Genomic DNA, 114,081 nt, shown 5'->3' on the forward strand with positions numbered 1-114,081 from the left:
CCATGACCAATGGGGAGGCCGGCTGTCCCGCGTCATCACCGACATGGGCATCGCCAGCGAGGAGACCGTCATCAACGCCATCGCCCAGGGCACGGGCGCGCAGCGCGTCCACCTGGGCAACATCACCCGCGACGCGGGCGCGCTGGCCAAGGTGGACGTGGTGCTGGCCGAGCAGAAGGGCGTCTTCCCGGTCGCCCTCAAGGACAACGGCAAGACGCTCGTGCTCGCCATGTCCGACCCCACGGACCTGAACACCGTGGACCAGGTGGTCGCCAAGAGCCGCGCACGCGTCGTCATCGTGGTGGCCGGCGACCGGGAAATAGAACACGCCATCCTGCGCCACTACCGCGGCCAGGAGCCGGCCATGAGCTCGCGCTACACCGGCCAGCAGCGGCAGCAGGAGTCCTTCAACGAGGACGACGAGTTCAAGGTCGTCGACATGAGCGGCAACACGGTGGTCAAGCGCATCGCCGACGTCGCCCCGTCCATGGCCGCGCCCGCAGCCGCCGCGCCCGCCTCCTCGGGAGGCTCCGCCTCGGACCTGCTGGACGAGATCCTCTCCGGCGGCTCGGCGCCCGCGGGCCTCACCGCCGAGGAGATGCAGCGGCTCGAGACGGTGCGGATCAATCAGGAGAAGAGCTCGAAGATCCTCCGAGCCCTGCTGGAGCTGCTGCTGGAGAAGGGCGAGCTCAACCAGAAGGAGCTGGCGGCCCGCATCCGCGCCTGAGACGCGGGGCCGCCGTTTCACCCTCGGGGCCTCAGCCCTGCGCCGGCTCCGAGGAGAGCACCAGGTCGCCCTTCTCGAGGAACTCGCGCTCCGGGAACGCCTTGTAGAGGTCGTCCAGCATGGCGTCGAGGTCCGGGTAGCGCTGCTCCTTCTTGTCCTGCGTCATCTTGTCGAAGATGGAGTCCAGCCCCGCGGGCGCCTCGGCGTTCACCTCCGAGGGCAGCGGCGAGCGCCGGCCCGGAATCTGCCCGGTCAGCATCTCGTAGAGCAGGATGCCCAGGCCGTACACGTCCGCCGCCGGGCCCACTTCCTTGGCGCGGTTGATCAGCTCCGGGGCCATGTAGACCATGCCGCCGGTGCCCATGAAGAGCTGCGGCATGCCCTTGGTCGCATCCACCTCGATGACGCGCCCCAGGCCGAAGTCACCCAGCTTGGCGTTGCCGCAGGCGTCGAAGAGCACGTTCTCCGGCTTGAGGTTGTGGTGCGTGAGCCCCGCTGCGTGCGCCGCGCGCAGGCCGTACGCCAGCTGCAGGAAGCAGCGCAGCGCCACGTTCACCGGCACGCCCTTGCCACCGCTGGCCTCCAACCGCTCCTTGAGGTTGCCGCGCAGCAGCTCCACCACGAAGTAGGGCCGCGCCGAGTCCACGTTCTGGTCGATGATCTGCGCAATGGACGGGTGGCGCACCTGCGCCTGCGCGCACAGCTCCTTCTTCAGCCGCTTGAGCACCTCACCGCGCTGCAGGAAGGAGAAGTAGCCGAAGATGTCCTTCAGCTCCTTGATGGAGATGTCCAGCCCGAGCGCGTTGAAGCGCCCCTTGAACACGGTGCCGAGCGGTCCGGTGCCGATGGGATCGAACTTCTGGTAGCGCATGTCCAGGTCGGCGCCCTTGGGAGCGGCGACCGACGAGGCGACGGAGGCGGCGGGAGGAGGCATGGAGGAAGAAGCAGCGACAGGCGGGGTGATGGTGGGCAGCGGAGCGGCGAAGGGCAGCGACTCCCTCCGAGGCTCGGGCGGCGGCGTATCCCCACGAGACGCGCTCATGGGAGCCACGGACGGCAGCGGCGGGATGATCGGCTCCACCGACGGCAGCCCCGTGCGCGACGCCTTGGCCGGAGGCAGCGGCACCGCCGGAGGCAGCGGCGGCGGCGCGGCGGGCCGCAGCACCTCCGACTCGTCCAGCGTCAGCTCGGGCGGAGGGGGCGGCAGCATCATGCCCAGGTCCTCTCCCATCACGGCCTGGGTGGACTCGTCCGCGCCGAGGATCTGATCGGCGAAGAACTCGCCGACCTCGGCGGAGAAGCGGTCCATCAACTCCCCGACGACGACGCGCTCGCCCTGGTCGGTGAGCCGCAGCTGCGCCTCCCGGTCCATGGCGATGTAGTGGTACTTGCGCAGGAAGAAGAAGTAGCTGTCGAACTCGAGTGAGACGGACGGTTCGAGCGCGGCCTTCACATCGGCCAGCTTGTTCGAACGTCCCAGGCGCGTGTTCTCCCTCAGGTTGCTGAGGATGAACAGCGCCTCGCCACTCACGGTATCGCGGCTGATGGCGGGCTTGAGCATGGGTGGCGCGACTCTATGTCGGCCACACGCTCCAGGGCTACTTCCCGATGTGCAGGAGTTGCTTGACCGTCTCCAGCACTTCCACGAAGCGCACCGGCTTGCGCAGGTAGATGTCCACCCCCAGTTGCATCGCCCGGTCCTGCGCCTCCTTGCCTCCGGCGGAGATGGCGATGATGGGGATGTTGCGCAGCGCCTCCTCCTCGCGGATGCGCTCCACCAGGGCGAACCCGTCCATCACCGGCATGTACAGGTCCGTCATGACGAGGCTGAAGCGCTGCTCGTGCAGGAGGATCAGCGCGTGGTGCCCGTCCGGCGCGAAGTGCACCTCCAGGGGAACCTTGCCCGCCAGCTCTCCGCTGGCCAGCTTCTTCAGGACGTAGGCGTACATCTCGATGATGTGCGGGTTGTCCTCGACGATGAGCACACGGTAGCCCTCGGGATTGACGCCCGACGGGAGCTGCGCGCCGCTTTGAGGTCCTGCCGCACTCAAGATGTCACCCAATCGCGCCAGTGCTGCTCGGGCCCTTCGCCCGGTCCAACCCCCAGCGCCTCCCAACCCGCCGGCCGAAGCCGGATCCTGAAAGACTGATCGCCCGACTTCTACCGGATCCCGAGGTCTCGGAAAAGAAAGTGCCAACACCGCCCTACACGGACCGTGAATGCTCGCCCGGTCCACGGCCCCAGGATGCCCCCTGATCCATCCACCTGTAAGCAGCGGCCGCCCCCAACCATAACAAGGGCTTGAAATCGCTCGGAAATTCGCTCATGGCCGTCCCGAGGAAGTTCGAGGGTTTATGTTGACAACGCAGCCATCTGAGCAATACGAAGCGCCCGCCATGGCGGAGCCCCTGTTCACCCCTGAAGAGCAGAAGAAATTCGACGCGGGGATCGCGGAGATCATCTCCCACTACCCGTCAGACCGGAAAAGCGCCGGGATGCTGCCCGCGCTGCGGCTGCTGCAGGACTTGAAGGGCTGGCTGCCGCCCGACGGCATGCGCCTGGTGGCCAAGCACCTGGAAGTGACGCCCGAGCGCGCCTACGAGGTGGCCAGCTTCTATGTGATGTACCACCTGAAGAAGCCGGGCAAGTACACCATCGACGTGTGTACCAACCTCTCGTGCGCGCTGTGGGGCGCCGAGAAGATGCTCGCCTACCTGGAGGAGAAGCTGGGGCTGACGGCGGGCGAGGCCAACGAGAAGTTCACCCTGCGAGAGACCGAGTGCCTGGCCTCGTGCGGCACCGCGCCCTGCTTGCAGGTGAATGAAGAGCACCACGAGAACCTGACGAAGGCGAAGCTGGACGCGCTGCTCGCCAAGCTCACCTGATCGGCCCCCTTCGCAAGGAACCTGACCGCACATGGCGTCTACCACGGCCTTTGAACCGATCATTTCCGGCGCCTGGGGCAAGCCCCAGTCCTGGACGTTGGACAGCTACCGCAAGCGTGGCGGGTACGAGGCGCTGAAGAAGGCGCTGGAGATGGCGCCCGCGGCGATCATCGACGAGGTGAAGAAGTCCAACCTGCGCGGTCGCGGCGGCGCGGGCTTCCCCACCGGCCTGAAGTGGAGCTTCGTCCCCAAGGACAGCCCCAAGCCGAAGTACCTCGCCGTCAACGCGGACGAGTCCGAGCCGGGCACCTTCAAGGACCGCTACATCCTCGAGCTCGACCCGCACATGATGCTGGAGGGCATCGCCATCGCGGCCTACGCGCTGGGCGTGCACACCTGCTACGTGTACATCCGCGGGGAGTTCAAGTTCCCGGCCGAGCGCTGCCAGGCCGCCATCGACGAGGCCTACAAGGCGGGCATCTTCGGCAAGACGGTGCTGGGCAAGGACTTCCAGCTCGACTGCTACGTGGTGCGCGGCGCGGGCGCGTACATCTGCGGCGAGGAGACGGCGCTGCTCGAGAGCCTGGAGGGCAAGAAGGGCTGGCCCCGGCTCAAGCCGCCGTTCCCCGCGGTGGTGGGCCTGTTCGGCTGCCCCACGGTGGTCAACAACGTGGAGACGCTGGCCAGCGTGCCGCACGTCTTCTCGCGCGGCTCGGACTGGTACGCCAAGCTGGGCACCGACAAGTCGGGCGGCACCCGCCTGGTGTGCCTGTCGGGCACGGTGAAGCGCCCCGGCGTGTACGAAGTCGACATGTTCACCACGCTGTCGGACCTCATCTTCAACCCCAAGTACGGCCAGGGCATGCCCGAGGGCCGCAAGGTGAAGGCCGTCATCCCCGGCGGCTCCTCGGCCCCGGTGCTGGGCGCGGACGAGCTCGACGTGGCGATGGAGTTCGAGGCGCTCAAGGTGAAGCAGACGATGGCCGGCTCCGGCGGCGTCATCGTCATGGACGACAGCTCCTGCATGGTGCGCTGCCTGTGGCGCGTGGCGCGCTTCTACGCCGAGGAGTCGTGCGGCCAGTGCACCCCGTGCCGCGAGGGCACGCCGTGGCAGACGCGCCTCTTGCGCAAGATCGAAGAGGGCCGCGGGGAGATGAGCGATCTGGAGATGCTCAGCCACGTGGCGGCCTCCATCGCGCCCTACCCTCCCATCGGCCTGGGCAACACCATCTGCGCGCTGGGTGACGCGGCGGCGCTGCCCACGCACTCGTTCCTCATGCGGTTCCGCGCCGAGTTCGAGGCGCACATCCACGAGAAGCGCTGCCCGTTCGGCGACAAGCCCTGGGGTGCGTTCGGAGACTGGTCTTGAACATCGAACAGGTGCTGTTCGGAGCCTTCGCGTTCCTGACGCTGCTGTCGGCCGCCCTGGTCATCTTCGCCAAGAGCCCGGTCAGCGCGGCCATGGCCCTGGTGTCCACCTTCTTCTTCCTGGCCGGCATCTACGTGCTCCTGTGGGCGCACACGGTGGCGGCGCTCCAGGTGCTCGTCTACGCGGGCGCCATCATGGTGCTCTTCCTCTTCGTCATCATGCTGCTGAACCTGGGAGAGGAAGCCCCAGGGCCACGGCTGACGCTGGGGCGCATCGCGGGCGGCGCGGCGGCCACGGGCCTGCTGGTGGTGCTGTCGATGGCGATCGCCAAGGTGCCCAACCGGGTGACCACGCTGTCGGAGAGCGCGGCCCACGAGTTCGGAACGATGAAGACGATCGGCACGGCCATCTTCACCCAGTGGCTGCTGCCCTTCGAGGCCGTGAGCTTGCTGCTCCTGGTGGCGATGGTGGGCGCGGTGGTCGTCGCCAAGTCGAGGATCTAAGGCCATGGTTCCCATCAACTACTATCTGTTTCTGGCCGCGGCCTTGTTCTGCCTGGGCATGTTCGGCGTGCTGGTGCGCCGCAACGCGCTCATCGTGTTCATGTGCGTGGAGCTGATGCTCAACGCGGCGAACCTGACCTTCCTGGCCTTCGCGCGCATGCGCGGAGACAGCATCGGCCACGTGTCGGCCTTCTTCGTCATCGCGGTGGCAGCGGCGGAGGCGTCCATCGGACTGGCCATCGTCATCGCCGTGTTCCGCAGCCGAGGCAGCGTCAACATCGAAGACATCAAGACGATGAAGCACTGACGCGGTCCTCCACCCCCCGAGAGCCCTCGCAATGGACCTCTTTAACTTCCAGACCGCCCCCATCCACCCGGATGTGTTGGAGCAGTCACTGTGGATGATCATCGCGCTGCCCGTCCTGGGCGCCTTCGTGTGTGGCGTGTTCGGCCGGATGATGGGCCGCGCCAACGTCCACCTCGTGGCCTGCTCGGCGGTGGCCGGCTCGTTCGTGCTGTCGGTGCTGGCCTTCTGGGCCACCAGCCACATGGTGGCCTCCGGCACCCCCATCACCGTGCCGAACACCTTCGGCGGCGCCGCCACCCGCTACGCCCTGTCGCAGGATTTGGGCACGTGGTTCGCCGCGGGTGACTTCCGGGTGAACTTCGGCTTCCTGGTGGACCACCTGTCCGGCACGCTCCTGCTGGTGATTACGGGCGTGGGCTTCCTCATCCACCTGTACTCCACCAGCTACATGGAGCACGACGAGGGCTACTGGCGCTACTTCGCGTACCTGAACCTCTTCGTCGCGATGATGCTGACGCTGGTGATGGCCGACAACCTCGTGCTCCTGTTCGTCGGCTGGGAGGGCGTGGGCATGGCCAGCTACCTGCTCATCGGCTTCTGGTACACGGACTCGGCCAAGGCGTGGGCCGGGCGCAAAGCCTTCATCACCAACCGCATCGGCGACTTCGCCTTCCTCATCGCCTCGTTCCTCATCGTCCTCATGGTGGGCGCCTACAACCGCCAGGCCAGCGACGCGGACTTCCGCGCGGCCGGCACCAACCAGGCGCAGTACACCTCGGCGCTGCAGCAGCGCGGCCCCCTCACCTTCCAGGGCCTGGAGCGCTTCGCCCAGGCGCTGCCGGACGGCAACGGCGAGGTGAAGCTCGACACGCCCATCAGCTCCGGTCCGCTCGAGGGCCGCACCTACGGCGGCATGCTGACGGTGGCGATGCTGCTGTTCCTGCTGGGCGCGGCGGGAAAGAGCGCGCAGCTGCCGCTGTACGTGTGGCTGCCGGACGCCATGGCCGGCCCGACGCCGGTCTCCGCCCTCATCCACGCGGCGACGATGGTGACCGCCGGCATCTACCTGTTCTGCCGCATGAGCTACCTGCTGGTCATGAGCCCCACGGCCATGGCGGCGGTGGCCATCGTCGGCGCGGCCACCTCGCTGTTGGCCGCCCTCATCGCCTTCGCGCAGGACGACATCAAGAAGGTGCTGGCCTACTCCACGGTGTCCCAGCTGGGCATCATGTTCATGGGCGTGGGCATGGGCATCTTCTGGGCGGCCGCGCTGCACCTGGTCACCCACGCCTTCTTCAAGGCCTGTCTGTTCCTCGGCGCCGGTAGCGTGATGCACGGCAACGGGGACGAGACGGACATCAAGAAGCTGGGCGGCCTGTGGCGCCACATGAAGTGGACGTGGGTCACCTTCGCCATCGCCACGGCGGCCATCACCGGCATCATCCCGCTGTCGGGCTTCTTCTCGAAGGACGCCATCTTCCACGGCGTCCACCACAACCACCTGCACGGGCTGGAGTGGGTGTCCGGCTTCCTCTACTACGTGGGCCTGCTCATCGCCCTGTGCACCGCCTTCTACATGACGCGCCTGTACGTGCTGACGTTCCACGGCAAGCGCTCGGCCGAGGCGAAGGTGACCGAGGACCACGTCCACGAGAGCGCCTGGCCGATGACGCTGCCGCTCGTCGTCCTGGCGGTGCTCAGCGTGGTGGCCCTGGTGTACGCGCTGCCGCTGCTGCGTCCCCGCGTGGACCAACCGCTGATGGAGAACTTCCTCAGCCCGGTGTTCGACACCGCGCGTGGCATCGCGAAGTCCACGGAGCTGGTGGTGCTGGATACCAGCCGGCCCACCCTGGTGGACTACCTCATCGCCTGGGCCGTGGCGGCCACGGGCGGCGCACTTGCCTACTTCCTCTACATGAAGGTCTTCCCGGCCCGGGCGGGTCAGCCGGAGCCCGCGGCCCTGCGCGCGGTGCGCCGCGTGGCGCTCAACAAGTTCTACGTGGATGAGGTGTACGAGTTCCTCATCATCCGCCCGGTGAAGATGGTCAGCTTCGTGCTCTTCCGCGTGGTGGACGCGCTGCTCATCGACACGGTGCTGGTGCGAGGCACGGCGTGGGTGACTGCCCGGGTGGGCAGTGCGCTGCGCTATGTGCAGACGGGCGATGCGCAGGCCTACGCCGCCGTCATGGCGCTGGCCCTGCTGGGCGGCTTGCTCTACGTGATTTTCTAAGGTGCTCTCATGGGTTTCTTCGACACCCACCTGCTCAACATCGTCGTCTTCCTGCCGCTCATCTTCGCGGCGCTGGTCGTGCTCCTGCCGGCCAGCGAGTCCGGGCAGATTCGCACCATCACGCTCATCGGCATGCTGGTGGATCTGGTCTTCGGCGTCTGGGCCTACGCGCGCTACGTGCCCGGCGGCGCGGAGTTCCAGATGGAGTACCGCGTCCCCTGGTTCACCGAGTTCGGCCTGAGCTACCACATCGGCGCGGACGGGCTGGCCGTCAGCCTCATCCTGCTCACGGTGTTCCTCGGCCCGCTGGTGGTGATGGCCTCCACCACGTACATCTCCCACCGCATCAAGGAGTTCCACCTGGCGCTGCTCGTCCTGCAGACGACCATGCTGGGAGCCCTGGTGTCGCTGGACGTGCTGCTCTTCTACGTCTTCTTCGAGGCGATGCTCATCCCCATGTACCTGATGGTCGGCGTGTGGGGTGCCGAGGATCGCCAGATGGCCGCGGTGAAGTTCTTCCTCTACACCCTGGCCGGCTCGCTGCTGATGCTGGTGGCCATCGTCGCCCTGTACTTCCTCAGCGGCCCGAGCGGCAGCCGCTCGTTCGACTACGCCTCCATCTACAACACGCTGCTGAGCGCCAACCAGCAGGTGGCCCAATGCACCGCGGCCGGTGACGGCGGGTGCGCGAACCTGAGCGGCCTGGCCAGGACGCTGCACACCTGGGGCCCCATCATGTTCGCCGCCTTCGCCCTGGCCTTCGCCATCAAGGTGCCGATGTGGCCGGTGCATACGTGGTTGCCCGACGCGCACGTGCAGGCGCCGGTGGCCGGCTCCATGATTCTGGCCGGCGTCATGCTGAAGATGGGCACCTTCGGCTTCTGGCGCTTCGCGATTCCCTTCTTCCCCGCCGCCGCCGAGCAGGCCCGCCCCATCCTGGCGACGCTGTCGGTGATTGGCATCGTCTACGGCGCGCTGATGTGCCTGGCGCAGCGGGACATCAAGAAGCTCATCGCCTACTCCTCCGTGAGCCACCTGGGCTACTGCATGCTGGGCATGCTGGCGGTCACCGCCGAGGGCGCCACGGGCAGCGCCTACCAGATGCTCAACCACGGCGTGTCCACGGGCGCGCTGTTCCTCCTGTTCGGCATCCTCTACGAGCGGCGCCACACCCGCCTCATGGCCGACTACGGCGGCATCGCCAAGGTGATGCCGGTGTTCACCGCCTCCTTCCTCATCATCACCTTCTCCTCGGTGGCGGTGCCGGGCACCAACGGCTTCGTCGGTGAGTTCCTGGTGCTCTTGGGCACCTTCAAGAGCAACCTGGGCCTCGTGTTCGGCGTGCTGGCGGCCGTGGGCGTCATCCTCGGCGCGGCCTACATGCTGTGGATGGTGCAGAAGGTGTTCTTCGGCACCATCACCCACCGGGAGAATCAGTTCCTGCCGGACATGAACCTGCGCGAGTTCGTCACCGTGGCGCCCTTCCTGGCGCTGGTGCTGGTGATGGGCCTGCAGCCGCAGCCGTTCCTGGACCGCATCGCCCCCTCCACGGACCGCTTCATCGCCCGCGCCAGCGTGGGCAACCCCACCGCCACCCCGGACGCGGCCATGCTCCGGGTGGAGGTCCAGCCGCTGCCCACCGAGACGGCGGCCGCGCCTTCCCGCCTCCCCAGCCCGCTCGCCGCCGCGCCAGCGGTCGCCCCCTCGCCGTCCCGGCCGTAAGGGTCCCTTCGCGCCATGACTCCCAATATCAGCTCGGCTGACTTCCTCCCGCTGCTGCCCGCCATCATCATGGTGGTGGGCGCCTGCGTCCTGCTGCTCTCGGAGGTGTTCCTCTCCGCCACCGCCTCGCGCGGCTACCAGGCGGTGCTCACCGCCGCCACGGCGGCGGCCGGCGGCGTCGTCTCCGTGTGGCTGATGTTCCAGCCCGCGCAGCAGGTGTTCCTCGGCTACGGGGTGTTGGATCCGTTCTCCAGCTTCATGTCCTTCGTCATCTGCGTGGGGCTGGGGCTGGCGGCCCTCAGCGCGGCGGGCTTCCTGCGCAAGCGCGGCGCCGAGCGCGGTGAGTTCTACGCGCTGATGCTCTTCGCCTCCGCCGGCATGAGCCTGCTGGGCATCTCCGCCGAGCTCATCACCCTGTTCGTCAACATCGAGGTGCTCTCCATCGGCACCTACGCCCTCACCTCCTACCTGCGGCGCGGCACGCGGCCCAGCGAGGCGGGCTTCAAGTACTTCATCCTCGGCGCCTTCTCCTCGGCGGTGCTGCTGTACGGCGCGGCCCTGCTGTACGGCGCCACCGGCAGCACGCAGCTCCTGGAGATCAGCCGCACCATCGGCCCGGCCCTGAACGAGCACCGCGCCCTCATCTACAGCGGCATCGTCCTGGTCGCCGCCGGCTTCGCCTTCAAGGTCGCCGCGGTTCCCTTCCACATGTGGACCCCGGACGTGTACGAGGGCGCCCCCACCCCCGTCACCGCGCTGATGAGCGCGGGTGTGAAGGCGGCGGCTTTCGCGGCGATGGTGCGCGTGTTCCTCTCGGTCACCAAGGGCATCGATCCGCAGCTCCCGCTGGTCCTCTTCTCGGCCCTGGCGCTGCTGACGATGGTCATCGGCAACCTGCTCGCCATCCCGCAGCGCAACGTCAAGCGCATGCTGGCCTACTCCTCCATCGCCCACGCCGGCTACCTGCTGATGGGCGTGGCGGCCCTCTTCGTCACCCAGCCCGGTGAGGCGTTCCAGCTGCTGGGCCCCTCGTCGCTCTCGGGCAGCACGGCGCAGGAGCTGGGCCGGGGCGCGGCCCAGGCGGACGCGCTGCGCGGCATCCTCTTCTACCTGCTGGCCTATACCGTCACCGCCGTGGGCGCCTTCGCGCTCGTCTCCGCGCTGGAGCGCCGCGAGGACGAGGACAAGGGCACCGCGTGGGACCTGGATCGCTTCAGCGGGCTGGCGCAGCGCCGGCCGGGCTGGGCCTTCGCCATGGCCGCCTTCATGCTGTCGCTCGGTGGCATTCCGCCCACCATGGGCTTCATGGGCAAGCTGCTCATCTTCCGCAGCGCCGTGGACACCGGCCTCATCGGCCTGGCCATCGTCGGCGTGCTCTCCAGCGCCGCGGGCGTCTACTACTACCTGCGCGTCGTCGTTTACATGTTCATGCGGCCGGTGCCCGAGGGCGCCCACGCGCTGGAGCGCAGCTGGACCACCGAGCTCACCCTGGTGCTGTCCACCGCCGCCGTGGTGCTGCTGGGCATCCTCCCGGGCCCCGTCACCGGCTGGCTCACCCAGGCCAGCAGCCTCTTCGGCGGCCCGTAGCCCTCGCGGCTTCCGGCTCGGCCTTCCGCGCGCCCGCCCCGGCACCTTGCCTGGGCGGGCGTTGTCTTTTCAGCACCTCGCCTCCGCCCTGCGAGCAGGCAGGCGGGCTCGGCGCCCCGCCGGCTTCTCCTGCTTTCCCCCCGGCTCCACATTTGCTCCGGGAGGGCCGTGCATGTCGTTTTCGGAGGAGCTGGGCCGTGTCATCGGTGCACTGTGGGGACCCGCCGTTCGAGCCGGAGCAGCCGCGAGGCACGCGCGCCTCCTCCACCCCGAGGGCGTCACCTACCGTGCCGAGGTGAAGGTGTGCGCGGCGCGCGAGAGCCTCGAGCCCCTGGCCTCGCGCCTCGCCGGCCCCGCCCTCGTGCGGCTCTCGACGGCCCTCTGGCGCGGACAGCGGGAGTGGCCGGACGTGCTCGGCCTCGCGGTGCGCCTGCGCTCGGAGGAGACCGTCACCGAGGAGCCGTCCGCCGGGGACCAGGATCTGCTCTTCGCCACCGTGCGCTCTCCGTGGACGCTGGCGCTGGCGCCGCTGAGCACCGACACCCACGACTGGCTGGAGAACGACTACTACGCCGTGTCCCCCTTCCGGGTGCGCGGCCTGGGCCGGGCGAAGCTGCGGATGACCGCCAGCCGCGCGGACGCTCCGGGCCACAGCCGCGTGGAGCGGCTCGAGGCGGCGCTCCGCTCCGGACAGGCCCGCTTCACCTTCGAGGTGTTCCCCCGCAAGGGCGAGGCGGCCGGGCGGTGGCACCCGCTGGCGGAGCTGCGGCTGGTGGAGCAGGTGACGCTGAATCCGGCCACCCTGCGCTTCTGGCCCTTCCGCGACGGGCGCGGCATCACCCCCATGGGGTTCGTCCACTCACTGCGCATCCCCACCTACCGGCAGAGCCAGAAGGCGCGGACGCTGCACTGACTTCAGAGGGGACCCTGCATCTGCAGGGTCTCCATGTCCACGCCCGCCCCCGCCCCGCGCAGCAGCCGCTCCAGCGGGGCATCGTCCGTCACCACGGCGTGGAGCACCGAGGCGCCCGTGCGCTGGAAGGCGTCCTCGAGCAACACACGCGCGTGGCCAGGGGTGGCCGCGAAGAAGGGAGAGATCACCCCACCCGAGCGCAGGTCCATCACCCCCAGGCCCGCGAAGTCGGCGTCGCCCGGCCGCTCCAGCCGCAGCAGCTGGTGCCCGATGCGGAGGGAGAAGCGCGCGAGCTTGCCCGGCGTCATCCGAAAGGCCGCCGTCAGCGCCTCCCACTCCGCCTCCACCGCCGGCACCACCCTCAACCCGGGAGGCGCTGGGGGCAACACCTCCAGGTGCTCTCGGGAGAGCCTCAGCGTGGCGGCCTCGCGCAGCGGCTTCATCCCCAGGGAGGCGTAGAGGGCCAGCGCCGCCGTGTTGTCCCGCTTCACGGTCAGCCCCCAACTGCGACAGCCCCGCGCCTGAAAGCGCGCCGCAACCGCCTCCATCATCCGCCGGCCCAGCCCCTGCCGCCGGGCGGAGGCGTCCACCACGAGGTTCACCACGTAACCCAGCTCGCCCATCACCTCCGCCACCGCGTACGCCACCGGCCCCTGGGGCCCGTCGTAGAACAGGGAACTGGGGAGCAGCTCCGCCTCCCACACCTCCGGCGGTGGCGGGGGCTCGGGCACCACCAGCTCCAGGAAGAGCCGGGCGAAGGCCGCGTAGTCCTCGGGCCTGCCCGCGCGAAGTGACAGCGCCGCTGTCTCAGTCATGTCACGAGTGTAGAAAAGAAGGCGGCCCGACACCCCAAAAGGGTATCGGGCCGCGGGTCTTCTAAAGGTGACTCACCGGAAGTGCTGAAGGGGTGGGGGGGAACCACCTTCAGCCTCGCTTCGATGCGTCCCGGGTTATCCTTTAGCAGTCCGCGTGCCAAGCCTCCGTTGCAGCAGAAACTCCAGTTTTCTCAGGCACTTGGAGGCTCACCCGACACTTTTAAGGGGCTCCGGTTCCATTTCAGCCCTGCAATGCGCTTTCAAAACTGAAAATCCCTTGGGAAATGGCCCATTTGGCTTTTTCAGCAACGAACCCGGTCCACTTCACCTTTGCATCGATAGGGAAAGGGCGGGCGCTTACACCGCGGGTGCTACTCGCGGCCCATTTCTCCAGGTGGCCGGAGATTGAGCCGCTTCATCTTCCGCCACAGCGTGGTGGAGGAGACTTCCAGCTCATCTGCAACTCGTGCGAGATCCGTACCGTGGCGCTCCAGGGCCTGGAGGATGGCGCGCTTCTCGGCTTCCTCCACCACGGCGGCCAGGGTGGGCGCCTGTGCGCGCGGTGAGGTGTCCAGGATGATGGGGCTGCCCAGGGGCGGCGTACCGGACGAGGCCTGCGCCACGCGGGCCTGGGAGCGCAGGGGGAAGTCCTCGGGCCCCAGCTCCTCGCCCTCGGCCAGGGCGGCGGCCTGCTCGACGAGGTTCTCCAGCTCGCGCACGTTTCCGGGGAAGGTGTAGCCCATGAGGTGTCCCACCGCCGACTGGGACAGGCGCTTGGGTCGGGGGCTGCGCGCGTTGGCGCGCTCCAGGAAGTGCTCGGCCAGGGCCTGCACGTCCTCCAGGCGCTCGCGCAGCGGCGGCACCCGCAGCGTCACCACGTTGAGGCGGTAGAAGAGGTCCTGCCGAAAGCGCTTCTCCTGCACCTCCAGCTCGATGTCGCGGTTGGTGGCGGCGACGATGCGCGCGTCCACCTTCAGCGCGGTGGACTCGCCCACCCGGCGCACCTCGCCGTCCTGCAGCGTGCGCAGCAGCTTGGACTGGAAGGCGGGGCTCGTCTCCGTCACCTCGTCGATGAAGAGCGTGCCGCCGTCGGCCTCCTCGAAGAGCCCGCGCCGGGCCTTCACCGCGCCGGTGAAGGCACCCTTGGCGTGGCCGAACAGCTCGCTCTCCAGCAGCGACTCGGAGATGGCGGCGCAGTTGACGGGCACGAAGGGGCGCGAGCTGCGCCGGCTGTGGGCGTGCAGCGCGCGCGCCACCAGCTCCTTGCCGGTGCCGCTCTCGCCCTGAACCAGCACGGTGGCGTCACTCTGCGCCACCCGCAGCAGGCGCGTGGTCAGCTCACGCATCGCCGCGCTGCGCCCCACCAGCGAGGACAGGCCGTGGCGCTGGTTGAACTCACCGGCGAACATGTCCACGGCGGACAAGAGCTTGGCCCGCTCCAGCGCGCGCTCCACGCGGTAGAGCAGCTCGCCCTCCTTGAAGGGCTTCGTCACATAGTCGTACGCCCCCGAGCGCATGGCCTCCACCGCCGTCTCGATGGAGCCGAACGCCGTCATCATGATGACCTGCGTGCGAGGCCCCACCTCCATCGCCTTCTTCAGGAGCGTCAGGCCGTCCATGGGCTCCATCTTCAAGTCGGTGAGGAGCAGGTCCACGCCGTTGCTGGACAACTGGACGAGCGCCTCCTCGCCGTTGGCGGCCTCGAAGACGGTGTAGCCCTCGGAGCGCAGGAGCAGGGCCGTGGTGGCGCGCATGTTGCGCTGGTCATCCACGACCAGGATGCGGCCTTTGGGCGGAGGGGTGGTGCTGGCGTCGTTCACGGAGGCGTCGGGGGTGAGAGGGGAAGACGAAGGGTGAAGGTGGTACCGCGGGCGGAGGTGCTCTCCACGGCGATGTCCCCGCGGTGCTCCTCGAGGATGCGGCTGACGACGGCGAGCCCCAGGCCGGTGCCCTGGGCCTTGGTGGTGAAGAAGGGCTCGAAGACGCGGTGGAGCAGCTCCGGGGGAATGCCCATCCCCTGATCGGTGATGTCGATGCGCAGGGACTCACGGCCATTGTACGGCTCCCTGCGGGCGCGCACATGCACCACGCCCCCCTGGGGCATGGACTGGACCGCGTTGACGACCACGTTGATCAACGCCTGGCGGATGAGGCGTCGATCCATGGGCACCGAGGGCATCCCCGGCTCCACCTCGACCTGGAGGGTGATGGGCTGGCTGCCCACGCCACCCTGGGAGCGCACCGCCTCGAGGGAGTCTTGCAGCACCCGCGTCAGGTCCTCCGGCTGGAGGATGGGCTCGCGGGGGCGGGTGTAGTCCAGCAAGTCCCCCACCATGTGGTTCAGCCGGTCGCTCTCCTCGAAGAGGATGTCCAGCAGCATGGCCGCGTCGCCCTCGGGCTTGAGCAGGCGGCGCAGCGAGGCCACGGCGTTGAAGATGACGCCCAGGGGGTTGCGCACCTCGTGGGCGACGATGGCGGACAGCTCGCCCAGGGCGGCCAGGCGCTCGCGGGTGACCATCTCCGCGCGGGCGGCGGCCAGCTCCGCGTAGGAGGCCCAGAGCGACTCGTAGAGGCGGGCGTTGGCGATGGAGAGGGCGAGCTGACCACACGTGGCCTCGGCCAGCTCGATGAGCGCGGGGCTGAAGACGCGCGGGCCCCGGGTGTCATCGACCATGACCACGCCAATGAGCTCCTCGCGGGAGGTGAGCGGCACGGCCAGCAGGGCGCGCTGCTGGAAGCGCTGGACGAACTCGCTGTTGAAGCCATCCGGCTCCCGGGAGAGATCCTCGATGGCCAGGGAGCGGCGGCTGCGTGCCGCCTTGGACGCGAGGCTCTCCCCGTGCAGCGGCATCGTCACGGTGCGGAAGTAGTCCCGGTGGGTGGCGGAGGCGGCCGAGCCCCGCAGGCTCTTGGTCTGCTCCTCGTAGAGCAGGATGAAGCAGTTGGACACGTCCAGCAGGCGCACGAGGAAGTCGGCCGCGACGTCCAGGATGCTGGCCGAGTCCAGCACGCCCGAGGTGGTGCGGGCCATGTCCAGCAGCAGGCGCGTCTCGGTGAGCTGCCGCGTGGACTCGGCGCGCAGGCGGTGCTGCTCCAGCAACGTCACGAGCAGCTCGGCCACCGTGCCCAGCAGCCGCAGGTCCGACTCGCCGCAGTGACGACCGGGAGCGCGCAGCAGTTGCAGGGTGCCAAACAGCTCGCCGCCACGGGTGAGGCGTACGGCCACTCCACAGCCGAAGCGCGAGGCCGAGGCCCGTATCAGCGCGCGCTCCTCGGCCTCCGCCGAGAGCACCCCTTGCTCGGACTGGGCCACCGCCTCGCTCAGCACCTGGCCCAGGGCCTCCGCCGCCGAGCGCTCCACGCCCGCGAGCCCCACATGGGCGCGCAGGGTGAGCCGGTTGCCGGACTCCTCCTTGAGGTGCAGCAGCGCCGCGTCGGAGGAGAGCAGCTCGGCCAGGCACTGGAGGAAGGCCTCGGGGGTGGGCGGGACGGGCTGGGCGACGAGGCGCGCCACCCGTGCCACGGCCTGCAGCTCCCACTGGCTGCGCGCGCTCTCGGCCTTCATGCGCGCCTCGGAGAGCGCGGCGCCCACCGCCTTGACGAAGAGCGCGAGCGCCGAGCCGTGCGCGGGGTCCAGCTTGGGGCCTCCCACCCACAGCACCTCGTGGCGCGCATCTCCCACGGGGAGGTAGACGTGGTTGGCGTCGATGGAGTCCACCCCGCCGAAGACGGGGTAGCCCTCGGCGCGCGCCTCGAGCGCCAGCGCCAGGTCCGGCGGCGTGGGGCCCTCGTCGCGCGCCACCAGCGTCTGCCCATCCCAGCGCAGGAAGCGCGCGCGGAAGCCCGCCAACTCGAGCCCCTCCAGCGCCACCCGGCGCACGGCCTCCTCGGTGTTCGCGCTCACCAACCGCGCGGACGTCTCCACCAGCCGCTCGGCGATGGCCAGCACGGGAGGCCGGTCCGTCAGCTTGAGGATGTTGATGAGCAGCGCCTTGGCTCCGTCCTCCAGCTCCACCTCCTGCGAGCGGGCGGCCACCTCGTGCCGGCGTCCGTCTCCGGCGGGAATCAGGCGGTGGGTGGTGATGTGCGGCGCTTCCGTCACCTCCCCGGTGCTGGAGCGTTGCAGGAGCAGGGCCAGCCGGCTGCGCTCCTGGGGATCCACGAAGTCCATCGCTGGGCGGCCCTCCACCTGCTCGCGCGGCAACCCCACCAACTGGAGGTACGCGGCGTTCACCATCCACACGGCATGCTGGCGCAACACCGCCATCGGGTTGTCGAAGGACTCGATGAGGGAGCGCAGCTCCATCAGGCTGTAGCGTTTCGTGTTCATCCGCGCCGTAGCACCCTCTTCTCCCCCACCCGCAGCGTCACCTTCTCACGGTCGAAGTACTCCGACAGAGGGATGACGAACTTACGACTCTGGCCAACCATTTCCTTGAAGGCCTGGGTGGAGATTTCCTTGTTCTCGCGCAGGTGCGCCACCAGCCGCTCCTTGAGCCCGGCGAGCGCCTCCGCGTCGAAGTGCAGCTCCTCACTCACCCGCACGACATGGCCCCCGGCCACCATCAACTTGAGCAGCTCCTGGAGCCGCGGAACCGGCAGGTGGAGCTTCTGCGCCAGCTCGTTGAAGGTGGGAGGAGCCAGGGCTGCCGCCGCCAGCTCGGCCGCCACGCGCGCGCGGGCCCCCTCGTCACTCACCGTGAGGGTGCGGCCCCGGCCCTTGAGCCGCATGACCTCCTTGTCCAGCTCGGCCTTGCCGGAGTCCACCAGCGCCTGCGCCACCCGCTGGAAGATGCGCGGATCCAGCTCCGGCGAGAGCCGCTGGCGCAGCTCTTCGCGCGAGAGCCCCTCGCGCATGGGCTCGCGCTCGTGGAAGGCGGCCAGCAGCGCCAGGGCGCGCTTCTGCAGGCCCTCGAACACCTCGCCGGAGAGATAGAGGCGCTTCTCCTTGTCCACCAGCAGCACCCCACCCCGCGCCCCCAGCAACTCCAGCGCGCGGGTGAGCACCTTGGGCGACAGCGCCGAGCGGCCGAAGAGCTCCGCCTGCGTGAGGCCCCTATACCCCGCCTGGCGCAGCAGCCACGCCAGGTGCCCTCCGGCATCGGCCTCCAGGAGTGGGGCCACCACGGCGGAGGCGCCCTTGCGGCGGCGCGGCGGAGTGATGGCGAGAATGCGCCCACCGGCCACGGTGGCGCCCCGCCCGGGCAGCACGCGCGAGCCCCGGAGGATGAAGCGCTGCCCCACCAGCGCGGCCAGGGGCGCGGCGAGCCGAAGCTGGGCCAGGCCCGTCTCCCCGGGCTCCAGCTTCTCCAGGTCCAGCAGCGCCACGGTGGCCTCCACCTGCGCGGTGCCCAGGTGCAGCAGCAGCTTGCGGCGGCGGGGCAGCGGCTCCTCCACGGCGGGCAGCAGGCTCAGCTCCACATCCAGCATCCGCGTCTCGGGCAGCTCGCCGGCGCGCACCAGCACCATGCCGCGGTCGATCTCCTCGGGCTCCACGCCCACCAGGTTCACGGCGGTGCGCTGGCCCGCCACCACCTTCTGCGCGCTCTGGCCATGCACCTGCAGCCCGCGCACGCGGAAAGGACCGGGCCGCCCCGGCAGCAGCGCCCCACCCTCCTCCACCGACAGCGTGCCCGACAGCAGCGTGCCCGTCACCACGGTGCCGAAGCCCTTGATGGTGAAGACGCGGTCCACGGGCAGGAAGACCGGCCCATCGGAGGGGCGCTGGGACAGCCCCCGCGCGGCACGGGTGAGCGCCGCGCGCAGCTCCGGCAGACCCGCGCCCGTCTTGGAGGAGCACGGCACCACGGGCGCGCCCTCCAGGAAGGTGCCAGCGGTGAGCGCCACCAGGTCCGCCTTCACCAGGGTGAGCCACTCCTCGCCCAGCTCCGCGAGCAGGTCGCTCTTGGTGAGGGCGATGACGCCGGCCTTCACGCCCAGCAGCCGGCAGATGTCCAGGTGCTCGCGCGTCTGGGGCATCACCCCCTCGTCGGCCGCGACGACCAGCACCGCCAGGTCCACGCCGCCGGCGCCGGCGGCCATCGCCTTGACGAAGCGCTCGTGGCCGGGCACGTCCACCACGCCAGCGACGGTGTCGTCATCCAGCGTCAGGTGGGCGAAGCCCAGCTCCAGGGTGATGCCCCGGCGCTTCTCTTCCTTGAGCCGGTCCGTGTCGATGCCCGTGAGGGCCTTCACGAGGGACGTCTTGCCGTGGTCGATATGGCCCGCCGTCCCGATGATCATCGCACCACTCCGCCCCTCAAGCCCCAGCCAGGTCCGGGTCCACGTCCGAGGCGCGGTCATCCCCCGTCACGGGCGCGTAGTCCCAGGGGAAGACGAGGAAGTCGTGGGTGGACAGGGCGAGGAAGTCGGGCCGATAGCCCTCGGGCCGCGCCACCAGGCATGCGGTCATCACCTCGCGGGCGCCCGCCTCACGCGCCAGCCGGGTGGCCATCTCCAGCGTGTCGCCGCTGGCGGCCACGTCATCGACGATGAGGACGCGGCGGCCCTTCAGCTCGCGCGGCATCTCACCCGAGAGCTGGGGCTTGCTCGCATCGGCCCGGTCCCGGCTGCGGCGGCTGATACGCACCGGGAAGAACTCGCAGCCGAGCGCGCTGGACAGGGCGCCGCCCACGAAGACGCCGCCGTGGGCCACGCCCACCACGCTCTGGGCCTTGAAGGACTTGCCGATCGTGCGCGCCAGCTCCTGCACGGCACGGTCGAAGTGGGCCCACGACAGCTCCTTCACCGCGGAGCGTTGCCGCGACTGGTCGCGGCCGGTGGGCGTGCGAGGCGCCTCCACTTGAGGTGCCAGTACGACGTCCGACGGGATGGAGACGAGCTTCTCCACTTGCTGCTTGGAAGGCTTGGGCGAGGGCTTGCTCTTCCTGGAGGGCTTGCCCTTGCCGGGCGTTGCCCGCTTGGTGGCCACGAGTGAAAACTCCAGATGAGGTGTGGCCCTGTCATATCCCGGGCCGAGCGCCGGGGCTACTCCCCGCGTAGGCCCTCGGCGGCCCGGGCTTTCCACCAGTCAACTCGTCCCGGCCTGCAGCAGCGCGCGAATCTCCTCGCCGGGGATGACGTACTGTGTCGTGCAGAACTGGCACGTCACCTCCGCCTTTCCCTCCTTCTGGAGCATGTCCGTCAGCTCCTCGCGCCCCATCGCCAGCAGCGCGGTCTTCACCCGCTCCCGGCTGCACGTGCAGGCGAAGCTCAGGGGGTAGCGGGACATGATCTCCAGGTCCGTGCGCTCGGGCAGCAGCGCCTTGAGTATCGCCGCCCCGCCCTCGGCCCCATGGGCCCGCAGCGCCTGTGGGAAGCCCTGCTTGATCTGCCGGCCCAGCGCCTGGAAGGCCTCCCGGTCCCCGTTGGGCAGCGGCTGGAGGAGCACCCCGGCCACCAACCCCAGGGGCTCGGTCGTACCGTTGCCCGTCAGGGGAAACTGCTCCAGCGTGAGCTGGGTGGCCACCTGGTCGGAGATGGCGAAGTAGCGCTCCAGGTCCTCGACGAAGTCGAAGCGCTCCAGCTCCACCGAGGAGCGGTAGTGCTCGCCCTCTCCGATGTCGCGCAGCACGGAGATGTAGCCCTTGTTGCCCAGCACGGGCCGCCAGTGCCACTGGCCCTCGGCGCCTACGTGCTTCACGTGCGGGTTCTTCGTGTAGCCGCGCACCACGCCCGCGTTGTCCCCATCCACGAAGAAGCCGCGCAGGGGGCCATCACACTCGAGCTGCACGTTGATGCGCGCCGGGCCCTTCTGCAGCGCCCCCATCAGCGCGGCGGCGGTGAGCCCCTGGGAGAGCAGGGCCGCGGAGGCCGCCTGACTCTGGTGCGTGTCACGCGCCTTGCGTGACAGCTCCGAGGTGAGGGCGAGCACCACGCGCACGTCCACGTCCTTCAACAGTCCACTGACGAGTTCATCGGCCATAAGAGCAGGCACTAGCGTGCCCAACGGCGGGGCGCTCGCCAATGAGAGATACGGCCTGGACGCCTGCCCGGGAGGGGGGCGCTGGGGCGAAGCATCGGCCCGGCTTATGCCTTCAAGCGCCCCGGCTGCCAGCTGCCCTGGCTGATCCTCGCCCCTCCCCGGGCGGGACCGACTATAACCCCCTGTCCGACCCACCTACCCGCGGGGTTCCCACCCTGCCCGCGCGTCGCCGGAGTCTCGATGAGCACCGAAGCTGCCACCCTTCCTCGCAAGAACTCGCTGCTCCAGTCCCGCCTGGGCTCGTTCCTCGCCGTGGTGCCCCTGTCCATCTGGGTCATCAACCACCTGTGGGACAACCTGGCCGCCTTCAGCGGCGCCCAGGCCTGGCAAGCCTCGGTGACGACCTACGCCCACCCCTTCTCCCAGGCGCTGGCGTTCATCATCTCCCTGGTGCCGCTGGTGATTCACACCGGCTGGGGCCTGGTGCGGATGTTCAGCTTCAAGCCCAACAACCTCGCCTACAGCAACTACGGCAACCTCAAGTACATCCTCCAGCGCGCGAGCGCCCTGGGCGTGCTGGCCTTCCTGGGCGCCCACATCTGGAAGGCCTTCCTGGCGCCCCGGCTGCTCAACGGCGCTCCCGAGGCCTTCGACGACATCGCCCGGGAGATGCGCTTCCACGGGCCCACGCTCTTCGTCTACGTGCTGGGCACCCTGGGCACCGCGTACCACCTGGCCAACGGCCTGCAGGGCTTCGGCATGGCCTGGGGCATCTTCGCCAGCGACCGCTCCATGCGCCGCTTCGAGCCCGTCGTCATCATCGTCTTCCTGGTGCTGCTGGCCATGAGCTGGGGCGCGCTCTACGCCCTGTTCCAGGCCGGCGAGGCCCTCGGGCCCCGTCCCTGAGAGGCCCCGTGAGGCCTCGGGGGGTGCGCGGCTCGCCCCGCGCACCCTCCCCCTGCTGAAGCGCTAGGTGCCGACGCCGCCGCCGCAGAACTGGAAGTCGCGCAGCGGGTTGATGTGGCCCTCGGCGTTGCCCGTGAAGGAGGCGGCGTACATACCGCCGTCCCAGCTGCCATCGCTGAAGTCCACGTGCGCGTTGGGCGCCAGCACCGTGCCCCAGAAGCCGTAGCCGTAGGCGGTGATGTTCGTGGCGTCCGGGAAGTTGAAGAGGACGCCCGTCTGGTCGATGCCGCCGCTGAAGTTGTGGCCGAAGCCGCTGAAGCGCGCCGACTCACCCCACACGTTCACCACCACCGTGGCGTTGGCCGGCGCGGTGATGGACAGGTACTTGGCGCGAGCGAAGACGCTGGCCTCCACGTGGAAGACGTTCAGCCCCGGCAAGGTGCCCTCCAGGAAGACGCCGCCCCAGGACTCCACGCGCTTGGTCCCGGTGGCCCGGCTGCTCGCCAGCCCGCTGGACAGCGCCCGCAGCTCCTCGGACCGGCCGAAGAAGTCCACCGGCGCGCCCTGCGCCAGCTCGCCCCGGTAGAACGTCGTCGTCCCGTTGGCCGTGGTGCTGTCGCCGTAGTAGGCGTTTCCGAAGATGGCGCCGCGGGAGATGTTCAGCTGGCCGCCCGCCACCAGCACGTTGTCGAGGTCGTCCTCCGCCACGCGGTGGCCCACCGCGAAGTTCTCCATGGAGATGTTGCCGCCCACCGCCACCTTGCCCTCCACGTCGTGGCCGCCGTTGTAGTCGCCGGTCAGGAAGAGGTTGAAGTCGCGCAGGCTGATCTCCGTGCAGGACGGAGGCGGCACGGTGAGGTTGATGACCAGCGTCTGGGGCGGCTCGTAGTTGCCGGAGCCGTCCTTGGCGTAGAAGGTGATGGTCGTCTGGCCCAGCTCGGTGAGGATGGGCACGTACGCCGTGGCGCCGCTCACCGTGGCGCCGCCGGTGTGCATGCCGCTGACGGTATAGGTGATGCTCTCCACGCCCGAGGCGTCATCGGTCGCGGTGATGGTGATGGACACCGCGCCGCTATAGGTGCCATCCGGGTTGGGGTTGGGGTGAGAGAAGGTGCTGCTCACAGGCGGAGTCGAGTCGTCGCTCAGGGCCACCAGGCCCGCACCGCGCGAGAGCTGCTGGGCCTCCGCCGCCTGTGAGCCCGCCTCCGGCGTACCGCAAGCCACGGCAGACAGCGCGAGAAACACCAGACACGAGATGAATTGTCCCTTCACGGGATTCCTCCTGACAGGGCGCGACTCAGAGCTGTGAGCCGCGCAAACATGGGGGGATTTGAAAGACTTCTGTTATCAGACAGCCCCGGTGAGCTTCCGGCCACTGGACAGTAAACTTTCACTGCCCTTTGGCATAATCACGTCAGTTGAGAGATTCAGTAATTCCCCGACTAGCTCAACGACTTGGAATTCGTTGCAAGTGCTTGGATGCGGCAGCGCCACGGTTCAATTTCATCTTCGGGAGAAGTCGGCGGCACGTTGCGCCTCAGGCCGAAAAATCAGCGCGCAACGGTTTTTCGCCGCCTGATCAGCGCTCTCCCTCGGCCCAACCCTCCACGTGTGTGAGCAACATTTCCCTCTCGGGGAAAGCGCGGGAATTCCGCCGACACGGGACGTCCACTCGAACTCCGCTCCCCACGTGTTGGGTTCTCTGCAGGGCTTCGGAGTGCAGCTCGGAATTCATGAAAGCCAAGCAGGCCCTGTCACAAGGTCGTCACATCGAAACCTCTCAATTCAAGACAGGGCTGAATTGATGGGAGGGATTTTTGAGTTCTTTTTGGTCCTAACACCGGAATGAATGTGTCGACTATTCAACGTCGTGGCGGGAGCGGCGAGCGGTTCGCCGTGTTTCGCGCCACGCCCACGCGGAGCCTCACACCATGCGCAAGCTCCTCATCGCCTCGACCCTCCTGGTGGGACTGGCCCTCGCGCTCTTCTTCCTCTCGCGCTCGGCGCAGCCTGAGGACACCGGGGAGACCCGCTCCGCCTCGGCCCCCTCGGTGAGTCCCCCTGCGGCGCCACAGGCGGAGCGCCCCGAGGAGCCGAGCACGAGAGGTACCTTGGACGCGGGCAGCACTCCCGCGTTGGCGGCGCTTCCCTCCGAGGTGGATGGCGTGCTGGAGGTGGAGCTGCTCGCGGGCGCGCGGCCCCTGGCGGGCGCCACCGTGCGGCTCTACTGGCGCGGACCCAGGGATCCGAACCTCGATGAGGTGTCCTGGCGCCTGGCGAGCACGGACACCACGGATGAGCAGGGCCGCGCGCGGCTCGCCTCGGGGCCTGGAAGCTACCTGCTGGCGGTGCGCGCCCAGGCCCATGCGCCGCTGCTGCGCCACGTGGTCCGCCCATATGGCGAGGCGCGCACGCACCTGCGCCTCACGCTGGAGCCGGGCCAGACGCTCACCGGCCGCACGGTGTCGCTGGACTCGGGGGAGCCGCTGCCCCTGGTGGAGCTCGTCCTCACCGCGCATGGCCTCCAGTTGGAGCGCTACCAGTCCGCCGAGGCTCCCCCCGAGGAGCGCGTGTACGCCACGAGCGATGCCCGGGGGAGCTTCCGCATGGACGGGCTCGCTCCGGGCACCTACCAGTTGGAGGCACGCGCGCCGGGGCACGCCCGCGAGGTGCTGCCCGACGTGAAGGTGCCGGCGCCGGCGCCGCTGACGGTGGCCTTGCGGATGGCGGGCGTCATCGAAGGCTTCGTCGTGGACGCGCAGGGGCAGCCGGCCCCGGGCGCCGAGGTGCAGGTGAACGGGCGTGAGCCCCAGACGGTCACCACGGGCGCGGGCGGTGGCTTCTCGCTCGAGGTGGAGGCCGGAACCCACACCGTGTCCGCGCGCCGGGGCAGCGAGGCGGGGACGCTGGACAGGCCTGTCCTGGTCAGCGCGGGGAAGACGGTGCGAGATGTGCGGGTACGGCTGGGCCAGGGCGCGACGGTGGAGGGACGCGTGGTGGCGGACTCCACCCGCGCGCCCGTGGCGGGCGCCAGCGTCGACGTGAGTCCCTACGGAGAGAAGGGAGACTCCGGCCGCGCGACCACGGATGTCGACGGCCGCTTCGTCGTAGGGGGCCTGGCTCCCGGTGGCTATGACGTGGTGGTGAGCGCCCCGGGCTTCTCCAAGCTCACGCGACAGGGGCTGACGATGTCCGCGGGCGAGCGCTTCTCCCTCGAACTCGCGCTCAAGGGCACCGGCGCGGTGCAGGGCCATGTGCGAGATGGCGCGGGACGGCCCATCCCGGGGGTGCGCATCGGGAGCGGCGCCCTGGGCACTTCCCTCTTCGAGGCCCGCACCGATGGCGAAGGCCACTATCGACTGGAAGGGCTCTCCGCCGGTTACCTCTTCCTCATCGCCCGCCGGGAGGACGCGATGGCGGGGGCTTCTCAGCGGGTCGCGGTGAAGGCGAACGACACGGCGACGGCGGACTTCACCCTGGAGGAGACGGGCACCGTGGAGGGTGTGGTGCGCACGGCCCAGGGCGCACGGCCCCCTGAGCCCATGGAGGTGCGGGCCTATCCCAGGCAGAGCGGCATCCACGGTTCCATGAGTCAAATCCGAACCGAGGTGGATGCAGCGGGCACCTTCCAGCTGACGCTCCCGCCCGGCCCCTACGAGCTGCTCGCGATTCCCACGGGGCCCTCGCTCCCGAGAATGCACAGAATGAAGCCCGTGGAGGTGGCGGCAGGCAAGACCCTCCAGGTGGAACTCATCTGGAAGCCCGATGAGGACGATCCAAACGCGCTCACGGGCCACGCGCTCGAACCGGACGGCGCTCCTGCCTCGGGCGCCTTCATCCAGCTGAGGGCCGCGCAGACGCCACAGGGCATGGAGGGGTCGACGATCGCGGACGAGGCGGGCCGCTTCTCGGTAGCCCTCCCTTTTTCCGACCCCGCCGCCATGGGGGCCCTGAGGGTGGATGCGCGCAGAGGCACCCGTGTCGGCATCGTGCAGGGCCTGAAGCCGGGCACGCACGGGGTGGTGGTGAAGCTGCGGCCCTCGGCTTCGCTCGAGGGCCGAGTGGTGCGCACCGACGGCGCGCCCGTACAGGGCTTCACCCTGCTCCTGGCTTCGCAGGAATGGCAGTTCTTCATGATGGGCAACACCGTCTGGGAGTTCCCGGGCGATCGCTTCGAGCTCCGCGACATCGCGGCCGAGACCGTGAAGGTGGTGGTGACGACCCCCGACGGCACAGCCGGTGACGCCCGGGTGTCCCCGGAGCCTGGAGGACACGTCGTGGTGGAGATCTCCCTGAAGACCCAGGCCACCGTGAGTGGCCGGGTGCTGGACGCGCAGACGCAAGCGCCCGTAACCGGGGCCTTCGTCTTCGTCCAGACCGGGGTTCCCAGCAATGCCAAAGGCACGACGGGGAGCGATGGACGCTTCACCCTGAAGGGAGTGCCCCCGGGCGAGCACACGCTCGTCATCCGACCCGGCGCCTCCCGGCCCCCCGAGCGTCGCCCGGTGACGGTGCGCGAAGGCCAGGTGCTCGAGGTGGGCGATGTGCTGCTCAGCCCACCCCGGGCTCCTTAGAGGCGACTAGAACGGGATGTCGTCGTCCCCGTTGCCGCCGCCACTGCTCTGGTTCATCCCGTCGTCCATCCCGGGAGGCGGGGGACCGAAGTCGGAGTCCGCCCCGCGCGATTGCCCGCCGCCGCCACTGCTGCGCCGACCCATGCCCTCGCCCGAGCCCGCGTCACGCCCACCCAGGAAGGTGACCGAGGTGGCCACCACCTCCGTGGTGTAGTTCTTGCGGTTCTCCTTGTCGGTCCACTCGCGCGTCTGCAGGCGGCCCTCGACGTAGCACTGCCGGCCCTTCTTCAGGTACTCGCCGCACAGCTCGGCCAGCTTTCCCCAGACGACGATGCGGTGCCACTCGGTCCGCTCCTGCTTCTGCCCGTTCTTGTCCGTCCAGCTATCGCTCGTGGCGATGCGGAAGTTGGCGACCGCCTGACCGCCCGGGGTGAAGCGCACCTCGGGGTCCGCTCCGAGGTTACCAATGAGGATGACCTTGTTGACGCCTCCAGCCATGACTGCCGTTCCTTTCTGCTCGAAAGCTGGTCCACCACGGACCAGCCACATTCCCCAGACCCACGTCCGGGAAAGTACCTATAGGGTACTCAAAAACCAGGAGGAGTGGGGGTTGATCAGCAGCAACCCCACGGGCTCCGCGGACGCCTAGACGGAGGGCGGCCCAGCAAGCGACCGGACTACCCTCCCGGGCGCGTCTCCGCCGTCTGGGGAGTCACTGGCGACGTCGGCGTCAGGACTCCCGGTACCACCATCTGCGTGGCATCCAGCGCCCGGGGCGCCTTGTGCTCCGCCACCTTCTGCGAGAGCGCGGCATCCAGGTTCCGCACGAACGTGGCCTGAGCGGGATCCGCGGCCCCGAGCTGCTTGCGCAGCGACTTCCAGAACGGGTGCTCCGCGTCCTCGGCCTGCACCAGCCCGCGGGCCAGCAGCGTGACGGCCGTGTCCCGCTCCGGCACCCCGGCCTCGCGCAGCGCCATCACCAGCTCCTCGGGCGCCGTGCGAGCCACCTCGCCCAGGGCCACCGCCAGCTCGCCTTCCGCCTGCATGTCTCCACGCGAGGCCCCCGCGAGCTCCACCACCCGCGCCAGCGCCTCCGCGTTCCCACCGGCCGCCAGCTCGACCATGCTGCCCACGCCGGGCACCTCCACCGCCAGCTCACGCGCCACGGTCCTCAGCCGCCCGTACACGTCCCCGGTCGCCGCGTAGCTGTCCAGGAGCGTGCGCGCCCCCAGGTAGTCATTCGGGTTGGACTGGTAGAGGCCGTCGGCCAGCACCGCGCGCACCGCCGGATCCCTCTCGCTGCGCCACGCCGTGCGCAGGAAGCTGATGTTGCGCTGGTCGCGCTGCTTGCCCAGCGCCAGGTACGTTTTGATTCGGCTGGCCACCTCGCCCAGCTCGCCGCCCGGCTTCACGCTGTCCGACAGCGCCGCCACCGCGCGAGAGGGCCCAATCGTCGAGCCCGTCGCCGCCACCGCCGCGCCCAGCGCATCCAGCCCCTGCACCACCGGCCCCGAGCGCCCCGGGTAGTCATTCACCATCATGGAGAAGATGAACTTCTCGCCGCCGGCCGCCTGCACGTAGCCACTGAGCGCCGACACGTTCTCCAGCGTGCCCGTCTTCGCGCGCAGCCGGCCCACCGCCTCGCTGCCCTCGAAGCGGTACTTGAGCGTGCCGTCCTTGCCGGCGATGCCCAGCGAGGACAGGAACTCGGGCGCCAACGGGAAGTTGGCGTGCATCCGATAGAGGATGCGGCTGAGCTGCGCGGCCGAGAACCGGTTGGTGTCGTTCAGCCCGCTGCCGTTCTTCATCACGTACGTGCCGCGCGGAATCCCCACGTCGCGCTCGAGGAACTGCTCCACCACCTCGATGCCCTTCTGGAAGCTGCCCGGCGCGCCCTTCACCTCCGCGCCCATCGCCTTGAGCAGCGTCTCGGCCACGAAGTTGTTGGACAGCTTGTTGAGCCGCTTGAGGATGATGTCGAACGTGTCCGACTGGGACACGTACAGAATCTTGGCCCGCGAGGGCGACAGCCCCAGCTTCACCCGGCCCTTCACCTTGATGCCGCGCGACTTGAGCATCTCCTTCAGCGTGAAGCCGAAGTACATGGGCGGGTTGTCGATCTTCTTGTAGACGCTCAGCGCCCCCTGCTCGGGCGGAAGCTGGCCGCGCACGATGATGCGCTGCTTGTCACCCGCCGGCTTGCTGGTGACCGAGACGCGCCGGGCGCGCCGGCTGCCCGTGGAGAGCTGGTTCTCGATGACGAAGAAGTCGCTGGCGGGCTCCATCTCCACCACGCCCTTGGAGCCCGGCAACTCCCCGGGCCGCAGGTAGATGGCCGTCGCGTTCCAGTTGAGGCTCACCGCGCCCGTGGGCGCCATGTAGGCCCGGTCCGACTCCTCCTGGTCATACCCGGGCGGGGTGCGCTCGGTGTCGAACCAGGAGTCGTCGATGATGATGTCCTGCACCTCGCGCAGGCCCGTGTGGAACAGCTCCGCGGTGATGCCGTAGAGGCGCTCGGTGGTGATGGACGGGTCACCCTTGCCGCGCACGTAGAGCGTCTTGACCTTGCCGTCGACGGGCAGCTCCGGGTCCACCAGGAACTCGGTGTCGAAGCGGTACTCGGGCCCCAGCATCCCCAGCGCCGCGGCGGCGGTGACGAGCTTCATGTTGGAGGCGGGGTTGAGCAGCTCGTCCGCGTTCTGGGCGAAGACGACCTGGCCGTCATCCAGGCTCTGCATGTGGATGCCGACCCGCGCCGCCTTGAGGGACGAGCGTTGGAGGACCTCGAGCAGCGCCGTCTTCAGCGCCTCACGCTCCGCACGCTTGTCCGCAGGGGCGGCGTGAGCGGCTGAAGCCAGCGAAACAACGAAAATGGCCGTCGCGGCCAAGAGGGCTCTGGCTCGATGAACCTGCACATTCGCTCCGGGGAAGACGCGGGCCATCATGAGAAGGCGATCCACCAGAATCAAGGGACGAAGGGTAGGCACGTCCACGGTTGTGCGCTTGCTCATCCACCAGCCAAAGGTGCCGAGCCGTGGATGTGGACTTTTCCTCATCGAGCAAGGATTCGAGCGCACCTGCAACCCCGTGGACCGACCTTCTGTTCCACTACCGCCCGGGCCGCTCGCGGAGAAGTACGCTGAAAGGAGTATTGGCAACACGGTCGACCCTACCAGCCGGGTGTGACAAAACCGGGAGCAGATGCCGCCGCTCCACCGTGCCTTCCTGGGGCTGTGCCTGGTGCTCGCCGCCGGCTGTCGACCGGAGCGCGCGCCGGACGGCATCACCGTGCTGCTGGAGGCCCCTCCGGACAGCCTGGATGACCGCTTCGCCCTGGCCGCCATCGGGCAGCGCATCGGCCAGCTCATCGCTCCGGGCCTCATCGTCTTCGATGACACGGGCGCCCCGGTGCCGGCCCTGGCCGAGTCCTTCCAGGAGCTGTCGCCCACCGTGATGGAGTTCCGCCTGCGACCGGGACTCACCTTCCATGACGGCACGGCGCTCACCGCCGAGGACGTGAAGGCCACCTATGAGGGGGTGCGCGACCGCGCGCTCCAGAGTCCTCGGGCGGACCGATACGAGCCCATCGAGAAGGTGGAGGTGGTGAATGATCGCACCCTGCGCTTCCACCTGCGCCGGCCCTACGCCCCGCTGCTGGCGGAGATGACGCTGAGCATCCTGCCCTCCGAGCGAGCAGGCCCGGAGGGGGTGGCGCTCCAGGGCTCGCACCCGGTAGGCGCCGGGCCGTTCCGCTTCGAGTCCGCGCCGGACGACGAGCACCTCACGCTGGTGCCGTTCGCGGGCTATCACGGAGGGGCTCCCGCCATCCCCCGGCTGTACTTCCGGGTGGTGCGCGACGAGACGACCCGTGTGCTGGAGCTGCGCAAGGGCCGGGCGGACCTGGTCATCAACGCGGTATCGCCGGCGGTGCTGCCCGCCCTGCGAAAGGAACCCGGGCTGCGCGTGCTCACACGGCCGGGCACGGGCCATGCCTACCTGGGCTTCAACCTGCGCTCCGGTCCACTGGCGGACGTGCGGGTGCGGCAGGCGGTGTGCCACCTCATCGACGTGCGCCCCATCGTGGAGCACAAGTTCCACGGGCTGGCGGTACCGGCCACGGGCCTGCTGCCGACCACCCACTGGGCCTACGCGCCGGGTGGGGACTGCGCGCCGGACGCGGCCGAGGCGGCGCGGCTGCTGGACGCGGCGGGCTACCCCGACCTGGACGGTCCCGGCGGGCGGCCTCGGCTGACGCTGAGCCTCAAGTCGAGCACGGATCGGTTCCGCAAGTCGGTGGCGCTGGTGCTCCAGGAGCAGCTCGCGCGGGGCGGCGTGGCGGTGGAGGTGCGGACCCTGGAGTTCGGCACCCTCTTCAATGACATCCGCCGGGGCAACTTCGAGATGGTGACGCTCAAGTGGGCCGCGGTGATGGAGCCGGATCTGATGCGCGGCGTGTTCCACTCGCGCAACGTGCCCACGGAGGAGAACCTCTGGGGCGGGCTGAACCGCGGCGGCCTCCGGGATGCGGCGCTGGACGCGCTGCTGGACCGGGCCAGCCAGGCTTCCCGCGAGGAGCGCCGAGAGCTCTACGCCCGGGCGCAGGAGCGGGTGGGCATGCTGCTGCCCTCCGCGCCGCTGTGGCACGAGAGCAGCGTGGCGGTGGTGTCCCGGCGGCTGGAGGGCTTCGAGCCCAGCGCCCATGGCTTCTTCACCCCGCTGGAGCGGGCGCGGATGGTGGCGCCATGAGGCGTGTCCTCTCCGCGAGCATCGCCGTGGTGGGCGCGCTGCTGCTGGTCTCCCTGTTCCTCCACCTCGTGCCGGGAGACCCCATCGACGTCATGCTGGGTGAGCAGGCCTCCGAGGTGGACCGCGAGGCCATGCGCCGCGCCGTGGGCCTGGACCAGCCGTGGTACTCCCAGCTCTGGACGTTCACGAAGGGGTTCGCCACGGGCGAGCTGCGCACCTCGCTGCCGCCCTTCCAGAAGAAGGTGCTGCCCGCCATCGCCCAGGCGCTGCCGAAGACCCTGCTGCTCACGGTGGCCTCGCTCTTCATCGCGATCGCCATCGCGATTCCCCTCGGCGTGGCGGCGGCGGCGCGCAAGGGCACCGCCGTGGACTCGGCGGCCATGGGGGTGGCGGTGGCGGGCGTGGCCCTGCCGCGCTTCTGGCTGGGGCCGATGCTCATCATCGTCTTCGCGCTGTGGCTCGACTGGCTGCCGGTGTCGGGCGCCGAGTCCTGGCGCCACCTGGTGCTGCCCGCCTTCACCCTGGGCACGGCGTTGGCCGCGTTCCTGTCTCGCATGACGCGCGCGGCGGTGCTGGAGACGCTGCGCGAGGACTTCGTCACCGTGGCCCGCGCCAAGGGGCTGCACCCGCGCGTCGTGCTGTGGAAGCACGCGTTCCGAAACGCGCTGCTGCCCATCCTCACCGTGCTCGGCCTGGAGTTCGGCTCACTGCTGGGCGGCGCCATCGTCACCGAGAAGGTGTTCGCCTGGCCCGGCATGGGCACCCTGCTGCTCACCTCCATCGAGCGGCGCGACTACAACACCGTGCGCGCCACGGTGCTCGTCTTCACCCTGTGCTACGTGCTCGTCAACGCGCTCACCGACGTGGCGTATGCGCTGGTGGACCCGCGCGTGCGGAGGCGCTCGTGAGCTCCCTCCCGCACACGTGGGGCGGCCGCTTCGGGCTGGGCGTGGCCGTGCTGCTGGTGCTTACCGCGCTGCTGGCGCCCGTGCTCAGCCCCTACGCGCCCGAGGCCATCGATCTCGCCTCGGAGCTGGCGCCTCCCGGCCCGGGGCACCTTCTGGGCGCGGGCGAGAACGGCATCGACGTGCTCACCCATGTCCTCCACGGCGCGCGGGTGTCGCTCGTGGTGGCCCTGTTCGCCGTGGTGCTGTCGGCGCTCGTCGGGGTGACGCTGGGCGGGCTGGCCGGGTACGCGGGCGGCTGGCTGGACGAAGTCCTGATGCGCACGGTGGACGTGTTGCTCGCCTTCCCCGGCATCCTCCTGGCCATCTTCATCACCTCGGTGCTGGGCCCGAGTCTGATCAACGTGGTCTTCGCCCTGTCCTTCACGGGCTGGACGGGCTACGCGCGGCTGGCGCGCGGCCAGGTGCTCACGCTGCGCGAGCGCGACTACGTGCAGGCGGCTCGGGCGCTGGGCAGCAGCGATGCGCGCATCCTCTTCCGCCACCTGCTGCCCAACGCCGCGGGCCCGCTGCTCATCCAGGTGACGTCCGCCTTCCCCGGCGCCATCCTCGCCGAGGCCTCCCTGAGCTTCCTGGGGCTGGGGGCGCCTCCGGGCACCGCCTCCTGGGGCGCGCTGGTGGATCAGGGGACGCAGTACCTGCTCGTGGCGCCGCACGTGGCCCTGTTCCCCGGGCTCGCGCTGGCGCTCACCGTGCTGGGCTTCAACTTCCTGGGCGACGCCGTGCGCGACGCGCTGGACCCCAAGCGCACCGAGCGCTGAGGCGCCATGAACGAAAGAAGCCTGGCGACCCCGAGGGGCTGCCAGGCTTCCGTGGCTCGATTCAGTCGAGCGAAGCGACTACTTCTTCGGGGCCGGGGTCGGAGCCGGGGGCCCGCCCGCCGGAGCACCGCCCGGAGGACCACCCGCGCCAGCCGCGGGCGGCGTGGGCTCGGGGACCTTGTTCTTGAGCGGCGGGGTCGACTTCAGGTACGCGAAGACCGACTTCAGGTCCTCATCCGTCATCGCCGCCAGGTTCTGCCACGGCATCGGCGGGAGGATCGGCCGGCCAGCGCCCATGTGCTTGCCGGTCTTCATCGCCTGGGTGAACTGCTGCTCCGTCCAGGCACCCATGCCGGTGTCCTTGTCGGAGGTGATGTTGGCCGCGTAGCTCACGCCCCACGGACCCGCCATGGCGGTGTTCGTCCCCGCGAAGGCGACGATCCACGGCCCCTGGGCGGCCGGCGCGGGCGGCAGCTGCATGCCCTCCGGGTGGCCCGAGAGCGCCTTCGTCATGTCCGGAGCCGGTCCCTGGGGGCCCATGGCCATCGGCGTGTGGCAGTCATGACAGCCAGCGATGCGAACCAGATACTCGCCGCGCTGAACCTGCTTGTTGCCCTTGGCGGGCGCCTTGGTGGCCGGCTTGGCCTGCGCCGCGGCGACAACAGGGACACCCACTGCAACCGCAGACACCAGTAACAGTACACGGCTCGACTTCATTGCCCCTCCTCACGGTGTGCTGGAAGAACTGCCGGACAGCACGGGCGCCGTCGTGGGCGTCGGGCTCTCCGCAATCCAGCGAGATACCAGGGCAATTGCCTCGGCGTCCAGAATTACGGTGCCCAAAGGTGGCATCTGCAACGCCGCGTAACGCGAGCCCATTCGCTGCATCACCACGCTGCGCGCCGGGTGGCCGGGTTCAATACGCAACACCGCGTCCTGCGTTTGCCCCGAGGCGCGCGCCTTGATGGGCTGTCCCATGGACGTGGCGATGCCGCGCTCGGGCGCCGAGGGCGAGTCTCCCAGGGCGGAGCGCAGCGCGAACTCCAGCATCTTCAGCGAGCCCTCATCATTGTGGCAGTGGCCGCAGTTGCCGTGCAGGTAGCCCAGCGCCGCGCGCTCGGTGTCACTGGCCGCGGCGATGCGAGGCGGAGACTCCAGCAGCGCCTTCGGGAAACGTTTGAGCAGCTTGTTCTTCACCAGGTAGTTCAGGTCCACGCCGGGGGCGGGCATCGGCTCGCCATGCACGGCGTTCGGGTCCCGGTCCGGCGAGAGCTGAAGCGCCCCAAAGCCCAGCACCTCGGTGCGCTGGCCCTGGTGGCAGACCTTGCAGTCATTGACGCTGGGGATGAGGTGCCAGCGCCCCCCGTCCAGCTCGCAGCCCGGCTTGCCCTTGTCCGAGACGAGCACCGCCTCGGTGCCGTCCTCGCTCCAGGCGTACGTGGCATACATCCATGAGCCATTCGCCTGGCGCTCCAGGTAGCGCGTCTCGATGCGCCGCCCGTGGAAGGAGAACTCCTTCCAGAACTTCGTGCCCACGGGGAACACCCAGCTGTCCGGGTTGGAGCCGTCGATGGCGGTGCCCGCCGGCAGCGAGAACCAGCGCCGCTTGATGGAGCCGTCGGACCAGAGCGGGTACTGCGGCGAGTACTCGAGGTTGCGCGCGGCCACCGTGTGCTTGCCGAAGTCGGAGTACAGCCCCGTCTCGCTCAGGAGCTGGGGCGGGGAGCGCGGGCGCCCCGTCTTGCGCGCGGAGGCCACGCCCGCCCAGAGCGCCAGGGCGACCGCCACGCCACAGGAGAGCCACTTCAGGCGCACACTCACGGACTGCCGGACCTCCTCGAGCATATCGAGCACTACGCCAAGAGGTTGTGACGCATTCAAGGTGGGGGACTCAGACGAAAGCCCGCCTCCTGGCGGAGCTAGTAGACGGCACCCCGGGGCGGCTGGCAACCCGGAGCGAGAAAGCAGGCAGGCGAGCGCCTGGACAGGATTAACCTCAGGGTCGCGGAAGACCGAGAGATTCTCTGGAGGAAGCGATGCGGGCCGTGGTGCAGCGGGTGCTCGAGGCGTCAGTCACCATCGACGGGGCGAAGGTGAGCCAGATTGGCCCCGGCCTGCTGGTGCTGTTGGGCGTGGGCAAGGGCGACAGCGAGGCGGATGTGCCGTGGATGGTGGAGAAGCTGGCCACCTTGCGCATCTTCGAGGACGCGGCGGGCAAGATGAACCTCTCCCTGGAGGACACCCACAAGCAGCTCATCGTGGTGAGCCAGTTCACCCTCTATGGAGATACGCGCAAGGGCCGGCGCCCCAGCTTCATCGACGCGATGGAGCCGACGGCGGCCAAGGCGCTCTACGAGCGCGTCTGCGAGGGGCTGCGCGGGCGGGGCCTCACGGTGGGCACCGGCGTGTTCGCCGCGGACATGAAGGTGGCGCTGATCAACGACGGCCCCGTCACCCTCCTCCTGGAGACCCCGGGCGCGGCCGGCGCCTAGCACCTTAGAGGTGCATCTCGACGCCCTTGGTCACCAGCGACACCAGCGCGGTGTGCTCCTGGGCCGCCTCGCGCACGTGGCCGGTGATGACGCCGATCTCCTGGATCCACCCCGGGGCGCGGGGCCCCAGCCCGGAGAAGACCACCGCCAGCGGGGGCGGCTGGGTCGCCTTGCCCGACCAGTACGCCAGCAGCTCCTCGCGCTCCGGCAGCGACGTCAGCTTCAGCCGCTCCTGCTCCCGGGTGAGCAGCCGCTCCAGCTTGCGCGGCAGGCTCTGGTTCCATTGGGCCACCATGCCGCCCGGCCGCCACGCCCAGTCCGCGAAGGCGAAGCGGTCCCGGGGCACGTACTCGCCCCGGCCCTGAGTGGAGAAGATCTGATCCGGAGGAAAGTCCGGGAAGGGCTCCCACACCCCCGCCACCAGCGAGGCCAGCCCCATGTCTCCCCGCGGCTTGAGCCGGAACGCATCCCGCTCGGCCCGCGCCTCACGCGCGTGCGCGTAGGGGTAGTCGGGCGACTCCACCATCATCGCCAGGTGCAGCGCCTCGTCCCAGTCCCCGGCGTACCCCGCTCGCTGCCCCGCCACCTCCCAGCCCGCCTCGCCCTGGCTCCACTGGAGGAAGACGAGCCGGTCCACCAGCTCCGCCCAGGACTCGGGCTCCAGGGTGCTCAACCCGCCGTGGGCCCCCGCGGAGATCAGCTGCTCGCACAGGAACCGGGACTGCTCATCCGCCAGGATGCCGCTCAGGGCCTCCAGTGCCAGGGCCGCGTTGCCCATGGCGTGGGTGAGCACGGGCAGAACCGCCTCCTGGAAGAAGCGGTCACTGACAGGTCGAAGAACGATTTCCATGGGCCCCCCAGCCCGGCCCCCTTCAGGGCCTCGCGTCTTCCTGCACAATCAGCGCGTGGATGTCCGCGGCGCTGGGCGCCTCGAGGATGGCGGCCCGGAAGCGTGGGTTCTTGAAGAGCCGGGAGATGCGCGCCAGCGCCTTGAGGTGTACCCCCGCGCTGTTCTCGGGCGCCACCAGGGCGAAGAACAGGTGGGTGGGCTTGCCGTCAATGGCCTCGAAGTCCAGGCCCTGCTTCGACACCCCGAAGGTGGCCAGCAGCTGCGTCATCCCCGGCAGCTTGCCGTGGGGAATGGCCACACCCTCGCCAATGCCCGTGGAGCCGAGCTTCTCGCGCTCCTTGAGCACCTCCACCAGCCGTTCCTCCTGGAGTTGGGGGTGGGCACGCACCAGCGCCACGCTCAGCTCGCGCAGCACCTCGGGCTTGGTGCGGGCTTGCATGTCCGCGACGACGGCTTGGGGGCTGAGGAACTCGGCGATTCTCACTGGCGCTCCCGCGGTGGCGCTCCTCGACGTCGACGGGCAATTACTCCTCGACAACTTTTCGCGCAAGGGTCGCCTGTCACCAGAAGCCCTCTTCCGGTCAGCTTCGCTCACTCGGCTGGAAGGTGGAGGGGGTGGCGCCTCTCGACTAGCATTCACCCCCAGCGTGTCCTTCCCTCACCTCGCCGGCCTCACCCTGCTGCTGTCCCTCGGCTTGTGCGCCTCGGCGCCCGCCCCCGCGCCCCCCACCACGGCCACCCCCTCGGCCCTGCCCCCTCCCGCCGCCCTGTCCCCGGGGGATTCTGCCCGGGTCGAGGCGCTGCTCGCCAGCATGTCGCTGGAGGCCCGGGTGGGGCAGTTGATGATGGTGGGCTTCTACGGCAGCGACATCGACGAGGAGGTGGAGGCGCTGGTGCGTGGCCGCCAGGTAGGGGGGGTGTGCCTCTTCAAGCACAACCTCGTCGATGCGGAGCAGGCGGCCCGCCTCAACGACGGCCTGCGTCGGCTGCTGGCCGACCACATTCCCCCCTTCCTCGCGCTGGACCAGGAGGGCGGCACCGTGGTGCGCGTCAGCGACCAGGTGGTGGTGCTGCCCAGCAACATGGCCCTGGGCGCCACGCGCTCGGCGGACCTCGCCTACGCGGCGGGTAGGGCTCAAGCGCAAGACCTGAGACGTCTGGGCTTCAACATGAACCTGGCGCCGGTGCTGGACGTGAACCTCAACCCGCGCAACCCCGTCATCGGCGTGCGCTCCTATGGGGACAGCGTGCCGCTGGTGTCCGAGCTGGGCCGGGCCTTCGTGCGCGGGCAGCAGGACGCGGGCCTGGTCACCGTGGCCAAGCACTTCCCGGGCCATGGGGCCACGGACATCGACAGCCACACGGCGCTGCCGGTGATGCGCGAGACGCGCGAGGAGGTGCTCGCGCAGCTGGAGCCCTTCCACGCCGTCATCCAGGACGGGCTGGACGGGCTGATGACGGCCCATGTGGCCATCCCCCGGCTCACCGGGGACGAGGTGCCGGCCACGCTCCACCCCCAGGTGCTGGACGGGCTGCTGCGCCGGGACATGGGCTTCGACGGGCTGGTGCTCACCGATGAGATGGAGATGGAGGCCATCGTCCAGCGCTACGGCGTGGGTCGGGCCGCCGTGATGGCGGTGCGGGCCGGCGCGGACATGGTGCTGGTGCCCTGGGGCGCGGAGCGCAAGGAGGAGGCGTACGAGGCGCTGCTGGCCGCCGCGCGCGACGGGGAGCTGTCGGCCGTGCGCCTGGAGCAGGCCGTGCGCCGCATCCTCACCGTCAAGGTCCGCCGAGGCCTCTTCCAGGCCCCGCCCCGGCTGGAGGAGCGGCTGGCCACCCCACCCCCTCCAGGTAACAGCGAGGTGGCCCACCTCATCGCCCGCGCCTCCGTGACCCTGCTGCGTACCGACGGGCGGCACTTCCCCCTGCCCCGCGAGGCCCGCATCGCCGTCATCACCTCCGAGGCCTCGCTGGGGGAGGCCATCCGCGCGCGCGCCCCGCACGTCTCCGTGCTCAATGTTCCCCCCTACCCGTCCGCCGAGAGTCGTGCCGCGCTGCGGCAACAGGCTCGGAAGGCGGCGCTGGGCGCGGAGCTGGTGGTGGTGGGCGTCACCAACTCACGACAGGTGGAGCTCGTCACCACGGCCGCCGCCACCGGGCGCCCCGTGGTGGTGGTGTCGATGGGGCTGCCCTATCTCACCGAGCTGGTGGACGAGGCCCGGGCGGTGCTCGCCGTCTACTCCTTCCAGCCCGCCTCCACCACGGCCGCAGCGGCGGCGCTCTTCGGGGAGATTGGCACTCCGGGGCGCCTGCCCGTGAAGCTGCGCCGGCTCACCTTCGGCCATGGGCTGAACCCCGTGGGCCAGCAGCAGGCCGCCGCGGCGCCGAAGTCCCCCAGCACGGGCAGCACACCCCACGGACTCCCGGGCGCCGCGCGCTGAGCACTGCCCAGGGCCTAATGAAGCTCGCGTAACACCTGGGCCGCGTCACGGAAGACCTTGGCGCAGGTGGGGTCCTCCGGGCAGTGGACATCGAGGAGCGCCGCGTCTTCCGCGCGCCCCACGAGCTTGAGCACCACCGCAGCCCGCAGGGAGTTGTGCGGGGCGACGACCAGACTCCGAGCCGCCATTCGCAGCTCCGAGCGGGATTCTGGTGAGAACGCCCCTAGAACGCGCTCCCGGTGCAGAAGCACCAGGCTGAACAGGCAATCGCAGAAGTAGGCGGCAGCATCGTTCGGCGCCTTCGTCTGCTCGCTCAGCTCTCGGGCGGTCGCGATGAACGCGGCCAGCGTGGCGGTCAGCGTGGCAGGCACCTCCGCCTCGAGCACGACGAGCACTTCTGTCTTGTACTCCACGGGTACAGCCGGATCCCGAGCCCACACCTGAAGCTCTTCGGGGGACTTCTCCAGCAGCACCCCCAGGCCGTGCAGACCGTGGGGAGCTGGCAAGGAGAGTTGCTCCAAGCTCTGTTTGACGGCGGGCACCAAGTCGGGGTGCCGACGCCTCCACAGCGCATGCACCAGCGTGTACACATCCGAGCGCTCCGGCTTGCCCTTGGCCATGCGCTCCAGCCTTCGCACCAGGCTTGCCCGTGCCCCGACCTCTTCAATACGTCCCAGCGCGCGGGTGATCTCCTCCACGACCGCATCCGCGTCGTAATCCCCCCTCGCTTCCTCGATGGCGAGTTGCTGCTCCAAGCGCTGGATGCTGGCGGCTCCGCCCACTTCTCCCAGACCAAAGACCCCCGCCTGTCGCACCAATCCCTGGGAGTCCTCCAGCATGGCCTCCAGCACAAGCCGCACCTGCCGAGGCCCCTCCCCCAGCCGCGACACCCGCTCACGCGCCCGGGCTTCGTCACCCTGCTTGAACGCCTTGACCAGCTCTTCCCGGTCCTGAGCGACATCCCGCGTGTGTGCCATCTCTCTTCTCAGCCTCTTACTAGGGATAGCTCACGCCGGGAGGGACGTATCGTCTGAGCAATGTCCCATCGAGCATGAACAGCTCATGGATGGACCGAGCGTCGGCTCGAACCATGGCCTCGAAGGCGTCCAGCTCACGCTTCAGGTCCTTCGGGTTGGAGACATAATTGGTGTTCTGCCGCATGCCATCGGGACGAAGGGACGAAGCATCGGGCCGGCGAAAGAGGGTTCCATCCGCGGGTTCTCCATCGAAGACCGGCCTGCCGCGCGCATCGACCTGAGCCTTGTTCTTCCGCAGCTGGGTATGCCCCGCCGCCTCTCGGATGGCCAACTCCCTCTCGATGGCCTCGTTGTGGGGCGGGTTCTGCTGGGTGTGGGGCGGGCCATAGCGCGTCGATAGCTTCGTGCCACCTCCCCCGCCACGCACCTCCTCCATCGTCGAGCAGACCGCAAGCCCACCGCACAGTCGCGCGGCCATCTCTCCTGTCGCTGCCCCACCAATAATGAGGCTGCCATCGGCCACCACCTGGGCCGTGCCCGCCGCCCCCACCGCCAACCCTCCCTCCATCGCGTACCGTGGCGGCCCCAGCAACGCCCCCAGCCCCCTCGAAGGAGCTGTAGGCATCCCCTTCGCTACCCCCATGCTCGCCACCATCACCAGCACCCGCAGCGCCGTCCCACCCACCGCCTTGCCGAAGTGCTCGGATGCCGCCTCCAGCTCCCCTTCCGTCCTCGCCGCCTCGGACTCCCGGTACAGCCGGAGGCAAGCCAGCGCCAGGTTCGCCACCTCGAAGATTCCCACCGTGATGGCCAGCACCGCCGTCAACGTCGCCGCGAACGCTTTGGAGAACAGCGGCTCGGGCGCCAACCACGCCGCGAAGTACACCCCCACCGACAAGCACACGCTGGCGACGAAGACCGGTGAGCTGAACAGCTCCTCGGCCGCCTCGCGTACACCCGAGCCCATATAGCGGGGGGATAACTTCAAGGCTTGGAAGAGACGGCTCTTCTCCAAGGATGACGGGAGCGGCAACAGGCTCAAGCCGAAGCGTGACAGGAACTCCTGACGCAGCGCCTGCTCCCAGTTGGCGGAATCAGCGCCCCCCAAGAGCCTGGCCCCAGAAGGGGCGAGGATCCGAATCTGAGGCCTCTCCGCCAGGAAGGTCGCGTGGAGGAACGTGAGCGCTGCCTGAGCTTCTTCCAACCGGAACGAATCAAGGTCCGGGCGGGGAGCCGCCGGCGCGAAGGAGAGCCTCAATCGGCCTCCTGGCAACTGGCTCGTCCGCACCGCCTGGGGTTCACCCCCTTCAGCCCTTGCTGGCTGGGAGGTAGCACATGCCGCGGGCAAGGAGAGACTCAGCGCCAGGAGCAGGCGCGCCAGCACCGGAGCGTTCCTCATGCCCGGACAGCATGCCCCACGAAGAGACAAAAGCGAGGGCGATACGCGTTTCGCGCCTCGACGCTCTCTCTCCCGTTACTGCGCTAGCCCGGCGCGCTCCGCCTCCCGGAGGGGTGAGGCGGAGCACGTCCTGCTCAACCGCTACGGATTGGCCTGGGGCTCGTGCGGCTCGATGAGGCCGTACTGCCCGTCCTTGCGGCGGTAGAGCACGCTCATCGCGTCCGAATCCACGTTGTGGAACACGTAGAAGTCGTTGTTCATCAGGTTCATCTGCATCACCGCCTCATCCACCTTCATCGGCTGGACGGTGAGGTGCGTGGTGCGCAGCACGCGGTGCGCGGAGCTGACATCCGACTTCGCGGCCGGGTTCTCCGTCGTCGGAGCCGACGCGGCGGCCCGGAGCGACTGAGCCTGCGAAGCCGGCTCAGCGGCCGCCTCCTCGTGGTGCTCGTCGGGCATGTCGAACACGGCGTGGCGCACGCGCGACAGCTGCTGCACCAGCCCCTGCCGGTGATGCACGCGCTCACGACCATGGTGCGTCTTGAGCTTGTCCTTGTAGCGGCGCAGCTGCCGCTCGATCTTGTCCATCGCCAGATCGATGGACGCGTACATGTCCTCGCTCTTCTCTCGGCCTCTCAGCACCCACGAACCCGAGTGGATCGTGATGTCCGCGTGGTGCAGATGGCGTTCGAGAGAGAGCACCACATGCGCTTCACCTGCCCGGTCCAACAACCGATTTACCCGGTCGACCTTCTCGCGTGCGTACTCCTTGAGGGAATCCGACGCTCCGAACTGGCGGAAGGTGATGTTCATCTGCATGCGTAGCTGCCTCCTCAGTGGGTAGGACGGTGCTCCATCTCCGATCAGAAACGGTCCGGGGGGACAAAAGCAACCCACCCGGCGTTTCGACTGCGCGATGGCCGTTCCGGAGACCCGAGCCACCTTTCATCGGACAGGTGGTTTTAGTCCCTTATTCCCGAGGGTTTTCAGCCACTTCCGCTCTTTTCTGGATCCAGCGGGGGGAGCCACGCGATGGGTTGGGTGCCACACAGTCCTCGACGCGCGAGGAAGCGTTGACAACCCGCGCCACCTGGGCCCTCTCCGCCGCCGCGACGATCACGCACGGCACATCCCGGAGGGTGGTTCCAGTGACAAGGAGTCTGGGTGCCGGGTCCGGCGGCTCACGCCAGCACCTTGCCGCCCGTGACGCCGAGAATCTCCCCGTTCACGTAGCGCGACTCGTCGCTGGCGAGGAACACGAAGGAGGGCGCCAGCTCCGCGGGCTGCGCGGGACGGCCCGTGGGGTTGTTCTCGCCGAACTTCTTCAGGTGCTCGCCGCTGAAGGACTGCGGGATGAGCGGCGTCCACACCGGCCCGGGCGCCACGCAGTTGACGCGGATGCCGCGCTCGATGAGCGACTGCGACAGGCCCTTGGTGAAGGTGACGATGGCGCCCTTGGTACTCGCGTAGTCGAGGATGCCCGCCGAGGGCTGATACGCCTGGACCGAGGCCACGTTGATGATGGCACTGCCCGGCTTCATGTGCGGCAGCGCCAGGCGCACCAGGTGGAACATGGCCAGGATGTTCACCCGGAAGGTGCGCTCGACGCGCTCGGGGTCCAGGTCCTCGAACTTCTCCACCTCCTTGCCCTGGAAGGCGGCGTTGTTCACCAGCACGTCGATGCGGCCGAAGCGCTTCACCGTGTCCTCGACGAGCTTGCGGCAATGCGCCTCGACGGCCAGGTCTCCGGACATCGTCAGCACCTGCCGCCCCGCCTCCTCGAGCAGCCGCCGCGTCTTCTCCGCGTCCTCGTGCTCGCTGAGGTAACCGAAGGCCACGTCCGCACCCTCGCGGGCGAACGCCAGGCACACCGCCCGGCCAATGCCGCTGTCGCCGCCGGTGACCAGCGCCACGCGATCCTTCAGCCGGCCGAGCCCCTTATAGGAGTCCTCGCCGTAGTCGGGCGCCTGGCTCATGCGCTCTTCGATACCGGGGTGCGCCTGGGGCTTCTCGGAGAAGGGGGGCTGGGGGTTGGCGTTGCGTGGATCGGGGTTGCGGGGCATGAGTCCTCCAGATGAGTACCCAGGCACGGTGGGGGTGGCCCGGGAGCCCGGCAACTCCTGGCAGCCAGGCTTGGACCCAAGTCCGAGGGGCTTTCCGACTGGACAACGAGCAGGCAACCGACGCTCGCTCACTTCCCAACCTGGCGACCCTCCCCCGCGCTCAGTGGGGCAGGGGCTCCTCGGAGTCCTCGGAGAATGGCAGTTCCTCTTGCCTGCCCTGCGGCACGGGCGGGCCCAGGCCTCCGTCCGGCGGTCCCCCAGGCCGGGCCTCCTGCTCCCAGCGGCGAGAGCGCGCCCGCTGCACCCGCTGCAGGACGACCTGCAACGCGGCGGCGACCGGCAGCGCCAGCACGCCTCCCAGCACCCCCATCAGCATCGCACCGATGATGACGACGATGGCGATGAGCAGGGGGTTCATCTTCAAGGTCTGCCGCTGGATGAGCGGCTGCACCACGTTGCCTTCGATCTGCTGGTAGACGAGGAACAGCACCAGCACGATGAGCGCGCGGCGAAAGCCCACGGTGGCCAGGGTGGTGAGCGAGACGGTGATGGCCACGATGAGGCTGCCGATGTACGGGATGAACCCGAGCACCAGGTACAGCATCCCGAGCGCGAGGAAGTACGGCACCCCGAACAGATAGGTGGTGACGCCCGTCACCACGCTGCCCAGGGCGCACACGAGGAAGACGCCCACGAGGTAGCCGCTGACCGCCTCGCGCATGGCCATGATGAGGCCCCGCACGTCCGCGCGCCGATCCGGCCGCATCCAGTGGAGCCCCTGGTCGAACAGGTGGCCGCCCGACAGCAGCCCGAAGACGGACAGGGTGAGCACGGCCAGCCCCGTCACCAGTCCTCCCAGCGTGTAGCTGAGCACGTCGAACGCCGAGCCGGCCACGGTGGCCGAGAAGGAGAGCAGCTCGCGCTCCACGAAGGCCATCAGGCCGAAACGTTGATCCAGCGAGCGCAGCCACGGTGAGCCGCTCACCCGCTCGATGAACCCGGGCAGCGCGAAGACCAGGCTGCTCACCTGCTCCACCATCATCGGGACGATGGTGAGCCCCACCAGCCCGAACAGCCCCATGACGGACAGCAGCGTCAGCAGCACGCCCCAGCCCCGAGACAGCCCGAGACGCTGGAACAGCCGCACCAGCGGGTCGAGGGCCAGCCCCAGCATCAGCGAAATGGCCAGCAGCGCCAGCATCGGGCGCAACTGGTAGAGGATGAGGCCCAACGCCACGATGGCCAGCACGTTGAGCCCCACCGTCCAGACGGTCCGGGGCGACACTTGCGAATGGGCAGGCCGGTCCATGAGGGCCGCAAGGTGGTGACGCCCCCTCCCCGATTCACCCGCCCTCCAGGGAGGGCCGACCGCTGGTCACCACTGGGCGGCGCGGCCCGTCCACCGCTCAACACCCACGCGGCCCGCTCCGGTGCGACAACGTGCGGAAAGTCCCGGGCTCAGGGCGCCACGGTGACTTCGAAGTCGCTGGCGTGACGGATTCCGCCCACGCAGGCAGCGACCCCTTCGCAGTCGAGCACCGTGGCCTCCAAGTTGGCGCTGAGCGTCAGCAGGTGGATGGCGGCGGGGGTGGCCTCCGGCAAGGTGAAGCTCACGGCGCTGCCGTCCTGCTCGACCTGGAGGAAGGCGGGGGCCCGCCCCTCCTCGCGCAGCAGGCTGGCCGTCACGGGACCCGGGCTCTCCTCCGCCGGCTGCCAGCGGTAGGTGTAGCGCTGGCCCTGCCGCAGCGTCGTCCCCGCGCCCACGCCCTCGTAGACGAAGTGCCGCTTGGCCTTGGCGCCTTGGAGGATGAGGGTCACCACGCGCGCGCCGTCCTCGCCCTGGAGGAAGACACGGGCGTCCTCGACGGGCTCGGCGTCCCAGGCCTCCGGGTTGAAGTCCAGCCACGCGCGCGTCTCCTCGCACACCTCGCGGCCGCCGGTGCCCACGATGCCTCCGGGCTCCAGTTCCATGAGCTGACCGTTGAAGGTCGCCGTCACGCCCGCCTCGAGCTGGGTGCAGCCCTCCTCCGGCTGGGAGAGCGTCAGCGTGAAGCGGTGCGAGCCCGCCGCGTCCGGCGTCTCCAGTTGGTCCAGGTCCACCAGGGTGAAGGTCAACGTCCGGTCGGCGAGCTCCTCCAGGGAGACGGGCCGGGTCTCGGTGCGCCCGCCGCAACCGGCGAGCAGCCCGAGCAGGGCGAGAGACGAGAGGGGTGCGAAGGAGGGAAGGAAGCGGCGGAGGCGAAGCATGCGGCGCGAGACCCTATCACTCTCGCGCCAGCCGCTCCTCCAGCCCCGCCTTCACCTGGGGCCACTCGGTGTCGAGGATGCTGTAGTACGCCGAGTCCCGGACCACGCCCCCGCGCACCAGCATGTGGTTGCGAAGGATGCCCTCGAACTTCGCGCCGAGCCGCTCGATGGCGGCCCGCGAGCGCGCGTTGCGCTGGTCCGTCTTGAACTGCACCCGCATCACCTGGAGTGTCTCGAAGGCGTGCCGCAAGAGGAGGAACTTGCATTCGGTGTTCACCCGCGTGCGCCACGCCCTCCGCCCCAGCCACGTGTGGCCGATCTCCAGCGTCCGGTCCGCGCGCGAGATGGTCATGTAGCGCGTGGTGCCCAGCGGCGCCCCCGTCTCCCGGTCCCGGATGAAGAAGGGCTGCTCGGTGCCCTGCTCGGCCGTCCGCAGCGCCGCGGCGATGTACGCCTGGAGGTCCGCTTCCGTGCGCATCACCTGCGAGGTGAACTCGAACACCTCGTCCTCGCAGAGGGAGGCCAGCGCCGAGGCGTGCTCCGGGCGCAGGGGCTCCAGGCGCACCGTGCTCCCCTCCAGCGTCACCGGTGGGACGACCAGCGGGAGGGGGTCCCTGCGGGGAAGCTCCGTGTCCGTACTCATGACCCCATTGTGCCCGGGGGAGGCCTTGCCTGCGCGGAATGTCGGTGTTAATGAACGTGTTCACTGAACGTGTTCATCCAATGAAACGCGCCGAACAAAAGACCGAGACACGCCGGCTCATCCTCGAGGTCGCCAAGCGGCACTTCGAGGCCCGGGGCTTCGTCGACACGAACATCCGTGAGGTGGCCCGCGAGGCGGGGGTCGCGACGGGGACGGTGCTCCTGCACTTCCGTGACAAGGAGGACCTGCTGCATGCCGCGCTCTTCGAGGACCTCGAGCGTGAAATCGAAGAGGCCCTGGGCACCGTGCCGGAGGGCACGCTGGAGGAGCGCCTCGCCCACCTGACGCGCCGCATGTTCGGCTTCTACGCGGACCGCCCTGCCCTCTCCCGCACGCTGCTCAAGGAGTCGCTCCTGGCCTCCCCCCCCTGGGCGGAGCGGTTCGCGGCCCAGGTGGCCAAGGTCCACCAGCGCATCACCGCGCTGGCGGACGAGGCCGCGCGCGAGGGAGAGCTGGCCAGCGACGCGAGCACCGCCCTCCTCGGGGTCGCCTACTTCTCCTTCTATTACTTCGCGCTGATCGCCTGGGTTCAGGGTGGGCACCCCGACCCGGCCGCGCTGGTGGGCCGCCTCATGCGCCAGCACCTCGACGGGCTGAGGCCCGCCCCTGCCCCCCGCACACGAAGCCCTCAACGCCCCACCCAAAGGAAGAGCCCATGAGCCAACGCATCTTTCGCGACGCCTCCGCCCGAAGCACGCTCGACGCCTGGTACTCGCGGTTCCTCGCTCACGTGCGGGCCCCGGTGACCCACCGCGAAGTCACGACGACGCTCGGACCGAGCCATGTGCTCTGCGTCGGTGACCCGGCGCTGCCCCCTCTCCTGGTCCTGCATGGCGCGATGGCCAGCTCCGCCCACGCCGCGAACGAGCTGGGACCGCTGGCCGAGCGCTTCCACGTCCTGCTTCCCGACGTGCCCGGCCAGTCCATCCGAGGGCCCGAGGTACGGCCCCCGCTGAAGACCGACGCGCACGCGCGCTGGCTGCTCGAGGTCCTCGACGGCCTGGGCCTGAAGAGCGTCGACCTCTACGGCATCAGCTGGGGCGGCTTCGTCGCGCTCCAGACGGCCACCGTCGCGCCTGCCCGAGTCCGGCGGCTGGTGTTGCTGGTACCCGCGGGGGTCGTCTCCGGTCCCGTGTGGGCGGGGCTCACCCAGCTCGCCATCCCCATGATGCTCTACCGCAGCTTCCCGTCGGAGGAGCGCCTGCGCCGCTTCGCGACGCCGCTGCTCACCACGTGGGACGAGGAGTGGGGGCGCTACCTCGGAGACGCGATGCGCTCGTTCGTGCCCGATCTGCGCCCGCCGCCGCTGGCGACGGCCGAGCGGCTGCGCGGCTTCCAGACGCCGACCCTCGTTGTCGGGGCCGACAACGACCTCAGCTTCCCGGGGCCGAAGCTCCTCGCGCGCATGAAGGAGCTCATCCCCCACGCCCAGGTCGAGCTCATCCCGAACTGCCGGCACATCCCGCCGACGAACGATGCGTTCCGAGGCTGGATGGCTGAGCGCGTGACGCGCTTCCTGGCGACGGCAGGCCCGGCGACGGCGGAGGCGCACGCGCGCTCCGCCTGAAGCCGGCACCTCCTCGTCCAGGCGCTACCTCAGAAGTAGCGCTTGCGCTTGCTGCTGGGGAGGATGCCCAGCACCTCGCGGTACTTGGCCACCGTGCGCCGGGCGATCTCCGTGCCCTGCGCCTTGAGCAGCTCGACGATCTTCTGATCCGAGAACGGGTTGCGGGGGTCTTCCTGCGACACCAGCTGCTTGATGTGGTGCTTCACCGCCTCGCTCGCCGTGTCCTCTCCGGACACGCGGGCAATCGACGAGTTGAAGAAGTACTTCAGCTCGAAGATGCCCTGCGGCGTGTGGACGTACTTGCTCGTCGTCACGCGCGACACGGTGGACTCGTGCATCCCGATGTCCTCGGCCACGTCCCGCAGGATGAGCGGCTTGAGGTGGGCGATGCCCTTGTCCAGGAAGTCCCGCTGGAACTTGATGATGCTCTCGGTCACCTTGTAGATGGTGCGCTGCCGCTGGTGGATGGAGCGGATGAGCCACTGCGCGCTGCGCAGCTTGTCCTGGATGAACTCCTTGGTCTGCCCCGGCGACACCGCGCCGTTCTTCAGCGCGTTCCGGTACGCCCCGGAGATGCGCAGCTTCGACAGGCCGTCGTCGTTCAGCACCACCGTGTACTCGTCCCCCATCTTGTAGACGAACACGTCCGGGGTGATGTACGGCGCGTCATCCCCGCTGAAGTTGCGGCCCGGCTTCGGATCCAGCTTGGGCAGCAGGCGCGTCGCCGCCACCACCTCTTCCAAGGGCACCTTCAGCTCCTTGGCGATGGCCGGCAGGTTCTTGCTCTCCAGGTACTTCATGTACCGCTTGATCATCAGCCCCAGCATCGGGGAGTACTTGTCCTTCAGCGCCTGCACCTGGATGAGCAGGCACTCCTGCAAGTCGCGCGCGCCGCAGCCCTTGGGGTCCAGGTTCTGGATGCGCCGCAGGGTCCGCTCCGCCACGTGCATGGGCACGTCCGCCTCGTTGGCCAGGCGAATCAGCGGATCGCCCTCCACCTCGGGCAGCTTCAAGTAGCCGTCATCATCCAGGTTGCCGATGATGAGCAGCGCCACCCGGCGCTCGGCGTCGTTGAGCTTGAGCATCCCCATCTGCGTCTGCAGGTGGTCGAACAGGTCCTCCTTCTTGACCAGGTTGGCCTCGAAGGACGGCATGTCCTCGGTGGCCACGTTGCCCCGGTTGGAGGGCGTGCTCTGCTCGTTGAACTGGTAGCTGTTGAGGTACGCCTCCCAGTCGATCTCCGGCGGGTTGTCCGAGTCACCCTTGAACTCCGGGGTGCTGTCGCCCACCATCGAGGCTTCCTGGTCCCGGGGCACCTCGATGTTGGCCGCCTCCAGGGAGGCCTCGCCCGGCTCCTTCTCCGCCACATCCAGGGGCGCCTGCTCGTCCGGCTGCTCCAGGAGCGGGTTCTGCTCCATCTCCTCCCGGACCTGCTCCAGCAGCTCCATCCTCGACAACTGAAGGAGCTTGATCGCCTGCTGCAGCTGCGGCGTCATCACCAGCTGCTGCGAAAGCTTCAGGCTTTGCTTGAGTTCCATCGCCATGGACTAGGGCTCCCCACCGACACAAAAGGTGTCCCTGACGACTTCCCCAATCAAGGACCGTGCCAAACTAGCAAGACCCCCTCCATTCGTCTAGTGCCCACGGGTATGGCCCCTTGCTTGCATTAGACGATTTCCATAATCGAATCATGGATTTAGAGGACTCCTCAGGTCTCCCGGGAGGTGTTCACCCCTTGACGCAAAGGGTGGGCCAACTTGCTGGGCAAGCGTGCTTGGAGCTCCACGGACCCGCTCTGAAGGCCCCTGGGGAAGGGCCCTAGGGAGACTGCAGCCGGAAGCGCTCTCCCAGGTAGACGGCGCGGGCGCGGGGGGAGGCGGCGATCTGCTCCGGAGTGCCCTCCTCGAGGATCTGCCCCTGGGCGATGATGTAGGCCCGGTCGCAGATGCCCAGGGTGTCCTGGACGTTGTGGTCGGTAATCAGCACGCCCAGGCCGCGCCCCTTGAGCAGCGAAATCTGTCGCTGGAGGTCCCCCACGTTGATGGGGTCCACGCCGGCGAAGGGCTCGTCGAAGAGGATGAAGCGGGGGTTGGGGATGAGCGAGCGGGCGATCTCCGCGCGCCGCCGCTCGCCGCCCGAGAGCGTCTCGCCCAGGGCGTCGGCCACGTGGCCCAGGCCGAACTCGTCGATGAGCTCCTTGGCCCGGGCCTCGCGCGCCTTCTTGTCGAGGCCCTTCTGGAGCTCCAGCACGGCCAGGAAGTTCTGGCGCACGGTGAGCTTGCGGAACACCGAGGCCTCCTGCGGCAGGTAGCCGAGGCCGCGCCGGGCACGCCGGTGCATGGGCAGGTGCGTGAGGTCCTCTTCCTCCACGCGCACCCGGCCGGCGTCCGGGGTGACGAGGCCCACCACCATGTTGAAGCTCGTCGTCTTCCCGGCGCCGTTGGGCCCCAGGAGGCCCACCACCTCGCCCTGGGCCACGTTGAAGGAGACGCCGCGCACCACCTGGCGCTTGCGGTAGCTCTTCTGGAGCCCCTCGGCCCACAGCCGCGCGCCGCCGCTCATGGCCGCTTCGCGCCTCCCTTGCCCTTCTTGGGGGCCTCGGGGGCCGTTTCGATGACGATGCGCGCGTTCTCCACCTCCACGCGCTCGCTGCCCAGGGTGAGGCGCACCTTGGTGCCCTTGAGGAACGTGGTGCCCTGGCGCGCCTCGGGCGAGCCCGTCACCACCAGCACCCCACTGGGCACGTCGTACTCGGCCTTCTCGCCCCGGGCGAAGCGGTCCCCGTCCTGGGCCTGCACGCCGCCGGTGCATTCCACGCGGCGCACCTCGCGCGACTCCGTGTAGAAGGCCTCCATCTTGTCGCAGCGCAGCTCCAGCGTGCGGTGCTTCACCTGCACGTTGCCCGTGAAGGTGGCCGAGCTGCGGCCGCCGCTGATGAGGTTGGCGGAGATCTCCACCGGGTCTCGCAGCGGCGCCGACCCGAGCAACTGGGGACGCGTGCCACCGTCGGCCCCCGCCCCGGGAGAGGCGGGCTGCACCACGAAGAAGGCCATCGCGAGGAACTCGATCACTTTGCCCCTCCCACCACGGTCTCTGTTGCTCCTTCGAAGGTGAAGTTCCCGTCCGGGAAGGACAGCTCGAAGGTGTCCGCCCGAAGGGCGTAATCCGGCCCCTGCACCGCCACGCCCTCGCGCCCGCCCGCCTTCTTGCCAGCGGCGTCATAGGTGCCCCGAGGCGTGCGCGCCACCAGCCCGTCGGCGGTGCGGACGACGACGCCTCCGGAGGCCACGAGCTGGCGCGAGGAGAGGCTGCCTTCCATGACAGGCGCTCGAATCTCCATGCCGCCCTGGGGCGCGGAGGGCATCCGCTCGGTGTCACGCCGGCCCGGCATGCGCAGCAGGGTGTTGGTGGCCATCACCGCCCCTTCCGAGCGCTGGTACGTCAGGCGCTCGGCCCGCCCGGCCAGGACGAGCTGGTCTCCCTCGAAGGACTGGAGCTGGACTCCTCGGAGCACCACCTGGGGCGGTGGCTCGGAGGCACCCGCCCCGTCCCGGCGCGGGCCACATGCGGCCAGGAGGGCAAGCAGGCTGGAGAGCAGCAGGAGGCGCGGCACGGGGCTCTTCCTATCACTGGGTGGGCACGGGCGCCTCGGCTCCCGTGGGCAATGTCGCGGGTTGACCTTCCGGGCGGGTCTTCCACCGCTGGTGCATCCACACCCACTGCTCGGGGGTGCGGCGGATGGCCGTCTCGATGCAGCGCGAGAGGGTGGCCGTCAGCGCCAGCGCCGCCGCCTCCCGGTCCTCCTCGGCGGGTGGGGAGACCTCCTCCATGGTGAGCCGGTAGCCCGGGCCCTCGCGGTGGCAGAAGCCCACCACCACGGCGGCGCCAGTGCGCAGGGCCAGGTCCGCGGCGGCCCGAGGCGTGGCAGCCAGCTCTCCGAAGAAGGGGACGAAGAAGGACTGCACCTTGGTGTCCTGGTCGATGAGCAGGCCGAGGATTTCGCCGTTCTTCAGCGCCCGGAGCATGTGCCGCACCGCGCCGTCCTGGCCGCGCCAGATGCTGCGCACCCCGCCCCGCTCCCGGAAGCGCCCCACGAGCGCGGTGAGGCGCGGGTCCGAGGTCTCCTTGGCGATGCTCTGGCAGGGGAAGCCCTCGGAGGCCACGCGCCGGGCCAGCAGCTCCCAGTTGCCCACATGGCCGGAGACGAACACCACGCCCTTGCCCCGGGCGAGCGCCGCTTCCAGAACGCGCCGGTCCGCCTCGGGCCAGGCCACCAGCGGCTTGAGCTCCTGGTCGAGCGCGGCGGTGCAGCCCACCTCGAAGAGGGCGGCGCCCAGGTGGCGGAAGGAGGCGCGGGCCAGGGCGAGCCGCTCGGCCTCGGACTTCTCCGGGAAGGCCCGGGCGAGGGACTTGAGCGCCTTGCGCCGCTCGCCGCCGGCCACGAGGAAGGCGAGTGTCCCGAAGCGCACACCCAGCCACCGCGCCAGCCCGAGGGGAAGTGGGTGGACGAGGGCCAACGCGGCCCGCACGAGCAGGTAGCGGAGGAAACGCTTGAGCCGCTTTGCTAAGGGTGGGCGCTCCACAGCAGCGGTTCTATATCCCAATGCGCGAGTACAACTTCGACGGTCTCGTTGGCCCCACCCACAATTATGGTGGCCTCTCGGTCGGCAACCTGGCTTCCACCACCCATGGGGGCCAGGCCAGCTATCCCCGCGAGGCGGCGCTCCAGGGCCTGGAGAAGATGCGCTTCGTCTCGGGGCTGGGGGTGGGCCAGGCGGTGCTGCCGCCTCAGCCGCGCCCCTCGCTGAAGACGCTGCGGTTGCTGGGCTTCAGCGGCACGGACGAGGAGGTCATCACCCGCGCCGCCCGGGAGGCCGAGCACCTGCTGCGGCTCACCTCCAGCGCCGCCGCGATGTGGACGGCCAACGCCGCCACCGTGGCGCCCTCGGAGGACACGGCGGACAAGCGGCTGCACCTGACGCCCGCCAACCTCCAGCAGATGTTCCACCGGGCCATCGAGGCGGAGACGACGCACTCGGTGCTGCGCGCCATCTTCGCGGACGAGGCGCGGTTCGCCGTCCACGCTCCCCTGCCCGGCGGAGGGCACTTCGCCGATGAGGGGGCGGCCAACCACACCCGCCTCGTGACGCCCGGGCACGCCGCGGTACACCTGCTGGCGTGGGGGCGCAGCCCGTGGAAGGACATTGTCGGGCCCAAGCGCTTCCCGGCGCGGCAGACGCTGGAGGCCAGCCAGGCGCTCGCGCGGCTGCACCAGTTGGACCCGGAGCGCACCCTGTTCCCCCAGCAACACCCGGAGGGCATCGACTCGGGAGCCTTCCACACGGACGTGGTGGCGGTGGGCAATGGCAGCTTCCTGATGCTGCACGAGCTGGCGTTCGCGGACGCGCCAGGCCTGCTGCGCACGCTGCGGGAGAAGCTGGGCGAGGGGTTCACCTCCATCACGGCCACCGAGGCGGAGCTGCCGGTGAAGGACGCGGTGAAGTCGTACCCGTTCAACTCGCAGGTGCTCACCTTGCCGGACGGCGGCATGGCCATCGTGGCCCCGGTGGAGTGCCAGGAGACGGAGACGGCGCGGCGCTTCCTCGAGCGTGTGGTAGCCGAGAACAACCCGGTGAAGCGGGTGCATTACCTGGACGTGCGCCAGTCGATGAACAACGGCGGCGGCCCGGCGTGCCTGCGCCAGCGCATCTGGCTCACGGAGGAGGAGCGGGCCGCGGTGAAGGCCAACGTCTTCTACTCCCCTGCCCTACACGAGTCGCTCGCCGCCTGGGTGAGGAAGCATTACCGGGAGACGATGTACGCGAAGGATCTGCAGGATCCGAAGCTCGCGCGGGAGACGATGACGGCGCTCGATGAGCTGACGGGCATCCTCCAGCTCGGCAGCGTTTACGACTTCCAGCGCTGAGACGCATGTCCGGCCGCCCCCCGAGGCACACGCTCGGGGCTGGTGGCCTGAACGGTGGAGCTGACGCACCTTTTCAGGAGAGGAGGTGCGTCATGGGCGACGCGGGATTCCTGACCTTGATCATGGTGCTGGCCGTCATCTGGTACGCCTCGATGCGGATGCACATGCCCCACCTGCACCACTGAGCGCCGAGCTCAAGGCACGCTCAGTCGTGCAGGCCCGCCAGGAAGTCCGAGAAGCTTTCCGCCAGCGGATAGAGATCGCACTCGACCGAGACGAGGACAATCCGAGGAGGGAGGGAACCCTCCCTGTAGTCGAAGCACACGGACTCGCCCCCGGGAGTCGAGGCGAACGGATAGATCCCCTTGGGAACATGCGGCTTCAAGGCTTGATAGACGCCAAGCGCCAGGTATCCCTCCCGCCCCTCGTCCCGGGTGACGGTCAGCAGTTCGTTGATTGCGCTTTCCGATGTCGCGCCAACGCTGAAGACATTGGGCTGAGGTGTCATGCCTTGGTACTCGCTCACCAGTTCCTTGTACTCTTTGGGGAGAGTGACACCCCACTCCCGCTCGAGCGCCTCGATTTCATGAGGCTTCGCGGCTCGGGGCTCACCCCAGACGTAAGGCCGCCAGACGATCTCGCGGTTCCGCGTCATCTCGGGTATCCCCCGCCCCAGATCGCCATGCCGCCCGTATGAGGAATGGAGAGCCGGTGCTCCCCCTCTAGGATGAGCTGCATGCGCCCGACGTCCTGATGGTGATGCCACCTGTAGCCAGCTGGCGCCGTATTCAACGTGGGGAGCGTGCCAGCCTCGGCTCCGGTGAACCCCAACTGTTTCGCAAGCCCTGAATCCTGTTGGATGGCTTGGGAGAGCCTCTCATTCGCGGCCCTGAAGTGCGCCTGGGGCTTCCCAGTCCCTATATGCACATCGTCGATCAGGGTTTCGAACTTCGGCTCGAACTCTGGGAATCCATCCTTGTCGAAGCGGAGGGTGTTCCTGCCGTCAGTCATCGTCTGCCCTGCGCGGTTCCTTCCCAGGTTCGGAATAAGAGTTGGAGGCTCCCGCGTCCGCTTGAAGGGCAGAATCTGTCCCTCCTCGGTCAAGCGGGGCTTACGCCAGGACTCGATGGAACTCAGCCGGTACTTCGCGGGAGAGGGCGTGCCTTGGCCTCTACCACTCATGCCCTGGTGGGTCATGGCCAGAGCGTTGGGCGCCATGGAGACAGTCAGGATACGGCCCGTCACCTTGACGGTATGCACCTGCCCCACCGCTGATAGCACCAGGCCGCTCTCCGTCGCCGCCATGCGCGAGGCCTGGGTAAAACCCGGCAGGTTCATCCCCCCCAAAGCCTTGCCCCCCGCGGAGCCCAGGGCCGCTGTGGCGACCATGAGCAGCAGCCGAGTGACTTTCTCCCCCATGACCCGTCCATAGCGCTCACCCGCCTCGCGAAGTTCAGAGAAGGTGCGCGCCTGCCTTGCCTCTCGGTCCATGCGCCTCCAGCCTTCGATGAGGCTGACCACCGTGTCCCAGCCCAGGTAAGCCACCAGGGTCACGGTCAGCGCCAGAACGAACGCCTTGGAGATCGGCTCCGGTAGCACCAGCAGCGTCATGGCCATGGCGATCGAGCTCACCAGGGCCACTCTCAGTTGGGCAGGATCGAGCACCTCGCCCACGACGGCGGTGGTGCCCTCCCAGACGCCTGCTGAAGCCAAGGCGAAGGCCAGCTCTCGCTTCGCTTCATCGGTGAGATAGGGCCGGCCCTCGAGCAGGCTTGCGCAGTCACCAGGGGTACCTTGGCGCTCGCACCATTGGAGGTATTCGCCAACCAGCGCAGCCCGTCCATCAGCCTGTCCGGGACGTCCCCAGGCGATGATGGCGAGTTGCTTCGTGGGCCGAGGAGGCAACATCTCCCGAAGCTCCCGAGCGAGCCGTACCATCGCCGCCTCGTACTCGGCTTGGGTCACCTCGACGGGAGCACGTCGGAGAGAAGGCCGCAGGACGCGTGGTGCGCCGTTGTCTGGATACAAGACGATGCGCGAACCTGTGTCCGTTGCATCTCCGCTTGTAGGCCGCCCGCTGTCCGTGGCGCAGGATGTGGCCAAGAGAACCCAGGCAAGCACAACGTACCTACGCAGGTGCAAGCCCCTCGTCGCCTCCAAGGCCATTCAACAAGTCCCCATGCCCTACGGGCTTTCGGAGCGGGTCCGCAGCAACTGCTCCACGTCCTGCTTGCCGGGATCCTCCATCAGCTGCTGCCGGTGCGCCTCCAGCAACCGCTTCTCCTCGGCCTCCAGGCGCTCCAGCCATGCCTCCCCCGCGCTTCGCGACCCCTCAGGCTGGAGCTGCAGCCCCTTGCGTACAGCCCTCGCCGCGTCGCCCGGGCGGCGCAAGGCCTCCTGGAGCCGCGCCACCTGGAAGTGGGCCTCGGGAGCGGGCTCGAGCCGCGACACCGTCACGTAGCGCTCCAGTGCCCGTCCGAGCAGGCCGTCCCGCTCGAAGCACGCGCCCTCCAGCGCCAGCAACCGGGCCCGCTGCCGGTAGTCCGTCACGAAGCGACTGGACTGGTTCAGCACCTCTCGCGCCCGCCGCGTCAGCCCCGTGTCCAGCAGCTGGCTTGCCAGCGCGAACGACATCTCCAGGTTGCCCGGAAAGCGAGGCAGGCTCTGCTCGAGGAGCTGGATGGCATCCTCGCGCCGTCCTTGTGCCCGGAGGATCTCCGCCCGCAGCAGCACCGGCTGCGGTGCCGCCGGAGCCCGGAGTTCGATCTCGGCACACAGCGCCTCCGCCACCCCCAGCTCACCGCGTCCCACGCGCATGCGCGCCTCGAGCTCCCAGAGCGCGAACACCCCAGGCGCCGCGTCGAAGCGCTCCCGGGCCCAGGCGAGCCAGTCCAGGGCCTGCTCCTGTCGCCCGGGCCGCGAAGCCAGCGCCAGCGCCAGCTGCGCCACCACCGTCGCGGAGTCCGGAGTGAGCGCCCGAAGCTCCTCCACGGTGCGTGTCTGCTCCAGGGCCTCACGCACCAACACGCTCTCGTCTCCCGACTCGTGGGCGAACCGGTACTCCAGGAAGGCCTGGCCGCGACGCCCCAGCGCCAGCAACGCGCGCGCGGCGATGCGGTGCGAGGCCGTATCCGTCGGCCGCAGGTAGAGCGCTCGGTTGATGAAGGCGAGCGCTTCGCCCGCATTCGCCTGGCCCCCCGTGGCATACGCCGAGCCCACGAGGCCATAGAGCAGGTAGTCCGACGGGTGCCGGTCGATGAGCCCCAACGCCCGTCCACGCACCTCCGCCAGCGGCGCCCGGGCGTGAACGAGTCCCGCAAGCTCCGCCTCCGCCGCCATCAACGTGTGCCGCCCTGGCACCAGCGCCACCAGCGCCACCACCGCCACCACCGCGGCCATGCCCATCCCGCGCGTGGCAGGCAGCCTCCACGTCCACCGTGGCGAGCCAGAAGCCTCACGCTCCTCCGGCCGAGCCACCGTGGCGAGCGCCACCCACGCGGCCACCGCGCACGCGGGCAGCTCCAGGCTGAAGTCAAAGAGGTTGTGCAGCCCCAACGCCAGCACCGCCGCGAGCACCGCCAGCTCCAAGCGCCCCAGCCGTGCTCCGCGCATCAGCCGCGTGAAGCCCCAGATGCCTACCGCCAGCAGCACCAGGCCCAGCACGCCGAACTCGGCCCCCAGCTGCAGCACCGCGTTCTCCGGATGCGTGAGGGTGTTGGGGTTGAGCGCCGTCTGGTAGCGCGGGAAGGCGGCCTCGAAGGCCCCACGCCCCATGCCCAACACCGGGAAGGAGCGCGCGGCCTCGGCCATCATCGGCCACAGGTCCACCTTGCTGTGGCGCAGCTTCTCCACGCTGTCCACGCTGGCCGCCTCCGCCACCAGCTTCTCCCACGCCACATAGCCGCCCACCGCCAGCGTCGCGCCGAGCACGAGCAGGGCGAGCGGCCCCCGGCTCCAGGGAGAGGGCACCCGCTCCTCCTCCTCCTCGTCCCGCCGCTTCGCGCGCCGGCGCAACAGCCACACCGCCAGCACCCCCTGGCCGAAGAGGAAGAAGAGGATGCCCGCGCGCGAGAGCGAGAGCAGCACCCCGGCGCCCGACAGCAGCGCCGCCACCGCGAAGAGCACCGTGCGCTCGCGACGCGCGCTGGAGAGCATCAGGCCCAGCCCCACCGTGGCCGACAACGTCAGGAAGCCCGCCAGGTGGTTGGGGTTGCCGAACGGCGTCACCAGCGGCGGCCGCGCGTGGGTGTAGCTCCGCAGGCCCACCAGCTCCGTGAGCCCCAGCAGCGAGTGCAGCAACCCCAGCAGCGTCACCGCCGCCCCGGTGAAGGCCAGCGTGGAGAGCAGCCGCTGCCGCGAGCGCCGCGAGCGGCACACCTCCACCGCCGAGAGGAAGGCCAGCACATAGGCCAGGTGCTTGGCGAGCTCCCGCCACGTGGCCGGCGGATCCAGGGACACGGGCCTCGCGGACGACAGGCCCAGGGGAACGAGCGCGAACTCCCGCAGCGCGGCGGCCTCGGGGCTCACTACCGCGAGCAGCGCCGGAGGGAGCGGGATGAGCTGCAGCAGGCAAAGCACCGCGCTGGCCACCAGCGGCACCGCGAGCAACGGCACATGCAGCGAATGCCCCTGTCGCCGGGCCGCCTCCGCCGCCAGCACCGCCGCCAGGGCCGAGAGCCCCACCAGCGGCCAGAGCGCCCACGTCGCCGCGCCTCCGAGCGCCAGCGGCCCCGAGACGACGAGCCCCGCCAACACCGCTTCTGCGGCGATGCTGAACCGGGAGGTGCGGCGGGAGGAAGGCATGAACGCGCCCGAACTATCTCACGAGCGCACCCGAATGCCTCCTTACCTTCACCTCAGGGAGCAGGCAGACAGGCGGCGCCTCCCTCGTTTCGCGCTCAGAAGGAGAGAGAGGCCACGGTGAGTGCGACCGCGGGGCGCTCCATGTTCCAGCGGTGAACACTGGCGTCGCCCCGGCGCTTGAGCTCCCGCAGCTCATCCTCCAGGCGCGTGCGCTCGCGGAGGAGCTCCTGCCGCTCGGCGCGCGCACCCGAGGAGGCGTTGATGCCCGTGACGATGCCGGCGATGAGCAGCACCACCCCCACGCCGCCCACGATGGTGGTGGCCGCGCCGATGGCGGTGAGCGTGCCGGCGATCTCCGCGGTCGACGCGGCGCCGATGATGAGCAGTGGCAGGCCCACCACCAGCAGCGGCGAGAGCACATAGCCGCTGTAGGTCATCACCACCGCGCCCACCGGCCAGTCCGTGTCCAGGGCCCGGATGCGCGAATTGAGCTCCTCCACCTGCGAGGTCAGCTCCCGGATGCGCGCATCCGGCGCGTTGACCAGGGGCGGCGGGCTGGTCACGGAGCCCGGGGCGGAGCGCCCCTCCGAGCCCGCCGGGGGAGTGGCCTGGGCCAGCAGCCGCACGGAGGAGGGGCGCGACTCGGCGCCCACGGGTGACAGCAGCGAGGCCTGGCCAGGGGTGGCGGTGAGCAGGACGACGACGAGCGACAGCATGGAGTGGATGCCTCCCGGAAGAAGAGCGGGCGGGCGACCCTAGCACCCGAGGCCTCCCGCTTCGCTTGCATCCGGGGTGGCATCTGGCATCTTCCGCCCCCCATGCACCGCTCCGTCGCCACCGCCGTGCTGTCCCTCGCCCTCCTGGCTCTCTCGGGCTGCAAGGGCCCGTGCCGCGAGCTGTCCGAGAAGCTGTGCGAGTGCTCCGCCAACACCCTCGAGCGCGAGGTGTGCATCCGCCGCGCCTCCAACGACGAGGCCTTCATCGAGCCCACCTCCCAGGACGAGGCGGTGTGCGAGCAGCGGCTGGAGACGTGCGACTGCAACAACCTCGAGACCGACGAGGGCAAGATCGCCTGCGGTCTGGCGCGCTGAGCCTCCCGCCTCCGAGGGCGACGGGCGCAAGCCACCGCGCCCGCCCAGGCCCTGCTCAGGAGCGGCCGATCCCCAGGTAGGTGAAGCCCAGCTCGCGCATACGCGCCGGGTCGTAGATGTTGCGCCCGTCGAAGATGACCGGCGCCTTCATCAGCGCCTTCATCCGCTCGAAGTCCGGGTGGCGGAACTCATTCCACTCGGTGACGACGAACAGCGCGTCGGCGCCCTCCAGCGCCTCGTACGGCAGCGACGCGTAGCGGATGCGGTCGCCGAAGTAGCGCCGGGCACTGCGCTCGGCCACCGGGTCGTGCGCCACCACCTGGGCGCCCTTGCCCAGCAGCCCCTCAATCACCTCGATGGAGGGCGCCTCGCGCATGTCGTCCGTCTTCGGCTTGAAGGCCAGGCCCCACACGCCGAAGGTGCGCCCCGCCAGCGAGCCGCCGAAGTGCTTGAGCGCCTTGTGGACCAGCAGCTTCTTCTGCCGCTCATTGGTGCGCTCCACGGCGCGCAGCAGGTCCAGCTCCAGCCCGCTCTCGCGCCCGGTGGCCACCAGCGCCTTCACGTCCTTGGGGAAGCACGAGCCGCCGTAGCCCACGCCCGGGAAGAGGAACGGGTAGCCGATGCGCCGGTCCGCCCCCAGCCCCTTGCGCACGAAGTCCACGTCCGCGCCCACCTTCTCGCAGAGCGCGGCGACGTCGTTCATGAAGGAGATGCGCGTGGCCAACATCGCGTTGGCCGCGTACTTCGTCATCTCCGCCGAGCGCGTATCCATATAGAAGATGGGGTTCTCGGTGCGCACGAAGGGCGCGTACAGCTCGCCCATCATCCGCCGCGCCCGCTCGGAGCTGGTGCCAATCACCACCCGGTCCGGCTTGAGGAAGTCCTCCAGCGCCGCGTTCTCCTTGAGGAACTCGGGGTTGGAGACGACGTCGAACTCCACCTTCGTCACCTGGGCGATGGCCTCGCGCACCTTGTCCGCCGTGCCCACCGGCACGGTGCTCTTGTCCACCACCACCGTGTACTGGCGGAGGGCGCGGCCGATCTGCGCCGCCGCCTCCAGCACGTAGCGCAGGTCCGCGTCCCCGCTCTCGCTCTCGGGCGTGCCCACGGCGATGAACACCACCTGCGCCGGCCCCACCGCCGCCGCCAGGTCGGTGCTGAAGCTCAGCCGCCGCTCCCGCGCGTTCTTGCGGATGAGTTCCTCCAGCCCCGGCTCGTAGATGGGCACCTCGCCCGCGTTCAGCGAGCGGATCTTCCGCTCGTCGATGTCCACGCACGTGACGTCATTGCCCGAGTCGGCGAAGCAGGTTCCCGCGACGAGCCCGACATAGCCCGTTCCGATGATGGCGATACGCATGAGACTCCCCAGACGGCGGATGCTCCCGCCTCATAGCCGGGGAGCGAGGCCAGGGGAAGACATGGGGACCTCTCCCTCCTGCCCGCCCGGCCAGCCGACAGGGGTTTACTGCCCGGTCAGCAGGCGCCGGAGGCGATCCGCACCCCGGATCACCGCCTGGTTGCCCGGCGTACTGACGGGCTCCACCACCAGCCGGTTGAGCAGCTCCCGGGTGGCGCGGCGCAGCGGAGGGCGGGCCGCCTCCACGATGCTGGCCGTGTGGGGAAAGAGCCGCTCGACGATCGACAGCGCGGTGTAGAGGGCCCGCTCCAGCCGCCAGGCCTTGGCGCGCTCCTGGAGCGCCGCCACCTCCAGCGGGCGGGAGTAGATGCCCCCCATCCACGTGGCCCCCGTCACCAGCTCGCGCAGGTCCACGAAGTACAGCCACGGCACCTGGAAGCCCTGGCGCGCGAACTCCAGGCACAGGAGCAGCACCGCATCCTCCAGGTCCGGCCGGAACACCGAGGGCCCATACACCCGCATGGGCTTGGAGCGGTCGAAGACGCCCTGGAGCTCCTCGCGCCGCCCGGCGCCGAGCACGTCCGAGAAGAGGTAGACGGCGGTGCGCCCGTCGGACACCACGCGGGTGGCGCCGCTGTTCAGCTCGTCCTTCTCCGGGCGGAACTGGTGCTGCCCCAGGTAGCCGGCGAACCCGTCCACGTCCATGCGCCGCAGCATCACCTGGATGTCCAGCACCGGCCGGAAGCCCACGTGTGGGTAGAGCGCCTCGGCGAACGCGGCGCCGCCCATCAGCAGCATCTTGCGCCCCTCCAGGTCGTCCACGATGCGCTTGAAGTGGACGAGCTTCATCACGTTGTCGTTGACCGAGCCCTGGTAGATGGAGAGCAGCCGGTCCCGCGCCCACTCCGGCGCGTCGGCGCCCCCACCCATCCGGTACTCCAGGTTGTAGGCCGCCAGCGGCGCCAGGCCCTGAGAGATGGCCCAATCCACGTACTCCTCCCAGGGCGCCGCGCGCAGCGAGCCCTTCGGTGGCTCAAAGGAGGACAGGATGCGGAAGGTCTCGAGCAGGCTCGGAGGCATGGTGGCGCACCTCTAACGAGATAACCGAACAGGAAGCAATGCCGCCGGCAGCCGAGGCCGCTGAAGCCTCTCAAGGAAAACAAGCGCTTACGGCCCAAAGGCAATTCATGATTTACAGTTATACTGCATATTTGCCGACAAAACGGATATTCCCTACTCTGCAGGGCACCTGCCCATAAGGGGGCGGGTACAGGACTTGGGGGTCCTCCTTGAGAGCAAGTTTGCAAGCGAGCCTGGGTGCGCTCGCATCGCTGGCGTTAACGGCGTGTGGTACCGGGACAGAACCCACTGCGTCACCACAGGTGCGGCGGCGGGTGGATGCCCTCAGCGAGCGCTGTGAGGCCAGTCCGCCCTTCAGCCCGAACTTCGAGCCGGAGCTGCAGTGGGCGTGGACCGGAGGCACGGTCATGCCGGACCACAAACAGGTGATGATGACGCCGGTGGTGGTGGACGTGAGCGGCGACGGCGTGCCGGACGTCGTCTTCAACGCGTTCGCGGGCAGCAACCACACGAGCAACGGGGTGATGCGCGCCATCGACGGCGCGACGGGCGCGGACCTGTGGGCGGTGAGCAACGCGAACTACCGGGTGCGCGGGGCGGCGCAGATCGCCGCCGGGGACATCGACTTCGACGGCCAGGTGGAGCTGTGTACCGTCCCCGAGGGCGGCACGGGCATCATCTGCTTCGAGCACGACGGCGCCTTCAAGTTCCGCACCTCGGTGTCCACCAACATCTGGGGAGGCCCCTCGTTCGCGGACCTGGACGGGGACGGCAACGTGGAGATCCTCAACGGCAACCACGTGTTCAGCCACACGGGCGCGCTCGAGTGGGAGGGCAGCGACAACGCCGGTGGCAGCGCGGGGGCCCTCTCCTTCGCGGCGGACATCGACGGGGACGGCCTGCAGGAGGTCATCAACGACCGGGCCATCTACCGGCACGACGGCACACTGAAGTGCGCCAACACCGGGCAGATCGGCCACGGTCTGGCGGGCGTGGGCAACTTCGACGCGGACCCGAACGGCGAGGTGGTCGTGGTGTGGGGCGGCCGCGTGTCGCTGATGGATGACACCTGCGCGCTCTTGTGGACGGCGAGCCTGCCGGGCGGAGGTACGGGCGGCGCGCCCACCATCGCGGACTTCGACAATGACGGGCAGCCGGAGGTAGGCGTGGCGGGCGGCACCCGCTACGTGGTGTTCGAGACGAACGGCACGGTGAAGTGGAGCAGGTCCACGACGGACCAATCGAACCTGACGGGCTCCACGGCGTTCGACTTCGAGGGCGACGGCCAGATGGAGATCGTCTACGCGGACGAGCAGCGGCTGCGCATCTACGACGGAGCCACCGGCGCGACGCGCTTCGAGACGGCTCACAGCTCGAGCACCGCGTACGAGGCTCCGGTCGTCGTGGACGTGGATGGCGACCACAACGCGGAGATCGTCCTGGCCACCAACAGCCCTACCGCCTCGGGAGCCGCGGGCATCCGCGTGTTCCGGGACCGGCTCAACGGCTGGGTGAGCTCGCGGCGCGTCTGGAACCAGCACGCCTATTCGGTCACCCATATCCATGAGGATGGCACCATCCCCACGAGCCCGCCGGCCAACTGGCTCACCCCGGGGCTGAATACCTTCCGCGTCAATCCGCAGGGCCCTGGCTTCACGCCTCCCGCCTTGGCGCCGGACCTCATCGTCACCCACCTCTCGGTGGAGTGCAGTCCCACGGCGGAGCAGCTGGCCCTGGTCGCCACCGTGAGCAACCGCGGCGACCAGGATACGGCCTCGGGCATGCTGGTGGCCTTCTTCAACGGGGACCCGAGCGCGGGAGGCACGCGGCTCGGCACGGCGCAGCTGGCCAACGCCCTGCCCGCTGGACAGAACGCCCAGGTGAAGCTGTGGATGGTGCCTCCCGACACGCTGGTGAGCGTGTACGCCGTGGCGGACAACGACGGTGCGGGCAACGGCCAGGAGACGGAGTGCCGCGAGGACAACAACGCCCTGGCGATGTCGCTGATGCTCTCGTGTGACACGGGCAACCGTCGCCCGGTGGCGCTGTGCCAGGCCGTCACCGTGCCGGCCGACCCCGTCACGTGCCAGGCCTCCGCGAGCGTGAACAATGGCAGTCATGATCCGGATAACGGCCCTCAGCCGCTGTCGATCTCCGAGAGCCCGACGGGCCCGTTCGGGCCGGGCACGCATGAAGTCACCCTGACGGCCTCGGATGGCGAGGCGAGCGCGGTGTGCAGCGCGCCGGTGACGGTGGTGGACGTGACGCCGCCCACGCTGACGCTGGTGGGAGACCCGGCGCCGGTGGTGGAGTGCGGCTACGCATTGCCTCCGGGAGTCATCGCCTCGGACACGTGCTCGGGTGACCTCACGGCGCAGATCGAGGTGCTGAACTTCAATAACCGGCTGCCTGGCTTCTACGAGGTGCAGCACCGGGTGACGGACGCCGCGGGCAACACCACCGTGGGCGTGCCGCGCTGGGTGAACGTGGTGGACAACGTCCCGCCGGCGCTGCAGCTGCTGGGTGACTCGCCGATGGTGCTGGAGTGCGGCCGGGACACCTACGTGGACCCCGGCGCCGAAGCGTACGACGCGTGCAGCGGCACGCTGCCGGTACACAAGTACAACTCCGGGGACGACGACGGTGACGGCATTCCGGGCGAGTCGGATCCGGACGACTACGGCCCGGGGCCGGATGGCACGGCCGAGGGCACGTACTCGGTGCAGTACCTGGCCATGGACCGGTGGAACGTGGCGAGCGCCATCCGCTCGGTGAAGGTGCTCGACACCACGCCGCCGACGCTGACGCTCAACGGGCCGGAGCACATAACCCTCTCCTGCGGCCAGGAGTTCTCTGATCCGTGGGTCGAGGCGAGCGACCTGTGCTACGGCAACCTCGGGCAGGCTGTCCGGCGCGAGGGTGGGCTCAACCACCGCGTGGCGGGCACCTACACCCTGACGTACACGGTGGAGGATGCCGCCGAACACAGCGCGCCGCCGGTGTACCGCACGGTGACGGTGGTGGACGACCAAGGCCCGAGTGTCCAGGCCGTGCCGTTCAAGCTGTGGCCGTCCGATGGACAAATGAACACGGTGCGGCTGTCCGACTGCGCGACCCTGAATGACGCGTGCGAGCAGGGCCTGGACCTGCAGGCGCGGGGCGTCATCACCTCTGTCTCCAGCGACGAGCCAGAGGACGCGACAGGTGGCCAGGACGGCAACACGCTGGGGGACATCGTCATCAGTGGCCCGTCCGAGCTGCAGCTGCGCGCCGAGCGCAACGAGTGGAGCAACGGGCGTGTCTACACGGTGAACTTCCGGGTGACGGACACGACGGGCAACGTGACGAGCGCGCAGTGCAAGGTCCACGTGCCGCCGCACGAGCCGGACTGGGCCGTGGATGAGGGCCCGGGCGCGGGCTACACAGTGCCCTGATGTCACGGAGGGCCTCGCTCCTCGGAAGCTGGGAGCGAGGCCCTTCGCGTTATTCTTCGAGCAGCGGCCGGCGTGGTTCCTCGACTTCAACAGCGCTCCCCAACCCAGCCAGATCCGCCGTGGCAACGGGGAGCCCGTACGCCCCGACATTCGTCTCGCAGGCCACGTTCAAGCAGCCCAGGCTGCACGCTGAGAAACACGCGGCCCTTCAGCTAACGGCGCCGAGAGAATGCGCGACTGAAGAACCAGTTGTCGGGGTCCGCTGGGCAGTCTTCCGGACGCAGCAGCTGTAGCTGCCCGTCCACCCGGATGACACACCAGCGATCGCGCCCAACCTTGAGACTGGACCTCTGGTCTCCCTTCACGGACCACTGCCCCTGCTCACCCGTGCTGCTCAGGAACATGCCATCTGCGTTCAAGGAGAGGCTGCCAACACGTGACTCCCAGACACCAACGAGGTGCTGCGTGCTGAAGTCTGGCACATAGTCGATGACGGGATATCTGAGCCGGCTCACCTCCCATGCTGCTCCGAGGAGCAGCGCCGCTTCCAATCCAAGAGCCAGGAGCACCGGGACAAGATTGCGCGGCCTCCCGCTCGGGCTGTGACAGAACGTCAGGAGTGCCACGAGCAGCATGACGGGCAAGCCCAGAAAGGCGAGGAGGCGAAGCATGGTCATCCATCTTCGCAAAGAACATGCCAGCGACGCTCACGTGGTCAACGTGAACTTCGAGAGAGGGACGGGCGGATACAGGACAAAACACGAGGGGATCCCGCCATAGCCTCCCTTCGCCTTGGCGAGCGGCTCCAAGGCCAGCAGATCCGTGGCCAGATGCAGCCGCCAGTGGCCAAACAATTCCTTGGTCGCGCACCGGCTGGCTGGCCCATCACACTGGACGAACACGCCCTCGTAGCCAATGGCTCCCTGATTGATGGACTCTGCTTCGGGCAGCTTCGCCACGGTCTTACCGATGACGGCTCCGTCCCGGTCGATGTATTTGGCCACCGCCTGGTTGTAGATGTACCCCAGGCTCATGCCCTGAGAGACGATGATGTGACAGCCGGGGCCCCTGCGGCTTCCGAGCACCGTCGACAGCATCCCGATGTCGTTGCAGATCTCCAGACCGAAATCGTGTCCCTCGACGGTGAACATGTCAGGAACGAGCTTCTCGCGGACCTGCTCGGACGCGGCCCGGAGCTTCTCGGTGTCGAACGCGCCCATCAATGGGGTGGCCACGGGCCACTTCCCATCGTCTTTCATCCTCGGGACACAGGGGATCTCTCCCGTGGAGTAGAACTTCTTGAAGAACCGGGCGATCAGCGCACCCTTGTAAAAGACAGGGACGCAGCTTTGCACGCGCCCGTTCGCCTTGGTGAAGGCCCCCTGCTCGGGCACCCCAGAGACCGGAATCAGCACCGTCCCAGGGATGACGATCCATGAGTGCTTCTGGGAGATCTCCGCAGCGCGATCCAGGAGCGCCTTCCGGTCCGCATCGCTCAGGGGCCGGAAGGTCCGGATGTCGTTGTCGTACAAGGAGCCGAAGAACTCAGGCATGAGCAGCAGCTTCAGCGCCTTGTCCGAGCTCTTCGCCGCCATGCGCCCGGCGGACGCATCGAGCATCTCGAGCTTGTCCTTGAGCTTATGGTTGGCGACGTTGGTCAGCCCGACACAAACGCAGCCCGCTTGAAGATCCAGTGCCATCCACGCCACTCCTCTCAGGCGTCCACCATATCGTGGACGTAGCGAGCCGCGCGGATAGCACGGTGACTCGAAGAGACCGAATCCGCCTTGCTACGGAGACTCCGAGGTCGGGGGAGGCCGAGGCGCGAAGACCGGGTAGTAGCAGGCGCCTTTCCACTCGTATGCCCCCTCTTCGCAAGGCAGAGCCGGGTCGTCGGGCCGTACCCAACACCCTCCGTTGATCGCCATCGTTCGCTTCCCGCACGGAGGCTTCCTCTGCCCCGGGAGCGGCTCCTTCGGTACCTCGAGAGTGATCGTTTCCGGTTTGGGCGCTGGCCGCTCCACGCTGGCGCTGACCGTGAGCGCGTCCTTGGCGAGGCCCGCGGTGCCAGCATCCTCCATGCCTCTCTCGGGATGCTCCACCGGCTGCCGACGCGCGGTCCACCATCCATAGAAGGACACACAGGCAAGGACCCCTACCGCCACGGCGAGACTCGGTCCCCTGCCCCGCCCCATACGCCGGGACTCCGTGCGCACGCGGGATGCCTGGGCCGCGCGCCGGGTGATGGGCAGTTCCGCCTCCACTCCAGCCGTTTCCGCCGCGTGTTCCAGCGCTTGGGCAACCTCCGCAGCGCGGCCCCGTGCCGAGGGCTCCTCCGAAAGCATCTGGCGGATCATTCCCGCCAGCTCCGGGCACACGGTCACCACCGCCTCGGGCGCCACGAGCGCGGGACCGGGCACAATCGCGCCATTCACGGCCGCCTGGGGATCCACCCCGGGCGGCGGGTAGAACCCTGTCACCAGGCGGTAGGCCGTCACGCCCAGCGCGTACACGTCATCCGCCGGTCCTGGCTCATAGTGGGCTCCGCGCTGTCTCCAGTGGAGCCACTGGTAGCGCAGTGCCTCGGGGCTGCGGTACTGCGGAGTGCCGGGAGGCAGCACCTCTCGCGTGAGCGTGCGTGCCCCACGGAAGTCCCCCGCGCCGAAGTCCAGCAGCACCGCCCGGCCATCCTCGGCCCGCACAAGCACGTTGGCGCCCTTCACATCGCGATGCACGCCATCCACTCCATGCGTGGCCTCCAGCGCCCGAGCCACCTGGGCCAGAACCCGCAGCACCTGCCGCGAGCTGAGGTTGTGCGCTTCGGCCCAATCATACAGCGGCACCCCATGTACCCACTCCATCACGAGGAAGGGGAAAGGCCCGGCCGGATGGCTCCACAGCCCACGGGCCCGCAGGCGCGGCACATTCGAGTGGTGGATGCGCGAGAGCAACTCCACCTCGCGCTCGAAGCGCGGATCCACCGGATGCAGGGCCAGCTTCAGCGCGAAGGGCCCAGCCCTTTCCTCGCCCACGGGCTCGACGCGGTAGACCGCCCCGTAGGTGCCCTTCCCGCGCAGCTCCAGCACCCGCCAGGGCCCGATCTCCGTTCCCGATGGAAGGTTGGCGGGCTCCAGCTCATGAACGGTCCAGTGTGGCGCCATCGGATCCTCGCGGAGAAGAGCCTCCACCTCCGCTCCTTCCACCCTACCTCAGAGGTAGGCGAGCGTGTATGCGCTCGCAGGCCCCTGAGTGCGCGTCCATGCCGCGCGCTTCCAGGCACGCTCGAGGCTGCCTGCTGCCCCGCCTGGGGATTTAACTTGAAATACAAGGAAAACAGATTATACTCAGAGTGAACTTGAACACTCATCAAGGAGCTTGGATGCTTCGGAAGACGAACCTGTTCTCTCTGGGTGCCCTGATGTCCGGGGTGCTGCTTGCCGCTTGTGGTGGGACCCTCCCTGAAGCTCCGCAGGCTCTGGGTGAAGAGCCCCTGGGCACCCTGGAGTCGTCGCTGTGCTCGGGCCTGAGCGTCAGCAGCCTGAGCATCTGGGATGCCGCACAGTACGAGGGGGATGTGTCAGCGGTAGGGTCCTGGGCAGTGTCCCAGTTCTCCAACGCTGTGCGGCTGGACTACTACATCGATGGCGTCCGGTACGCCTTCGATGAGCGCCCCGGAAACTCTGGGACCTGGTACTTCAGCACCGCGGGGATTCCCTGCGGCTCGCACTACTTGCAGGTGAACGCCTGGCCCATGGTCATTGATAGCAATGGCAACCGTACCACCTGTGGGTCCTCCCCCAGCAGGACGGCCGGCCGGTATGTGTATTGGGAGTGCTCCCCGCCCCCGTACGATCCCTGCAACTACTGTCCTGGCAACACATCGTGCTTCTGCGGCGACGGGGTCTGCCGCTCTAACAATGAGTACTGCCCATAGCATCTGCGGAGTTCGCGCCGTTTTCGCCCTGTGGGATCGCCTGCAGGGCGAATTCGGAGATGATGTTCGGGCGGAACACGAGGCACAAGAATGTCAGCGTGCCCAGAGTTCGGCGACGGCCAGAGGCGTGGAGGTGCCTCTGCGCCCGCCGGCGACGAGCACCTGACCGGAGCGCAGCACGGTGGCGGTGTAGCCCGACCGCGGCTCGGACATGCGGCCCACCTCCGTCCAGAGGTCCTGGTCGGGCTCATACAACTCCGCGCTGTCCAGCACTTCGCTTCCGGCACTCCCGCCGAGGACGAGCACGTGTCCCGAGGGCAGCACGGTGGCGGTGTGGCTGGCTCGGCCGAGGCCCATCCGAGCGATCGTCTTCCAGGAGTTCGTGGCCTCGTCGTAGAGGCTCGCCTGCGAGAGGGGTGGACCGACCAAGGCCAAGCCATACCCCCCCGCGCACAGGACCTTGCCGGAGGGCAGCAGGCTGCAGGTATGGCTGTTCATGATCAGCGGAGCACCGACGGTCTGCCAGCTCCCGGTGTCTGGCGCATAGCGCACCACATAGCCTGTCACGTTGTTGTCGGTCGGCTGGCCCGTGATGAGCACCTTGCCGGAAGGCAGCACTGTGGCCTTCGGGTACCAGGCGGTCCGGGGCATCGAAGCCACGAGGCTCCAGGTCCCCTGGGCCGGCTCGTACTCCTCCACGCTGCCGTAGGGAGAGAGGTCCTCGTGCCTTCCGCCCACGATGAGCACCTTGCCGGAGGGCAACAGGCCCGCGGTGTGGCTCGCCCGCGGCTCGCTCAAGTTACCCGTCGAGGTCCAGGTGCCGGTGGCCGGCTCGTAGAGCTCACTGCTGGCCAGGGTGCCGCGGGCGTTATGCCCCCCCGTCACCAGCACCTGGCCCGAGGGCAAGACGGTGGCGGTGTGTCCCACGCGGGGCTCGATCATCTTGCCGGTCATGCTCCAGGTGCCCGTGGAGGGCTCGTAGAGCTCGGCGCTGGCGAGCACCTCGCTGCCGTCCCCGCCCAGTCCACCGACGACGAGCACCTGGCCAGAGGGCAGCAGGCTGGCGGTGTGGCTCCAGCGAGCCTCATTCAGCGATGCCGTGGCGCTCCAGTAGACGGGGGTTGGCGGCGTGGGCTCCTCGGGAAGGGGCTCGGGAGGAACGGTGGGCTCCTCGCCACACCCCAGCACACTGAAGAGCACCACACCGAAGAGCAACCACTGACGGGCCTGTTCCATCATCCCTCCCTCGACAAGACGGCCGGCCCACCGTGGAGCGGAACGTTATCACCACGCATCAGGGGAAATTGCTCAGGCTCGATTCGTGGTGGGCAGCCAGACCACGGCCACCTTCTCCACGCCGGAGGAAGGCTGTAGGTGTTCGGGAGGCTCAGGGGATGGCTCGTGGCTGCTGGCGAGCCTGACCCTGCTCGCCGGTATCGTCTCCCGCCGCCGGCTCCTGGGCTGAGCCCCCTCGCACTCACCGCGGCAGGCATCAAGAGCGCCGGTAGCTGGAGAGCGTCAGAAGCCCCAAGGCCGTGAGCAGGAGCGTGGCGTTCACCCCCGAGTTCGAGGAGCAACCGCATCCACCGGTTGCCTCCTCATCGGAAGGACTCTCCGTGCCCGGTCCCCCGTCGCTGGCCACCCCCGAGTCCACGGGCGAAGGGGTGCCCCCGTCAGAACCCTCGTCAGAGCCCCCGTCAAAGCCCCCGTCTGAGCCCCCGTTGCCGGTCCCCGCGTCGGGAGACGCGCTGCCCCCATCGGTGGGCCAGCCCGAGCAGTCCCCGAGTGAGTGCTCCAGGGCCCCCAGCGTGTACGCGCCCTGGGTAGGACGGGGCCGGCCGCAGAAGTCATCCACCACCTGCGCGCGGGCCGCTGCGGCGCCGATCAACGTGGACACGTTCCCTTTGATCGTGAGGTTTCCCTTCAGCGGCTCCTGGTACCAGCCGGAGAAGGTGGCCGAAGTCACGTTGAGGAGGTTGGTGCCCGCATCGAACGTGCCGCTCTCCCGGCCGCGCAGATTCCCCTCCAGCACGTTGCCGTGCGCGGAGCCCGTGCTGGAGGCAAAGCGGAAGTCCACGCCCGATGTAGAGATGAGGGTATTGAAGAGCACCTGCGTGGAGCGGGCCTTGTTCAGGTAGATGCCGACATCCGAGCAGTTGGCGATGACATTGTTACGCATCGTGCCGCCGCTGTGCTCCGGGTCGCACGGCACCGTGGAATTGAAGGCCGGCGCGCAGAAGGCATTGCCCGTCCCGCCGCCTCCGAAGGACAGCCCGATGCGTGTGCCGCCGGGGGTCACATCCCGGGTACACAGCACGAGGTTGCGCTCGAACACGCCGTTGTTGCCGCCGCTCTTCATGAACGCGCCATAGGAGACGAAGTCCCCGCCGTTCTTGTGGAAGTCGCGGATGAGGTTGTCGCGGACGATCCAGTTGTCGCCCGTGTCGATGTTGAGCTTCGTCACCGGCTTGGACGTCGCGCGAGGGCGGGTATCGCCCAGCTCGTTGCGCTCGATGAGTCCACGGTGGGGAATCTCCCACGTGCTTCCGTTCTGGGAGGCATTCGCCTTGAGCTGCGCATTGAAGTCGCGCACCCGGCTGTTGCGCAGGACGAAGTTCTCGGCGTGGCCCGTGACGTGAAAGGCGTGCTCACAGTTGTTGTCGTCCGCGCAGACGCCCTGGATGTCGAGCCCGTCGAAGGTCCAATAGGCGCCGGAGACCTTGAAGCCCTCCACCGCATTGAAGCGGATACTCGCGCCCAGCCGGTTCTGAGCGCGCACGACGATGGGGGCTTGAGCTGTCCCATTCACCGTGCAGCTCAGGTTGGCGTTCACCGCATAGGTGCCGTCCGCGAGGATGATTTCATCCCCGGCTTGCGCGCCCGCGAGGGCCGACTGGAGCTGAGCCACCGAGGAGACATTCACCTGCCGGGCCAACGCGGGAGTGGAGAGAAGCAGCAGGAGCGCAACGGGCTTGATCATCGAGATGGACCTCTGTGTTGCGTAGGGTCCAACCAGTCTACGCAAGCGCGAGGCTCGAGCGTCCGTCGAATACCGCACATCCAGACAGTCAAGCAAAACGAGCCTATTATCACTAAGCCGCGAATCTTATAGGAGGCGCGCAGGAGGATTCACCCCTGACGCCACTCCGCTGTCGCGCCTTTGGCGCATCCGTCGCGCTCGTCGCCTGCCTCACCGTCTCCCTCAACGCAGGCGCTGCCCCCCGTCCCGTGTACGCACCGAGCGGTGGTGGGTTCGCAGACCCGTCCGTGGTCATGCACAACAACCAGTTCTACGGCATGTCGACCGGAAGCCTCGTCCCGTCGGCCCAGGGGAACATCGCCTCCGGGCCCTGGATGACCGAGGGTCCGGCCCTCACCTCGAAGCCCTCGTGGGCCACGGGCGGCGGCATGTGGGCCCCGGACCTGGAGCGGATCAGCGCGAACGAGTGGGTGCTCTACTTCGCCGCTCCCGTGGACGGGCTGGGCGCCAACCAGCGCTGCATCGGTGCGGCCACCGCCAGCTCGCCGCTCGGGCCGTTCACCCCGGTCGCGGGCGGACCGCTGGTCTGCCCAGGGCTGGCGGACGTCCCCACCGCGGATGACACCGTCCCGGGCCGCCCCATCACCAACGCCGGCGTCATCGACCCGTCCGGGTTCAAGGACAGCGATGGGACGCGCTTCCTGCTCTACAAGACGCAGCAGCTGCCCTCGTCGCTGCGCATCGTCCGGCTCAACGCCGCCGGCACCCACGTGGCCGGCGACGCCACCAGCCGTCAGCTGCTGCGCTCGGACCGCATCGTGGAGAACCCGGTCCTGGTGAAGCGCGCCGGGGACTACATCCTGTTCGCCTCGCGTGGGCCGTACAACAAGTGTACCTACGAGACCATCTGGATGCGGGCCAACGGCGTGGGCACCAACGCCTTCAACAGCGTCACGCAGCACACCCTGCTCACGGATGCGAACACCGGCGGCGTGTGCGGCCCCGGCGGCGCGGACATCGCCGCGGCGCTCGACGGCGGACAGCGGATCTTCTTCCACGGCTGGCTGTGCGGCGGCAGCCCGTGCCCGATCAACTTCGACGCACAGACCGACGACGGGGGCCGCCGGGGCATGTACCTGGGCGTGCTGGGCTGGGACTCCAATGACAACCCGGTCGTCAACAAGTTCCTCAGCCCCGAGTAGCTCTTCAACCTTCCCCCATGCGCCGGGTGATGCAACCTGGCGCCCACCTCTGAGAAACCATGTTCGAACTCTTGTCCTCTGCCGTCCTCAGCCTCCTCATCTCCCTGGGGTTCATGCCCTCCACTCCTCCGGAGCAGGTGGAGGCGCTCGCGGTCACGACGACCACTGTCGCGACCCACAACACCCTTCACGGGAGCGCGACCTTCAAGCCGCTCGCGGACGTCATCGGCTGGCAGGAGGTGGACACCGACGCGGGCCACTCCAAGCTCAACGCGCTCGAGTACTACGACCACTACCGTCCTGGGGCGGAGCGGCTCGCCGCCCGCAACTCCATCGCCATCTCGTGGCGCAAGAACAAGTACGAGAAGACGGGAGACGGCTCTCGGATGACGCACGAGGGTGATGCCGGGGTGACGCCCGCGCGCTTCGTGAACTGGGTGGTGCTGAAGAACAAGGACACCGGCGCGAAGCTGGCGTTCATCAACACCCATTACATCTCCGGCGCCTGGAACGGTGAGCACCCCGAGCGCCAGGAGCGCTGGCGGACGCACAACACCGTGGTGCGCGAGGTCGTCGCGGAGCTGCTCTCGCGGGGGCTGCCCGTCGTCCTGGTGGGCGACTTCAACCGTCAGCTCTCGCAGGACATCCCGGGGATGAACCACCTGCGGACGGCGGGTGTCGACGGCGTGCCCATCGATCAGATCTACGTCAGCATTGGCATCGGCACCGGTCCCGCCGAACGCCTGGAGAAGTACGGCTCCGACCACTTCGCCTACAGCGCGACCGTCCAGTACTGACAGGGCGGTACGCCAGGTCGAAAGCCCGGAAACTGGTGGCTCCTCGGGACCCGAACAGGCTCCCGAGGACCTACCGTTGACGGAGACTCCATGGGGCTGCAGGAAGAGTTCAACCGCGATATGGACATCCTTCTGCGCACGGGGTGGCAGAAGAATTCGAGCTCCCGGAAGACTCCGTCCAGGCCGCAGGCTCTGAACGATGCCGTCTTCGCCGCCTACGTCGAAGCGGTCTACTTCCTGCTGGGCGCTCCTTCGCCTTCCGCTCGCGCCTCGCTCACTGTGACAGCTTGTGTTTGAGCGCGGTGACGAGTGAGCCCTGCGCGTCATCCCCGCTCAGCTCCCACACCATGGCGCCGCCCAGGTTGTGCGCGTTGATGTAGTCACCCTTCACGCTCAGGGAGGTGGGATCGTCGTAGCTCACCCAGAGGCCCGTGGAGGGATTGTAGAGGTAGGGCACCTGCGCCTCCGGGTGGCGGTACTTCACGGTCCCAGGCTCCAGAGTGCTCTGGATGTAGTGGAAGTCGAACATGCCCGTGTTGCCGGTGAAGACGTCATCCCAGTTCCCGCGTGCGGGGCCCCAGGTGGACTGGTAGAGCCCATCTCCCGCGAGCCCCGGCTGCGTGCCCTGCCAACCCCGGCCATAGAAGGGCACCCCGACGACGAGCTTGCTGGACGGCACGCCCGCGGCCAGGTGGCCTTGCACCGCCTCGTTCGTGCTGGCGCGCCTCGCCTTCTGCGGGTTGGCGGCCTGGTTGTAGAGCGGCGCGTGGAAGTTCGTCGTGGGATCCCACCCCCCGTGCATGTCGTAGGTCATGACGTTGATGGAGTCGAGGTACGGGTGGACGCTGTTGAGTTGGATCTTCGTGTACTTGTCCGGATCCGAGCCGGTGGCGATGGAGAGCTGCAGCCCCGGGCCCACCTGGGTGAGCTGGCGTCGGAACTCGGCCAGCATCTCCGTGAAGTTCACGGTGTCCTCGGGGCGGCCCGGCTGCTTGCCCTGAGCCGCGGGGAACTCCCAGTCCACGTCAATGCCGTCGAAGATGCCCGCGGCCGCCCCTGGGGGGAGACCCGGCAGGTTGCCGCGGATGTAGAGGTCGATGCAGGACTGGACGAACGCCTGGCGCCGCTCAGGCGTGCTGACCGCATCGGAGAAACCGCCAGACCAGTCCCACCCGCCCAGGGAGATGAGGATCTTCAGGTGCGGGTACTTCAGCTTGAGCTTGCGGAGCTGGTTGAAGTTTCCCTTGAGCGGCTGATCCCACGTGTCCGGTTGGCCGTCCACGCTGCTCTCCGCACCGAAGATCATCTGGTAGTCCGCGTACGGGTCTCCCCAAGGGGCAGGCAGGATGCCGCACCGGCCATTCACCACGTTGCCGAAGGCGTAGTGGACGTGGGTGAGCTTCGCGGCCATGCCGCGAGTGTCGAGGCTCTTCGCGTAGAAGGAGCGGGCGTACACCCCCCACCGGACGAAGTAGCCAATGAGCTTCTTGGGGCTGGTCGTGGTGGCCACCAGCGGCGCGCTGTCCGCGGAGCGGTTGCCCGCGGCGTCTCGGGCCTTCACGGTGAAGACATAGGTGGTCTCTGGCTGGAGCCCGCCCACGCTCACGCGGGTGCCGCCAACGGTGGCCACGGGGGAGCTGGCGCCCTGGAAGAACACCTCATAGCCAGTCACGCCGACGTTGTCGGTGGCGGCCTGCCACGTCAGCTCCAGGCTCCGGAGCGCCCGGCTGGCGACGCTCAGCCCCTGCACCACGGAGGGAGGCTGCGTATCAGCCGGCGGCTGCGGTGGGTTGCCGCCCCCGCACGGCTGACCATTGAGCGTGCAGTTGAAGGGGCTGGCGACAGTACCGGTGTGCTCTCCGCAGAAGCCGAAGATCGCCGAGGTGCCGGCGGGCAGAGCGCTGTTCCAGACGTCATCTGTCACCATCTGCCGAGAGCCCTGGGCCGACCACCGCCCCAGCCACAGCGAGGTGATCCGCATGCCGGGGATCAGCTCGAAGCCCACCGCCCACCCGTTGATGTCCACTCCGGTGGTGTTGGTGACGCGCATGTCCGCGCAGTACCCGGTCTGCCAGACCGAAGTGGCCTGGAAGGAGAAGCCTTCTCCGGCCAACGCCTGCTGGCGTGTCACACTCTCAGCGGGAGGAGACTCGAGGTGCTCCTCTCCGGAGCAAGCGGAGGCCAGGGCCAGTGTCAGCAGGCACCCCAGCAACAACGGGGGAGCCGCGCCGCGAGGCTGTTGCGCTAACGAGGGGAGCTTCATGGTTGGCCTCCTGTGAGGGACTCTGCCTGGGGGAGCAGAGCGGCGGATGACGCGGGGCGCTGATGAGGAGAACCGGCCTCACCGTGATTCATGCTTCTCAAGAATCACAAGAAAATGACTAACGCTCGCCCGCTCATCCGCCACAGGGAAATGACAATCATTAACATCGCACGAAGTTTCCGACGCGACCGGAATGAGCAGGAATAAGAAGAGGACGGAGGGCGGAAATCTTCACCTGTGAGCGCTATTTCCGCGCACCTCTGTCCTTCCTGGTAAGTTGGTAAGCACCACCCTACCGTCCACGGAGCCTGAATCCTCACATGGCAATGAATACACTGGCAGTGAAGAAGGTTGCTTTCACCATGTATCCGGTCGCCGATGTGGCGCGCGCGCGGAAGTTCTATGAAGAGACTCTCGGCCTCACGGTTGGCACCGCGGGGAGTCACGGGAACATGCACTGGATCGAGTATGACCTCCCGGGCGGCGGATGCTTCGCGCTCACCAACACGACCGGCGATGCGCCCAGCGCCGCGGCGGGCGGAACGATCGCGCTCGAGGTCGAAGACCTCAAGAGCCTGATGACGCACCTCAAGGAGAAGGGCGTCTCCTTCAAGAGCGACGTCATTCGCGGACCGCGCTGTCAGATGGCGGTGTGTCTCGACTCGGAAGGCAACTCCCTCTTGCTCCATCAACTCGATTCGGCAAAGGCATGACCGGCGACCACGGCGAGCCCCGCCACGAGTGGCTCGCCGGGTGGACCGGGCACTACGGGGACCGGTAGAGCTCCGTGCTGGCGAGGACGGGGACGCCCTCGCCGGTTCCACCCGTGACGAGGATCTCGCCCGAGGGCAGCACGCTGACCGTGGGCCCCGTGCGGGGCCACACCATGTCCGCGCCGAGAGCCCAGGTGCCCGTGTCCGGGTCGTACACCTCCGTGCCACGACCCGCTCCCCCGAGGACGAGCACCCGCCCCGAGGGCAGAACGCTGCCAACGTGGAGCCCCAGAGGAGCGGGCAGGCTGCCGGTGGGCGTCCATGTCCCCGTCTCCGTCGAGTACACCTCCGCCTGGGTGCCGAAGGTGTTGGTCACGAGCACCCGGCCATCCGGCAGCGCGGTGGCGACAAGCTCCCTCCGGGCGACGTTCAGGCTCCCCGTGGCGCTCCTGGTGCCCGTGTCTGGGTCGTACAGCTCGGCCTTGTCCCGGGGAAAGACCGCCCCACCGACGACGAGCACCTTGCCGGAGGGCAGCACGGTGGCGACATGCTCGGTGCGAGGCGTGGCCAGGTGGCCGGTGCGCCTCCACCCCGGACAGGGCGTGCCTCCCGACACCGCGACCGTGAAGGTCCTCACGGTGAAGCGGCCCGAGGCCTCCGTGAGGGTGACCTGGAGAAGAGGCGGAGTGCCGGGCTGGCACTCCGGGGCCATCCACTCGTGCGCGCGAGCCCCAGCCGCAGCAGGGCCGCTGCTGGACGGCGATCGCAAGAGCGTGGAACTCAGAGCTTGCCCTCGGGGACGCCTTGAGCCAGAGCCTCGTCGCGGAGTTTGAGCATTTCCAACTGGAAGTCGGTGGGCTCAAGCGCAACGGCCGCCGCAGCTTCATGGCCGGCGACGCCTAGCGGTCCCGCGACCCCATGGAAGCTCAGTGGCAAGACCGACACGGTGTCGATGTTCGCCACGGGGGCTGGCTTGGCATCATCGCGTGGTTGCGGCCGGGACAGGAGCGGTTCCAGATCATTGGCGGCGGCGACGCGCGCTCCCATATCTGGAAGCGCTCCGTCCGACTTCTGGCAGAAGCGCTTGAGGATGGTCTTGAGGATGGACGTGTGGTCAAACACCGTGTGACTCACGGCGCCCGCTTCGGCCCACGGAGAGATGACGAGCGCAGGCACCCGGATGCCATAGGTGCTGAAGCTGGGGTCTCCGTTGGGAGACACCGCGGCAGGGGGAGGGACATGGTCGTAGAAGCCACCGTGCTCGTCGTAGGTCACGATGAAAAGCGTGCGCTTCCATCGATTGTTCCTGGCCAGGAGGAGCACATTGTAGATGCGGGACACCAGATCCTGCCCGCGCCGGACATCCACCGGGGGGTGGTCGTCATTGGCATAGCCAATGCCGAAGATCGACTCCTGCAAGGTAAAGTTGGGATCGATGAACGAGACCGCGTCGAGCGTCCCCTGGGCCGCGCGGGTGTAGAAAGACTGTACCTTGTCGATGCGGCTGGTGTGGGCCGTGTATTTGGAAACGGTCCGCAGAAACGCGATGTCGTGTGAGTAGTAACGCCACGGGACATTCGCATCGCTCAGGTGGTCGAAGATGGTCTTCGCCTCCTGGATGAAGTGACCATTGTCGGTATGGCCTTCCGAGTGCCCACAAAGGGCGAAGTGCCGGTTGGGCCAGGTGGGCCCAGGCATGGACGAGAACCAGCGGTCACACACGGTGAAGCGCCGCGCCAGGTAGTCATAGACAGGCAACTCCCGCTCATCGTGGTACCCCATGATGAGCCCAGGATCCTTGCCCTTGGCCCGGGCTCGGGGGGCGAAGCTCCCAACGAAGCCCGTCATGGCGCCACCGGCCATCTGGCGCTTCACTTCCTCGTGGCCATGGTGAGGATCCGGCTTGAACACGGGGCTGGAGAGGTGCTCCTGCTTGTACGGCTTGTTCTCGAAAACAATGGCGCGATTGCCGTCTACCCCATCGACCCCAGGCAACCCGGTGTTCTTCAAGTAGCCGAGCATGTGGTCGAATGAGCGGTTCTCCATCATCAACACGACGATATGATCGACGCCGTAGAGGCCAGCCATGAAGTCTCCTTACTGGGCAATGCGCTGTTGGATTCAGAGGGGATCGAACGAGGCAGCCACCCCAAAGGACATCGCGGCATCGCTCCAATCATCCCGCGTCGTTACCGCTACTTGAAGGTACAGTGTGTCACTTTCGCGGACCTTACCCTCGTTCGAATCCGAATCATTGATGAGAAAGGGAGCAACCGCCATGACCGTGATGGCATTGCGGGCATGAACTTCACGACGGAGATCCGCATTCACGGCTCCGGCGTCGACCATCCAGTACCGGTTCCACTGTAAGCCCAGATAGACGTGAAAGAGGTACACGGCGGCTGTACCCTCTATGGAAACGAGGCCGAAGGTCTCCTGCTGAATGGCGGTTTGCGCATTGTCCGTGACACCGGCAAGCTCCAGAGTAGCCGCAGACTGCACGGCTCCCTGAACTGCGACCCTGCCGAGTACTCCAAGCGAGCCTCGATCCGAAGCGCGATTGTAACGCGTAGGGAACCACTCACCCTTCAAGCCCAGGTTGAGGACTCCCGTACCAGAGCTTGCGCGAATGCGCCGACCCACGTCCTCGGCAGTCCCCACGCTGGGCTTCTGATTGAGCGTCAGCCGCACATCGCCCACCAACAAAGCTCCCAGTGACTTTGCAGCCTCCCATTCGATGGGAACAGCTCCTTGTCCCGTCAAGCTCGGGCCGATGTCCGTCTCACCGTTGATCGGCACCGAAAAACTCGGAGTAATCACCAGCGGAGCAAGCGTACGTTTTACGTCTGTCTGAGGAATGAACGCATCCGGCTTGGTAGTCTTGTCCGTAGCCTCACGGCCTTCTGGCCGGCGGAAGGTCGTGAGCGTCTGGAGCTGGGCTTCCGCAGTGAGCGGCGCAATCATCAGGACTACAAGCCCCGTCAATGTCCTACGCAGTAGATTCAGTCGCATGTTTCCTCTGTCCGGCTGCAGGTTCATCCCGCGCTGCTCTCGCTCTCTCGATGCCAGGGAATGCTAGTGACCAGGCTGGGACTCGGCGGCCTTGCGGGCCCCTCGCTTGAGCGCCTCGGCCACGTCCGTGAGGGCCTGCTTCGAATCCGCTGCTTTGGACTTTCCTACCTCTTCGGCTGCGGTATTGAGGGCCTGCTGCACCTCTGCCGCTGTCAACTTGCGCGCTGCCGCCCCCGCGCCCGCCAATTGCTTCCGGAGCTCCATCAAGCCATTGACGGCGTCGTGCCAGAACTTCGAGCCCACGGTGGTGGAGAATCCCATGAGCACGCAGCCGAGGAACTCGAGCAGTGACCAGCTTGACCAGTCCCAAGGACTCTTCCGCAGATACTGCGTGAGGAACTCGGGCTTCTGGCCAGCGGCCACTGGCTCGATCAGCTTCAGCAGATCCGCACGCGTCAACAGCGCGAGGACGACGCCGCTCACCCAGTTGAAGGAACCGATCGTCACGGCGTCCAGCACCGTGACGACTTGGGTCCACCGCTTGCTGTCTTCAGGCTTGTTCTGATCCTGCTTGGCGAGCAGCTCCCGCGGCATGCGCAGCAGTTCCAACACGCGTTCGTGAACCATGGCGAAGACGGCGAGCACGGCGAACATCTGGATGAGCAGATCCAAGACAACCTCCTACGCATTGGGCGCGGGAGGGCCTTGAGCAACGGGCGTGCCGAGCACTTCCGGGGATCGGAAGCCCCGCAATTCCCAGCAGATTCGCAAGGATTTCCGGGCTCCCTCGCATCCGCGTGTCCACTCGGGTGGACAGGGACCCTGGCGAGTGTCCAAGGAATTCGACAGGCTTCTCGGCCCAGGAGGCGCACGAGGTGCCTTGGGCTACGGAGGCGTCTAGACTCCGCAGTGTCGTGACACCGGAGTGGGGATGAGAAAGCTTGCCGTCAGCAAGGCGCCTCCTGAGGACGGGCCGCTCGCCGCGGGATCTCGGGTGGATGGGTTTCGCGTGGTACGGCTGCTGGGGCAAGGCGCATCCGGAAGGGTCTACCTGGCGCAGGACCTGTTGCTGGGACGTCTGGTGGCGCTCAAGGTCCTCCAGCCGGAGGTGCTGGGCCCGGAGAGCGCGGACCGGCTTCTCGAGGAGGCGCGCACCACGGCTCGCTTCAGCCACCCGCACATCGTCACCGTGCTTGAGGTTGGCACGTTCGGCACTCAGCCGTATCTGGCGCTGGAGTACCTGGAAGGAGAGACGCTGCGCCAGCGGATGACGCGCGAGCGCCTGCCGGTGAGTGAGGTGCTCCGGGTGGGGCGAGCCATCGCGGATGCGCTGGCCGAAGCGCACCGGCACGGCATCGTCCATGCCGATCTCAAGCCGGAGAATGTGCTGCTGCCGAAGGATGGACGGCTTCGGGTGGTGGACTTCGGCCTGGCCCGCCACGCGGGCGCCTCCGTGGGCGCGGCCTCAGGCACTCCGGCCTATATGTCACCGGAGCGCTGGCGGGGAGCACCTCCTGCCCCGGCGATGGATGTCTGGTCCTTGGGAGTGCTCCTGCACGAGCTGCTTGAGGGCCGCCGTCCGGTGGACGATGCGGACCTGGCCACCTTCGCCTTCTCGCCCCGTGCGCTGCCAGGCCCCGCGCAAGCGCTCTCGGCCGCGCCGCTCGTGAGAGACTGCCTGGCACTCTCCCCCACGGCGCGCCCTGCGGCGGAGGAGGTAGCGCGCTCGCTCGCCGCTCTGCTGGAGCCGGAGAGCCCACGGCAAGGAGACACTGCCCGGCCACCCTTCTGTGGGCTGCGCGCATTCACCGAGGCCGACGCCGAGGAGTTCTCAGGGCGCGAGGCGGAGGTGGACGCGCTGGTGGAGCGGCTGCGGAATGAGATGGCGGTGGCGCTCGTGGGCCCCTCGGGAATTGGCAAGAGCTCGCTCCTGCACGCCGGGTTGGTGCCGCGCCTGAGGCAGCTGGCGCCCTGGACCGTGGTGACACTCCGGCCGGGACGCCGTCCGCTTCAGCGGCTGGCGGAAGTGCTGGGGTTGGAGCCTGGAACGGCTGCCAGGTTGTCAGACAGCCCAGGTGCCATCGTGGAGGCCTTGCACGCTCGGGCGCCTGGGCCCGCGCTGCTCGCCCTGGACGCCTTCGAGGAGGCCTTCACACTGGCCACGCTAGAAGAGGCGCAGGCGCTGGCGCGATGCCTGGCGGCGGTCGCTGCGTCGAACCTCGGGTGGCGGGTGCTGGTCGCGCTGCGGGATGATTATCTGGGCCACTTCGCTCGCTTGGAGCCGCTGCGTCCGTTCCTCGGGGGAGCCTTCGTGGTGGGTCCGCTCTCAGCGGCCGCATTGGGGGAGGCCATCACTGGGCCGCTGCGGCGAGTCGGCTACGCCACGGACGAGCCGGAGCTCGTCGCGCGCATCGTCGTGGACGTGCGGGCGCAGCCGGTGGGGCTGCCGCTGCTCCAGGCCACGTGCGCGGCGTTGTGGGAGCGACGCGACAGCGAGAGGAGATTGCTGCGGGCCTCCGTCTACCAGGAGCTGGGAGGGGTGGCCGGCGCACTGGCCGCGCAAGGCCGGCAACTGCTGGGCCAGCTGCCCGCCGATGAGGTGCGCACAGTGCGCGCGCTGCTGCTTCAGCTGCTCACGCCCGAAAGCACCCGGCGGCCACGCCAGCGCGCGGAGCTGTTGGAAGAGCTGGGGCCCGGAGCGGGCCGGCAGCTGGATGCGCTGCTGGCACACCGGCTGGTGGTGGCCTCGCGGGATGTGCAGACCGACGAGGCCGTGGTCGAGCTGGCCCATGAGGCGCTGGCCACGGCGTGGCCGGAGCTGGCGCGCTGGCGTGAGGAGTCCCGCGAGGAGCACCTGCTGGTGCAGGAGATCGATCAAGCCGCCGCGCTCTGGGATCGTCGCGGGCGGAGGGATGAGGAGACGTGGGGCGGCGACGCGCTGGCCCAGGCGCTGCGGCGGGTAGAGGACTGGAAGGTTCCGCTCGCCAGCCGCTCGCGCGCCTTCCTAGAGGCCGCGCGTCAGCACGAGCAGCGGCAGGCACTGCGGCGGCGGACAGTGCTGGCGGGCACCGTGATCGTGCTGGCGCTGGTGGCCGTGGCCGGCATCCTGGCGGCGCTGGCGTTCCGGCAGAAGCAACTGGAGGCAGTGAGCCAGCAGGCCGAGATCCGCCTGGCCGCGGCGGACGTGGGTGACTTCGACCTCGTGCTGGAACTCTACGACTTCGATCCACGCACCCTGGCATGGACGCGGGTGCGCGCCACGGGGCCGCTGGAGTGGACTCTGGCACCCGTAGAAGGGCTCGGGGCTGGGAAAGAATACGATGCAGGCAGCCTGCAGCGCGGCTCAGGCCGGGTGGACGGCCAGGGGGCCTGGAGAGAGCGAGTGGAGGCGCCCTCGCGCGGGGCGTGGCTGACGGTGGAGCGGGGCGGCTGCCCCCCTTCCCAAGTACGGCTGCGGAGGTTGCCCGGTTATGAGCAGCGGGCGCAGCGCCGCGAGGTGCATGTCCCGGTGCCCACCTGTGCCGCCTCACGGTCCGGGCTGATAGCGGTGCCTGCGGGAACCTACTGGCGTCCTGCGGAGAAGGCGGAGGACGAGCTGCGGATAAAGGTCGAGGCCTTCTCCATCGATGGGACGGAAGTCACCAACGGCCAGTTCCGCCTCTTCCAAGAAGGCATCCTCCCACTTTCGGGTGACGAGCGGATGGTGGCCCCGGCCCACCCGCTGTACGTACTGGCCCATGCCCCGGAGAGCCCGGCCACTGGGTTTGACGCGTTCACCGCCGAGGCCTTCTGCCGCTTCATGGGCAAGCATCTGCCGGCTTTCGATGAGTGGAAGAAGGCAGCCCGGGGAGGCGAGTTCCTGGACGCCCGGGAAGAGGTGGCCAACCCGAATCCCCGGAGGCAGACGGTCTGGGGGGAGGATCGCGCGGAACCTCCCGCCAACCTACAAGGCAAGGATGCCTTTCCCACGGTGGCGCCCATCGGCTCGTTCCCCGAGGATCGCAGCCCCTATGGCGTGCTGGACATGGCGGGCAACGTGGCCGAGTGGACGTCGACGCCTGCCACGGAGGGGCCCTATCGGGGCCTGCGCATGCTGGTGGGCGGCAGGTGGGATGGGCCGGTGGAAGTGGGACAGCACCGGCTCAGATGGACCAACAACCTGCCGCCCCGCCGCTTCGAGTTCGGCATCGGGGTGCGCTGCGTGGAGCGCTCGCGCTGAGCCCTCCGCTCAGGAGAGCCGAAGGGCGCTTCGCAGCTTCGGAACGTCCAACACGGGAGGACACTTCTTGAAGAGGAAGAGCAGGGGCTGCTGCTGGCTGAGATCGCGCAGGAGCACAAGCTTGCCTTCGCTGGCGAGGCTGACCTCCGTCGAGTCCACGATCTTCTGGTCCATTGGAATCGCGGAAGGCACGCCACGGCCCTGCGCAATGAACCCCTGAGGCAGGCTCTTGATGAACTTGTCTTCGCCAAGCGTGGGCTCAGGGCCGCCGCCAAACCGGCTCGCTGGTTCGACAGGGTGGGGGATATTTGAGGATACGAGGTACTTCTGGGCTACCTCTTCCTTGAAGCCGGTGGGACCAAAATCGCGCTGGTAGATGAGGGCCGTGGTACCCAGGATCTCGCGGTTTTTCCCAAGTCGGCCCGCGATGTCACGCAGGGTCTTGTGCCCAGCATGACAGGTGCCGGTGAAGCAACCGAGCAAGCGGACCTTGGCGCCTTCCGCCAGCACCTCGTCCAACTGGCGGATGACATCCCAGTTGGTCCTGTCTGTATCCACGAGCATGCCGTCGCCGAGCTTCAATCTGCCAGAGTCTCCATGCCCGAAGAGGTCAAGGCACGTCACCTTCTGCCCGATGTTGGCAAGCACGTGCGGGAGGTGATTCGGGTGTTGGCATCGCACAAATGCAGACTTTGGTGAGTGCGCACTTGGATTGAACGTGAAAGCCACGTCCTCGAACAGATCGCTGATAATCGAAGGGTACGAGATGACGGTGAGGTGCATGGATTGGCCCCTTTCGAGTGTCGCGCCACTCACTTGCTCTGAGGCGATTTCACGAGGGCAACTCAGCCCCGAACGGCCATTTGTCACCGGGCTCGGCGAATGCGTTTACGGAGAGTTCGTTGTCCCGATACCACTTCTCACTCAGCATGAGGAATGCGTATTGGTCTTTCGTCGCGTGAGCAACGGTGGAGGGCAACTCGGACCAGACGAGTTCTGTCGCGCGGTGGAGGTCCACGCGAAACTGTCTGAGCTGCTGAGCGCGAGCCTTGTCTCCAGCCAGTTCGAAGTTCAGGTAGACCGTATCCTGCGTCCTTTCGAAGGACACGACCTTGATCTTATGAGCACGATATTGGCTTTCGGAGAGATTGGGTCTCCACCAGCGCTCCAGTTTGTCAGCGCTATCAACGGGCGCGAGGGTGGCAAACTGCCGCATAAACGTATCATTGGCTTCAGGCATGGGCACTGCTCCTTGTGTGTGGGTGAAACAAGACAACACATCAGGATGCTGCGCCGAGCCCTCTGCCACTCACTCAGCGCGACAGTCCGAACGCCTTCATCAGGTTGTAGATGTGCGAACGGGTCAAATCGAGTCGCTGCGCCACATCGCTCACGCACCAATCCGTGGCATCCAGCTCGCGGCGCAGCAGGTCACGCTGAAACAGGCGCGTGGCCTCATGAAAGGAGATAGGCCCCATGTCCTGGCCGCCCGCCTCCTCGAACACGTGGCGTGGCTCGAGGCGCGGAGCGGCCTCGGCGCTGGCGCGGATGAGCGCAGCCTCCAGCCGGTGGCGGAGCTGCCGCACATTGCCTGGCCAATCTGCCAGCTCGCACGCGACGAGGCAGGCCGGAGAGGCCTGCAGGCGCGGTAGCCCGTGCTCATTGGCCAGGCGCTCCATCAAGGCCTCCACCAGCGGGCCCACGTCCTCGCGCCGCTCGGACAGCGGCGGCAGGCGCACCGTCAGCACGTTGATGCGGTAGAAAAGATCCTCGCGGAAGCGCCGCTCGCGCACCTGCTGCTCCAGGTCCGCGTTGGTGGCCGTGATGAGTCGCACGTTCGCTTGGTGCGGCCGTGGGCTGGCCAGCGGGAAGTACTGCTTCGACTGCAGCAACTGGAGCAACTTGCTCTGCGCGGCCAGCGGGATCTCGGCGATCTCATCCAGGAAGAGCGTGCCCCCTTCTGCGGCCTCCACCTTGCCTACCGTCCGCCGCGCACCAGGGAAGGCGCCGGGCAGGGCCCCGAAGAGTTCGCTTTCGAAGAGCCCCTCCGGAATGGCGGCGCAGTTGAGCTCCACGAAGGGGCCCGCGCTGCGCTTGCTGTTGGCGTGAAGGGCCTGCGCCAGCTGTGTCTTTCCCGTGCCTGAAGGGCCGCTGATCATCACCGTCACGTCCAGTGGCACGGCCACTGCGACCTGACTGAAGACACGTGCCAGCGCCGCACTCCGCCCAACGATGCCTTCGAGGTGGAGGCGCTCGCGGAAGAGTCGGGTGGGGTCATCCACATCGCCCCCGCGCCGGGCCAGTGCGCGCTCGGCGGCGGTCCCCAGGTAGCGCGCCACGGACTCAGCAAAGGCCACCAGCGTCTCCGGGAAGGGTCCCGCGCCGCGCTTACCCTCCAGGTAGAGCACACCCGGCAGACGGCCCGAGAGCGGGACGCAGAGTACCGCCTCCAGCCGCTGTCCTCTCACGCTGGGCGAGCCCGAGAAGCGTGCATCCAGCAGCGCATGGGCTGTGTGGACGGTCTGTCCCGCGGCAATCGCAGACGCCACGATTCCACGCGAAGTGAGGGCCCGGATCTCCTCACGGTCCGCATCCGTGCAGCCGTGGAAGAGCGACCACTCTCGGCGGCCCGCGGAGGCATCGCCATACAGCTCCAGGCCGGCACGCTGAGCATCCCCCAACTCGACCAGCCCCACGAGCACCTCCTGAAGGGGCTGGCGTGGGTCGGGTGCATCCAGGACCCGGAGCACAGCCAGGTAGAGGTCACGCTCGCGCGCAAAACGTATCTCGGGAGCCGCCATGTTTGTCGACATGGCACCCAGCAATAACACGTGAATGCGGGCGGGCCCGAGGCAGGACATTTGTTTCAAGTCCAATGCACTCGGCGGGCCAGCGAACGTTTCCGAGGGACCTCCCCATGGGCAAGCCCCCAGAGTGTCAACGGCAGTGGACACGCTGCATGGTGGCTGTCCACTCCGGTGGACATGGCTTGGCGCTCCAGCCAGGCCTGGGCGGACCGGCTGGCTGCAAAACCCTGAGGAGGCCACTCGGGCACGGCGATTGCTCTTCAGCCACGTCACTCTCTGAGGAGAGTGCCCCCTTCACCGAGGTACCCATGTCCCGTGCCAACAGAGTTGTCGCCCCCCGTCCGCCCCGGCCTTCCTCTCCCACCAGCCCTCATCCCGTAGGGACACGCCCTCCCGTCTTCTCGCCCACGCACCCCGAGCACAACCTGAGTGAGCTCATCCAGGATGCCCGCGAGGCCGCGCTGGACGGCGATATGGGGCCGCCAGAGCCCTCGGACTACCATGCGCTGCGAGGCAGGCTGGAGGCCGCGCGCGCCTCACTTCCCCCCGTGTACCGCGAGGCCTTCTACCAGCCCTTCCTCTCCGCGCTGGATGGGCTTGGCCCGATGGGGTTCTCGCAGGTGCTGCAGAGCGATCCGCGGAGGGAGGGCACCGCAGCCCTGCTCTTGGATGTAGCGCATGCCATCCTGCAGAACGCAGAGGGGTACGAGCGCGTGGCGACGGATGCCTTCCAGGAGGTCGTCAGCGATCTCTATGATGGCTTCCTCAGCGCGGGGGATCGCCGCGGCGTGAAGCCCCCGGATCGTGGCGTGATTCCTCCACTGGTGAAGTGGGGCAATCCCAGCTTCGGACCGTACACCTGGCCGGTGGATGCCACCTCGGAAGTGCTGGGCCTGGAGGCGGGCGTGGTGAGCCTACCCCCTGCGAACGCGCGGCAAGGGCTACTGGCCTGGGCGGCGCTGCCGCACGAGGCGGCGGGGCATGACGTCCTCCACGCGGATAGCGGGCTGGCGGCGGAGCTGGCCTGGGCGGTGTACGCCCGGCTGAAGGCGGAGGACTTGGAGATGCTTGGCGAGTATTGGGCTGAGCGCATCGACGAGACGGCCTCGGATGTCCTCGGCATCCTCAACATGGGGCCTACCGCAGGCCTTGGGCTGGTAGGCTACTTCCGCGGGCTCAACGCGGCATGGGGGGGCGAGCCGCGGCTGCGGAGCGAGGGCCCAGCGGGCGATTCACACCCGGCCGACCTGCTGCGTGGCTATCTCGCGGCAGCCACCGTCTCCAAGCTCCAGTTCACCGGGCGTCAGGGCTGGACCCGGCTCATCGAGCAGCAGGTGGAGGAAGATCGGGCGGACGTCGTGCTGGCCGGAGAGCCCGTGTCTCTCGAGAAGGCCCGGCTGTCCGCAGGGTTCGTCGCGGAGGTCATCGTCACGCACCGAGCCGCTGCGCTGGAAGGCCACGCGCTGGGACAGATCCAGAACTGGCGTGACGCCGACCAGACGCGTGTCGCGCGGCTCAGCCAGCGACTGCTGTCCGGCCCGCCGGAGCTGCCGGGCGCGCTGGTGGAGGGCACCTATGCGGCCCACCTGGTGGCGGCCGCCATCGAGGCTGCACTGGTGAAGGGAGCGGCGGTGCGTCCGATCCACGCCCGCATGGTGCGCCTGCTCAAGCAGATGCATGACGCGAACCCGTCTTGGGGGCCGCTGTTCATCCGGCATCGAGGAAACGCCATCCCGCACCGCGCCTACATGCCTCGGAAGGGGTGAGCATCAGCCCCGTCGCTCTCGCCACCCCAGTGGGTATCTGCGCAGCCTGCGGAAGCGGGAGACTCGACCGTCTCTCAGGTACCGGAAGAACCGGGCTCCCCTGCCGCGTCTGGAGGAGCGTCCTCCAACACCACCGCTTTGCCCACCACCTCCAGCCGCGCGCTGTCGCCTGGGCGAAAGGGCACCTCCGATGTGCCGCGCACCGTCAGCTCCATGCCTCCACACCGCACGGTGAACACCACGCCATGGCCCTGGAACTCACGCGTGAGCACCTCCGCGCGCAAGGTGCCTGCCTGCGCCCCCGTCTCCGCCATCAGCCGCAGCGCCTCCGGCCGCAGGGACAGGAGCACCGGCCCCTGCGCGGGCGACACCAGCGGGAGGTTGCCGAGCACCGTCCGCGCCTCGGTGCCAGAGGCGCTGCCGGGCACCGGGTTGGTGCCCCCGAGGAACGAGGCCACGAAGGCCGTACGTGGCGTGAGGTAGAGGGACTCGGGCGTGCCGAGCTGCTCCAGCCTGCCCCCGCGCATCACCGCCATCCGGTCCGCGAAGGCCATGGCCTCGTCCTGGTCATGGGTGACGAGCAGCACCGTGGTGTCCAGGGACTTGAGCACCCGGCGCACCTCCATGCGGGTGGAGGCTCGCAGCGCCGCGTCGAGGCTGGAGAAGGGCTCGTCCAGCAGCAACACCCGTGGCCCCGGCGCCAGCGCCCGGGCGAGTGCCACGCGCTGCTGCTGGCCACCGGAGAGCGCGTGGGGCGCTCGCGCCTCGAGGCCGCCCAGCGCGAACATGTCCAGCATGGCGCGGGCGCGGGCCACCTGCTCGCGGCGCGGCAGGGCCTGCAGCCCGAAGGTGACGTTGTCCAGAACGGACAGGTGCGGGAAGAGGGCGTAGTCCTGGAACACCATGCCCATGCGCCGCTGATCCGGTGGGACGAAGGTGCCCGGGCCGACGAGCACGCGTCCCTCGAGCTGGAGGGAGCCTGTGTCTGGCCGCTCGAAACCCGCGACGAGCCGCAGCGTCGTCGTCTTTCCACACCCGGAGGGGCCCAGCAGCGCCAGCGTCTCCCCCGGCTCCAGCGCCAGGTTCAAGCCGTCCACCGCCGGAGTGCCACCGGCGGTGTAGCGCAGGGTGAGCTGATCCAGTGAGAGCAGCGGCATCGTCCCCTACCCTGTCACCTGGGAGGAGCGCGCCCGCTCCTCCTGAGAGAGCAACAGACCCACGCCCAGCGCGGACACCGCCATCAGCAGCAGCGCGGAGGGCGCGGCCTGGGCGAACTGTCCCTCCGCCGTGGCGCCCCACACGCGGGTGGCGAGCGTGTCGAAGCCGATGGGTGCCAGCAGCAGCGTGGCCGGCAATTCCTTCATGGCGGTGAGGAACACGAGCGCCGCGCCGGCCAGCAGCCCCGGCGCCATCAGCGGCGCGGTGACACGACGAAGCACGGAGGCAGGGGCGTGCCCCAGCGTGGCCGCGGCCTCCCCCAGGCGCGGAGAGAGCTGGAGCAGCGCCGCGCGCACCGTGCCCACCGCCTGCGGCAGGAAGCGCACGAGGTAGGCCAGCAGCAACATGGCCAGCGTCCCGTAGAGGAAGGGCGCCGCGTTGATGCCGAAGAAGACGAGCGACAACGCCAGGACGATGGGGGGCAGCGCGTACCCCACATAGGCACTGCGCTCCAGCAGCGTGGGCAGCCGCCCCGGATAGCGCGCGCCCAGCACCGCCAGCGGCAGCGCGGCCACCACCGACAGCACCGCGGCCAGGCCCGAGGCCAGCACGGAGTTCACCGCGGGGCCCCACACCCCCGCCTCGCCCGAGGCCACTCCGCGCGCGGCCCAGTACACGAGGATGCCCACGGGCAGCCCCACCCCGAGCGCCACCACCGCGCCGCACAGGGCCAGGGCCGGCACGCTCCAGCGCCCCAGGCGGACCGGCGCCACCGCGCGGGAGGTGCCCTTGGCGCTGCGGTGGTAGCTCGCGCGGCCTCGCACCCGGGCCTCCAGCACGAGGACGACCACCGTCACCGCCACCAGTGCCAACCCGAGCAGCGCGGCATAGGCACGATCATAGGCACCTTCGTACTGCATATAGATGATGCGGGAGAAAGCGTCGTACTGGACCAGGGCCACGGCGCCGAAGTCCGACAGCACGTAGAGCCCCACCAGCAGCGCTCCGGAGGCGAAGGCCGGCCGCAGCAGCGGCACCGTGACACGCCAGAAGGCCCGTACGGGGGTGAGCCCCAGGCTTCGCGCGCACTCCAGCAGGGCTGGATCCTGGGAGAGCAGCCCCGCCCGGAGCGCGAGGAAGAGGTACGGATAGGTGGAGAGCGTCAGCGACAGCAGCGCCCCCGGGAAGCCGTACACTGGCGGCACGGGCAGGCCGAGCCGGGCCAGCGGCTCCTCCAGCGCACCGCCCGTGCCGAAGGCCGCCAGCAGCACGTAGCCACTGACGAACGTCGGCAGCGCCAGGGGCAGGCACAGCAGCGCCGTCCAGATGCGCCTGCCGGGCAGATCCGTCCTCGTCGTCAGCCAGGCAAGCGGGAGCGAGAGCACGGTCGCGCACACCGTCACCGCCAGCGCCAGGCCCAGCGTGCTGCCCAGCAGCCCGAGCGTGCGGGGCCGGAAGAGCAGCTCCCACGCCTCCCGGGAGGCTCCTGTCGCGCGCACGACGAGATAGGCGGCGGGCAACAGCGCGAGCCCCGCCACCGCGAGCCCAGCGGCCAGCAGGGGCCTGGAGGCGCGGCGCGACATGGAGAGGGAGGCGAGTAGCCGCTGGGGATTAGAGGACCCCCGCCTCCTGCAGCAACTTCAGCGTGCCCTTGAGATCCTCCAGCTTCGAGAGATCCAGTTCCGGCGAGCCCACCTTGCTCAGCGCCGGCAGCGCCGAGGCCGCCTCCACCCCCGCCACCAGTGGGTATTCGAACGTCTCCTTCGCGAAGTGCTGCTGCGCTTGCTGCTCCAGCAGGAAGGCCACCAGCTTGCGCGCCGCCTCCGGCTGCTTCGAGCTCTTCAGCACCCCCATGCCCGCCACGTTCACCAGCGTCCCCGCATCCCCCGGCGCCAAGAAGTGGTTGGCCACCGGCAGCCCCTCGCCCTTGTCCTTCTTCGCCGCGTACAGGTAGTAGTGATTGACGAAGCCCACGTCGATTTCACCGCGCGCCAGCGCCTCGATGATCGCCGCGTTGTTCTTGTAGGTGCGCGGCCCATTGGCCTTCACGCCCACCAACCACTGCTTCGCAGCCTCGTCCCCCTTCATCAGCCTCAGCGCCGTCACGAACGCCTGGAACGAGCCATTGGTGGGCGCCCAGCCGATGCGGCCCTTCCACGCCGGGTCCGTGAAGCCCTGGATGCTGGTGGGCAGCGCCTCCGGCTTCACCTTCTTCGTGTTGTAGGCCACCACCCGGGCCCTGCCGCTCAGCCCCACCCACGTGCCCTCGGGCGAGCGGAAGCGCGCATCCACCTTCTCCAGAAGCTCCTTCGGCAGCGGCTGCAGCAGCCCCGCGCGCGCCACCGCTCCCAGCGCTCCCGCATCCTGGGCAACGAACACGTCCGCGGGGGACTTCGCCCCTTCCTCCAGCAGCGTGGCGGCGATCTGCGGCGTCTCGCCGTAGCGCACCTTCACCTGGATGCCTGTCTTCTCCGTGAAGGCCTTGTAGAGCGGCGCGACCAGGCGCTCGTTGCGCCCGGAGTAGATGGTCAGGGTCTCGCCCGCGCGCGCGGCGGGAGCGAGGAGCAGGGCAAGCAAGAAGGGTGTCAGCAGACGGTTCATGGCCGCCGCAACCTAACGGATGCCCCCTACCTCCGCCACCGCTTGTGCTTCCAGCCCCTCCTCCGCCAGCGGCAGCCCCACTCGAAAGCCTAGAACTCGAATTTCTGAAGAGGCTGCCCGCTTGGCAGCTTCTTCGGGACCTGCTTGCGCAGATTCTGCGGCTTCGCGCGTGGGTCCAACAAGCCATCGCGAACGAACGCAACGAGCGCCTTGAACTCGTCGTCCGTGAGCGCCACCGGCTTCGCGAGCAGCGGATCCAGTCTCTGGAGCACAGGCTCGGTAGGACCTTGAATCGCCCGGAGATCGGACGCGACGCCAGCCGAAGCCGCACTGTACGTTTGAATAGAGCCCTTGACGTTCAGATGGTGGCGGATGGCGTCCTCGAGCCGGGTGAATGCTCCGTTATGGAAGAAAGCCGGCTGGAGCGAAATGTTCCGCAAAGGGGAGGTCCTGAACTTGTACCGGTCGGCCGGGTCGGCGGTGATGTCCTCCAGCCCGAAGTCCTGGGTCCCGTCCTCCGTGAACTGACCCTTGTCGTTCCTGAAGGGCACGTTCCCGGTGGGCTTGCCGGCGGCATCCACGCCAAACCGTGGCGCGATCTGCGGAACTCCAATCACGCGCATTTCGAAGTCGCTGAACATCTCGTGGTGGAACTCGCCGCCATCGGGGCTCTTGGACCTGGCCGCATGACAGGCGGCACAGTTCGCCTTCCCGAAGAACAGCAGGGCTCCCTGCTTCTGCTGCGCGGTCATCGCGGAGCGCTCGCCCCGGGCGAAACGGTCAATCGGTGCATTCGCGAAGGTCAGGCTGAACTCGAACTCGGCGATGGCCTGCCCGACCATGTCAAAGCTGATGGGGCCGCCTTTGGCTACCTCCGGAAACACCTTGGCGAACTCCCTGCGGTAGGCTTCATTCGCGTTCAATCTGCCCGCCACGACGTCGCGGATGGGCTCGTTCCGGAACTCCTGAACGGTGTCGTCGGGCAGCTGCGTGACGAGCGGTGGCGGCAGCGGCACACCATGGGCGCCGTGGGGCGGATGGTCGAACTTCGTGAAATCAACGACGGGTGCATCCTCCTTCTCCTTGGCTTCCTTCAGCGACAGGCGCGGCGTTCGCTGGGGGAAGACCAGCAGCCGGGTCGGAGCCTTCGCGTCGAGCCGCGGCTCCGCGCTCTTCTCGGCCGCGAACAACGAGACGCTTCCCTGCCCCTGAGCAGCCGTCTGGAAGCGGGACGAGGTGAACGACGTCTCGCGTATCTTGCTGAAGCCCGCCATCTCCGGCAGTTCCGTGAAGGGGATGTGAGCCTGCGCCTGTAGCAGGTGGACGAACCGCGGATCATTGGGCGGGAACCTGACGGTTCCCTCGGGCTCGGGAAAGAAGAAGCCCTTCGAGTTGTCGAAGGGGTTTCCAGAGACGGCCGCGAACCGCCCATTCAACATGAGGCGTGGATAGAAGGCGTTGTTGATGACGGAAGGGGTCCGGCGCTGATTCCGAGGGCCCCCGCGACCGGGGCCGACGACCCCGTTGTTGTCAACGCCAATGGCGATGGACTGGGTATCGCCGAATCCGGCAGTCGGAGAATGACAGCCCGAGCACGAGTTGTCGTTGTGCAGACCGAGGAACCGGTCGAAAAACAAGACACGTCCCAGTTCGACCCTTCCCGAGTCGAGCTTGCGACCGAGCTGTTTCTCCAACGTCGACTCCACCTGGCCCGTGAACCCCTGCTGCTTGAGGACGGCCGCGAGCTGGGCGTCGAGACCGTATGAGCGCTCCGCGGCATCGGCTGGAGTGGGAGCGGCAGTCTGTGCCAGTGCCCCTCCGCCGAAGGACAAGAGAAAGGCGGTGGCAAAGCGAACCGCAAGGCAGCTACGAGAACGTGGTATGGCCATTGATCCCCCCAGATAGGCACAGGCGTTCCCTGATTAGGACACGTCGGAGTCAGACGTCACCTGCCCGGTTGGGCAATGTTCAGTACGAGGCTGCAACACGGCCTGCTCGTCCAGCGCCTCTCCCCCCGAGGGGCCGAGCACGAGGACGAAGGCCATGGGAAAAATGGACGGGTGTCACGCACTTCCGCCTGGTGGCTAGAGAGGTTGATCGCGCCTCGATGCGCGGCTTTCGGAGGCATTCCCACATGAACGATCCTCGCCCCAACCTCCCCCCTTCCCCCCCGAGCGGCGCCGCGAGGTTGTCCAAGAAGCTGCCGGTCACATTCTTCTCGCTGGGCGTCATCCTGTGTGCCCTCTGCTGCTCCATCCCGCTGCTGGTGGGGCTGGGGCTGAGCGGTGCCGCGCTCACGGCCATTGGGGCCTACGGGGAGCGGCTGGGAGTGGCCTTCATCGGACTCGGCATGCTGGGCTTCATCTGGGGCCTCGTCCGCCGCCGGAAAGCGGCGTCTCACGGCCCGAGCTGCTCGACGACGTGCGGCTGCCGCACCGGGGTTTCACGGGGCTGTTGATGAAGGCGCGTCCGGGACAGGGAGAGGGCCACGCCGATGGATGAAGCGGCGCGAGCCCAGGTGCATGCGCAGATGGTGCGCTTCGCGCAAGGGCATCGAGACGCCTTCGAGGAAGTCTATGTGGCCCTTTGGCCCCGGCTGCTGGCCTTCACGTCCGGGCTCCTGCAGAACCCCTCCGAAGCGGAGGACGCGGCCCAGACGGCGCTCCTCAAGGTCTTCTCCCGAATCACGGACTTCAATACCCGCCGCGACGGCGTCGCCTGGGCGTTTGGCATCGCCGCCTATGAGGTGAGAAGCCTGCGTCGGCAGCGCAACCGAAGACGGGAGGCGAGCCTGGGCACGGCGACATCCACGCCCGACAGCAGCTCGGACGCGCAGGAAGCCCTCATTGCACAGCAGCTTCGCCAGGCGCTGGCCCAGACGCTGTCCTACCTGAGCGAGATGGACCGCGAGGCCCTCCTGGCCCCGGGTGCCGATCAGGGGAGTGAGGCGCTGCCCCCGCACATGCGAAAGCGCCGTCAGCGTGCCATGGAGCGTCTGCGCTCCTTCTGGAGAAAACTCTATGGTCCCCCATGACTCCAACCAGCTGCCGAGGCGGGCGCGGCGCGTCTACGAGCTCGGGCGGCTGCGCTTTGCTGCCCGGCTGGCCTTCGTCGTCGTCCCAGTCGCCCTGGCGGCGGTCGCCCTCGGCGCGCCATGGCCGGAGGCGTTCTGCCTGACCGGCATTCTCTCCGGGGCGGGTATCTGGTTGCGGTGGCGAGGCCGTGACGTTGGCTCCAGCGTGTTGCCAGGAGTCCTCGCTGGCGCCGTTCCGCTGCTTGCCAGCGGCGCGGTGGCGCTGACGGACGGGTCATGCCAGGCGCTGGCCTCGCCGTGTGTTGGCTTCTCCATCCTCGCAGGACTGGCCGCGGGCCTCCTGGTGGGATGGACGGCGAGGCAGGCACGCGAGGGACGCCTCCTTCGGTGGCTTGCATGCGCCACCATCGCCATCTCGACGTCCTGCCTTTCCTGCCTGGGACTGGGTCTGGGCCCCAGCCTCGGGAGTGCCGCTGGAATCCTGGGGGCGTCACTGCCCTTCGTGATTCTGGGCGCTGGCCGCCCGGGTCGCGCGTAGGTCGCGGCCCTGCCTCAGTCCTGACGCAATGCCCGGACCGTCAGGCGTGGAGGCCGGCGCCACCCGAGGGACGCGCCACCTCGCGCGACGGGCGGAACCTCTGGCCCAATCGAATGAGCGTCTGCTTGTCGACCTCTCCGATGATCAGTTCATCGCCCGGCGCCAGGAAGTCGCGACGCACCGCCCGCTCGACAGCCCCGAGCCTTCGGTAGAGCTCGCGTGCATGGGTGTTGTCTGGCTTGACCGTGAACCAGAGCAAGTCGTAGTCGTCCTCCACCAGCTTGCTGATACATGCTCCGATGAGGCGCATGGCAACACCTGTGCCATGGAACTCCTCGCATACGCCGAGCCGGGTGCTGTAGGCCTCACGACCGCGCACGAAGCACAGCATGTATCCGATGGGCTGGCCATCCACGAGCGCAAGGAAGCAGGTGTCGGCAAAGAAATCGGTGCACAGCCGCAGGTAATGGGGAGACACGACGGCATAGCCCGCGCTGCCGAAGATGTCGGCTTCAAGCTGGCGCAGGCTCTCGAAATCCTCCCCGCGGAGAGTACGTATCTGGATTTCCGTCATGGTGCCTCTTCGCGCGGCTCGGTGCTCAGTTCCTTCGAGAAGACCTGGTCCTGGTTGCGGAACGCCTTGAACTCCAGCGCATTGCCCGAGAAGTCGTGGACGAACATGGAGACGTGCTCCCCCACCTTTCCCTCGAGCCGGATGTGCGGCTCCTTGATGAAGCGCACACCGCCAGCCTTCATCCTCTTGAGCAGGTCATGGAAGGCGTCCCAGTCGAGGTTCAACCCGAAGTGGGGCACCGTGACATCGCCCCCGTCGAAGTCGGACTCGCTGGTCTTCGGCCGCTCGGGCGCCAGGTGCGCGACGATCTGGTGCCCGTAGAAGTCGAAGTCCACGTAGTGGTCGGTACTGCGCCCCTCGGGGCAGCCGATGACACCCGTGTAGAAGGCTCGCGCCGAGGCGAGCTCCGAGACGGGGAAGGCGAGATGGAAGTCCTTGATTCGCGCCATGTGAAGTCCGCCTCTAGGCCGCGTGGATATGCACGCCCGCGGCCTCGAAGATGTTGTCCCAGAACTGGTCGAAGACGCCCTTGCTCTTCCTGTAGCCCCCGACCAGGTCCTCCAGCACCGCCGGATCCTCATCCACCGCTTCCATGAGCGCCGCGCGCATCAGCTCTCGGTGCTCGATGTCGACCTCCCCGGTGTGGATGTCCCAGAACTTCCAATCCAGCCGGTCCTTCATCGCCTGGATGGCCGGGTTCTTGGTGAAGTGGGCGTGCATGGCCGCGAGGTAGACCTGACACAGGCACTCGCCCCCCATGCCGCGGAGACCTACCGCGTACCAGGGATACTCCGTCATCACCAGGTCGCTAATCTCCCTCAGAATCTGGAGGTTGGTCCGGTTGGCGTTCGCCTGCAGCTCCTCCTGGGGAATCCCGAGGCTCACCAGGAAGTCGTCGTAGATCTGCTGGTGCGCCTGATCGTGATTGCCGTTCCCCAGCTCGTCGTTGAGGAAGTCGGCCAGCAGGCTCCTCAGCTTCCCGAACGGAAGCCGGTAGACCAGGAGCGCGAGGTCGCTGATGTAGAAGATGGTGAAGTAGCGGTACTGCACGAAGATCCGCTTCAAGACATCAAGCGGAGCGTACTGCAGATACTGGAGCTTGCTATCGGCCAGATACTCGGTCTGGTTGCGCGCGTTATCCGCCATCCGCCAGAACTCTTCCTTCAAGGCCTGAGTGGTCTGTTGATCCATCGAGTCCACATTTCCCCCTAAGTCGAATGCCCTCTGGGTTAGACTGTAGGCCGCGCGGGTGTGACTCTTGGACCGCTGAGTGCCCCTCCCCTCTACGGCCGGGATGGCATACGCCGGGGGGCTCGCACTGACGCCAGGGTGCCCGCGTGCCCCTGAACGAGCAGCGGGCAGGCTCGCATTGACGTGCATTCACAGTGCAGCGCCCGGTGGAGGAGGTCCCTCATTTTCCGCAGCCGCGCGATCTGGGCGTCCACCTCCCCCAGCTTGCGAGCAGCCAGCCGCCGCCAGCGCTGCGGGGCCGATTCTTCGTCATCCAGGCCTCGCTCCAGCAACTTCACCTCTTGGAGAGAGAAGCCCGCGGCCTGCGCCAGGGCAATGCGCTTGAGCTGTTCCAGCGTCTCGGCACCGTACACTCGCCTGCCGCCCTGGCGTTCGGGCGCAGGCAGGAGGCCAATCTCCTCGTAGTAGCGAATGGCCGAGGTGCGCAGCCCTGCCGCTTGTCCGAGCTGGCCAATCGAAAGGCTTGACTTCAAGTCGACTTGAACAGGCATGACTTCACCATGCGCTGGCCGCTTCGCCTGCGCAAGCACCACCCCGGGACAGCCGCTCTCCGGGGTCAGAGGGAGTCCTGCGATGAGTTCAGTGATCCAAAATACCGAATCCCCCGTCCTGGCCTGCACACTGCCACCGCCCGAACTGCGCAGGCGCCGGGCAGAGGTCCTGTCCGCCATTCGGAGCAAGGTGCAGCAAATCGAGGAGACGCCCGAAGGCTTCGCTTTCCGCTTCGCCCGCACACCCGCACTCGCGGAAGAACTCGCCGAATTCGTCCGCTTCGAGTCGGTCTGCTGTGCCTTCCTCCAGATGGAGGTGACCGAGCACGGGGAAGACGGGCTCGTCCTGCTCATGAGGGGCGCCCCTGAAGCCAAGGCCCTGATGCGCTCCCTGTTCGTGGAGACGACCGAGGGCCTTCCGGCTACGACCCTCCCCCAGGCCGCGCCTTGTGGCTGCGACTCGGGCGCGCCGTCTTGCTCTCCAGCGTGAGCCCTTCTGTCTCACCGCTGCAGCCCACTTGCGGAGGAGACCCAGGCCATGGGACGGAGTGGCTCATGGTCGTCCTCATGCGGGCCTTGGGCCTCTTCGTGCTGACGGCAGTGGCGGAAGTGGTGGGCTGCTACTTGCCATATCTCTGGCTACGCGAGGGCAAGTCGCCGCTACTCCTCGTGCCGGCAGCCGCGAGCCTTGCAGCCTTTGCATGGCTGCTGACGCTCCACCCCACGGGGGCCTCGCGTACCTATGCAGCCTATGGAGGCGTTTACATCGCGGTGGCACTGTTGTGGCTGTGGGCTGTGGAGGGTGAGCAGCCCACCGCCTGGGACATTGCAGGGGCCTTGGTGGCTTTGACCGGTATGGCGATCATCGTGCTGGCGCCCCGCAGGTAATTCTCCGCGACTCGCTCTGTCGCTGAACCGGATCAACCCACCAGGGCCTGACGGGTCCAGGCCCTGAACTCCTGGGGCTCGAGCGTCGCGAGGAGGCTGGCGAAGTCCGAAGGCATGCCCTTCAGCTCCTCGCCGAGCTGCGAGCCAGTGAGCTCCTTGGGCTGCGGATCCTTGCGGAGCACGTCGGTCCACGCGGCCTCGCCGGTCACCCCCACGTTGAGCACCCTGCTATCGAACCCGACCTTGCCGCTGAGGGTCGCCGTCCCGGACAGCTCCCGGTCCACGGTGAGCTTCGTATCGCCGAGGTTCTTCAGCAACGCGGAGGGGTCGTACGCGGCCAGGCCCGCGAGCGCCTCCGAGTCCAGCGCCTGGAGCAGATCCCTGGTGTGCGCCGATAGCGTCACCTTGCCGCTCAGCCCGGCGTCCGCCTTGGCGGTTGCCACGCCCGGCGCCGTCGCGTGGGCCCCCAGCTTCCCGCCGACTCCCAGCTCGATGGCGGCCTTGCTGCTCACCAGCTTGGGATCTACCCCCGCGCTCACGTCACCCTTCAGGAGCTTCGCGGGATCCAGGTTGCCGCCGAGCTCGAACTCCGTGGTCGTCGAGACCTTCGCGTTGCTCTTCCCCTCCCCCTGCGGCCCCACCAGGGTGCCAGCCTTGCCCGCAGCCGAGAGGTCGATGTTGCCCGACTGTTCCACCTTCACGGAGGGCGGCTTGCCGTCCTCGCCGAAGGTGATGTCGAGGCTGGTCTCCACCCCGCCCTTGAACTTGCCCTCCAGCTCCCCCTGGGGGAGGTTCAGCTTGCCGGCGAGCTCCACCGCCGTGCCCCCCTTCACCTGGAACCCCGTCATGTTCTGGGTGAGGAACTTCATCGCGTCCTGGTCGAGCCCGACGGCGTCATCCACCTTCTTGAAAGTGGCTGAGGCCTGGTCGAGCTTGTCACCGACGCCATCGAGCCCGGGGACGGCATGGGCCAGGCCCGCCAGGCCGCCCGTGATCTTGCTGTTGACCTTGGAGGCAACGTCCACGCCGGCGCTCAGTGCCCCCGCCGTGGGATTGCCCGCTCCCCACTGCGCGATCGCCTTCAGGCCGCGATCCAGGTCCTCCTTCGACTTGAAGGTGAACTTGGGGGCGAAGCCCGCCCCCACCTCGACGGTGGCCGAGCCGTCGGCGCCCGCCTGCTGGCCGCCGGCCGCGTTACTGGCCCTCAGGTCCTCGGTGGAGAGGCTGCCCTTCAGCTTGCCCTCGCTGAGGACCGACACCTCATACGTGCCGTCCTTCCCCTGGGTGACCTTCACCTCGGTGCCACTCTCCGCGCCCGCCTTCACCGGAGTGCCCGGAATCAAGACCTTGGCCTCTCCGCTCAGCTTCAACTTCACGTTGTCGCCCTCGGAGTTGAGCATCGTGTCCACGGCCTGGCCGATCTTGCCGTCCTTGAGGTCGGTCTCCACCTGCTGCGTGCGCGTGTTGAAGTCCGTCTCGGCCTGCTGGGGATTGAGCTCGACCTGGGTCTTCTCCTTGGCAGTCCCCTTCACGTAGCTGTCGGGGGTCTGCGCCGGCGTGGGGGCCGTCTTGTCCTTGGCGGTGCCCTTGGTGCTGACATTGGAGGGCTGCGCCTGCTTGGGGGCTGGGGCCTCGATCTTCTTCGGGGGAAGAGGCTGCGACCCAATGTTCTTGATGGACGAGTCAACGGGACCAACACCCATGGGGGGACTCCTGTGTGGGAGGGCAGGGGGTGCAGGGGACCGTTCCCATGACGTCTCCCCGGCCTTTTGACCCGGAAGACAAATGGGGAATTAAAAGTGTTAGTGGCCAGGTGGAGGGGGCGGAGGCGGCCCCATCCCCGGGACTACCGGCGGGGGGTGGTCCGCCTTGAACTTCTCCAGGCGCTGGCGTTGCTCCGGCGTCAGGACCTGGAGGACCTGCTGCTCGATCTCCGCGCTCAAGGCCTGGACCGGAGGCAGCACCTGCGCCATGAGCTGATCCATCCTCGGCTGGTTGCGCACGAGGATGTCTCGCACCTGGGCCTCCTGCTCAGCGCTCAGCCCGATCTCCCGGTAGGGAAAGACCGGGTCCCCGTCCCTCCCTGCGCCGGGGGGCTGGGGCCCGCCGCTGGGGGCCAGGCCCAGGCCGGTCAGCACCCCAGCGCCGAACATGCCCGCCAGCAGCAGCCCAGACATCCAGCGGACGCGCCGGCGGGAAGGCTCAGGGCTCATGGCGAGCGCCTCCGGCCGGAAGGTAGAGGAGCAGCTCCTCGGTGCTGGGCGCGCGGCGCTGGAGTGCCCACGCCAGAATCACCTGGGACCGCACCGAGGCCGAGGCCACGGTCGGCTCAGCGGGTAGCGGAGGCCGCGCCAGACGCGCGCCCCACACCAGCAACGGCACCAGCGCGGCGGTAGCCAGGGCCGGCCACGCCCAGGTCGTGAGCTGCTCCCACAGGGACGGACGCCGCCGCGCCGCCAGGGCCTGGCGGGTGATGTTCCCTACCAGCCGGTCGAAACGTGCCGGGTCCCTCAGGTCATCCAGCGCGCTCAGATCCAGCTTCTCGTCATCCTTCATGGCTTTTCTCCCGACGAGGGTCCCTGACCCAGGAACTCTCGCATGGCCCGCCGCGCGACGAAGAGGTGCTGGCGCGACATCACCTCGGAGATCTCCAGGGCCTCGGCGATCTCCCCATGTGTCCATCCCTCCAGATCGTGCAGCACCACGACCTCCCGTTGCTGCGGTGACAACCGCTGCAGCCCTTGAAGCAGCCGCTTCCTCAATCCCACCCGTTCCGCATCCAGAGGAGCCCGTGCCGGCTCGCTCGGGACAAGCTGCTCGACGGAGCGCTCATGAACCTTGCCGCGTATCCGCGCGTTGAGCGCCCGGTGGCGGACGATCCGCAGGAGCCATCCTACGAAGCGGTCTGGCTCCCGGCATGTGTCCAGCCGCTCGAAGGCCACCACCAGCGCCTCCTGGGCCACATCCTCCGCTTCCGCGCGATCTCCCAGCACGGCCATGGCCACCGACACCGCGGCCCGCAGGTGCCGACGCACGAGCTGTTCGGTGGCGCGCGCCTCATTGTGGAGCGCGCGCGCCACGAGGGCGCTGTCGGATTCCTCGGGAGGCACCATGCAGAGTCGGCAGGGAGGGTTCCCAGGCCAGGGACGAACATCGCGCGGGTAAGGGGTTGGGTTCGGATGAACTTTGCCGAGAAAGACAACCGGCGCGAAGAAACCGTTAATAAGGTCATCCGAGGTAGGATACCTCCCGCGCCGGATTGTCCCCTTCCAGTGCCTCCAGGGCCGCTGCGCGCGCTCGCCGGAGGCCTCCGGCGGCGGGTTCGATTCCCGCCGCCTCCATCCCGAGAAGCCCAGCAATCTTAACGGGTTGCTGGGTTTTTCTTTGTCCTCGTTTTCTTCATGTGACCTCAGTGTGCCCCTTTGGCGTCTCTAGCCCAGAGCGGTGCGCGGCTGGGGGATGGGCCGATCCAACTCCTGCACCGCGCTCTCCCGCGCCTCGGGCGACAGGTGCGCGTACCTCATGGTCATCTCGATGGTCGCATGGCCCATCAACTCCTGGATGACCTTGAGAGCAACGCCCCGCATCGCGAGGTGGCTGCCGTAGGTGTGGCGCAGGTCGTGCCAGCCGATAGAACCCTCCGGGCGGCTGACTCCTGCCCTACGCAGCGCTCGCAGGAGCGGGTGCTTGGTCATCCCAGCGGTGAGCGGGCGACCATCCGTCTGGCAGAACACGTAAGGGCCGCACAGGTGGCGGTGTGCCTTGAGGGCTTCCACCGCCGACGTGGGCAGGTCCACGGTCCTTTCCCGTCCACCCTTGGGCAGTCCTACCACGCCGCGCCAGATCGTTCGGCGCACGTGGAGTTTGCCGCGCTGCAAGTCCAGGTCTGCCCACTGGAGCCCGATCAACTCTCCAAGCCGCAGCCCCGTCTTGAGCGCCACGAGGATCAACGTCCGCCACTCTGGCTCAGCGGCATTGATCATGCGCTCGGCTTCCTCGAAGGAGAGGAAATCAAAGGCGGGCTTGTCCGTCTTGAACAGCTTGACGCGCGGGACGTGTTGGAGCACGCCCTGTTCCTGGGCCAGTGCCAGCAACTTGTGCAGCACGGTCAGAACGTTGTTGATCGACTTGAGGGAGAGCAGCTTCGCCGCACCGGAGCCTTTGCGCTTGAGGAGGGCCGCCCGCGTGGGAGCTTCCTTCCGTGCGCGCGCCCCCGAGGGCTTCTTCCGCATGGCCGCCTTGAAGTCTTCGATCTCCGCTGGACCGATGGCATCAAGGGTCATGTTGCCGAAGGCGGGGATCAGGTGGTCGTCCAGGATCTGCCGCTTGGTGACGACGCTGGAGTGCTTGTTGTTGTTCTCGCTGTACGTCAGGAAGCGCGGGACGAACTCCCCGAGGGTGAGAACCCGACCCGCGCCGTTCTCTTTTCCGAAGGTTCCGGTCAGGAGTGCATGGCGGATCTGACGCTCGTACTCTTCAGCCCCACGGCGGGTGTTGATGGGCGAGGCCTTGCGGATCCGCTCCACCCTGCCGCTGGGGTGCTGGTACTTGACGTCCACCCACCACGCCTCTTGCACCTTGCCCTCCTGGGTCTTCCACTGCCGCAGTCTGACGCTCATGACTTCGTGTCTCCGAGCGCAGGTCTGCTGTTACCGGGGCGCCACGTTAGCAGCGTGTCCCGGTGAATGCGGAGGATTCGCCCGAGCCGAGCAACGCCGGGCACCTGTTCGAGCCGGATCGCCTCGTAGAGGGTTTTCCGGTTCACCCGCAGAAGTTCGGCGGCTTCCTCCACGGTGAGAAACGCGGGCGCGGTGCTCGCAGCCAGAGGGGGCGCGCTCATGGCCGTTCCCCCTCCTGCGGCGTCGCCTGGAGTGACCAGCGACGCGCCCTGGCGTTGCTGCTGGCGTTCCTAGCGTTGTTACCGCAGTTTCTGCCAGTGTTCTCGCCGGTGTTCTCGGCGTTTCTGCCGGTGGTGTCACCGGCCAGCCAATGGCGCATGACTGCGCCGCACATGGAGGGTTGCCCCTCCAGGGAGTTGATCCCACCCATCGCCCTGCCCGCCCTTCACAAACTCGTCAACCAGCCCAGAACTACCCAAAGCAGGAGTGACACAGCGCAGCGCCTTGTGTCCAGACGCGGGGCGAAGCACGAGCAGTGATTGGCAAGCGTGCAGTCGGGCAACCAAGGGCCCATGCGGGCGGGTGGATCGAGCGTGCGCGGTGCAGGGCACGGTGCGGCGGAACCGTCGCGGACGCGAAGCCGAGACGGGACTTCATACGGGACTTCTACGGGGTGCAACTCGGCGCCACGGCCGGTGCCACCGGAGCCCACGCCCGGCGCCACCGGAGCCCACGCCCGGCGCCACCGGAGCCCACGCCCGGCGCCACCGGAGCCCACCAACGGCCCCACACCCGGCGCCACCGGAGCCCACCAACGGCCCACGTCCGGCGCCACCATATGCGTATCGGGGCAGGCCTGTGCGCCAGTGGACCCCGTGCGTCGGACGGGTGAAGTTGCGCCCAGTGGAGTCTCCCGCGTCCAGGCTCACCTGCTGGGCGCGTGGAGCCCTCGCGCATGAGTCGTGGCGTGCGCGGTGGGGCCGTGAACGGCACGCGGAAAGGACGCCGACGTATGGCACATGGACAGCGCCTGACTTCGACGTGGGGGCGCTCCCCTGTCTGCTACTCTGGGGACCTACCCGGGAGGTTTCCCCGCCTTGTTCCGACCCTTCACCCCAAGTTTTGCGCTCGCCTCCCTGCTGGTGGGCCTTACAGCGACGGTACAGGCTGCGCCCGCAGGGCGCTCCGTCGTTCTCACGGGCAGGTCGGGCGAGTCCCCGGTGCTCTACATCGCGCCTGGCACCGTCACGGTGATCCTGCTTGGCGCTCCGATCCTGCGTGAGTCGGTCCAGGTGGAGGGCCGCGCCCGCTTCGCTGTGTTCGAAGTGGGGGATGCAGGCGTGACGCTCTCGCCCGCCGTGGCGCTCGTGACTGGCGAACGACTCGCGTTGCGAGTCACCTACCGCGAGGGCTCACCCGCAAGCGTCGTGTTCCTGCTGACCGGGCAGCCGGGCACAGCGGATGGCTTGGTCAACGTGAGCCGCCCGCAGCAAACCGTCGAGGCGTGCCGCGTTGAACTGTCGGCCACGCGCGAGCGGTGCGAGGCGCAAGCCAAGGAACTGGAGGCGTTGAAGGCACGGCCCGCAGCCTTGAGCCCGGCAGCCGTGGCGCTCTCGGGCTTCGTGAACGAGCACGGCATGGGGGGGCTGGCCTTTGATCGAGGGTGCTACAAGGCGCGCGGGGGTGAGCTTCGCCCCGTTATGTGCTGGGGTCTCGGGGGGGCAACGTGGAGCGTGGTTGTCCTCGAAGTGAGCAACACCGGGGGGGAGCCGTGGGCGCCCGAGTGGGCCGAAGTCACGCCCGCAGGAGGGGAGCCGCGCCGCGCTCGCGCGGTGCTCACCGAACAGGCACCCATCCCCCCGGGCGGTGTAGTGGGCGTGGCAGTGGAAGTAGAGATGCCCGCGCGTGGGGAGCCCGAAGAATGGCTGCGGGAGCAGCACGCGGTGCGGGTGTGCAACGGTGACGGGAGCCGCTGTCTGTCCGTTCCCGAGGTGAAGCTGTAGCCACTGGCGAGAGGTGCGCGGCATGTTCGCGGATTTTGATCCCTTGGACTTGAAGCCCGGCCAGATGGTGAGCGACTGGCGCATTGTCCGACGCATCGGGAGCGGCGGTTATGCCGTCGTCTACGAGGTGGAGAGGGACGGCGAGCGCTTCGCGCTCAAGGTGGCCTGTCAGACAGAGCGCAGCATTGATCCGAGGCAGACGGACGCGCGCGCGCGGCGCGAGGTGGCGTGCCTCCAGCAACTCAACCACCGGAACATCATCCGCATGTTGACGAGTGGCCGGTGGCCGGGTGCGCGATCAGGCTTCTACTACATCGTTCTGGATTTCGTGGACGGCTACACGCTCGCCCGCTGGGTAGAGCGGACCCACCCGACGCCGCATGAAGTCGTCGTCCTGTTCCTCAAGCTGTTTGACGCCTTGGAGCACATGCACGCGAAAAAGGTGCTCCATCGGGATTTGAGCCTGAGAAACATCATGGTCACCAAGGACGGCGAGCCGGTGATCATCGACTTTGGAGCGGCGGACTATGCGACCGCTGAAGATTTGACGGACGGGCCGCTGCCCCCTGGAACGCCGCGCAACCGCAGCCCCGAGGCTCAAAGGTTCTGGGATGAAAACCGCCTCAAGCACGGGGCCCGTTACACGTTCCAGGCGACGGATGATATTTTCGCGCTCGGGGCCAACCTCTACGACGTGCTGACGGCCCCCACACCGGAACGCAGCGAGCGGCGGCCCGTGCTGAATAGCATGTTGCTGATCCCGCCCACCCCGCACCGGGCAACCAAGGGGCGCGTTCCGGCGGAGTTGGGCGCCTACGCAATGAAGCTGATCCATCGCGACCTGGAAGTGCGTCCTGCAACTGCGAAGGATGCGCGGCGCTTGCTGGCCGACATGGAGCGCTACGAGGGCGCCGATTGGCGCGAGATCCCCATTCACCCGGCATCCTCGCAGCTACAGCCAGAGCCCCCGGAAGCCGAGCCCTTGCCAATCGGAGCGAGACAACCCGAGGGCCCGCAGGTTCCGATCCCTTCCCATCCGCTCCCAGTGCAGGTGGGGCCAGCGGATGCGGCGCCCGTGCCTGCTCCGGTACAGGTAGCGCCAGCGCCAGCGGATGCGGCGCCCGTGCCTTCTGCTGCGGGGGCTGGTGCGCAGCACAGCGCGCGCCGTGCGTGGCTGCGCCCGGTGTTCGTCGGGCCGCTGGCGCTCTCTGTCTGCGCGGCAGTCGTAGCCGCCTCCCTGCTGCATGGGCCAGCACAACCCGAGCCGCCCCCCGTGGCCAGGAGCACATCAGCGGAGGAATCCCCGGCCTCAAGCCCTCTGGCCGAAAAGCCGACAAGCCGCCCCGAACGGTTAGCCTCGCCTCTCCCTACCCAGAAGGAGGCGAGCCCGTCCGTGATGCTGCCCGACAACTCCCCGACTCTCACCAATGGCGTACCCAACTCGCAGCAGGTCCAGAGAGTCAGCGCGCGGCGAGCGCTCATCAAGAAGTGCGCGGCGCTCGTGGCCTCCGTCGCATGGCTTGAAGCGGGCTGCACTGGCGTGCAGACGCGCCCAGATCCCGAGCCATGCCCCGAGGAAGCCGTTAAGGCGATGAGGGAGCTAGATTGGGCAGTGGGCAGCCATGGGCCCTTCATCCTGTTGGATGTGACCAAGGGGAGCGCTGAAGAGGCGCGCGAACAACCTTTGACCGTTTGGAAGGATGGGCCCGTTACGGGTGCGCTGATCAGGGCGGAAGGAAAGGCGCCTGCGGGGATGCGGATCGATGGGCACCTGTGGACGACGGGAGATCGCATCTACGGGCGCTATCTCCGTGCCCACCTTCCAGGCGGGCGCACCGTGCCGATCTGCCTTGAACTGGCTGACGGGCGCGACTTGGGCCTACCCAAGCAAGAGGGCTCGAAGCCCGACCACACCGTAGGAGACAAGGTGTCCGATACGGAGGCCGTCAAGCAGTGGAGATGAGCCGGGCCCGGTGGCGCGCGCGTTGGGCAGGGAAGTTGGGCGCGTGAAGCCCGCGCGCGTCCAAGCTCGCCTGCTGGGCCGGTGGAGCCCGCGCGCGCGTCGGATAGGTGAAGCCGGGCACGCTGGAGCCCTCGCGCGTCCAGGCTCTCCTGCTGGGGTTGCTGAGGCGTTCCGCTAACGCTGTAGCCAAGGATCGCGCCGCTCCCAACCTTCAGCGTCGTTCCATCCCCTGGCACATGCTGGGTAGTGTTTCGCTCCGTTGCGGCGCCCTCTCGCGCGCCGCGAGGAGTCGATCCCGCATGGCTACTTCTCGCCAGCCCTGGAGCGTCCCGGGGGTGATTCTCTTCTCTCATGGCGATCTCTCGTATGAGGCGGATCTGTCACGTCCGTTGGTCGAGGAGTTGGCCCAATCCAGGCTCGGGGAAATGACCGTCCCAGCCTGGGAACGCACAGAGAAGAAGCGCCTGCGGGAAGTCATCGTCCGCTCTCTGCCGCCCACGTCGTCAGACGATCCCGAAACGCTGGAGAGGATGCGCGCACGGCTCCGGGAAGAGGCGCACCTCGCCACCTACCTGCAACACCCGAGGATCGCCCGCACCCTCGGGCCCTACGAAGTCCAAGGCGTTATCTACATCGTGTCTGACCGTGTAGAGGGCACCTCGCTCAACACCCTGATCACCTACTCGCAGATGCGCGAGAAGTTCCTGTCTCCGGCGTTCTGCCTCTACGTGGGCGCCGAGGTTGCGGGCGCCCTGCACTACGCGCACACCTGCAAGGGCGAGAACGGCGCACCGCTGGGCATCGTTCATCGGGACCTGAACCCCGCCCGCATCTTCCTGGAGCCAGAGGGAGGGGTAATCCTGACGGACTTTGCCCGCGCGCGCTCCCTGCTGCCGGGCCGCGTGGCATCGACGCTGCCGCGTCCTCAAGGTGAGGTGTTCTATTGCTCGCCCGAGGCGTTGCTATGCGAGGAGACGGATCCGCGCTCGGATCTGTTCTCGCTGGGGCTGATGCTGCTGGAATTGGCCACGTGTCGCCACCTCTACAACACGGCCAACGTGCTGCCAGACGACTTGGAGGAGGCGCTAACAGAGAAGGTCAAGGGGAAGGTTCTGGACGCCGCGATCACGGCCATGCTGGCAGACCTACCGGACCACGCGGACGACTGCATCTTGCGGGCTGCCACGTTCACCCGGCAGGACGTGGACGAGATCACCGAGCCGCTCGCCCATCCGCTTCGCTCCATCGTCCGCAGGTTGATCCAGCGGGAGCCGGAAGATCGTTATCAGTCGGCGGCTGACGTGGAGGCCGATCTGCGGGCGGGCCTTGCTGCGCTGGGAGCCCCTTTCGGAGCGAGGGAGGCGCTAGACGAGGTGCTGATCTCCCTGACGGGGGCCAGCATGAATCAGCGCGTGATTGGGCCCACGAATGAGGGCCAACTACCTCCCGACATGGTGACAGAAGAGGACATCATCACCGAGCGGGGCGGGACCACCTAGCTACCCGCCGCGTTCCTTTCTCACGTTCCCCGCAGTCACCGCTTCGGCGTCGTGCCGAGGATGGGATCGCCTTGTCTCCGAGGTGGATGGGAGACCTGCCGTTCTGCACCTCTCCCCCTCTGACCGTTGCCTTCCGCCGCTGGCCCCTTGTGCCCTTCACCTGTCCGACAGGACAACGCCCGCAGGTTCCGTATGCCAAGAGCCCCCGCGAAACCTCCCGCCGCTGCACGCTCCCGGCGCCCTACGGAGCGAAACCGCAAGCCCTCCCCACTGCCGCGCCACATCGAGATCCGGCAGCGCCGATTACCCGCCACTCTTGGTGCGGCGTTGAAGCAGGCACGCAAGCGAGCGGGCATGACTCAGGTAGAAGCAGCCGAGGGCATTGGCATCGCTCCCGAGGTGTACGGGCGCATGGAGCGGGGGGGCATGCTGCCGAGCGTTCCAACGCTGTTGCGCCTGTGCCTGATTCTCGGGAGCGGGCCCCATGAACTGATGGGGTTTACCGAGGTGGAGCCGAGGCAGAACGCTCCCGAGGCAAACACGATGCCGCCCGGCATCAATGATACGCCCGAGAAGCGCCGCCTCTTGCGCCGCCTCGCTCGCCTGGACACTCCGAGGATCAAGGTTCTGGCGCGCTTGGTCGCCTTGCTTCTGCTGAGGCGGTGAGGATCAACGGCTGCGGGACCTCCGTACTCGTGCCTCTCCACAGGCTTCGCAGGCGAGCTTGGTTGCACGAGTGGGCCACGGCCCCCCTGGCTGGCTCGAAGTGGAGGGTCCTCCCGCAGCAGTGCGCTCGAACTCGACAGGCAAGGCTGGTAGAAGAAGGAGAGACCAAACGGCGCGCGTGTGCCCTGAGACGCCTGTGACTACATTCAACATCAAGCAGATCAACGTCCCACTATTCGGGGTTGTTGAGAATCCGAACCAAGTGCCGTGGCACACTGCCTTCGCGGGCACCGGAAACCTCGTGCCCGTCTCCATCGACACGACGGCCTTAGATTTCATCGCCGACGAGCTGGAACTCGAAGCCACAGACCTTATTGCCGGAGCTGAGCGGTATGTGCAGGGCCACTTCAGGTCGAAGGCACGCGGCCTTGGTGGCTCCCAACTTGGGGACTTCGGCGAGGTGCTCACCTTCGTCATCAATCGTGCGGTCCCCGGGCGAGAGATCCTTCGCGTCTTCTCGTGGCGTCCCGGCGCCAGCCCGGTTGCGAAGGGCAGCAGATTTCCTCAGCCGGACTTCATCGTGCGCGACAACGGGCAGTTGTCCGCACTAGAGGTCAAGTCCACCGAGGCATTCAACTATCAGGACCTCTTGCCCACGAGGAGGTGGACTTGGCTTCAACCGTGTTCCTACGTCTCTCCCCGTCGAGACGAGGCGCTTCAGCAACTCGGCTACTCAGGGCAAACACTTACCCCGCAGCAGCACTCGCTGGAGATCCAGAATGGAATGGTCGTGCCGTTCCCAGTCAGCCAGGGGAGGGCTGTCGTCGTCCTCGCTCATGATGGCCGCGTGAGCGCTCTTCGCAACGATTCGAGATACAAAACCCCACCGGACTGTCGTGGAGCGACGCCACCGCGAGACTGCTGGTCTTGTGTCGCTAAGGGGCACGATGCGGTCGTCGTGTCGATGCCCAATATGCCGGGATGGCTTTCCCTCGGCGACGACGGCAAAGGTGAGCAGGGCCATTGGTTCCGGGCGTACCAGCGTTGGACTCAAGCTCTGCGAACCCGCGAAATGTCGGCTGCCCAGAGAACGTCTTCGGAGCTAGCCACAGCCGTCAATGCTTGGCTGGAGGGGGAGAGGCCAGAGCGGGACGGCCAAATTCTCCGCGCGTTTTGGGGGTCATACCTGGGCGACGCTCTCCGACATCACGGCCTCAACGTGGAACTTGGGACCGCGCTTCCCGATCTTGGGAAGGTCGCTCCCGCGTTCAACTGGGAACCAGTGCCCATGACTGAACCGCCAGTTCGCGAGGGGAGTATGGAGGAACTTCAGCGCGCTCTTGCGGAAGGGCCTGAGAAGACCAGCACACGCTGGTTTTCGACAAGAGTCCCCAGCAGCGAAGGCAGCAAACAAGAGACAGAGACGCTGGCACTTGGGCTTACCGAGCAAGCCATCGTCTTCAACTTCGTCTCGCGTGCATGGTGGCATGGTCGCGAATTGGAGCGTGATGAGGAGGCCTCACAGGTAGCGGCGCGTATTGTGTCACTTGCGCAAGACCTCTGGAGGGGAAATGCATACGTACGACACCCGCAGTCCATCCCGCTTCGCCGCATAGTGGTGCGCGTTGGAGATCGAGAGATTCTGTTCGGCTGGAAACCGGAAACCAGCCCTGATGGCTGGTGGCGACGTTGGGAGCAGCTCCTCTGGGCTGACGCGCATTTCTGGCCTTATCAGGATCCATCATGGTATGGGCTGCTGGCGCACGACGATTCGCGTGTCCGCCTGCGCGTTCACCGTGATGGTCGTGCTGATCTTCGCGTGCTGCGTAGCGTCTGGCCGAGGCTGTTTTAGGCGCTGCCACTGTCCTGCCTCATTCACCACCAATGGGAGGCAAGCTGCGCTCTCCATGGTCGAGCACCCGGCAAGACAGGCGGAACCGCATGTGCCCCCAGTGTGCCCCCTCCAGCGGGGAACGGAACGGGACGAGACGGGACGAGACGGGACGGAGCGGGGGAACGATCCGATGTGAGATCAAGGCGTTGGCCGGTAACAGCGCGACCTGCTTAGGGGTTTGCTTCCGCCTTGTTACGGGTTCGATTGCCGCCGCTTCCATTCCGAGAAGCCCAGCAGTCATAACGGGTTGCTGGGCTATTCTTTGTCCTCGCTTTCATCGCCCGGTAAGCAGAGGCTGTTGCCTATCGCGGTAATCCCGCAGGCCTAGGACTGCATACAGGAGGACAGACGCGTGGCCACGGTCAGGATCACAGTCGAATTTGCAGCGGGTGTAGAGACGCATTTGGCAGACTTAGAGGTAACGGCTCCGGCTTGGAAATACGTTCAGCGCCATAAACGAAAGCTCAAGGTCTTCGGCACCGAGCATTTCGGTTTCGATAAGCGGATTGACGACATGACGGTTGGCCGCTTCTGTTCCGGTAAATTAGAACTCGACGAGTTGAGTCATCAGCCGCCTCACTCAGTAGACACCGTGGTGGTTGTGCTGGAGTCGCCGCACAAGAACGAATACGCACTTCGCCAGCCATTGGTGCGGTCACGGGACCGATTAATGCGAAATGTCACTTTGCTATGCGGATTCTATCTGCCTCAAAAGCAGGCGGATGTCATCGTGTGTAACCCTATTCAGTGGCAAGCCTCACTCGCAGAATACTATAAATTCATCCAAGGAGAAGAACCCCGGGATCTGCTCAAAAGCGTTCGTAAAGATGTCTGGGAGCATCTGTGGAATCACCATGAGGATGACCGGTATCCTGCTCGTGAAGGCTTCATGACCCGAGTCCGAAACTACCGTCCACTCCTGGTGATCAACGCCTGCACAGCCGAGTTGCACCATCATGTACAAGATGAATTGGCTCAACTCCCGGGGGTGCCAGTGGTAGATGCCTTACATCCATCGTGTTGGCGCATGCTCAAAGAATCCTGAGTTGCTTCTAGTGCTACTGTGTCACAAACGTCTGATTTCTCCTCGGGGATATACTGCTCCACCGAGGCTGCCAACACACCTGCTCCCAAGGAAGCCCTAACATTTATGACACAGTAGTACTAGGCATGGACAAGAAAGAGGGCTCGAAGCCCGGCCATGCTGTGGAGATGAAGGTAGCCGATGGCGTTGTTGTCGAGCGGTGGAGGTGAGTTGGGCCCGGTAGGGCCGCGTAGAGGCGCTCTCGTTGGCCCTGCGGAGCGCTCCTGCGTCGGAGGGTGAAGCTGGGGCCGTGAAGCGCTCCCCTCGCGCCCATGCTCACCTGCTGAGACGTTCCGCTGATGCTGTAGCCGAGCCGCGCGCCGTTCCCAACCCCCAGCGTCATTCAATCTCCCAGCACATGCCGAGGGATCGAAGCCCGGCGCCGCCGTGGGAGGCAAGGAAGCCGCTGGGTAGCGGTGGAGGTGGGGCGGGCCCGGTGGAGCGCGCCCGCGTCGGACAGGTGAACCGGGGCCGGTGGCGCGCTCGTGCCTGTCCAAGCGGGCCTGCTGGACCCGGAACCCTGCATCCCTCTTTGGCAGGAAGTTAGCTACACACAAAAAAGAAGAGCCCACCTTACCAGGACCGGCATAAAATCGCAGCGTCGAACGGATACAGCATCAAACACGCGGTTCATGGGCCACCGGCTTCAGCACTGTGGCCAGGGAGGCTTGATTGAGTCAACAACTGGTCGAGGTCCTGCGCAGAGCTGTTGCGCGCGGAACTCACGTCCCGCGCGACTTCCTTTTTGTTACCGACCTCC

General features: G+C 68.1%; 99 protein-coding genes (2 of these 99 cut by a window edge). 39 read left to right on the forward strand and 60 right to left on the reverse strand.

The window, feature by feature from the left end; genetic code table 11:
• Window positions 1–727, forward strand: the 3' portion of a protein-coding gene (locus SYV04_RS10835) for a GspE/PulE/PilB domain-containing protein (RefSeq protein WP_321545610.1). It extends 89 nt beyond the left edge of the window; 727 of the gene's 816 nt are visible here — the last part of the coding sequence; the start codon falls outside the window, past its left edge; it ends in the stop codon at window positions 725–727.
• A 31-nt stretch (window positions 728–758) separates the two neighbouring features.
• On the opposite strand, the gene SYV04_RS10840 is transcribed toward SYV04_RS10835, so the two are convergent.
• Both SYV04_RS10840 and SYV04_RS10845 read right to left on the reverse strand, forming a co-directional pair.
• Window positions 759–2,288 carry a serine/threonine-protein kinase gene (locus SYV04_RS10840; RefSeq protein WP_321545611.1) on the reverse strand — a complete coding sequence of 510 codons (1,530 nt, stop codon included), beginning with the start codon at window positions 2,286–2,288 and terminating at the stop codon, window positions 759–761.
• A gap of 37 nt (window positions 2,289–2,325) precedes the next feature.
• Window positions 2,326–2,778 carry a response regulator gene (locus SYV04_RS10845; protein WP_321545612.1) on the reverse strand — a complete coding sequence of 151 codons (453 nt, stop codon included), beginning with the start codon at window positions 2,776–2,778 and terminating at the stop codon, window positions 2,326–2,328.
• Between the two features lie 346 nt (window positions 2,779–3,124).
• Between SYV04_RS10845 and SYV04_RS10850 the strand changes: the two genes are divergently transcribed.
• The 8 genes from SYV04_RS10850 to SYV04_RS10885 all read left to right on the forward strand — a co-directional run bounded on the left by SYV04_RS10850 (window position 3,125) and on the right by SYV04_RS10885 (window position 12,244).
• Window positions 3,125–3,613 (forward strand): NADH-quinone oxidoreductase subunit NuoE family protein, encoded by a 489-nt coding sequence (locus SYV04_RS10850; RefSeq protein WP_321545613.1) that lies wholly within the window; start codon window positions 3,125–3,127, stop codon window positions 3,611–3,613.
• A 31-nt stretch (window positions 3,614–3,644) separates the two neighbouring features.
• Entirely contained in the window at window positions 3,645–4,982 is a 1,338-nt protein-coding gene (gene nuoF, locus SYV04_RS10855) for an NADH-quinone oxidoreductase subunit NuoF (RefSeq protein WP_321545614.1), read from the forward strand.
• Window positions 4,979–5,485: an NADH-quinone oxidoreductase subunit J family protein gene (locus SYV04_RS10860; RefSeq protein ID WP_321545615.1), complete on the forward strand. Its 507-nt coding sequence runs from the start codon at window positions 4,979–4,981 to the stop codon at window positions 5,483–5,485. Before nuoF ends, SYV04_RS10860 begins: the two co-directional genes overlap by 4 nt.
• 4 nt (window positions 5,486–5,489) lie before the next feature.
• Window positions 5,490–5,792 carry an NADH-quinone oxidoreductase subunit NuoK gene (gene nuoK / locus SYV04_RS10865; RefSeq protein WP_321545616.1) on the forward strand — a complete coding sequence of 101 codons (303 nt, stop codon included), beginning with the start codon at window positions 5,490–5,492 and terminating at the stop codon, window positions 5,790–5,792.
• A gap of 31 nt (window positions 5,793–5,823) precedes the next feature.
• On the forward strand, window positions 5,824–8,022 hold the full coding sequence (gene nuoL / locus SYV04_RS10870; RefSeq protein WP_321545617.1) for an NADH-quinone oxidoreductase subunit L: 2,199 nt from the start codon (window positions 5,824–5,826) through the stop codon (window positions 8,020–8,022).
• A gap of 9 nt (window positions 8,023–8,031) precedes the next feature.
• Complete coding sequence (locus SYV04_RS10875; protein WP_321545618.1) at window positions 8,032–9,744, forward strand: complex I subunit 4 family protein; 1,713 nt, start codon at window positions 8,032–8,034, stop codon at window positions 9,742–9,744.
• Between the two features lie 15 nt (window positions 9,745–9,759).
• Window positions 9,760–11,331: an NADH-quinone oxidoreductase subunit N gene (locus SYV04_RS10880; RefSeq protein ID WP_321545619.1), complete on the forward strand. Its 1,572-nt coding sequence runs from the start codon at window positions 9,760–9,762 to the stop codon at window positions 11,329–11,331.
• A gap of 172 nt (window positions 11,332–11,503) precedes the next feature.
• Window positions 11,504–12,244, forward strand: coding sequence for a hypothetical protein (locus SYV04_RS10885; RefSeq protein ID WP_321545620.1), 741 nt, complete (start codon window positions 11,504–11,506; stop codon window positions 12,242–12,244).
• Window positions 12,245–12,246: 2 nt separating this feature from the next.
• On the opposite strand, the gene SYV04_RS10890 is transcribed toward SYV04_RS10885, so the two are convergent.
• The 6 genes from SYV04_RS10890 to hslO form a co-directional block, all read right to left on the reverse strand.
• Complete coding sequence (locus tag SYV04_RS10890; RefSeq protein ID WP_321545621.1) at window positions 12,247–13,059, reverse strand: GNAT family N-acetyltransferase; 813 nt, start codon at window positions 13,057–13,059, stop codon at window positions 12,247–12,249.
• A gap of 371 nt (window positions 13,060–13,430) precedes the next feature.
• Window positions 13,431–14,879 (reverse strand): sigma-54-dependent transcriptional regulator, encoded by a 1,449-nt coding sequence (locus SYV04_RS10895; RefSeq protein ID WP_321545622.1) that lies wholly within the window; start codon window positions 14,877–14,879, stop codon window positions 13,431–13,433.
• Window positions 14,876–17,389 (reverse strand): ATP-binding protein, encoded by a 2,514-nt coding sequence (locus SYV04_RS10900; protein WP_321545623.1) that lies wholly within the window; start codon window positions 17,387–17,389, stop codon window positions 14,876–14,878. Before SYV04_RS10900 ends, SYV04_RS10895 begins: the two co-directional genes overlap by 4 nt.
• The gene (selB, locus tag SYV04_RS10905; RefSeq protein WP_321545624.1) at window positions 17,386–19,302 is read right to left on the reverse strand and encodes a selenocysteine-specific translation elongation factor; all 1,917 of its coding nucleotides are present in this window, start codon (window positions 19,300–19,302) and stop codon (window positions 17,386–17,388) included. The genes SYV04_RS10900 and selB overlap by 4 nt, the downstream gene beginning before the upstream one ends.
• Before the next feature lie 16 nt (window positions 19,303–19,318).
• Window positions 19,319–19,990, reverse strand: coding sequence for a phosphoribosyltransferase (locus SYV04_RS10910; RefSeq protein WP_321545625.1), 672 nt, complete (start codon window positions 19,988–19,990; stop codon window positions 19,319–19,321).
• 99 nt (window positions 19,991–20,089) lie between these two features.
• The gene (hslO, locus tag SYV04_RS10915; RefSeq protein WP_321545626.1) at window positions 20,090–20,983 is read right to left on the reverse strand and encodes an Hsp33 family molecular chaperone HslO; all 894 of its coding nucleotides are present in this window, start codon (window positions 20,981–20,983) and stop codon (window positions 20,090–20,092) included.
• 240 nt (window positions 20,984–21,223) lie between these two features.
• On the opposite strand from hslO, the gene SYV04_RS10920 reads away from it, so the two are divergent.
• A complete protein-coding gene (locus SYV04_RS10920) occupies window positions 21,224–21,889 on the forward strand; it encodes a succinate dehydrogenase/fumarate reductase transmembrane subunit (protein WP_321545627.1) in 666 nt (221 codons plus the stop codon).
• 63 nt (window positions 21,890–21,952) lie between these two features.
• On the opposite strand, the gene SYV04_RS10925 is transcribed toward SYV04_RS10920, so the two are convergent.
• Complete coding sequence (locus tag SYV04_RS10925) at window positions 21,953–23,161, reverse strand: choice-of-anchor A family protein (RefSeq protein WP_321545628.1); 1,209 nt, start codon at window positions 23,159–23,161, stop codon at window positions 21,953–21,955.
• 659 nt (window positions 23,162–23,820) lie between these two features.
• Between SYV04_RS10925 and SYV04_RS10930 the strand changes: the two genes are divergently transcribed.
• Entirely contained in the window at window positions 23,821–26,463 is a 2,643-nt protein-coding gene (locus tag SYV04_RS10930) for a carboxypeptidase regulatory-like domain-containing protein (protein WP_321545629.1), read from the forward strand.
• 6 nt (window positions 26,464–26,469) lie between these two features.
• Here the strand turns inward: SYV04_RS10930 and SYV04_RS10935 are convergent, their stop codons facing one another.
• On the reverse strand, window positions 26,470–26,961 hold the full coding sequence (locus SYV04_RS10935; RefSeq protein WP_321545630.1) for a single-stranded DNA-binding protein: 492 nt from the start codon (window positions 26,959–26,961) through the stop codon (window positions 26,470–26,472).
• Between the two features lie 179 nt (window positions 26,962–27,140).
• Window positions 27,141–29,378, reverse strand: a complete 2,238-nt coding sequence (gene dacB / locus SYV04_RS10940) for a D-alanyl-D-alanine carboxypeptidase/D-alanyl-D-alanine endopeptidase (RefSeq protein ID WP_321545890.1) — start codon at window positions 29,376–29,378, stop codon at window positions 27,141–27,143.
• Between the two features lie 286 nt (window positions 29,379–29,664).
• On the opposite strand from dacB, the gene SYV04_RS10945 reads away from it, so the two are divergent.
• The 3 genes from SYV04_RS10945 to SYV04_RS10955 are packed head-to-tail and all read left to right on the forward strand — an operon-like array spanning window position 29,665 to window position 32,935.
• Window positions 29,665–31,209 (forward strand): ABC transporter substrate-binding protein, encoded by a 1,545-nt coding sequence (locus tag SYV04_RS10945; RefSeq protein WP_321545631.1) that lies wholly within the window; start codon window positions 29,665–29,667, stop codon window positions 31,207–31,209.
• Window positions 31,206–32,117 carry an ABC transporter permease gene (locus SYV04_RS10950; RefSeq protein ID WP_321545632.1) on the forward strand — a complete coding sequence of 304 codons (912 nt, stop codon included), beginning with the start codon at window positions 31,206–31,208 and terminating at the stop codon, window positions 32,115–32,117. The genes SYV04_RS10945 and SYV04_RS10950 overlap by 4 nt, the downstream gene beginning before the upstream one ends.
• Window positions 32,114–32,935 (forward strand): ABC transporter permease, encoded by an 822-nt coding sequence (locus SYV04_RS10955; protein WP_321545633.1) that lies wholly within the window; start codon window positions 32,114–32,116, stop codon window positions 32,933–32,935. Before SYV04_RS10950 ends, SYV04_RS10955 begins: the two co-directional genes overlap by 4 nt.
• A gap of 78 nt (window positions 32,936–33,013) precedes the next feature.
• Here the strand turns inward: SYV04_RS10955 and SYV04_RS10960 are convergent, their stop codons facing one another.
• Together SYV04_RS10960 and SYV04_RS10965 are read right to left on the reverse strand one after the other, a co-directional pair.
• Window positions 33,014–33,652, reverse strand: a complete 639-nt coding sequence (locus SYV04_RS10960; protein WP_321545634.1) for a diheme cytochrome c-553 — start codon at window positions 33,650–33,652, stop codon at window positions 33,014–33,016.
• Between the two features lie 9 nt (window positions 33,653–33,661).
• The gene (locus tag SYV04_RS10965) at window positions 33,662–34,756 is read right to left on the reverse strand and encodes a hypothetical protein (RefSeq protein ID WP_321545635.1); all 1,095 of its coding nucleotides are present in this window, start codon (window positions 34,754–34,756) and stop codon (window positions 33,662–33,664) included.
• A 215-nt stretch (window positions 34,757–34,971) separates the two neighbouring features.
• Between SYV04_RS10965 and dtd the strand changes: the two genes are divergently transcribed.
• Window positions 34,972–35,427, forward strand: a complete 456-nt coding sequence (gene dtd, locus SYV04_RS10970; protein ID WP_321545636.1) for a D-aminoacyl-tRNA deacylase — start codon at window positions 34,972–34,974, stop codon at window positions 35,425–35,427.
• Between the two features lie 4 nt (window positions 35,428–35,431).
• On the opposite strand, the gene SYV04_RS10975 is transcribed toward dtd, so the two are convergent.
• Together SYV04_RS10975 and SYV04_RS10980 are read right to left on the reverse strand one after the other, a co-directional pair.
• Entirely contained in the window at window positions 35,432–36,277 is an 846-nt protein-coding gene (locus tag SYV04_RS10975; protein ID WP_321545637.1) for a hypothetical protein, read from the reverse strand.
• 22 nt (window positions 36,278–36,299) lie between these two features.
• Window positions 36,300–36,761, reverse strand: a complete 462-nt coding sequence (locus SYV04_RS10980; RefSeq protein ID WP_321545638.1) for a PTS sugar transporter subunit IIA — start codon at window positions 36,759–36,761, stop codon at window positions 36,300–36,302.
• A 163-nt stretch (window positions 36,762–36,924) separates the two neighbouring features.
• Between SYV04_RS10980 and SYV04_RS10985 the strand changes: the two genes are divergently transcribed.
• Entirely contained in the window at window positions 36,925–38,718 is a 1,794-nt protein-coding gene (locus SYV04_RS10985) for a glycoside hydrolase family 3 protein (protein ID WP_321545639.1), read from the forward strand.
• 14 nt (window positions 38,719–38,732) lie between these two features.
• On the opposite strand, the gene SYV04_RS10990 is transcribed toward SYV04_RS10985, so the two are convergent.
• The 7 genes from SYV04_RS10990 to SYV04_RS11020 form a co-directional block, all read right to left on the reverse strand.
• On the reverse strand, window positions 38,733–39,695 hold the full coding sequence (locus tag SYV04_RS10990; RefSeq protein WP_321545640.1) for a hypothetical protein: 963 nt from the start codon (window positions 39,693–39,695) through the stop codon (window positions 38,733–38,735).
• 19 nt (window positions 39,696–39,714) lie between these two features.
• Window positions 39,715–40,953, reverse strand: coding sequence for a hypothetical protein (locus SYV04_RS10995; RefSeq protein ID WP_321545641.1), 1,239 nt, complete (start codon window positions 40,951–40,953; stop codon window positions 39,715–39,717).
• Window positions 40,954–41,235: 282 nt separating this feature from the next.
• Window positions 41,236–41,913, reverse strand: a complete 678-nt coding sequence (gene hpf / locus SYV04_RS11000) for a ribosome hibernation-promoting factor, HPF/YfiA family (RefSeq protein ID WP_321545642.1) — start codon at window positions 41,911–41,913, stop codon at window positions 41,236–41,238.
• 362 nt (window positions 41,914–42,275) lie between these two features.
• Complete coding sequence (locus tag SYV04_RS11005) at window positions 42,276–43,157, reverse strand: SDR family oxidoreductase (RefSeq protein ID WP_321545643.1); 882 nt, start codon at window positions 43,155–43,157, stop codon at window positions 42,276–42,278.
• Between the two features lie 160 nt (window positions 43,158–43,317).
• Window positions 43,318–44,466, reverse strand: a complete 1,149-nt coding sequence (locus tag SYV04_RS11010; RefSeq protein WP_321545644.1) for an AI-2E family transporter — start codon at window positions 44,464–44,466, stop codon at window positions 43,318–43,320.
• Window positions 44,467–44,615: 149 nt separating this feature from the next.
• On the reverse strand, window positions 44,616–45,404 hold the full coding sequence (locus SYV04_RS11015; RefSeq protein ID WP_321545645.1) for a hypothetical protein: 789 nt from the start codon (window positions 45,402–45,404) through the stop codon (window positions 44,616–44,618).
• A 16-nt stretch (window positions 45,405–45,420) separates the two neighbouring features.
• The gene (locus tag SYV04_RS11020) at window positions 45,421–46,047 is read right to left on the reverse strand and encodes a GNAT family N-acetyltransferase (protein ID WP_321545646.1); all 627 of its coding nucleotides are present in this window, start codon (window positions 46,045–46,047) and stop codon (window positions 45,421–45,423) included.
• A gap of 80 nt (window positions 46,048–46,127) precedes the next feature.
• On the opposite strand from SYV04_RS11020, the gene SYV04_RS11025 reads away from it, so the two are divergent.
• A complete protein-coding gene (locus tag SYV04_RS11025) occupies window positions 46,128–46,766 on the forward strand; it encodes a TetR/AcrR family transcriptional regulator (protein ID WP_321545647.1) in 639 nt (212 codons plus the stop codon).
• On the forward strand, window positions 46,763–47,674 hold the full coding sequence (locus tag SYV04_RS11030) for an alpha/beta fold hydrolase (protein ID WP_321545648.1): 912 nt from the start codon (window positions 46,763–46,765) through the stop codon (window positions 47,672–47,674). The genes SYV04_RS11025 and SYV04_RS11030 overlap by 4 nt, the downstream gene beginning before the upstream one ends.
• Before the next feature lie 29 nt (window positions 47,675–47,703).
• Here SYV04_RS11030 and rpoN read toward each other — a convergent pair whose 3' ends face one another.
• The 5 genes from rpoN to SYV04_RS11055 form a co-directional block, all read right to left on the reverse strand.
• A complete protein-coding gene (rpoN, locus tag SYV04_RS11035) occupies window positions 47,704–49,218 on the reverse strand; it encodes an RNA polymerase factor sigma-54 (RefSeq protein ID WP_321545649.1) in 1,515 nt (504 codons plus the stop codon).
• A gap of 274 nt (window positions 49,219–49,492) precedes the next feature.
• Complete coding sequence (gene lptB / locus SYV04_RS11040) at window positions 49,493–50,236, reverse strand: LPS export ABC transporter ATP-binding protein (protein WP_321545650.1); 744 nt, start codon at window positions 50,234–50,236, stop codon at window positions 49,493–49,495.
• The gene (locus SYV04_RS11045; RefSeq protein ID WP_321545651.1) at window positions 50,233–50,745 is read right to left on the reverse strand and encodes an LptA/OstA family protein; all 513 of its coding nucleotides are present in this window, start codon (window positions 50,743–50,745) and stop codon (window positions 50,233–50,235) included. The genes lptB and SYV04_RS11045 overlap by 4 nt, the downstream gene beginning before the upstream one ends.
• On the reverse strand, window positions 50,742–51,287 hold the full coding sequence (locus tag SYV04_RS11050) for a hypothetical protein (RefSeq protein WP_321545652.1): 546 nt from the start codon (window positions 51,285–51,287) through the stop codon (window positions 50,742–50,744). The genes SYV04_RS11045 and SYV04_RS11050 overlap by 4 nt, the downstream gene beginning before the upstream one ends.
• A gap of 13 nt (window positions 51,288–51,300) precedes the next feature.
• The gene (locus SYV04_RS11055; RefSeq protein WP_321545653.1) at window positions 51,301–52,257 is read right to left on the reverse strand and encodes a lysophospholipid acyltransferase family protein; all 957 of its coding nucleotides are present in this window, start codon (window positions 52,255–52,257) and stop codon (window positions 51,301–51,303) included.
• Window positions 52,258–52,277: 20 nt separating this feature from the next.
• On the opposite strand from SYV04_RS11055, the gene astB reads away from it, so the two are divergent.
• Window positions 52,278–53,600, forward strand: coding sequence for an N-succinylarginine dihydrolase (gene astB / locus SYV04_RS11060; protein WP_321545654.1), 1,323 nt, complete (start codon window positions 52,278–52,280; stop codon window positions 53,598–53,600).
• A gap of 205 nt (window positions 53,601–53,805) precedes the next feature.
• On the opposite strand, the gene SYV04_RS11065 is transcribed toward astB, so the two are convergent.
• From SYV04_RS11065 to SYV04_RS11080, 4 genes are all read right to left on the reverse strand, one after another.
• The gene (locus SYV04_RS11065; RefSeq protein WP_321545655.1) at window positions 53,806–54,255 is read right to left on the reverse strand and encodes an SMI1/KNR4 family protein; all 450 of its coding nucleotides are present in this window, start codon (window positions 54,253–54,255) and stop codon (window positions 53,806–53,808) included.
• The gene (gene sitA5 / locus SYV04_RS11070) at window positions 54,252–55,766 is read right to left on the reverse strand and encodes a SitA5 family polymorphic toxin (protein WP_479691437.1); all 1,515 of its coding nucleotides are present in this window, start codon (window positions 55,764–55,766) and stop codon (window positions 54,252–54,254) included. Before sitA5 ends, SYV04_RS11065 begins: the two co-directional genes overlap by 4 nt.
• Window positions 55,767–55,784: 18 nt before the next feature.
• Window positions 55,785–58,403 carry an O-antigen ligase family protein gene (locus tag SYV04_RS11075; RefSeq protein ID WP_321545657.1) on the reverse strand — a complete coding sequence of 873 codons (2,619 nt, stop codon included), beginning with the start codon at window positions 58,401–58,403 and terminating at the stop codon, window positions 55,785–55,787.
• Between the two features lie 95 nt (window positions 58,404–58,498).
• Window positions 58,499–59,119: a hypothetical protein gene (locus tag SYV04_RS11080; protein ID WP_321545658.1), complete on the reverse strand. Its 621-nt coding sequence runs from the start codon at window positions 59,117–59,119 to the stop codon at window positions 58,499–58,501.
• A 102-nt stretch (window positions 59,120–59,221) separates the two neighbouring features.
• Between SYV04_RS11080 and SYV04_RS11085 the strand changes: the two genes are divergently transcribed.
• The gene (locus SYV04_RS11085; protein WP_321545659.1) at window positions 59,222–59,494 is read left to right on the forward strand and encodes a hypothetical protein; all 273 of its coding nucleotides are present in this window, start codon (window positions 59,222–59,224) and stop codon (window positions 59,492–59,494) included.
• Window positions 59,495–59,549: 55 nt separating this feature from the next.
• Here SYV04_RS11085 and SYV04_RS11090 read toward each other — a convergent pair whose 3' ends face one another.
• Entirely contained in the window at window positions 59,550–60,851 is a 1,302-nt protein-coding gene (locus SYV04_RS11090) for a UDP-glucose dehydrogenase family protein (RefSeq protein WP_321545660.1), read from the reverse strand.
• 105 nt (window positions 60,852–60,956) lie between these two features.
• On the reverse strand, window positions 60,957–61,931 hold the full coding sequence (locus SYV04_RS11095) for a nucleotidyltransferase family protein (RefSeq protein ID WP_321545661.1): 975 nt from the start codon (window positions 61,929–61,931) through the stop codon (window positions 60,957–60,959).
• A gap of 314 nt (window positions 61,932–62,245) precedes the next feature.
• Here SYV04_RS11095 and SYV04_RS11100 point away from each other — a divergent pair, with 314 nt between their 5' ends.
• Window positions 62,246–65,365 carry an immunoglobulin-like domain-containing protein gene (locus SYV04_RS11100; RefSeq protein ID WP_321545662.1) on the forward strand — a complete coding sequence of 1,040 codons (3,120 nt, stop codon included), beginning with the start codon at window positions 62,246–62,248 and terminating at the stop codon, window positions 65,363–65,365.
• Between the two features lie 212 nt (window positions 65,366–65,577).
• On the opposite strand, the gene SYV04_RS11105 is transcribed toward SYV04_RS11100, so the two are convergent.
• The 5 genes from SYV04_RS11105 to SYV04_RS11125 form a co-directional block, all read right to left on the reverse strand.
• Window positions 65,578–66,036: a hypothetical protein gene (locus SYV04_RS11105; RefSeq protein ID WP_321545663.1), complete on the reverse strand. Its 459-nt coding sequence runs from the start codon at window positions 66,034–66,036 to the stop codon at window positions 65,578–65,580.
• Window positions 66,037–66,072: 36 nt separating this feature from the next.
• Window positions 66,073–67,065, reverse strand: a complete 993-nt coding sequence (locus SYV04_RS11110) for a hypothetical protein (RefSeq protein ID WP_321545664.1) — start codon at window positions 67,063–67,065, stop codon at window positions 66,073–66,075.
• Between the two features lie 90 nt (window positions 67,066–67,155).
• Entirely contained in the window at window positions 67,156–68,526 is a 1,371-nt protein-coding gene (locus SYV04_RS11115) for a serine/threonine protein kinase (RefSeq protein ID WP_321545891.1), read from the reverse strand.
• 866 nt (window positions 68,527–69,392) lie between these two features.
• A complete protein-coding gene (locus tag SYV04_RS11120) occupies window positions 69,393–70,538 on the reverse strand; it encodes a Kelch repeat-containing protein (RefSeq protein WP_321545665.1) in 1,146 nt (381 codons plus the stop codon).
• A 253-nt stretch (window positions 70,539–70,791) separates the two neighbouring features.
• Window positions 70,792–72,279: a chondroitinase-B domain-containing protein gene (locus tag SYV04_RS11125; RefSeq protein ID WP_321545666.1), complete on the reverse strand. Its 1,488-nt coding sequence runs from the start codon at window positions 72,277–72,279 to the stop codon at window positions 70,792–70,794.
• A 287-nt stretch (window positions 72,280–72,566) separates the two neighbouring features.
• On the opposite strand from SYV04_RS11125, the gene SYV04_RS11130 reads away from it, so the two are divergent.
• The 3 genes from SYV04_RS11130 (at window position 72,567) to SYV04_RS11140 (ending at window position 74,575) form a co-directional block, all read left to right on the forward strand.
• Window positions 72,567–73,481: a glycoside hydrolase family 43 protein gene (locus tag SYV04_RS11130; RefSeq protein WP_321545667.1), complete on the forward strand. Its 915-nt coding sequence runs from the start codon at window positions 72,567–72,569 to the stop codon at window positions 73,479–73,481.
• Between the two features lie 59 nt (window positions 73,482–73,540).
• Window positions 73,541–74,278: an endonuclease/exonuclease/phosphatase family protein gene (locus SYV04_RS11135; RefSeq protein ID WP_321545668.1), complete on the forward strand. Its 738-nt coding sequence runs from the start codon at window positions 73,541–73,543 to the stop codon at window positions 74,276–74,278.
• Between the two features lie 90 nt (window positions 74,279–74,368).
• Window positions 74,369–74,575, forward strand: coding sequence for a hypothetical protein (locus SYV04_RS11140; RefSeq protein ID WP_321545669.1), 207 nt, complete (start codon window positions 74,369–74,371; stop codon window positions 74,573–74,575).
• Here the strand turns inward: SYV04_RS11140 and SYV04_RS11145 are convergent.
• Window positions 74,553–76,541, reverse strand: coding sequence for a glycosyl hydrolase family 18 protein (locus SYV04_RS11145; RefSeq protein ID WP_321545670.1), 1,989 nt, complete (start codon window positions 76,539–76,541; stop codon window positions 74,553–74,555). The genes SYV04_RS11140 and SYV04_RS11145 overlap by 23 nt on opposite strands.
• A 320-nt stretch (window positions 76,542–76,861) precedes the next feature.
• Between SYV04_RS11145 and SYV04_RS11150 the strand changes: the two genes are divergently transcribed.
• A complete protein-coding gene (locus tag SYV04_RS11150; RefSeq protein WP_321545671.1) occupies window positions 76,862–77,254 on the forward strand; it encodes a VOC family protein in 393 nt (130 codons plus the stop codon).
• Between the two features lie 52 nt (window positions 77,255–77,306).
• Here SYV04_RS11150 and SYV04_RS11155 read toward each other — a convergent pair whose 3' ends face one another.
• From SYV04_RS11155 to SYV04_RS11170, 4 genes are all read right to left on the reverse strand, one after another.
• Complete coding sequence (locus SYV04_RS11155) at window positions 77,307–77,966, reverse strand: Kelch repeat-containing protein (RefSeq protein WP_321545672.1); 660 nt, start codon at window positions 77,964–77,966, stop codon at window positions 77,307–77,309.
• A gap of 68 nt (window positions 77,967–78,034) precedes the next feature.
• Window positions 78,035–79,342, reverse strand: coding sequence for a phospholipase C (locus SYV04_RS11160; protein ID WP_321545673.1), 1,308 nt, complete (start codon window positions 79,340–79,342; stop codon window positions 78,035–78,037).
• A 33-nt stretch (window positions 79,343–79,375) separates the two neighbouring features.
• Window positions 79,376–80,218, reverse strand: a complete 843-nt coding sequence (locus SYV04_RS11165; protein ID WP_321545674.1) for a hypothetical protein — start codon at window positions 80,216–80,218, stop codon at window positions 79,376–79,378.
• 111 nt (window positions 80,219–80,329) lie between these two features.
• Window positions 80,330–80,938, reverse strand: a complete 609-nt coding sequence (locus tag SYV04_RS11170; protein WP_321545675.1) for a hypothetical protein — start codon at window positions 80,936–80,938, stop codon at window positions 80,330–80,332.
• 259 nt (window positions 80,939–81,197) lie between these two features.
• On the opposite strand from SYV04_RS11170, the gene SYV04_RS11175 reads away from it, so the two are divergent.
• Window positions 81,198–84,485, forward strand: a complete 3,288-nt coding sequence (locus SYV04_RS11175; protein WP_321545676.1) for an nSTAND1 domain-containing NTPase — start codon at window positions 81,198–81,200, stop codon at window positions 84,483–84,485.
• Window positions 84,486–84,494: 9 nt separating this feature from the next.
• On the opposite strand, the gene SYV04_RS11180 is transcribed toward SYV04_RS11175, so the two are convergent.
• The 3 genes from SYV04_RS11180 to SYV04_RS11190 all read right to left on the reverse strand — a co-directional run bounded on the left by SYV04_RS11180 (window position 84,495) and on the right by SYV04_RS11190 (window position 87,298).
• Window positions 84,495–85,268, reverse strand: coding sequence for a DUF4347 domain-containing protein (locus tag SYV04_RS11180; RefSeq protein ID WP_321545677.1), 774 nt, complete (start codon window positions 85,266–85,268; stop codon window positions 84,495–84,497).
• Window positions 85,269–85,317: 49 nt separating this feature from the next.
• Window positions 85,318–85,725, reverse strand: coding sequence for a hypothetical protein (locus SYV04_RS11185; RefSeq protein ID WP_321545678.1), 408 nt, complete (start codon window positions 85,723–85,725; stop codon window positions 85,318–85,320).
• 73 nt (window positions 85,726–85,798) lie between these two features.
• Window positions 85,799–87,298, reverse strand: a complete 1,500-nt coding sequence (locus SYV04_RS11190; protein ID WP_321545679.1) for a sigma-54-dependent Fis family transcriptional regulator — start codon at window positions 87,296–87,298, stop codon at window positions 85,799–85,801.
• 302 nt (window positions 87,299–87,600) lie between these two features.
• Here SYV04_RS11190 and SYV04_RS11195 point away from each other — a divergent pair, with 302 nt between their 5' ends.
• Entirely contained in the window at window positions 87,601–89,058 is a 1,458-nt protein-coding gene (locus tag SYV04_RS11195) for a hypothetical protein (RefSeq protein WP_321545680.1), read from the forward strand.
• Between the two features lie 74 nt (window positions 89,059–89,132).
• On the opposite strand, the gene SYV04_RS11200 is transcribed toward SYV04_RS11195, so the two are convergent.
• The 4 genes from SYV04_RS11200 to SYV04_RS11215 all read right to left on the reverse strand — a co-directional run bounded on the left by SYV04_RS11200 (window position 89,133) and on the right by SYV04_RS11215 (window position 94,511).
• Complete coding sequence (locus tag SYV04_RS11200; RefSeq protein ID WP_321545681.1) at window positions 89,133–90,215, reverse strand: ABC transporter ATP-binding protein; 1,083 nt, start codon at window positions 90,213–90,215, stop codon at window positions 89,133–89,135.
• A gap of 6 nt (window positions 90,216–90,221) precedes the next feature.
• On the reverse strand, window positions 90,222–91,799 hold the full coding sequence (locus SYV04_RS11205; protein WP_321545682.1) for an ABC transporter permease: 1,578 nt from the start codon (window positions 91,797–91,799) through the stop codon (window positions 90,222–90,224).
• Between the two features lie 28 nt (window positions 91,800–91,827).
• On the reverse strand, window positions 91,828–92,817 hold the full coding sequence (locus tag SYV04_RS11210; protein WP_321545683.1) for an iron ABC transporter substrate-binding protein: 990 nt from the start codon (window positions 92,815–92,817) through the stop codon (window positions 91,828–91,830).
• A gap of 89 nt (window positions 92,818–92,906) precedes the next feature.
• A complete protein-coding gene (locus SYV04_RS11215) occupies window positions 92,907–94,511 on the reverse strand; it encodes a cytochrome-c peroxidase (protein ID WP_321545684.1) in 1,605 nt (534 codons plus the stop codon).
• Window positions 94,512–94,951: 440 nt separating this feature from the next.
• On the opposite strand from SYV04_RS11215, the gene SYV04_RS11220 reads away from it, so the two are divergent.
• Genes SYV04_RS11220 through SYV04_RS11230 form a run of 3 tightly spaced genes read left to right on the forward strand, consistent with a single transcriptional unit; the run spans window position 94,952 to window position 96,389 of the window.
• Window positions 94,952–95,275 carry a hypothetical protein gene (locus SYV04_RS11220; RefSeq protein WP_321545685.1) on the forward strand — a complete coding sequence of 108 codons (324 nt, stop codon included), beginning with the start codon at window positions 94,952–94,954 and terminating at the stop codon, window positions 95,273–95,275.
• Between the two features lie 36 nt (window positions 95,276–95,311).
• Entirely contained in the window at window positions 95,312–95,851 is a 540-nt protein-coding gene (locus SYV04_RS11225; protein ID WP_321545686.1) for an RNA polymerase sigma factor, read from the forward strand.
• Entirely contained in the window at window positions 95,838–96,389 is a 552-nt protein-coding gene (locus SYV04_RS11230) for a hypothetical protein (protein WP_321545687.1), read from the forward strand. The genes SYV04_RS11225 and SYV04_RS11230 overlap by 14 nt, the downstream gene beginning before the upstream one ends.
• A 40-nt stretch (window positions 96,390–96,429) precedes the next feature.
• Here SYV04_RS11230 and SYV04_RS11235 read toward each other — a convergent pair whose 3' ends face one another.
• The 4 genes from SYV04_RS11235 to SYV04_RS11250 form a co-directional block, all read right to left on the reverse strand.
• Window positions 96,430–96,963: a GNAT family N-acetyltransferase gene (locus SYV04_RS11235; RefSeq protein ID WP_321545688.1), complete on the reverse strand. Its 534-nt coding sequence runs from the start codon at window positions 96,961–96,963 to the stop codon at window positions 96,430–96,432.
• On the reverse strand, window positions 96,960–97,412 hold the full coding sequence (locus SYV04_RS11240; protein WP_321545689.1) for a VOC family protein: 453 nt from the start codon (window positions 97,410–97,412) through the stop codon (window positions 96,960–96,962). Before SYV04_RS11240 ends, SYV04_RS11235 begins: the two co-directional genes overlap by 4 nt.
• 13 nt (window positions 97,413–97,425) lie before the next feature.
• Window positions 97,426–98,154 carry an iron-containing redox enzyme family protein gene (locus SYV04_RS11245; protein WP_321545690.1) on the reverse strand — a complete coding sequence of 243 codons (729 nt, stop codon included), beginning with the start codon at window positions 98,152–98,154 and terminating at the stop codon, window positions 97,426–97,428.
• A gap of 92 nt (window positions 98,155–98,246) precedes the next feature.
• Window positions 98,247–98,705, reverse strand: a complete 459-nt coding sequence (locus SYV04_RS11250; RefSeq protein ID WP_321545691.1) for a MerR family transcriptional regulator — start codon at window positions 98,703–98,705, stop codon at window positions 98,247–98,249.
• An 82-nt stretch (window positions 98,706–98,787) separates the two neighbouring features.
• Here SYV04_RS11250 and SYV04_RS11255 point away from each other — a divergent pair, with 82 nt between their 5' ends.
• On the forward strand, window positions 98,788–99,195 hold the full coding sequence (locus tag SYV04_RS11255) for a hypothetical protein (RefSeq protein WP_321545692.1): 408 nt from the start codon (window positions 98,788–98,790) through the stop codon (window positions 99,193–99,195).
• A 65-nt stretch (window positions 99,196–99,260) separates the two neighbouring features.
• Window positions 99,261–99,593, forward strand: a complete 333-nt coding sequence (locus SYV04_RS11260) for a YnfA family protein (protein WP_321545693.1) — start codon at window positions 99,261–99,263, stop codon at window positions 99,591–99,593.
• Between the two features lie 32 nt (window positions 99,594–99,625).
• Here SYV04_RS11260 and SYV04_RS11265 read toward each other — a convergent pair whose 3' ends face one another.
• The 6 genes from SYV04_RS11265 to SYV04_RS11290 all read right to left on the reverse strand — a co-directional run bounded on the left by SYV04_RS11265 (window position 99,626) and on the right by SYV04_RS11290 (window position 104,433).
• A complete protein-coding gene (locus SYV04_RS11265) occupies window positions 99,626–101,296 on the reverse strand; it encodes a hypothetical protein (RefSeq protein WP_321545694.1) in 1,671 nt (556 codons plus the stop codon).
• Between the two features lie 99 nt (window positions 101,297–101,395).
• Entirely contained in the window at window positions 101,396–101,806 is a 411-nt protein-coding gene (locus SYV04_RS11270) for a Spy/CpxP family protein refolding chaperone (RefSeq protein WP_321545695.1), read from the reverse strand.
• Window positions 101,796–102,149: a hypothetical protein gene (locus SYV04_RS11275; RefSeq protein WP_321545696.1), complete on the reverse strand. Its 354-nt coding sequence runs from the start codon at window positions 102,147–102,149 to the stop codon at window positions 101,796–101,798. The genes SYV04_RS11270 and SYV04_RS11275 overlap by 11 nt, the downstream gene beginning before the upstream one ends.
• Window positions 102,146–102,673 (reverse strand): RNA polymerase sigma factor, encoded by a 528-nt coding sequence (locus SYV04_RS11280; protein WP_321545697.1) that lies wholly within the window; start codon window positions 102,671–102,673, stop codon window positions 102,146–102,148. Before SYV04_RS11280 ends, SYV04_RS11275 begins: the two co-directional genes overlap by 4 nt.
• 351 nt (window positions 102,674–103,024) lie before the next feature.
• On the reverse strand, window positions 103,025–104,212 hold the full coding sequence (locus tag SYV04_RS11285; RefSeq protein ID WP_321545698.1) for a tyrosine-type recombinase/integrase: 1,188 nt from the start codon (window positions 104,210–104,212) through the stop codon (window positions 103,025–103,027).
• Complete coding sequence (locus SYV04_RS11290) at window positions 104,209–104,433, reverse strand: helix-turn-helix domain-containing protein (RefSeq protein WP_321545699.1); 225 nt, start codon at window positions 104,431–104,433, stop codon at window positions 104,209–104,211. The genes SYV04_RS11285 and SYV04_RS11290 overlap by 4 nt, the downstream gene beginning before the upstream one ends.
• 876 nt (window positions 104,434–105,309) lie before the next feature.
• Here SYV04_RS11290 and SYV04_RS11295 point away from each other — a divergent pair.
• The 7 genes from SYV04_RS11295 to SYV04_RS11325 all read left to right on the forward strand — a co-directional run.
• A complete protein-coding gene (locus SYV04_RS11295; RefSeq protein ID WP_321545700.1) occupies window positions 105,310–106,215 on the forward strand; it encodes a DUF2381 family protein in 906 nt (301 codons plus the stop codon).
• Window positions 106,216–106,237: 22 nt separating this feature from the next.
• Window positions 106,238–108,178 (forward strand): serine/threonine protein kinase, encoded by a 1,941-nt coding sequence (locus tag SYV04_RS11300; RefSeq protein ID WP_321545701.1) that lies wholly within the window; start codon window positions 106,238–106,240, stop codon window positions 108,176–108,178.
• Between the two features lie 299 nt (window positions 108,179–108,477).
• Window positions 108,478–109,677, forward strand: a complete 1,200-nt coding sequence (locus SYV04_RS11305; protein WP_321545702.1) for a serine/threonine protein kinase — start codon at window positions 108,478–108,480, stop codon at window positions 109,675–109,677.
• 327 nt (window positions 109,678–110,004) lie between these two features.
• Window positions 110,005–110,343 carry a helix-turn-helix transcriptional regulator gene (locus tag SYV04_RS11310; RefSeq protein WP_321545703.1) on the forward strand — a complete coding sequence of 113 codons (339 nt, stop codon included), beginning with the start codon at window positions 110,005–110,007 and terminating at the stop codon, window positions 110,341–110,343.
• Between the two features lie 196 nt (window positions 110,344–110,539).
• Window positions 110,540–112,195, forward strand: coding sequence for a hypothetical protein (locus SYV04_RS11315; RefSeq protein WP_321545704.1), 1,656 nt, complete (start codon window positions 110,540–110,542; stop codon window positions 112,193–112,195).
• Window positions 112,196–112,589: 394 nt separating this feature from the next.
• Entirely contained in the window at window positions 112,590–113,282 is a 693-nt protein-coding gene (locus SYV04_RS11320; RefSeq protein WP_321545705.1) for a hypothetical protein, read from the forward strand.
• A 711-nt stretch (window positions 113,283–113,993) separates the two neighbouring features.
• Window positions 113,994–114,081, forward strand: partial view of a HEPN domain-containing protein gene (locus SYV04_RS11325; protein ID WP_321545706.1) — the 5' end (the start) only. 1,304 nt of this gene lie beyond the right edge of the window; the window shows 88 of its 1,392 coding nt (coding positions 1–88); it begins with the start codon at window positions 113,994–113,996; its stop codon lies beyond the right edge, outside the window.

The sequence above is a fragment of the Hyalangium ruber genome (genome assembly GCF_034259325.1).
Classification (GTDB): Bacteria; Myxococcota; Myxococcia; order Myxococcales; family Myxococcaceae; genus Hyalangium_A; species Hyalangium_A rubrum.

Bases quoted from the DNA above. Each gene is read 5' to 3' on its own strand.
- SYV04_RS10840 (WP_321545611.1), bottom strand. From the start codon at position 2,288: ATGCTCAAGCCCGCCATCAGCCGCGATACCGTGAGTGGCGAGGCGCTG.
- SYV04_RS10850 (WP_321545613.1), top strand. From the start codon at position 3,125: ATGGCGGAGCCCCTGTTCACCCCTGAAGAGCAGAAGAAATTCGACGCG.
- nuoF (WP_321545614.1), top strand. From the start codon at position 3,645: ATGGCGTCTACCACGGCCTTTGAACCGATCATTTCCGGCGCCTGGGGC.
- nuoK (WP_321545616.1), top strand. From the start codon at position 5,490: ATGGTTCCCATCAACTACTATCTGTTTCTGGCCGCGGCCTTGTTCTGC.
- nuoL (WP_321545617.1), top strand. From the start codon at position 5,824: ATGGACCTCTTTAACTTCCAGACCGCCCCCATCCACCCGGATGTGTTG.
- SYV04_RS10875 (WP_321545618.1), top strand. From the start codon at position 8,032: ATGGGTTTCTTCGACACCCACCTGCTCAACATCGTCGTCTTCCTGCCG.
- SYV04_RS10880 (WP_321545619.1), top strand. From the start codon at position 9,760: ATGACTCCCAATATCAGCTCGGCTGACTTCCTCCCGCTGCTGCCCGCC.
- SYV04_RS10885 (WP_321545620.1), top strand. From the start codon at position 11,504: ATGTCGTTTTCGGAGGAGCTGGGCCGTGTCATCGGTGCACTGTGGGGA.
- SYV04_RS10890 (WP_321545621.1), bottom strand. From the start codon at position 13,059: ATGACTGAGACAGCGGCGCTGTCACTTCGCGCGGGCAGGCCCGAGGAC.
- SYV04_RS10900 (WP_321545623.1), bottom strand. From the start codon at position 17,389: ATGAACACGAAACGCTACAGCCTGATGGAGCTGCGCTCCCTCATCGAG.
- selB (WP_321545624.1), bottom strand. From the start codon at position 19,302: ATGATCATCGGGACGGCGGGCCATATCGACCACGGCAAGACGTCCCTC.
- hslO (WP_321545626.1), bottom strand. From the start codon at position 20,983: ATGGCCGATGAACTCGTCAGTGGACTGTTGAAGGACGTGGACGTGCGC.
- SYV04_RS10920 (WP_321545627.1), top strand. From the start codon at position 21,224: ATGAGCACCGAAGCTGCCACCCTTCCTCGCAAGAACTCGCTGCTCCAG.
- SYV04_RS10930 (WP_321545629.1), top strand. From the start codon at position 23,821: ATGCGCAAGCTCCTCATCGCCTCGACCCTCCTGGTGGGACTGGCCCTC.
- SYV04_RS10935 (WP_321545630.1), bottom strand. From the start codon at position 26,961: ATGGCTGGAGGCGTCAACAAGGTCATCCTCATTGGTAACCTCGGAGCG.
- SYV04_RS10945 (WP_321545631.1), top strand. From the start codon at position 29,665: ATGCCGCCGCTCCACCGTGCCTTCCTGGGGCTGTGCCTGGTGCTCGCC.
- SYV04_RS10950 (WP_321545632.1), top strand. From the start codon at position 31,206: ATGAGGCGTGTCCTCTCCGCGAGCATCGCCGTGGTGGGCGCGCTGCTG.
- SYV04_RS10960 (WP_321545634.1), bottom strand. From the start codon at position 33,652: ATGAAGTCGAGCCGTGTACTGTTACTGGTGTCTGCGGTTGCAGTGGGT.
- dtd (WP_321545636.1), top strand. From the start codon at position 34,972: ATGCGGGCCGTGGTGCAGCGGGTGCTCGAGGCGTCAGTCACCATCGAC.
- SYV04_RS10975 (WP_321545637.1), bottom strand. From the start codon at position 36,277: ATGGAAATCGTTCTTCGACCTGTCAGTGACCGCTTCTTCCAGGAGGCG.
- SYV04_RS10990 (WP_321545640.1), bottom strand. From the start codon at position 39,695: ATGGCACACACGCGGGATGTCGCTCAGGACCGGGAAGAGCTGGTCAAG.
- hpf (WP_321545642.1), bottom strand. From the start codon at position 41,913: ATGCAGATGAACATCACCTTCCGCCAGTTCGGAGCGTCGGATTCCCTC.
- SYV04_RS11005 (WP_321545643.1), bottom strand. From the start codon at position 43,157: ATGCCCCGCAACCCCGATCCACGCAACGCCAACCCCCAGCCCCCCTTC.
- SYV04_RS11010 (WP_321545644.1), bottom strand. From the start codon at position 44,466: ATGGACCGGCCTGCCCATTCGCAAGTGTCGCCCCGGACCGTCTGGACG.
- SYV04_RS11015 (WP_321545645.1), bottom strand. From the start codon at position 45,404: ATGCTTCGCCTCCGCCGCTTCCTTCCCTCCTTCGCACCCCTCTCGTCT.
- SYV04_RS11020 (WP_321545646.1), bottom strand. From the start codon at position 46,047: ATGAGTACGGACACGGAGCTTCCCCGCAGGGACCCCCTCCCGCTGGTC.
- SYV04_RS11025 (WP_321545647.1), top strand. From the start codon at position 46,128: ATGAAACGCGCCGAACAAAAGACCGAGACACGCCGGCTCATCCTCGAG.
- SYV04_RS11030 (WP_321545648.1), top strand. From the start codon at position 46,763: ATGAGCCAACGCATCTTTCGCGACGCCTCCGCCCGAAGCACGCTCGAC.
- rpoN (WP_321545649.1), bottom strand. From the start codon at position 49,218: ATGGCGATGGAACTCAAGCAAAGCCTGAAGCTTTCGCAGCAGCTGGTG.
- lptB (WP_321545650.1), bottom strand. From the start codon at position 50,236: ATGAGCGGCGGCGCGCGGCTGTGGGCCGAGGGGCTCCAGAAGAGCTAC.
- astB (WP_321545654.1), top strand. From the start codon at position 52,278: ATGCGCGAGTACAACTTCGACGGTCTCGTTGGCCCCACCCACAATTAT.
- SYV04_RS11065 (WP_321545655.1), bottom strand. From the start codon at position 54,255: ATGACGCGGAACCGCGAGATCGTCTGGCGGCCTTACGTCTGGGGTGAG.
- sitA5 (WP_479691437.1), bottom strand. From the start codon at position 55,766: ATGGCCTTGGAGGCGACGAGGGGCTTGCACCTGCGTAGGTACGTTGTG.
- SYV04_RS11075 (WP_321545657.1), bottom strand. From the start codon at position 58,403: ATGCCTTCCTCCCGCCGCACCTCCCGGTTCAGCATCGCCGCAGAAGCG.
- SYV04_RS11080 (WP_321545658.1), bottom strand. From the start codon at position 59,119: ATGCTGTCGCTCGTCGTCGTCCTGCTCACCGCCACCCCTGGCCAGGCC.
- SYV04_RS11085 (WP_321545659.1), top strand. From the start codon at position 59,222: ATGCACCGCTCCGTCGCCACCGCCGTGCTGTCCCTCGCCCTCCTGGCT.
- SYV04_RS11090 (WP_321545660.1), bottom strand. From the start codon at position 60,851: ATGCGTATCGCCATCATCGGAACGGGCTATGTCGGGCTCGTCGCGGGA.
- SYV04_RS11095 (WP_321545661.1), bottom strand. From the start codon at position 61,931: ATGCCTCCGAGCCTGCTCGAGACCTTCCGCATCCTGTCCTCCTTTGAG.
- SYV04_RS11105 (WP_321545663.1), bottom strand. From the start codon at position 66,036: ATGCTTCGCCTCCTCGCCTTTCTGGGCTTGCCCGTCATGCTGCTCGTG.
- SYV04_RS11110 (WP_321545664.1), bottom strand. From the start codon at position 67,065: ATGGCACTGGATCTTCAAGCGGGCTGCGTTTGTGTCGGGCTGACCAAC.
- SYV04_RS11115 (WP_321545891.1), bottom strand. From the start codon at position 68,526: ATGGCGCCACACTGGACCGTTCATGAGCTGGAGCCCGCCAACCTTCCA.
- SYV04_RS11120 (WP_321545665.1), bottom strand. From the start codon at position 70,538: ATGATGGAACAGGCCCGTCAGTGGTTGCTCTTCGGTGTGGTGCTCTTC.
- SYV04_RS11125 (WP_321545666.1), bottom strand. From the start codon at position 72,279: ATGATCAAGCCCGTTGCGCTCCTGCTGCTTCTCTCCACTCCCGCGTTG.
- SYV04_RS11135 (WP_321545668.1), top strand. From the start codon at position 73,541: ATGTTCGAACTCTTGTCCTCTGCCGTCCTCAGCCTCCTCATCTCCCTG.
- SYV04_RS11140 (WP_321545669.1), top strand. From the start codon at position 74,369: ATGGGGCTGCAGGAAGAGTTCAACCGCGATATGGACATCCTTCTGCGC.
- SYV04_RS11145 (WP_321545670.1), bottom strand. From the start codon at position 76,541: ATGAAGCTCCCCTCGTTAGCGCAACAGCCTCGCGGCGCGGCTCCCCCG.
- SYV04_RS11150 (WP_321545671.1), top strand. From the start codon at position 76,862: ATGGCAATGAATACACTGGCAGTGAAGAAGGTTGCTTTCACCATGTAT.
- SYV04_RS11155 (WP_321545672.1), bottom strand. From the start codon at position 77,966: ATGGCCCCGGAGTGCCAGCCCGGCACTCCGCCTCTTCTCCAGGTCACC.
- SYV04_RS11160 (WP_321545673.1), bottom strand. From the start codon at position 79,342: ATGGCTGGCCTCTACGGCGTCGATCATATCGTCGTGTTGATGATGGAG.
- SYV04_RS11165 (WP_321545674.1), bottom strand. From the start codon at position 80,218: ATGATTGCGCCGCTCACTGCGGAAGCCCAGCTCCAGACGCTCACGACC.
- SYV04_RS11175 (WP_321545676.1), top strand. From the start codon at position 81,198: ATGAGAAAGCTTGCCGTCAGCAAGGCGCCTCCTGAGGACGGGCCGCTC.
- SYV04_RS11180 (WP_321545677.1), bottom strand. From the start codon at position 85,268: ATGCACCTCACCGTCATCTCGTACCCTTCGATTATCAGCGATCTGTTC.
- SYV04_RS11185 (WP_321545678.1), bottom strand. From the start codon at position 85,725: ATGCCTGAAGCCAATGATACGTTTATGCGGCAGTTTGCCACCCTCGCG.
- SYV04_RS11190 (WP_321545679.1), bottom strand. From the start codon at position 87,298: ATGTCGACAAACATGGCGGCTCCCGAGATACGTTTTGCGCGCGAGCGT.
- SYV04_RS11195 (WP_321545680.1), top strand. From the start codon at position 87,601: ATGTCCCGTGCCAACAGAGTTGTCGCCCCCCGTCCGCCCCGGCCTTCC.
- SYV04_RS11200 (WP_321545681.1), bottom strand. From the start codon at position 90,215: ATGCCGCTGCTCTCACTGGATCAGCTCACCCTGCGCTACACCGCCGGT.
- SYV04_RS11205 (WP_321545682.1), bottom strand. From the start codon at position 91,799: ATGTCGCGCCGCGCCTCCAGGCCCCTGCTGGCCGCTGGGCTCGCGGTG.
- SYV04_RS11210 (WP_321545683.1), bottom strand. From the start codon at position 92,817: ATGAACCGTCTGCTGACACCCTTCTTGCTTGCCCTGCTCCTCGCTCCC.
- SYV04_RS11220 (WP_321545685.1), top strand. From the start codon at position 94,952: ATGAACGATCCTCGCCCCAACCTCCCCCCTTCCCCCCCGAGCGGCGCC.
- SYV04_RS11225 (WP_321545686.1), top strand. From the start codon at position 95,312: ATGGATGAAGCGGCGCGAGCCCAGGTGCATGCGCAGATGGTGCGCTTC.
- SYV04_RS11230 (WP_321545687.1), top strand. From the start codon at position 95,838: ATGGTCCCCCATGACTCCAACCAGCTGCCGAGGCGGGCGCGGCGCGTC.
- SYV04_RS11235 (WP_321545688.1), bottom strand. From the start codon at position 96,963: ATGACGGAAATCCAGATACGTACTCTCCGCGGGGAGGATTTCGAGAGC.
- SYV04_RS11240 (WP_321545689.1), bottom strand. From the start codon at position 97,412: ATGGCGCGAATCAAGGACTTCCATCTCGCCTTCCCCGTCTCGGAGCTC.
- SYV04_RS11245 (WP_321545690.1), bottom strand. From the start codon at position 98,154: ATGGATCAACAGACCACTCAGGCCTTGAAGGAAGAGTTCTGGCGGATG.
- SYV04_RS11250 (WP_321545691.1), bottom strand. From the start codon at position 98,705: ATGCCTGTTCAAGTCGACTTGAAGTCAAGCCTTTCGATTGGCCAGCTC.
- SYV04_RS11255 (WP_321545692.1), top strand. From the start codon at position 98,788: ATGAGTTCAGTGATCCAAAATACCGAATCCCCCGTCCTGGCCTGCACA.
- SYV04_RS11260 (WP_321545693.1), top strand. From the start codon at position 99,261: ATGGTCGTCCTCATGCGGGCCTTGGGCCTCTTCGTGCTGACGGCAGTG.
- SYV04_RS11265 (WP_321545694.1), bottom strand. From the start codon at position 101,296: ATGGGTGTTGGTCCCGTTGACTCGTCCATCAAGAACATTGGGTCGCAG.
- SYV04_RS11270 (WP_321545695.1), bottom strand. From the start codon at position 101,806: ATGAGCCCTGAGCCTTCCCGCCGGCGCGTCCGCTGGATGTCTGGGCTG.
- SYV04_RS11275 (WP_321545696.1), bottom strand. From the start codon at position 102,149: ATGAAGGATGACGAGAAGCTGGATCTGAGCGCGCTGGATGACCTGAGG.
- SYV04_RS11285 (WP_321545698.1), bottom strand. From the start codon at position 104,212: ATGAGCGTCAGACTGCGGCAGTGGAAGACCCAGGAGGGCAAGGTGCAA.
- SYV04_RS11290 (WP_321545699.1), bottom strand. From the start codon at position 104,433: ATGAGCGCGCCCCCTCTGGCTGCGAGCACCGCGCCCGCGTTTCTCACC.
- SYV04_RS11300 (WP_321545701.1), top strand. From the start codon at position 106,238: ATGTTCGCGGATTTTGATCCCTTGGACTTGAAGCCCGGCCAGATGGTG.
- SYV04_RS11305 (WP_321545702.1), top strand. From the start codon at position 108,478: ATGGCTACTTCTCGCCAGCCCTGGAGCGTCCCGGGGGTGATTCTCTTC.